Origin of the sequence: Anabaena lutea FACHB-196, from assembly GCF_014698305.1 — a bacterium.
Classification (GTDB): domain Bacteria; phylum Cyanobacteriota; class Cyanobacteriia; order Cyanobacteriales; family Nostocaceae; genus Anabaena; species Anabaena lutea.
This window is the reverse complement of the sequence record NZ_JACJST010000007.1, coordinates 57,672-173,014: the sequence shown is the minus strand read 5'-3', so window position 1 is coordinate 173,014 and position 115,343 is coordinate 57,672. Positions and strand designations below refer to the sequence as shown.

General features: G+C 38.7%; 103 protein-coding genes, 2 tRNA genes, 3 pseudogenes and 1 riboswitch (2 of these 109 cut by a window edge). Of the genes and pseudogenes, 60 read left to right on the top strand and 48 right to left on the bottom strand.

What is annotated here, in order from left to right:
• The 10 genes from pstC to H6G59_RS10060 form a co-directional block, all read left to right on the top strand.
• Nucleotides 1-427: the 3' portion of a phosphate ABC transporter permease subunit PstC gene (pstC, locus tag H6G59_RS10105; protein WP_190713988.1), read on the top strand. Its footprint begins 566 nt before the window's first position; 427 of the gene's 993 nt are visible here — the last part of the coding sequence; its start codon lies beyond the left edge, outside the window; the stop codon is at nucleotides 425-427.
• Between the two features lie 52 nt (nucleotides 428-479).
• Entirely contained in the window at nucleotides 480-1,361 is an 882-nt protein-coding gene (pstA, locus tag H6G59_RS10100; protein ID WP_190713986.1) for a phosphate ABC transporter permease PstA, read from the top strand.
• Between the two features lie 38 nt (nucleotides 1,362-1,399).
• Nucleotides 1,400-2,179, top strand: coding sequence for a phosphate ABC transporter ATP-binding protein PstB (gene pstB / locus H6G59_RS10095; RefSeq protein ID WP_190713984.1), 780 nt, complete (start codon nucleotides 1,400-1,402; stop codon nucleotides 2,177-2,179).
• A 134-nt stretch (nucleotides 2,180-2,313) separates the two neighbouring features.
• Entirely contained in the window at nucleotides 2,314-2,916 is a 603-nt protein-coding gene (locus tag H6G59_RS10090; RefSeq protein ID WP_190713982.1) for a chromophore lyase CpcT/CpeT, read from the top strand.
• Between the two features lie 99 nt (nucleotides 2,917-3,015).
• Nucleotides 3,016-3,086: transfer RNA gene (locus H6G59_RS10085), tRNA-Cys, on the top strand.
• Nucleotides 3,087-3,212: 126 nt separating this feature from the next.
• Nucleotides 3,213-4,721, top strand: coding sequence for a type I restriction-modification system subunit M (locus H6G59_RS10080; protein WP_190713980.1), 1,509 nt, complete (start codon nucleotides 3,213-3,215; stop codon nucleotides 4,719-4,721).
• Nucleotides 4,722-4,952: 231 nt separating this feature from the next.
• The gene (locus H6G59_RS10075; RefSeq protein ID WP_242038842.1) at nucleotides 4,953-6,338 is read left to right on the top strand and encodes a class I SAM-dependent DNA methyltransferase; all 1,386 of its coding nucleotides are present in this window, start codon (nucleotides 4,953-4,955) and stop codon (nucleotides 6,336-6,338) included.
• A gap of 264 nt (nucleotides 6,339-6,602) precedes the next feature.
• Nucleotides 6,603-6,893 carry a helix-turn-helix transcriptional regulator gene (locus tag H6G59_RS10070; RefSeq protein ID WP_190713978.1) on the top strand — a complete coding sequence of 97 codons (291 nt, stop codon included), beginning with the start codon at nucleotides 6,603-6,605 and terminating at the stop codon, nucleotides 6,891-6,893.
• 38 nt (nucleotides 6,894-6,931) lie between these two features.
• Entirely contained in the window at nucleotides 6,932-8,107 is a 1,176-nt protein-coding gene (locus H6G59_RS10065; RefSeq protein ID WP_190713976.1) for a restriction endonuclease subunit S, read from the top strand.
• Between the two features lie 4 nt (nucleotides 8,108-8,111).
• Nucleotides 8,112-11,075, top strand: a complete 2,964-nt coding sequence (locus H6G59_RS10060; RefSeq protein WP_190713974.1) for a type I restriction endonuclease subunit R — start codon at nucleotides 8,112-8,114, stop codon at nucleotides 11,073-11,075.
• A 379-nt stretch (nucleotides 11,076-11,454) separates the two neighbouring features.
• Here H6G59_RS10060 and H6G59_RS10055 read toward each other — a convergent pair whose 3' ends face one another.
• The gene (locus H6G59_RS10055; RefSeq protein WP_190713972.1) at nucleotides 11,455-12,168 is read right to left on the bottom strand and encodes a hypothetical protein; all 714 of its coding nucleotides are present in this window, start codon (nucleotides 12,166-12,168) and stop codon (nucleotides 11,455-11,457) included.
• 327 nt (nucleotides 12,169-12,495) lie between these two features.
• Between H6G59_RS10055 and H6G59_RS10050 the strand changes: the two genes are divergently transcribed.
• Both H6G59_RS10050 and H6G59_RS10045 read left to right on the top strand, forming a co-directional pair.
• Nucleotides 12,496-13,332 (top strand): radical SAM protein, encoded by an 837-nt coding sequence (locus tag H6G59_RS10050; RefSeq protein WP_190713970.1) that lies wholly within the window; start codon nucleotides 12,496-12,498, stop codon nucleotides 13,330-13,332.
• A 197-nt stretch (nucleotides 13,333-13,529) separates the two neighbouring features.
• Nucleotides 13,530-14,153 (top strand): 4Fe-4S single cluster domain-containing protein, encoded by a 624-nt coding sequence (locus tag H6G59_RS10045; RefSeq protein WP_190713969.1) that lies wholly within the window; start codon nucleotides 13,530-13,532, stop codon nucleotides 14,151-14,153.
• Nucleotides 14,154-14,347: 194 nt separating this feature from the next.
• On the opposite strand, the gene H6G59_RS10040 is transcribed toward H6G59_RS10045, so the two are convergent.
• From H6G59_RS10040 to H6G59_RS10020, 5 genes are all read right to left on the bottom strand, one after another.
• Entirely contained in the window at nucleotides 14,348-15,616 is a 1,269-nt protein-coding gene (locus H6G59_RS10040; RefSeq protein ID WP_190713966.1) for a dihydroorotase, read from the bottom strand.
• Nucleotides 15,617-15,782: 166 nt separating this feature from the next.
• Nucleotides 15,783-17,126: a histidine phosphatase family protein gene (locus H6G59_RS10035; RefSeq protein WP_190713964.1), complete on the bottom strand. Its 1,344-nt coding sequence runs from the start codon at nucleotides 17,124-17,126 to the stop codon at nucleotides 15,783-15,785.
• Between the two features lie 175 nt (nucleotides 17,127-17,301).
• Entirely contained in the window at nucleotides 17,302-17,661 is a 360-nt protein-coding gene (locus tag H6G59_RS10030; RefSeq protein WP_190713963.1) for a hypothetical protein, read from the bottom strand.
• Nucleotides 17,662-17,905: 244 nt separating this feature from the next.
• Nucleotides 17,906-19,126, bottom strand: a complete 1,221-nt coding sequence (locus tag H6G59_RS10025; RefSeq protein WP_190713961.1) for a DUF790 family protein — start codon at nucleotides 19,124-19,126, stop codon at nucleotides 17,906-17,908.
• Entirely contained in the window at nucleotides 19,056-20,651 is a 1,596-nt protein-coding gene (locus H6G59_RS10020) for a DEAD/DEAH box helicase (protein WP_190713959.1), read from the bottom strand. The genes H6G59_RS10025 and H6G59_RS10020 overlap by 71 nt, the downstream gene beginning before the upstream one ends.
• 53 nt (nucleotides 20,652-20,704) lie before the next feature.
• Between H6G59_RS10020 and H6G59_RS10015 the strand changes: the two genes are divergently transcribed.
• The 5 genes from H6G59_RS10015 (at nucleotide 20,705) to H6G59_RS09995 (ending at nucleotide 27,915) form a co-directional block, all read left to right on the top strand.
• Nucleotides 20,705-22,006 (top strand): adenylate/guanylate cyclase domain-containing protein, encoded by a 1,302-nt coding sequence (locus H6G59_RS10015; protein ID WP_190713957.1) that lies wholly within the window; start codon nucleotides 20,705-20,707, stop codon nucleotides 22,004-22,006.
• Between the two features lie 326 nt (nucleotides 22,007-22,332).
• Nucleotides 22,333-25,017 (top strand): hybrid sensor histidine kinase/response regulator, encoded by a 2,685-nt coding sequence (locus H6G59_RS10010; protein WP_190713955.1) that lies wholly within the window; start codon nucleotides 22,333-22,335, stop codon nucleotides 25,015-25,017.
• A gap of 437 nt (nucleotides 25,018-25,454) precedes the next feature.
• A complete protein-coding gene (locus H6G59_RS10005; protein ID WP_190713954.1) occupies nucleotides 25,455-26,654 on the top strand; it encodes a serine/threonine protein kinase in 1,200 nt (399 codons plus the stop codon).
• A 189-nt stretch (nucleotides 26,655-26,843) separates the two neighbouring features.
• Nucleotides 26,844-27,623: a sulfite exporter TauE/SafE family protein gene (locus tag H6G59_RS10000; protein ID WP_190713952.1), complete on the top strand. Its 780-nt coding sequence runs from the start codon at nucleotides 26,844-26,846 to the stop codon at nucleotides 27,621-27,623.
• Nucleotides 27,624-27,753: 130 nt separating this feature from the next.
• On the top strand, nucleotides 27,754-27,915 hold the full coding sequence (locus H6G59_RS09995) for a hypothetical protein (RefSeq protein ID WP_190713950.1): 162 nt from the start codon (nucleotides 27,754-27,756) through the stop codon (nucleotides 27,913-27,915).
• On the opposite strand, the gene H6G59_RS09990 is transcribed toward H6G59_RS09995, so the two are convergent.
• Nucleotides 27,912-28,652, bottom strand: a complete 741-nt coding sequence (locus H6G59_RS09990; RefSeq protein WP_190713948.1) for an amino acid ABC transporter ATP-binding protein — start codon at nucleotides 28,650-28,652, stop codon at nucleotides 27,912-27,914. The genes H6G59_RS09995 and H6G59_RS09990 overlap by 4 nt on opposite strands.
• Before the next feature lie 289 nt (nucleotides 28,653-28,941).
• Between H6G59_RS09990 and smc the strand changes: the two genes are divergently transcribed.
• The 10 genes and pseudogenes from smc (at nucleotide 28,942) to H6G59_RS09940 (ending at nucleotide 38,651) form a co-directional block, all read left to right on the top strand.
• Nucleotides 28,942-32,529 (top strand): chromosome segregation protein SMC, encoded by a 3,588-nt coding sequence (gene smc, locus H6G59_RS09985; RefSeq protein ID WP_190713946.1) that lies wholly within the window; start codon nucleotides 28,942-28,944, stop codon nucleotides 32,527-32,529.
• 173 nt (nucleotides 32,530-32,702) lie between these two features.
• On the top strand, nucleotides 32,703-33,746 hold the full coding sequence (locus tag H6G59_RS09980) for a hypothetical protein (protein ID WP_190713944.1): 1,044 nt from the start codon (nucleotides 32,703-32,705) through the stop codon (nucleotides 33,744-33,746).
• 95 nt (nucleotides 33,747-33,841) lie between these two features.
• Nucleotides 33,842-34,891: an AAA family ATPase gene (locus H6G59_RS09975; protein WP_190713942.1), complete on the top strand. Its 1,050-nt coding sequence runs from the start codon at nucleotides 33,842-33,844 to the stop codon at nucleotides 34,889-34,891.
• 104 nt (nucleotides 34,892-34,995) lie between these two features.
• Nucleotides 34,996-35,403 (top strand): hypothetical protein, encoded by a 408-nt coding sequence (locus H6G59_RS09970; RefSeq protein ID WP_199332006.1) that lies wholly within the window; start codon nucleotides 34,996-34,998, stop codon nucleotides 35,401-35,403.
• 278 nt (nucleotides 35,404-35,681) lie between these two features.
• The gene (locus tag H6G59_RS09965) at nucleotides 35,682-35,918 is read left to right on the top strand and encodes a DUF433 domain-containing protein (protein ID WP_190713940.1); all 237 of its coding nucleotides are present in this window, start codon (nucleotides 35,682-35,684) and stop codon (nucleotides 35,916-35,918) included.
• A 152-nt stretch (nucleotides 35,919-36,070) separates the two neighbouring features.
• Entirely contained in the window at nucleotides 36,071-36,361 is a 291-nt protein-coding gene (locus H6G59_RS09960) for a DUF5615 family PIN-like protein (protein ID WP_242038841.1), read from the top strand.
• Between the two features lie 134 nt (nucleotides 36,362-36,495).
• On the top strand, nucleotides 36,496-36,780 hold the full coding sequence (locus H6G59_RS09955) for a toxin-antitoxin system TumE family protein (RefSeq protein ID WP_242038840.1): 285 nt from the start codon (nucleotides 36,496-36,498) through the stop codon (nucleotides 36,778-36,780).
• Nucleotides 36,777-37,130, top strand: a complete 354-nt coding sequence (locus H6G59_RS09950) for an HVO_A0114 family putative DNA-binding protein (protein ID WP_015081437.1) — start codon at nucleotides 36,777-36,779, stop codon at nucleotides 37,128-37,130. Before H6G59_RS09955 ends, H6G59_RS09950 begins: the two co-directional genes overlap by 4 nt.
• Before the next feature lie 154 nt (nucleotides 37,131-37,284).
• Nucleotides 37,285-37,485: pseudogene (locus H6G59_RS27330) on the top strand (hypothetical protein); the annotation flags it as partial.
• Nucleotides 37,486-37,670: 185 nt separating this feature from the next.
• Nucleotides 37,671-38,651, top strand: coding sequence for a PRC-barrel domain-containing protein (locus H6G59_RS09940; RefSeq protein WP_190713937.1), 981 nt, complete (start codon nucleotides 37,671-37,673; stop codon nucleotides 38,649-38,651).
• 229 nt (nucleotides 38,652-38,880) lie between these two features.
• Here H6G59_RS09940 and H6G59_RS09935 read toward each other — a convergent pair whose 3' ends face one another.
• The 3 genes from H6G59_RS09935 to H6G59_RS09925 all read right to left on the bottom strand — a co-directional run bounded on the left by H6G59_RS09935 (nucleotide 38,881) and on the right by H6G59_RS09925 (nucleotide 42,067).
• Nucleotides 38,881-39,648, bottom strand: a complete 768-nt coding sequence (locus H6G59_RS09935) for a hypothetical protein (protein WP_190713936.1) — start codon at nucleotides 39,646-39,648, stop codon at nucleotides 38,881-38,883.
• Nucleotides 39,649-39,713: 65 nt separating this feature from the next.
• Nucleotides 39,714-40,262 (bottom strand): hypothetical protein, encoded by a 549-nt coding sequence (locus tag H6G59_RS09930; RefSeq protein WP_190713933.1) that lies wholly within the window; start codon nucleotides 40,260-40,262, stop codon nucleotides 39,714-39,716.
• 209 nt (nucleotides 40,263-40,471) lie between these two features.
• Complete coding sequence (locus tag H6G59_RS09925) at nucleotides 40,472-42,067, bottom strand: tetratricopeptide repeat protein (RefSeq protein ID WP_190713931.1); 1,596 nt, start codon at nucleotides 42,065-42,067, stop codon at nucleotides 40,472-40,474.
• Nucleotides 42,068-42,297: 230 nt separating this feature from the next.
• Here H6G59_RS09925 and H6G59_RS09920 point away from each other — a divergent pair, with 230 nt between their 5' ends.
• On the top strand, nucleotides 42,298-43,173 hold the full coding sequence (locus H6G59_RS09920; protein WP_190713930.1) for a TauD/TfdA family dioxygenase: 876 nt from the start codon (nucleotides 42,298-42,300) through the stop codon (nucleotides 43,171-43,173).
• 220 nt (nucleotides 43,174-43,393) lie between these two features.
• Here H6G59_RS09920 and H6G59_RS09915 read toward each other — a convergent pair whose 3' ends face one another.
• From H6G59_RS09915 to H6G59_RS09905, 3 genes are all read right to left on the bottom strand, one after another.
• The gene (locus H6G59_RS09915) at nucleotides 43,394-44,899 is read right to left on the bottom strand and encodes a UbiD family decarboxylase (RefSeq protein ID WP_190713928.1); all 1,506 of its coding nucleotides are present in this window, start codon (nucleotides 44,897-44,899) and stop codon (nucleotides 43,394-43,396) included.
• A 248-nt stretch (nucleotides 44,900-45,147) separates the two neighbouring features.
• Nucleotides 45,148-45,546, bottom strand: coding sequence for a type II toxin-antitoxin system PemK/MazF family toxin (locus H6G59_RS09910; protein WP_190713926.1), 399 nt, complete (start codon nucleotides 45,544-45,546; stop codon nucleotides 45,148-45,150).
• Nucleotides 45,531-45,812, bottom strand: coding sequence for a hypothetical protein (locus H6G59_RS09905; protein ID WP_190713924.1), 282 nt, complete (start codon nucleotides 45,810-45,812; stop codon nucleotides 45,531-45,533). The genes H6G59_RS09910 and H6G59_RS09905 overlap by 16 nt, the downstream gene beginning before the upstream one ends.
• A 482-nt stretch (nucleotides 45,813-46,294) precedes the next feature.
• Between H6G59_RS09905 and H6G59_RS09900 the strand changes: the two genes are divergently transcribed.
• From H6G59_RS09900 to H6G59_RS09885, 4 genes are all read left to right on the top strand, one after another.
• Nucleotides 46,295-48,778 (top strand): vWA domain-containing protein, encoded by a 2,484-nt coding sequence (locus H6G59_RS09900; protein ID WP_190713922.1) that lies wholly within the window; start codon nucleotides 46,295-46,297, stop codon nucleotides 48,776-48,778.
• A gap of 386 nt (nucleotides 48,779-49,164) precedes the next feature.
• Nucleotides 49,165-49,683 (top strand): DUF29 family protein, encoded by a 519-nt coding sequence (locus H6G59_RS09895; RefSeq protein WP_190713920.1) that lies wholly within the window; start codon nucleotides 49,165-49,167, stop codon nucleotides 49,681-49,683.
• Between the two features lie 441 nt (nucleotides 49,684-50,124).
• Nucleotides 50,125-50,379, top strand: coding sequence for a DUF4212 domain-containing protein (locus H6G59_RS09890; protein WP_190713918.1), 255 nt, complete (start codon nucleotides 50,125-50,127; stop codon nucleotides 50,377-50,379).
• 9 nt (nucleotides 50,380-50,388) lie between these two features.
• A complete protein-coding gene (locus H6G59_RS09885; protein WP_190713916.1) occupies nucleotides 50,389-52,044 on the top strand; it encodes a VC_2705 family sodium/solute symporter in 1,656 nt (551 codons plus the stop codon).
• A gap of 127 nt (nucleotides 52,045-52,171) precedes the next feature.
• On the opposite strand, the gene H6G59_RS09880 is transcribed toward H6G59_RS09885, so the two are convergent.
• Together H6G59_RS09880 and H6G59_RS09875 are read right to left on the bottom strand one after the other, a co-directional pair.
• Complete coding sequence (locus H6G59_RS09880; RefSeq protein ID WP_190713914.1) at nucleotides 52,172-53,011, bottom strand: tetratricopeptide repeat protein; 840 nt, start codon at nucleotides 53,009-53,011, stop codon at nucleotides 52,172-52,174.
• A gap of 413 nt (nucleotides 53,012-53,424) precedes the next feature.
• A complete protein-coding gene (locus H6G59_RS09875) occupies nucleotides 53,425-54,345 on the bottom strand; it encodes a ribonuclease D (RefSeq protein WP_190713912.1) in 921 nt (306 codons plus the stop codon).
• A gap of 536 nt (nucleotides 54,346-54,881) precedes the next feature.
• Here H6G59_RS09875 and H6G59_RS09870 point away from each other — a divergent pair.
• The 4 genes from H6G59_RS09870 (at nucleotide 54,882) to H6G59_RS09855 (ending at nucleotide 57,200) form a co-directional block, all read left to right on the top strand.
• A complete protein-coding gene (locus H6G59_RS09870; protein ID WP_190713910.1) occupies nucleotides 54,882-55,202 on the top strand; it encodes a 2Fe-2S iron-sulfur cluster-binding protein in 321 nt (106 codons plus the stop codon).
• Between the two features lie 112 nt (nucleotides 55,203-55,314).
• A complete protein-coding gene (locus tag H6G59_RS09865; RefSeq protein ID WP_190713908.1) occupies nucleotides 55,315-55,485 on the top strand; it encodes a hypothetical protein in 171 nt (56 codons plus the stop codon).
• Between the two features lie 21 nt (nucleotides 55,486-55,506).
• Nucleotides 55,507-56,559, top strand: coding sequence for a DUF3326 domain-containing protein (locus H6G59_RS09860; protein ID WP_190713906.1), 1,053 nt, complete (start codon nucleotides 55,507-55,509; stop codon nucleotides 56,557-56,559).
• A gap of 56 nt (nucleotides 56,560-56,615) precedes the next feature.
• A complete protein-coding gene (locus H6G59_RS09855; protein ID WP_190713904.1) occupies nucleotides 56,616-57,200 on the top strand; it encodes a CPBP family intramembrane glutamic endopeptidase in 585 nt (194 codons plus the stop codon).
• 372 nt (nucleotides 57,201-57,572) lie between these two features.
• Here the strand turns inward: H6G59_RS09855 and fcmC are convergent, their stop codons facing one another.
• The 4 genes from fcmC to H6G59_RS09835 form a co-directional block, all read right to left on the bottom strand.
• Complete coding sequence (gene fcmC / locus H6G59_RS09850; protein WP_127053767.1) at nucleotides 57,573-58,061, bottom strand: filament morphology membrane protein FcmC; 489 nt, start codon at nucleotides 58,059-58,061, stop codon at nucleotides 57,573-57,575.
• Nucleotides 58,062-58,069: 8 nt separating this feature from the next.
• Entirely contained in the window at nucleotides 58,070-59,218 is a 1,149-nt protein-coding gene (gene fcmB, locus H6G59_RS09845) for a filament morphology actin-like protein FcmB (RefSeq protein WP_190713902.1), read from the bottom strand.
• A gap of 234 nt (nucleotides 59,219-59,452) precedes the next feature.
• Nucleotides 59,453-60,076 carry a DedA family protein gene (locus H6G59_RS09840; RefSeq protein ID WP_190713900.1) on the bottom strand — a complete coding sequence of 208 codons (624 nt, stop codon included), beginning with the start codon at nucleotides 60,074-60,076 and terminating at the stop codon, nucleotides 59,453-59,455.
• A gap of 227 nt (nucleotides 60,077-60,303) precedes the next feature.
• Nucleotides 60,304-61,386: a Gfo/Idh/MocA family oxidoreductase gene (locus tag H6G59_RS09835; protein WP_190713898.1), complete on the bottom strand. Its 1,083-nt coding sequence runs from the start codon at nucleotides 61,384-61,386 to the stop codon at nucleotides 60,304-60,306.
• Between the two features lie 524 nt (nucleotides 61,387-61,910).
• Between H6G59_RS09835 and queC the strand changes: the two genes are divergently transcribed.
• Nucleotides 61,911-62,591 carry a 7-cyano-7-deazaguanine synthase QueC gene (gene queC / locus H6G59_RS09830; protein ID WP_190713896.1) on the top strand — a complete coding sequence of 227 codons (681 nt, stop codon included), beginning with the start codon at nucleotides 61,911-61,913 and terminating at the stop codon, nucleotides 62,589-62,591.
• A gap of 105 nt (nucleotides 62,592-62,696) precedes the next feature.
• On the opposite strand, the gene H6G59_RS09825 is transcribed toward queC, so the two are convergent.
• Together H6G59_RS09825 and H6G59_RS09820 are read right to left on the bottom strand one after the other, a co-directional pair.
• Nucleotides 62,697-64,049 carry a CNNM domain-containing protein gene (locus tag H6G59_RS09825; protein WP_190713888.1) on the bottom strand — a complete coding sequence of 451 codons (1,353 nt, stop codon included), beginning with the start codon at nucleotides 64,047-64,049 and terminating at the stop codon, nucleotides 62,697-62,699.
• A 54-nt stretch (nucleotides 64,050-64,103) separates the two neighbouring features.
• Complete coding sequence (locus H6G59_RS09820) at nucleotides 64,104-64,805, bottom strand: hypothetical protein (protein WP_190713886.1); 702 nt, start codon at nucleotides 64,803-64,805, stop codon at nucleotides 64,104-64,106.
• Between the two features lie 309 nt (nucleotides 64,806-65,114).
• Here H6G59_RS09820 and H6G59_RS09815 point away from each other — a divergent pair.
• A tRNA-Ile gene (locus H6G59_RS09815) sits at nucleotides 65,115-65,187 on the top strand.
• A gap of 207 nt (nucleotides 65,188-65,394) precedes the next feature.
• Here H6G59_RS09815 and H6G59_RS09810 read toward each other — a convergent pair.
• Nucleotides 65,395-65,634, bottom strand: coding sequence for a hypothetical protein (locus H6G59_RS09810; protein WP_190713884.1), 240 nt, complete (start codon nucleotides 65,632-65,634; stop codon nucleotides 65,395-65,397).
• A 37-nt stretch (nucleotides 65,635-65,671) separates the two neighbouring features.
• Between H6G59_RS09810 and H6G59_RS09805 the strand changes: the two genes are divergently transcribed.
• Complete coding sequence (locus H6G59_RS09805) at nucleotides 65,672-66,262, top strand: GNAT family N-acetyltransferase (protein WP_242038839.1); 591 nt, start codon at nucleotides 65,672-65,674, stop codon at nucleotides 66,260-66,262.
• A gap of 289 nt (nucleotides 66,263-66,551) precedes the next feature.
• Here H6G59_RS09805 and H6G59_RS09800 read toward each other — a convergent pair whose 3' ends face one another.
• Entirely contained in the window at nucleotides 66,552-66,986 is a 435-nt protein-coding gene (locus tag H6G59_RS09800; protein WP_190713882.1) for a hypothetical protein, read from the bottom strand.
• 101 nt (nucleotides 66,987-67,087) lie between these two features.
• Here H6G59_RS09800 and pyrE point away from each other — a divergent pair, with 101 nt between their 5' ends.
• The 3 genes from pyrE (at nucleotide 67,088) to H6G59_RS09785 (ending at nucleotide 68,428) form a co-directional block, all read left to right on the top strand.
• A complete protein-coding gene (gene pyrE / locus H6G59_RS09795) occupies nucleotides 67,088-67,705 on the top strand; it encodes an orotate phosphoribosyltransferase (protein ID WP_190713880.1) in 618 nt (205 codons plus the stop codon).
• A gap of 229 nt (nucleotides 67,706-67,934) precedes the next feature.
• The gene (locus H6G59_RS09790) at nucleotides 67,935-68,138 is read left to right on the top strand and encodes a DUF433 domain-containing protein (protein ID WP_190713878.1); all 204 of its coding nucleotides are present in this window, start codon (nucleotides 67,935-67,937) and stop codon (nucleotides 68,136-68,138) included.
• A 113-nt stretch (nucleotides 68,139-68,251) separates the two neighbouring features.
• On the top strand, nucleotides 68,252-68,428 hold the full coding sequence (locus H6G59_RS09785) for a hypothetical protein (protein ID WP_190714084.1): 177 nt from the start codon (nucleotides 68,252-68,254) through the stop codon (nucleotides 68,426-68,428).
• Between the two features lie 71 nt (nucleotides 68,429-68,499).
• On the opposite strand, the gene H6G59_RS09780 is transcribed toward H6G59_RS09785, so the two are convergent.
• From H6G59_RS09780 to H6G59_RS09765, 4 genes are all read right to left on the bottom strand, one after another.
• The gene (locus H6G59_RS09780; RefSeq protein ID WP_190713876.1) at nucleotides 68,500-68,946 is read right to left on the bottom strand and encodes a type II toxin-antitoxin system VapC family toxin; all 447 of its coding nucleotides are present in this window, start codon (nucleotides 68,944-68,946) and stop codon (nucleotides 68,500-68,502) included.
• 11 nt (nucleotides 68,947-68,957) lie between these two features.
• Complete coding sequence (locus H6G59_RS09775) at nucleotides 68,958-69,218, bottom strand: hypothetical protein (RefSeq protein WP_190713874.1); 261 nt, start codon at nucleotides 69,216-69,218, stop codon at nucleotides 68,958-68,960.
• A 165-nt stretch (nucleotides 69,219-69,383) separates the two neighbouring features.
• Entirely contained in the window at nucleotides 69,384-69,728 is a 345-nt protein-coding gene (locus tag H6G59_RS09770; RefSeq protein WP_190713872.1) for a type II toxin-antitoxin system PemK/MazF family toxin, read from the bottom strand.
• Entirely contained in the window at nucleotides 69,721-69,912 is a 192-nt protein-coding gene (locus H6G59_RS09765; RefSeq protein ID WP_015213583.1) for a hypothetical protein, read from the bottom strand. Before H6G59_RS09765 ends, H6G59_RS09770 begins: the two co-directional genes overlap by 8 nt.
• A gap of 230 nt (nucleotides 69,913-70,142) precedes the next feature.
• Between H6G59_RS09765 and H6G59_RS09760 the strand changes: the two genes are divergently transcribed.
• Nucleotides 70,143-72,140, top strand: coding sequence for a pentapeptide repeat-containing protein (locus H6G59_RS09760; RefSeq protein WP_190713870.1), 1,998 nt, complete (start codon nucleotides 70,143-70,145; stop codon nucleotides 72,138-72,140).
• 108 nt (nucleotides 72,141-72,248) lie between these two features.
• Here H6G59_RS09760 and H6G59_RS09755 read toward each other — a convergent pair whose 3' ends face one another.
• A complete protein-coding gene (locus tag H6G59_RS09755) occupies nucleotides 72,249-72,965 on the bottom strand; it encodes a hypothetical protein (protein WP_242038838.1) in 717 nt (238 codons plus the stop codon).
• A 299-nt stretch (nucleotides 72,966-73,264) separates the two neighbouring features.
• Between H6G59_RS09755 and H6G59_RS09750 the strand changes: the two genes are divergently transcribed.
• Nucleotides 73,265-73,495 carry a hypothetical protein gene (locus H6G59_RS09750; protein ID WP_190713869.1) on the top strand — a complete coding sequence of 77 codons (231 nt, stop codon included), beginning with the start codon at nucleotides 73,265-73,267 and terminating at the stop codon, nucleotides 73,493-73,495.
• Entirely contained in the window at nucleotides 73,485-73,835 is a 351-nt protein-coding gene (locus H6G59_RS09745; protein ID WP_190713867.1) for a type II toxin-antitoxin system PemK/MazF family toxin, read from the top strand. Before H6G59_RS09750 ends, H6G59_RS09745 begins: the two co-directional genes overlap by 11 nt.
• 59 nt (nucleotides 73,836-73,894) lie before the next feature.
• On the opposite strand, the gene H6G59_RS09740 is transcribed toward H6G59_RS09745, so the two are convergent.
• From H6G59_RS09740 to H6G59_RS09720, 5 genes are all read right to left on the bottom strand, one after another.
• Nucleotides 73,895-74,515, bottom strand: a complete 621-nt coding sequence (locus H6G59_RS09740; RefSeq protein ID WP_190713865.1) for a hypothetical protein — start codon at nucleotides 74,513-74,515, stop codon at nucleotides 73,895-73,897.
• Between the two features lie 108 nt (nucleotides 74,516-74,623).
• Complete coding sequence (gene thiC, locus H6G59_RS09735) at nucleotides 74,624-75,997, bottom strand: phosphomethylpyrimidine synthase (protein ID WP_190713863.1); 1,374 nt, start codon at nucleotides 75,995-75,997, stop codon at nucleotides 74,624-74,626.
• A gap of 7 nt (nucleotides 75,998-76,004) precedes the next feature.
• Nucleotides 76,005-76,101, bottom strand: a riboswitch (TPP riboswitch).
• 306 nt (nucleotides 76,102-76,407) lie between these two features.
• Nucleotides 76,408-76,962 (bottom strand): DUF2726 domain-containing protein, encoded by a 555-nt coding sequence (locus tag H6G59_RS09730; RefSeq protein ID WP_242038837.1) that lies wholly within the window; start codon nucleotides 76,960-76,962, stop codon nucleotides 76,408-76,410.
• Nucleotides 76,962-77,663, bottom strand: coding sequence for a hypothetical protein (locus H6G59_RS09725; protein ID WP_190713861.1), 702 nt, complete (start codon nucleotides 77,661-77,663; stop codon nucleotides 76,962-76,964). The genes H6G59_RS09730 and H6G59_RS09725 overlap by 1 nt, the downstream gene beginning before the upstream one ends.
• 218 nt (nucleotides 77,664-77,881) lie before the next feature.
• Complete coding sequence (locus H6G59_RS09720) at nucleotides 77,882-78,628, bottom strand: Uma2 family endonuclease (protein ID WP_190713859.1); 747 nt, start codon at nucleotides 78,626-78,628, stop codon at nucleotides 77,882-77,884.
• Between H6G59_RS09720 and H6G59_RS09715 the strand changes: the two genes are divergently transcribed.
• Nucleotides 78,597-78,794: a hypothetical protein gene (locus H6G59_RS09715; RefSeq protein WP_190713857.1), complete on the top strand. Its 198-nt coding sequence runs from the start codon at nucleotides 78,597-78,599 to the stop codon at nucleotides 78,792-78,794. The genes H6G59_RS09720 and H6G59_RS09715 overlap by 32 nt on opposite strands.
• On the opposite strand, the gene H6G59_RS09710 is transcribed toward H6G59_RS09715, so the two are convergent.
• Entirely contained in the window at nucleotides 78,787-80,424 is a 1,638-nt protein-coding gene (locus H6G59_RS09710) for an alpha/beta hydrolase (RefSeq protein ID WP_190713855.1), read from the bottom strand. The two genes, H6G59_RS09715 and H6G59_RS09710, sit on opposite strands and share 8 nt — an antisense overlap.
• Before the next feature lie 339 nt (nucleotides 80,425-80,763).
• Between H6G59_RS09710 and H6G59_RS09705 the strand changes: the two genes are divergently transcribed.
• The 3 genes from H6G59_RS09705 (at nucleotide 80,764) to H6G59_RS09695 (ending at nucleotide 84,901) form a co-directional block, all read left to right on the top strand.
• Nucleotides 80,764-81,369, top strand: coding sequence for a pseudouridine synthase (locus H6G59_RS09705; RefSeq protein WP_190713853.1), 606 nt, complete (start codon nucleotides 80,764-80,766; stop codon nucleotides 81,367-81,369).
• A 357-nt stretch (nucleotides 81,370-81,726) separates the two neighbouring features.
• Nucleotides 81,727-83,643: a serine/threonine phosphatase gene (locus H6G59_RS09700; RefSeq protein ID WP_190713851.1), complete on the top strand. Its 1,917-nt coding sequence runs from the start codon at nucleotides 81,727-81,729 to the stop codon at nucleotides 83,641-83,643.
• Between the two features lie 16 nt (nucleotides 83,644-83,659).
• Nucleotides 83,660-84,901, top strand: coding sequence for a protein kinase domain-containing protein (locus tag H6G59_RS09695; protein ID WP_190713849.1), 1,242 nt, complete (start codon nucleotides 83,660-83,662; stop codon nucleotides 84,899-84,901).
• 47 nt (nucleotides 84,902-84,948) lie between these two features.
• Here the strand turns inward: H6G59_RS09695 and H6G59_RS09690 are convergent, their stop codons facing one another.
• Nucleotides 84,949-85,167: a DUF4327 family protein gene (locus H6G59_RS09690; protein ID WP_016949683.1), complete on the bottom strand. Its 219-nt coding sequence runs from the start codon at nucleotides 85,165-85,167 to the stop codon at nucleotides 84,949-84,951.
• A gap of 433 nt (nucleotides 85,168-85,600) precedes the next feature.
• Here H6G59_RS09690 and H6G59_RS09685 point away from each other — a divergent pair, with 433 nt between their 5' ends.
• The 7 genes from H6G59_RS09685 (at nucleotide 85,601) to H6G59_RS27720 (ending at nucleotide 94,940) form a co-directional block, all read left to right on the top strand.
• A complete protein-coding gene (locus H6G59_RS09685; RefSeq protein WP_190713847.1) occupies nucleotides 85,601-86,014 on the top strand; it encodes a tetratricopeptide repeat protein in 414 nt (137 codons plus the stop codon).
• A gap of 309 nt (nucleotides 86,015-86,323) precedes the next feature.
• Complete coding sequence (gene aepX, locus H6G59_RS09680) at nucleotides 86,324-87,943, top strand: phosphoenolpyruvate mutase (protein ID WP_190713845.1); 1,620 nt, start codon at nucleotides 86,324-86,326, stop codon at nucleotides 87,941-87,943.
• A complete protein-coding gene (gene aepY / locus H6G59_RS09675; protein WP_190713836.1) occupies nucleotides 87,943-89,085 on the top strand; it encodes a phosphonopyruvate decarboxylase in 1,143 nt (380 codons plus the stop codon). The genes aepX and aepY overlap by 1 nt, the downstream gene beginning before the upstream one ends.
• Entirely contained in the window at nucleotides 89,082-90,188 is a 1,107-nt protein-coding gene (locus tag H6G59_RS09670) for a 2-aminoethylphosphonate aminotransferase (protein WP_190713830.1), read from the top strand. The genes aepY and H6G59_RS09670 overlap by 4 nt, the downstream gene beginning before the upstream one ends.
• 8 nt (nucleotides 90,189-90,196) lie before the next feature.
• Nucleotides 90,197-90,748 carry a class I SAM-dependent methyltransferase gene (locus H6G59_RS09665; protein ID WP_190713828.1) on the top strand — a complete coding sequence of 184 codons (552 nt, stop codon included), beginning with the start codon at nucleotides 90,197-90,199 and terminating at the stop codon, nucleotides 90,746-90,748.
• 50 nt (nucleotides 90,749-90,798) lie between these two features.
• Nucleotides 90,799-92,352 (top strand): adenylyltransferase/cytidyltransferase family protein, encoded by a 1,554-nt coding sequence (locus H6G59_RS09660; protein ID WP_190713826.1) that lies wholly within the window; start codon nucleotides 90,799-90,801, stop codon nucleotides 92,350-92,352.
• A 62-nt stretch (nucleotides 92,353-92,414) separates the two neighbouring features.
• Nucleotides 92,415-94,940 (top strand): glycosyltransferase, encoded by a 2,526-nt coding sequence (locus H6G59_RS27720; RefSeq protein WP_190713824.1) that lies wholly within the window; start codon nucleotides 92,415-92,417, stop codon nucleotides 94,938-94,940.
• A 194-nt stretch (nucleotides 94,941-95,134) separates the two neighbouring features.
• Here the strand turns inward: H6G59_RS27720 and H6G59_RS09650 are convergent, their stop codons facing one another.
• From H6G59_RS09650 to gyrA, 7 genes are all read right to left on the bottom strand, one after another.
• Entirely contained in the window at nucleotides 95,135-95,560 is a 426-nt protein-coding gene (locus H6G59_RS09650) for a DUF29 domain-containing protein (protein ID WP_190713822.1), read from the bottom strand.
• Nucleotides 95,561-95,571: 11 nt separating this feature from the next.
• On the bottom strand, nucleotides 95,572-96,039 hold the full coding sequence (locus tag H6G59_RS09645; protein WP_190713820.1) for a DUF29 domain-containing protein: 468 nt from the start codon (nucleotides 96,037-96,039) through the stop codon (nucleotides 95,572-95,574).
• A gap of 348 nt (nucleotides 96,040-96,387) precedes the next feature.
• The gene (locus H6G59_RS09640) at nucleotides 96,388-98,601 is read right to left on the bottom strand and encodes an O-linked N-acetylglucosamine transferase, SPINDLY family protein (protein WP_190713818.1); all 2,214 of its coding nucleotides are present in this window, start codon (nucleotides 98,599-98,601) and stop codon (nucleotides 96,388-96,390) included.
• Nucleotides 98,602-98,732: 131 nt separating this feature from the next.
• Nucleotides 98,733-99,302, bottom strand: a complete 570-nt coding sequence (locus tag H6G59_RS09635) for a type IV pilin-like G/H family protein (protein WP_190713816.1) — start codon at nucleotides 99,300-99,302, stop codon at nucleotides 98,733-98,735.
• Nucleotides 99,303-99,912: 610 nt separating this feature from the next.
• Entirely contained in the window at nucleotides 99,913-101,241 is a 1,329-nt protein-coding gene (locus H6G59_RS09630) for a class I SAM-dependent methyltransferase (RefSeq protein WP_190713814.1), read from the bottom strand.
• Between the two features lie 398 nt (nucleotides 101,242-101,639).
• The gene (gene lnt / locus H6G59_RS09625; protein ID WP_190713812.1) at nucleotides 101,640-103,211 is read right to left on the bottom strand and encodes an apolipoprotein N-acyltransferase; all 1,572 of its coding nucleotides are present in this window, start codon (nucleotides 103,209-103,211) and stop codon (nucleotides 101,640-101,642) included.
• Nucleotides 103,212-103,319: 108 nt separating this feature from the next.
• Nucleotides 103,320-105,944 carry a DNA topoisomerase (ATP-hydrolyzing) subunit A gene (gene gyrA / locus H6G59_RS09620; RefSeq protein ID WP_190713809.1) on the bottom strand — a complete coding sequence of 875 codons (2,625 nt, stop codon included), beginning with the start codon at nucleotides 105,942-105,944 and terminating at the stop codon, nucleotides 103,320-103,322.
• A 400-nt stretch (nucleotides 105,945-106,344) separates the two neighbouring features.
• Between gyrA and H6G59_RS09615 the strand changes: the two are divergent.
• The 3 genes and pseudogenes from H6G59_RS09615 to acnB all read left to right on the top strand — a co-directional run.
• Nucleotides 106,345-106,464, top strand: a pseudogene (locus H6G59_RS09615) (DUF2887 domain-containing protein); the annotation flags it as partial.
• A gap of 10 nt (nucleotides 106,465-106,474) precedes the next feature.
• Nucleotides 106,475-106,579 (top strand): annotated as a pseudogene (locus H6G59_RS09610) (transposase); the annotation flags it as partial.
• 549 nt (nucleotides 106,580-107,128) lie between these two features.
• Nucleotides 107,129-109,786, top strand: a complete 2,658-nt coding sequence (gene acnB / locus H6G59_RS09605; protein WP_190713807.1) for a bifunctional aconitate hydratase 2/2-methylisocitrate dehydratase — start codon at nucleotides 107,129-107,131, stop codon at nucleotides 109,784-109,786.
• Nucleotides 109,787-109,821: 35 nt separating this feature from the next.
• On the opposite strand, the gene H6G59_RS09600 is transcribed toward acnB, so the two are convergent.
• Complete coding sequence (locus H6G59_RS09600) at nucleotides 109,822-111,606, bottom strand: GmrSD restriction endonuclease domain-containing protein (RefSeq protein WP_190713805.1); 1,785 nt, start codon at nucleotides 111,604-111,606, stop codon at nucleotides 109,822-109,824.
• 235 nt (nucleotides 111,607-111,841) lie between these two features.
• Here H6G59_RS09600 and H6G59_RS09595 point away from each other — a divergent pair, with 235 nt between their 5' ends.
• Nucleotides 111,842-112,243, top strand: coding sequence for an endonuclease domain-containing protein (locus H6G59_RS09595; RefSeq protein ID WP_190713803.1), 402 nt, complete (start codon nucleotides 111,842-111,844; stop codon nucleotides 112,241-112,243).
• A gap of 261 nt (nucleotides 112,244-112,504) precedes the next feature.
• Here the strand turns inward: H6G59_RS09595 and H6G59_RS09590 are convergent, their stop codons facing one another.
• The 5 genes from H6G59_RS09590 to H6G59_RS09570 all read right to left on the bottom strand — a co-directional run.
• Nucleotides 112,505-112,909 (bottom strand): type II toxin-antitoxin system VapC family toxin, encoded by a 405-nt coding sequence (locus H6G59_RS09590; protein ID WP_242038836.1) that lies wholly within the window; start codon nucleotides 112,907-112,909, stop codon nucleotides 112,505-112,507.
• Entirely contained in the window at nucleotides 112,897-113,154 is a 258-nt protein-coding gene (locus H6G59_RS09585; protein ID WP_190713801.1) for an AbrB/MazE/SpoVT family DNA-binding domain-containing protein, read from the bottom strand. The genes H6G59_RS09590 and H6G59_RS09585 overlap by 13 nt, the downstream gene beginning before the upstream one ends.
• A gap of 68 nt (nucleotides 113,155-113,222) precedes the next feature.
• Nucleotides 113,223-113,717 (bottom strand): ureidoglycolate lyase, encoded by a 495-nt coding sequence (locus H6G59_RS09580; RefSeq protein ID WP_190713798.1) that lies wholly within the window; start codon nucleotides 113,715-113,717, stop codon nucleotides 113,223-113,225.
• A 183-nt stretch (nucleotides 113,718-113,900) separates the two neighbouring features.
• On the bottom strand, nucleotides 113,901-114,326 hold the full coding sequence (locus tag H6G59_RS09575; RefSeq protein WP_190713796.1) for a hypothetical protein: 426 nt from the start codon (nucleotides 114,324-114,326) through the stop codon (nucleotides 113,901-113,903).
• A gap of 251 nt (nucleotides 114,327-114,577) precedes the next feature.
• Nucleotides 114,578-115,343, bottom strand: partial view of a CTP synthase gene (locus H6G59_RS09570; RefSeq protein ID WP_190713795.1) — the 3' portion only. Its footprint extends 872 nt past the window's final position; 766 of the gene's 1,638 nt are visible here — the last part of the coding sequence; its start codon lies beyond the right edge, outside the window — the gene reads right to left on this strand; it ends in the stop codon at nucleotides 114,578-114,580.

Below are 115,343 nucleotides of genomic sequence, written 5' to 3'. Positions count from 1 at the left end.
AATCCTTTCCATCATGATTTTACCGACAATGGCAGCCATTTCTCGTGATGTATTGATGGTCATTCCTAAAGAATTACGTAGCGCATCTATGGCTTTAGGTAGCACCCGCTGGGAGACAATTTTTCGTGTTTTACTACCAGCAGGATTTTCGGGTATGGTGAGTGCAGCCATGCTGGCTTTAGGACGCGCACTCGGTGAAACAATGGCAGTAACAATGGTGATTGGGAATTCTCCTCAAATCAGCATATCTTTACTTGATCCAGCTTATACAATTCCCGCCGTTTTAGCTAATGAATTTGCTGAAGCTGAACCAGGATTGCATATTGGGGCATTAAGTTATTTAGGCTTAATTTTGTTTGCCTTAACTCTATTGGTTAATATTGGCGCTGTCTTATTAGTGCAATGGGTGGGCAGGAAAAATAGATAATAAATAAATACTAGTACTGTTCATTGTTGAAAATCCAAAATCCCAAATTGATATGAGCGAATCTCTTAATTCTGAAATAGATGAATCTCTAGTAGAAACATTACTCCGTCCTCTACCAACCCAACGACGTTTGTTTACTTACGTAATGAATGTAGTTTCTTTTGGGTTGAGTGTATTAGCATTCTTTCCTTTATTATCAATTTTATGGGAAATTATGAAACGGGGACTGTCTGGTTTAAAAGCAGAGATGTTTTTCCAGCCATTGATTGAAAATGGGTTTGCTAATGCCATCCTCGGTACTATACTCATGGTGGGTATTGGTGCAATGTTGAGCATTCCTGTGGGGATAATGACAGGCATCTTTTTAGCAGAATTTGGACGCACTAACCAAATTACTAATCTTGTTCGTTTTATTAACTCTATCCTCACAGGTGTTCCCTCAATTGTTGTCGGAATGTTTGCTTATGGAGTAGTTGTTCTAGCTACTAAACAATTTAGTTCCTTGGCGGGAGGCTTTGCTTTATCTGTGATCATGCTTCCAGTGATTGTCTTGACAACAGAAGAAGCCTTAAAACTGATTTCCATTCAACAACGTCTTGCTTCTGCTGCTTTAGGGGGAACTCGGTTTCAAACTACTTTTCGGATTGTTTTGACTGCGGCTATACCGGGTATTACTACAGGTATTTCCTTAGCAATTGCTCGCGCTGCGGGGGAAACAGCACCACTAATTTTTACCGCTTTATTTAGTCAAAATTGGTCAGATGGGTTATTGAGTCCCACTGCTTCCTTACCAGTATTAATTTTTAACCTCTACAACAGCCCAGACCCAGAAATTAACCAATTAGTTTGGACTACCTCTATAATCTTACTGAGTTTATCTTTGTTTTTTAGCCTTGTTTCTCGCTTATTGAGTAGCAAAAGCAGGTTAAAGTAAAAAATTAGTTTTTTAGACCAAGTATTTACATATCAAGTATGAGTAACCTAGTTCCAGCTATCAAAGTTAAAAACCTCAGTTTTTACTACGGAAATTCTAAAGCTATTGAAGGGATATCACTAGATATATGTCAGAATAAAGTAACTGCAATTATTGGACCTAGTGGTTGCGGTAAATCTACTTTTATTAAAACACTCAATCGGATTAGTGAATTAGAAGGAAAAGTAAAAGTTGAGGGAAGTATAGAGTTTTTTGGGCAAAATATTTATGATCCTCGCATCAATATAAATCGCCTGCGTCGAGAAATTGGCATGGTGTTCCAAAAACCAAATCCTTTTCCGATCAGCATTTACGAAAATGTCGCTTATGGTGTGAGAATAGCAGGTAGGTGTCCGAAAGTAGAATTAGATGAAATTGTCGAATCTGCCCTTAAAGGTGCGGCGCTTTGGAATGAGGTAAAAGATAAATTAGATCAATCTGCTTTAGGGCTTTCTGGTGGACAACAACAGCGTCTTTGTATAGCCCGCGCTTTAGCTGTAAAACCGAAAGTTTTACTAATGGATGAACCTTGTTCAGCCCTAGATCCGATTGCGACAATGAAAGTTGAGGAACTAATTCACAAGTTGCGTTCTGAGTTAACAATTGCAATCGTCACTCATAATATGCAACAAGCAACCCGTGTATCTGATTTCACAGCTTTCTTTAGCACTGATGAAAGTCGCATTGGCCAGATGGTAGAATTTGGAACTACAGGTCAAATTTTTCGTAACCCCCTAGATAACCGTACCCGTGATTATGTAGCTGGGCGTTTTGGTTAATTCCATATTGAGATTTTTAGATTTAAGATTTTGAATTTGGAGTCAAGCGACGTGACACGCCAAGGTTTAAAATTAGCCAATGTATAACAGGCGGTTTTGAGCCTGTGTTCCAAAATCCAAAATTTAAAATTGATATGACTCATTCTACAGATATTGCCACTTTAGCCCGTTGGATGGCGGCTGATTTTAGCAATCAAGCCCAAGTGTTTGAAAATCCGGCTTTTTTTGCCCATATTCGTGTATGTATGCGTCCCCTACCTTACTCACTGCTATCAGGGGTGAGTTTGTTTGTAGAACAAGCTTATGACTATATGCTCAATGACCCCTATCGGTTACGGGTGTTAAAGTTGATGACAGCAGGAGATAAAATCCATATTGAAAACTATACTGTCAAAGAAGAAAAAGACTTTTTTGGTGCTTCCCGTGATTTAGCACGTTTGCAAACTTTAACGAGCGATCGCTTGGAAAAGCTCTCTGGTTGTAACATGATCGTAGAGTGGGCTGGTAATCACTTCAAAGGCACAGTTGAGCCAGGAAAGGGTTGCATGGTCGTCCGCAACGGGCAAACAACCTATTTGGATAGTGATTTTGAAATTGACGGTGAAAAATTCATCAGCCGCGACAGAGGACGCAATCCCGAAACAGATGAACACGTTTGGGGTTCTGTCGCTGGGCCATTTTACTTTGTCCGCTGGGGCAACTTTGCCGATGAAGTCAAAATAAGTTCTGATTCTTGAATCACCGTAGGACAGGTATCTGGCCTGTCCAAAAAAAATTTCTTCAACCAGATGATGCAATTGAGCGAAAATAGTGGTAATATTAGTAATTGTGAGTCCGGCGACATAGCCAAGTGGTAAGGCAAGGGTCTGCAAAACCTTCACCCCCGGTTCAAATCCGGGTGTCGCCTTTGAAAAAACAACCTGAAAACAGGCAACTCAAGCCTCATATTTATAAACAAAGGGACGGGTTTAATACTCGTCCTAAGTTTTTTGGGGTAATTTTGGGTAATTTTGGCTAATTTGGGAAAACTATTATGATCCAGGGAACGCTGTTTGAAACTTCCATCACTTTGTCTGAGTTGTCATCTCATTTATGGGAAGCAGCGAATATTTTGCGTGGAAGTCCCGTGGATAGGACGGATTGGAAAAGTTATATTTTACCATTGCTGTTCTTCAAACGCATTTGTGATGTTTGGGATGAAGAAAAGCAAGCCATGATTGAAGAATATGGTGAAGATTTCCCTGACGAGCATCGCTTCCAAATTCCTCAAGATAGTCATTGGCAAGATGTACGTGAGGCTTCTAGCAGTGTAGGAACTGTTTTACAAACTGCCCTGCGGAATATTGAAACTGCAAACCCGAAACATTTATACGGTGTATTTGGTGATGCTCAGTGGACAAACAAAGAGAAGCTGTCTGATGAACTGCTAAAAGACCTGATCGAACATTTCTCTGCTTTCAATCTCGGTAATAAGCGTGTTCACAGTGATGTCATGGGTGATGCGTATGAGTACCTGATTAAAAAATTTGCTGATACTACCAAGAATAAAGCTGGAGAATTTTACACTCCCAGGAGTGTAGTACAGCTAATGGTAGATATGCTAGATCCCCAAGAAGGGGAAACAGTTTATGATCCAGCTTGTGGTACAGGAGGAATGTTACTTGCTGCTGTGGCTCATGTCCGTAATAAAGGAGGAGATGCAAGGACATTTTTTGGCAAGTTATATGGACAAGAAAAGAATTTAACCACTGCTTCCACTGCGCGGATGAATTTATTTTTACACGAAGTTGAAGATTTTGTGATTGAACGTGGTGATACTCTCCGTACCCCTTTCTTTACTAATCCAGATACCCATAGTTTAGCTGAGTTTGATGTGGTAATTGCTAATCCTCCTTTCTCCTTAGAAAAATGGGGAAGGGAAGTTTGGGAAACAGATCCTTGGGGACGTGCTTTTGCGGGTTTACCTACGGATAGTAGTGGTGATTTTGCTTGGGTACAACACATGATCAAGTCTATGGCTAAACCTCATGGACGGATGGCAGTGGTGTTACCTCAAGGTGCTTTATTTCGGGGTGGGGTGGAAGGAAAAATTAGACAAACCCTGCTAGAAATGGACATGATTGAAGCTGTAATTGGACTAGCACCAAACTTGTTTTATGGTACTGGTTTAGCTGCTTGTGTATTGGTACTGCGTCAGCGTAAAACTCAGGAAAAAGCAGGTAAGGTGTTAATTATTGATGCTTCAACTTTATTTCGCAAAGGACGCGCTCAAAACTTTTTAGAATCGGAACACACTGCTGAGATTCTGCGTTGGTATCAAGAATTTACGAATGTGGAAGATAAAGCGAGGGTGGTTTACCTGGAAGAGATAGAAAAAGAGGGATGGACACTGAATATATCGCGTTATGTCCTGCCACCTATCGGTGCAGATATTCCTCCTTTAGAAGAAGCGATCGCATCTTTTAAAGCAGCTTTGGTAGAATGCCGAGAAGCTGAGGAAAATTTGCATCAGGTAATGTTAGAAGGGGGATGGTTAGAGTGAGTGAACAAATCACACAACAGGCTTTAGAAAGTTATCTGTGGGGTGCAGCCATTATTCTCAGGGGATTAGTTGATGCAGGTGACTATAAACAATATAGGACTCATATTTGATTTTTGAAAAACACTCGGTACACCTGAATCGTCTAGAATCCTTTTACCTCATGCCTTTTGCATCTTGGCTGCCTACGCAAATAATTTCAGAACTCAAATATTATTCCTATATGTCTTTCCCTTGTTGTTTTACAAACGGCTATCTGATGTTTGGGACGAGGAATTTGCTAAAGCCCTGGCTGATACAGATGATATTAATTATGCCCGTGAAACTGCTAATGATCGCTTTATAATTCCTGATGGATCTCACTGGAAAGATGTCCGCACTGTTGCTAAGGATGTAGGCAAAGCTTTACTCAATGCCATGCGAGCTATTGAAACAGCTAACCCTGGACGTTTAAATGGTATTTTCGGTGATGCCCCTTGGACAAATAAAGAACGTTTACCTGATTCTGTTATTAAGAACTTACTAGAGCATTTTTCCACTGTGGTGCTTTCTCTAGCTAATGTTCCTGAAGATGAACTAGGGAATGCTTATGAATATCTGATTAAACAGTTTGCTGATGACAGTGGACATACAGCACAGGAGTTTTATACAAATCGTACCGTTGTTTATTTAATGGTGCAGATGCTTGCACCGAAAGCAGATGATCGCATTTATGATCCTACCTGCGGCACTGGTGGAATGTTAATTTCCGCATTAACTGAAGTCAAGCGTACAGGTGGAGAACATCGCACTCTCAAGCTTTATGGACAGGAACGCAATCATATAACTTCTGCTATTGCTCGGATGAATTTGGTTTTACATGGAGTAGATGATTACCAAATCATGCGCGGGGATACATTGGAAAATCCTGCTTTCATTGAAGATGATCAACTACAGACTTTTGATGTAGTTTTGGCTAATCCCCCCTATTCTATTAAACAGTGGAAGCGGGAAGCTTTTCAAACTGACCAATGGCAGCGTAATTTTTTGGGAACACCCCCTCAAGGAAGGGCAGATTATGCCTTTTTTCAGCACATTCTCAAAAGTCTAGATCCAAAAACGGGACGCTGTGCGATTCTTTTTCCGCATGGGGTACTGTTCCGTAAGGAAGAAGCCCAAATGCGAGAGAATTTAGTCAAGTCTGATTTGGTGGAATGTGTGCTGGGTTTGGGTGCAAATCTGTTTTACAATTCCCCAATGGAAGCTTGTATTATTATTTGCCGTACCTGTAAGCCTCCAGAAAGGCAAGGACGGATTTTATTTATTGATGCTGTCCATGAAGTAGCACGTGTCCAGGGGCAAAGTTTTCTCAAACCAGAACATCAGTTACGTATTCTCAACACTTACCAAAGTTATATTGATGATCCTGGTTTTGCTAAGATTGCCAGTGTAGAGGAAATTGCTACCCAGGATTATAGTTTATCTATTCCGTTGTATGTGCGTCGAAAAACAGCAGATCACCAAACTGAGGATGTAAAAACCTTGCGTGAAGTTTGGGAAGATTGGGAACAAGGCAGTAGAGCTTTTTGGCTAGAAATGGATGCTTTAGTTGATATGCTGGATTCGTTAGAGGATGTCTGAGAAGTTGTTAGTGATAAATCAAACACTGGTAGATCCCCCTAAATCCCCCTTAAAAAGGGGGACTTTAAGAGTTTATTGCCCCCCTTAAAAAGGGGGACTTTAAGAGTTTATTGCCCCCCTTAAAAAGGGGGACTTTAAGAGTTTATTGCCCCCCTTAAAAAGGGGGGTTGGGGGGATCTCGATCAATTTTGATACTTTTCAGACATCCTCTTAGAAGTTAATTAATAGAGATGCCGATTTATATTATTTTAATTCAAGATGACTATGACTAAAACAAACCGACCTTTTACTCCAGATTGGGTTTCTCCTCCGGGTGATACTATTGCTGACATATTAGAAGAACGTAATTTAACAGTAGAACAATTAATAGAAGCTGTTGGTTATAGCAGTGAATTTGTAAATTTGCTGATCAAGGGTGAAGTTTCTATTAATGAAGAAATAGCGATCAAACTAGAACAGGTGATAGGATTTACAGCAGATTTTTGGCTTCGTCATGAGGCTCAATATCAGGCAGGTTTGCCGCGGTTACAAAAAAATAATGTTAATCAAAAGTAGAGTTAATTTAAAATTTCTAAGGGTATATTAAGTACAAGATGATACAAGCCGATACATTAAAACCAGGGTGGCAAATTTGGCGATTTGATCAGATAGCAACTAACGTTAATGACCGCATTAATGATCCAAGTAAAGCTGAAACTGAATATTATGTTGGTTTAGAACACCTTGACTCTGATTCCTTAAAAATTCGACGTTGGGGTTCTCCATCTGATGTTGAAGCGACTAAATTATGTTTCCGTAAAGGAGATATTATTTTTGGTCGTCGTCGTGTTTATCAGCGTAAAGTTGCGGTAGCTGATTTTGATGGTATTTGTTCTGCTCATGCTTTAGTGCTTCGTGCTAAACCAGAAGTCATTCTTCCAGAATTTTTGCCGTTCTTTATGCAAAGTGACGTTTTTATGGAACGTGCAAAAGCAATTTCGGTTGGTTCATTATCACCTACTATTAATTGGAAAACGCTTGCTAAAGAAGAATTTGCTTTGCCGCCATTGAAGGATCAAGAAAAGCTTTTAAAAGTGGCAGTTTCTTTAAGAGAAAACCTTCAAGCCTATGACAATACAGTTATTACAGGATATACGCTAGAAAATGCTTGGTTAAAAAATCGACTAGAAAAAATATCTAAAATGTCCCCAATAGCACGGGCAACTGAAGTGTTAGAACACTTGACTGTCGGCATTGTTGTTAAGCCTGCTAAGTGGTATGTTGATCCTCCAAATGGTGTACCTGCATTACGCTCGATTAATGTACAGCCACACAAAATGAATTTTAATGATTTAGTTTATATAAGTCTTGAAGGTCACTCCATACATGAGAAATCACAACTTATTTCTGGTGATGTTGTAATTGTAAGAACTGGTAGGCCAGGTGATGCTGCTGTTATTCCAGAAGGGTTAGGTTTACTTAACTGTATTGATCTGATTATTGCAAGACCAAAATCTTGTCTCTTGCCAACATACCTTGCTGCTGTTATAAATTCTCCTTTTGGACGAAAACAAATTGCCAAAGGAATAGCTGGTACGGCACAGCAACATTTTAATGTTGGCTCATTTAAGGATCTTAAATTTCCATTACCACCAATAGAAGAGCAAAGGTCTTTTATCACTGAGTATGACTTAATATCTCAAACAATTAACAAATTGACCTTGCGATATGAGCAAAACAAAGCTTTATATCGGTCTGCTCTGCAAAAATTATTTTTGGAGAAAGAATAATAGTATGTTCAACGAAGCTAACACCGTCGAAGCCTTGGTCCGTGATATCCTCTGCGGTAAAATCAGCCAAACCGCACCACCTCAACCTGGCTTATCACGCACAAACAGAAAAATTAACGGTGTTGGTTGGAACTACCTCCCCTCAGAACACATCCCCCGTCAACCTCAAGAAGTCTTCGTTGAAAGCTTTGTCCGCGATGCTTTAATTCGCCTCAACCCAGAAATCACCGCCAACCCTAACCTAGCAGAAGAAGTCCTCTACCGCTTACGGGCAATAGTGCTATCAGTCCGCAGTGATGGACTCATCCGGGCTAACGAAGAGTTTACCATCTGGTTACGGGGCGATCGCACTATGCCCTTTGGTATCAACCACGAACATACCACAGTCCGCCTCATAGACTTTGACAACCTAGAAAATAATCAATACATCCTCACCACCCAATACACCTACCGCGCTGGTACAGAAGAACGTCGAGCCGATTTAGTGCTGTTAGTTAATGGTTTTCCACTCGTTGTTATTGAAGCTAAAACCCCCGTCAGACAAGCAGTAACTTGGGTAGATGGGGCATTACAAGTACATGACGACTATGAAAAAAACGTCCCAGAATTGTTTGCTTGTAACGTCTTCAGTGTAGCTACAGAAGGCAAAGAATTACGCTATGGTTCAATCCGTATGCCGGTAGACCTGTGGGGACCTTGGCGAACAGATGACAATACACCTCTTACCAGTTTAGCAGCCCTCAAAGATGCGATCGCTTCCCTACATAGTCCCGCAGTTATTTTAGATATCCTGAATTATTTCACCTTATTTGCCACTGATAAGAAAAAACGCCGGATCAAAATCATTTGTCGCTATCAACAATACGAAGCTGTAAACAAGATAGTTGAGCGTGTAGTGGCAGGTAGACCCAAAAAAGGCTTAATTTGGCATTTCCAAGGCTCAGGTAAATCCCTGTTAATGGTATTCGCTGCTCAAAAAATGCGGATGCGATCGCAACTACGAAACCCTACTGTCATCATCGTAGTAGATCGCCTTGATTTAGATGCTCAAATTAGCTCGACTTTTCACGCTTCTGATATTCCCAACTTAGTCAAAGCGGAAACCTGTGATGAGTTAGAAAAACTCCTCAAACAAGACACCCGCAAAATTATTATTACTACTATTTTTAGATTTGGGGAAGCAAAAGGAGTTCTTAACTCCCGTGAAAATATTATTGTCCTAGTAGATGAAGCCCATCGCACCCAAGAAGGCGATTTAGGGATGAAAATGCGAGCAGCATTACCACAGGCTTTCCTATTTGGTTTTACAGGTACACCCATCAACCAAAGAGATAGAAACACCTTCTATGCGTTTGGTGCAGAAGAAGACGAACGTGGCTATATGAGTCGCTATGGTTTTGAAGAATCTATCCGTGATGGGGCTACACTACCTCTGCATTTTGAACCCCGTTTAGTAGAACTGCATATAGACAAAGATGCCATAGACCAAGCATACTCAGAATTAACAGGTGAACTATCAGAATTAGATCGAGAAACTCTCACCAAAGCAGTTTCTAAAATGGCTGTACTGGTGAAAGTTCCAGACAGGATTACTAATATTTGTGCCGACATAGCCCAACATTACCAACAGAAAGTAGCTCCCAATGGCTTTAAAGGTATGGTTGTTACCTACGATCAAGAATGCTGTTTATTGTATAAAGCAGAATTAGATAAACACTTACCCCCAGAAGCCAGTGAAATAGTTATTTCTGCCACAGGGAAAGATGAGAGATTGAAACCCTATTACCGCACTCGTGATCAAGAAGAAAAATTATTAGATAGATATCGTGATGCCAAAGATCCTCTAAAAATTCTCATCGTCACTGCCAAATTACTTACAGGATTTGACGCGCCTATTCTCCAAGCGATGTATTTGGATAAACCTTTAAAAACTCATACCTTACTCCAAGCTATTTGTCGCACTAATCGAAATTATGGTAACACAAAAACTCATGGTTTAGTAGTAGATTATCTGGGTGTATTTGATGATGTAGCCCAAGCATTAGACTTTGATGAACAAGGTTTTCAACAAGTTGTTTCTGGAATTAATATTTTAAAAAATGAACTTCCCGGAGCAGTACAAAAATGTTTGGCTTATTTCCCAGGAGTAGATAGAAACCTGAGTGGATATGAAGGATTAATTGCTGCTCAGGATTGTTTGCCTAATAATAATGTACGTGATAACTTTGCTGCTGATTACAACAACCTAACTAAATTATGGGAAGCTATATCACCAGATCCCATCCTCATTAATTACCAAACAGATTATAAATGGCTATCTCAAGTTTATATTTCTGTTCAACCAACAACAGGCATGGGTAAACTTTTATGGCACGCTCTTGGAGCAAAAACCATTGAGTTAATCCATGAAAATGTACGAGTAGAAGCAGTACGTGATGATTTAGAAGAAATTATTTTAGATGCGGAATTATTAGAAGTAGTTTTAAATTCTTCAGACCCCAGAAAGAAAGCCAAGGAAATAGAAATCAAAGTTGCTACAAGACTACGCCAACACATTAATAATCCCCGTTTCCGAGCCTTATCAGAACGCCTAGAAGCCCTGAAAGAACGCCATGAACAAGGACAAATTCACAGTGTAGCCTTCCTGAAAGATTTACTTGATTTAGCTCGTGATTTGCTACAAACAGAAAAAGATACTCCAGCAGAGGTAGAAGAAGATAGAGGTAAAGCAGCTTTAACCGAACTATTTTTAGAAGTTCGCAATGAGCAAACACCAAAAATGGTGGAACGAATTGTTAATGATATTGATGAAATAGTCAGATTAGTACGCTTCCCAGGATGGCAGAAAACCAGCGCAGGTGAGAGGGAAGTAAAACAGGCTTTACGAAAGACTTTGTTTAAATATAAGTTGCACCAAGATAAGGATCTTTTTGACAAGGCTTATGGTTATATCAGGCAGTATTATTGAGGAGTCAATTCAGTTTATTTATCACTATGTCATTTTTGTAAAAATTGACAATATACTAAAGCTATTGCTATAAGAAATATAATAAGTATTTTCTCTAAGAACTAAAAGCACAAATTAGCGAAGTAAGCTTAAAATTTTTTGCCCGTTTTTATCCTATTTATCTTGTTTGAGCTACCACATAGTGTAAACCGAGGCTTTTACTAACAAATTGGGGTAATTTTTAACTAAAAGTCTGAAAATACCTATAAAATAATACTTTTAAAAAGTCTGCAAAACCTTCACCCCCGGCTCAAATCCGGATGTCGCCTTTGAAAAAAAGTGTAAATTAAAACCCCAGCAATCATTGCCGAGGGTTTTTGTGTATGTTGAGCCGATACATTTACTGTTTAACAAATTTCCAGGTTCCACTATCACTATCTCTATCAGAACCGGCAGCAGTTGAGACACACAGCAGATTCTCAGAACAGCTTCTTCCCCTCGTATCTAAGTAACCTCCTTGCCAATTACCGTAACCATTCAAAATATGAACAGGTTGATCTTCACTTATGGAACCTGAAGACTTGAATTTAGGAATTATTTTCCATGTGCCGCTACCACTATCTCTGTTAGGGCTGTTGGCTGTGGATACACACAGCAGATTCTCAGAACAGCCTCTTCCCCTCGTATCTAAGTAACCACCATTTCCTTGAGCATATTGATTCTGAAAATAAACATCATCAAGGGACTTAACTGCTCCTTTTTTTCCAGTTTTTGAGAGTATTTTCCATGTGCCGCTACCATTATCTCTGTTAGGGCTGTTAGCTGTGGAGACACACAGCAGATTTTGAGAACAGTCTCTTCCTCTAGTGTCCAAGTAACCTCCTTGCCAATTATCGTAACCATTAACGATCTTGTATGTTTGCCCATACTTTAGTTGTGATGTATGTGCTTCGCTGGAATTAGTATTGGTAAAGCTAAATATGCTCGTTGCTAATAATAAGAAAGCGCCCATTGTTGCTTTGATCAGCATAGGTTTCTTCATTATTTTTCCCTTTAAGCTGTTATTTGCTGGCGATACATTAGCAGAATCTGTTTTGTTAGTTTGAGATGTCATTTTAGTTATTTCCTAATTTGATGTATTTGAATTGTTCTATTTATCTACGCGTTCATCCTGCGGTTTTTATGCACAGGTCAAGTTTTAGCTTTTTAGTGTCAGCACAAAAGAATGACTTCTATTAGCATTAACTATTGGGCTTCTTGCTGAATTACACGTTTGACTTTTGAAGCTTATGCAGTTTTGACGGGACAAATCCCAAAATTTTTTGATTTGCAAGTCTCTTACCTCACGACTTCCTCACAAACTAGCTCTAAATTTTAGATAAATTCAGCTATTGGGCTGATCTCAAAAGGTTGCAGACTAGGCTTAAGTGATGAGGTAGTTATGAGTCAATCGCCAATACCGGAAAAACTAGAATATCCCTCAGTATATGGCCCGGTAAATTCTTGGCGATTTGGGCGATCGCTGGGTATCGATCCTATTGGGATCATATCTACCTGTTCTTTTAACTGTGTCTATTGTCAGTTAGGGAATATTCAGCAAAAGACAACTCAACGGCAAATTTTTGTCCCTACTAGCCAAATTATCTCTAATTTGCAAAGGTTTGTACGGAGAGAAGTGCCAATAGATGTAGTCACTATTAGTGGTAGTGGTGAACCCACCCTAGCGCTGAATTTAGGGGAAATTCTGGCAGCTACAAAAAAAATTATCAAACAACCAAAAGTAGTATTAACCAATAGCACTTTGCTAGGTGATCAATCAGTTCGGGACGCGTTAGCACTAGCGGATATTGTTGCCGTTAAACTGGATGCAGTTTCGTCAAATCAACTACGGCAGATTAATCAGCCATTAGATACGATTGATTTACCAGATATCCTCAAGGGAATTGAACAATTTAGACAGGAATATCAGGGATGTATGGCAATACAAACCATGATTTTGTCTTCTTGGACGGCAGAAATACAAGCACATTACATACACTTGATTAAGCGTCTCCAACCTGATGAAATTCAACTTAACATTCCTTCCCGTTCCCGCATCTTAGTTGATCAGTTAGAATCCAGAGATGATGAGATTGTCGAATCTCGCTCTTATAGCTGTCAGAATCTCAAATGTATCAGCGCTGAAGAACTCAGTGCTTTGGCTCAAAAAATTTATAATGTTACTAAAATTCCTGTACGTTACGCCCCAATGTCAGAATTCGTAATTCGTAATTCGTAATTCGTAATTATACTAAACACGGTTGGAACATGGACTTTTGCAAGATCACGAAAAACCCCTACAAACCCCTACCTATGGAATCAAATAATTAAGCCGTGTTGAGTATATCTATTTTTTCCTCTGCTACCTTTTCTTTCTTCCCTGCTATATTTTCGTCACGTTGTACTACTTATATTCTGCAATTAAGGAGTTAAGACATGGAACCTAAGTCAACCGATCCATTATTAGCACTCAAGGAAATTCCCGCTGGCTATCTCAACATTATGGGTTATGTTGATAGGTCAGAAGTCAACGGACCTGGTAGTCGTGCTGTGGTTTGGGTACAAGGTTGTCCCCGTGAGTGTGCTGGTTGCTTTAATCCCGACTCTTGGACATTTGAGATTAATCAGCTAGTTGCGATTGATACCTTGGCAGCAGATATTATCAAAAATCCCCATAACACAGGTGTAACTTTTTCAGGTGGTGAACCATTTTGGCAAGCATCCGCATTAGCTAATTTAGCGCGTCAGGTGAAAGCCGCTGGATTAAATGTGATGTCTTTTACCGGGTTTACCCTCAAGCAACTACAATCTGAATCTGCACCTCCCGGTTCCCAAGAATTGTTAGCAGAATTAGATATTTTAATTGACGGGCCTTTTATCCAATCTCAAGCAATTAATTCTCCTACGTCTCCTGTTGCTTCTAGAAATCAACAGGTTCATATCTTCAACCCTGAATTTAAAGACCAAATTAGCTGGGCCAGCGATCAAATAGAAGTTCACGTCCTCAAAGATGGCGATCGCATTGTCACTGGTTATCAAGGTTGGTTAGAACTGACTTAGGGCAAGGGTGCAGGGGACGGGGACGCGGAGATGGGGTGACGCGGAGATGGGGTGACGCGAGGAAAATTAAGAATTCCCTGTTAAGAATTCCCTGTTAAGAGTTCCCTGTTTACGAATTACGAATTACGTATCCCTAACGGAACCGGAGGCACTATTACGAATTACGAATTACGAATTACGAATTACGAATTACCTCAGCACCACGTTTGTAAAACGCGACCTTTGATTTCTTGCCCAAACCAAGGTGTATTATTAGATAGTGTATGCAGATTTTCTCTGTTGACTTTCCAGGTTTGCTGAGGATCAAATAATGTTAATTCGGCTTTTTCACCAGATTTAATAGCTTTCAGTTCTTGCTGTAAACAGGCCGCTGGCTTGTTACTCAAAACCTGCCATAATTCTAAAGCTGTAAATTCCCCAGTTTCAACGAGATTTTGCCACAGTAAAGGTAATGCCAATTCTAAACCAATTGCTCCCGGTGGTGATTCTGCAAATGCCTGGACTTTTTCTTCGTAGGTGTAAGCTGCATGATCAATAGCGATCGCATCTATGACTCCTCCACGCACTCCCCCACGCAACGCCGCTACATCACTGGGATTTCCTAAAGGTGGGTCTAAATGCAAGGATGTGTGATAACTCTTAATATCTCTAGTATCAAGTAACAAGTGCATCCAAGTGGTGCTGGCTGTAACTGGTAAACCTTGGAATTTTGCAGTAGCAATCAGTTCCACACTCCGCGCTGTGGAAACCCGCATAATGTGTACAGGGGTACGAATAGCGGCGACTAATTCCAACAAAGCTGCGATCGCAGTTGTTTCCGCACTGGCTGGAACAGGAGGTAAACCCACACGGAAAGCTTCCGCACCTTCCCGCATCATCCCATTTGCTGACAAATAGCGATCGCATGGCCAAAACGCCACAGGTTTACCAAAAGGTTGGAGATATTCCAACACCCGTCGTACCAGTCCCAAATTTTCCCAAGGTTTACCATCCGTAAAACCCACAACTCCCGCAGTAGCTAAATCGGCAAATTCCGTCAACTGCTTACCAGCTAAATCGAGAGTTATTGCACCCCAAACTTGAAGCTGGGGAGAAGAATCTAAACCCTCCTCTAACTTAATCTGCTTCTGTAATTGAGCCACCAAAGCCGGGTTATCAATAGCGGGCAATGTATCCGGTAAAACGGTCACTCTCGTAAAACCACCAGCAGATGCAGCTTGCAAAAAAGAAACCAAAGTTTCTCTCTCTTCAAAACCAGGTTCACCAGAATGGCTATATAAATCTACTAAACCATTACCCAGAACTAACCCTCGACAATCTCTAATAACAGTATCGGGACTGATATCAGCAATTTGTGGAGCTATTGCTTGGATATAACCATCAGCAATTAACACATCAGCTATTTGATCAGTTCCCGAAACTGGGTCGATTACCCTTACTTGTTGCAACAGTTCAGTTGTCATGTGCTATTAGCTTTTACCTATGAGTGCTTCAGCTGTGTGTCTATTTTATTTGTTCAATATGCAAATTTTAGATTTCGGATTTGGGATGAATGAAAAAATCTCATCATCTAAAATTCAATAAACGACAGCCGATAGCGTAGCGTGGCCTCAGCCCTACAATGAACCCCTACAATGCTCCAGCAGCCGTTTTATCCAATACACCGCCACTTAAATGACTCGTGATATTCATGGCTTCCAAGACTGGTAAACCATTTGCTCCTTCGGGGTAGTCAATTACGCTAACTGCGCCATTTCCCTGGCGGAAATTCCAGAAATTTTCTGGTGATAAACCCAGAATATGACAAAGTAAGGTTTTATTAGTAGCGTCGTGGGCTACCACTAAACCGATTTTGAGTTGATTTACCTCAGCGGCTTCTAGTATTGAACGCCAAGCAGCAACACTACGTTCCCTTACCTGTTGTAAATTTTCTCCTTCTGGCATTTGTACCTCTGCTGGTAATGTGCGCCAGCGTTCTAACTCTCCAGGAAACTCTTGTTCTATTTCTTTCTCAAATTTTCCTTCCCAGAGTCCGTGACTAATTTCTCTTAAACCTTCAAGTAGTTCTAACTGCACACCAGGATGTTGTTTGAGAATTATTTCGGCTGTTTCTTTCGGACGCGCCATTGTGCTGCTAAAAGCAAAATCAATTTTTACATCTTTGAGAAATTCCCCAGCTTTTGCAGCTTGTTGTCTCCCATTATCGTTGAGAGGAACATCAATTTGACCTTGAAACTGGCCTTGGCGATTCCATTCGGTTTCGCCGTGACGTACTAATAATAATCGGAATCCTTGATGATTCGGTCGCAAAGTGGGTAGAGTATCACCCAAATGCTGCGTCTGATTCATTGATTCTAGTTGCACTGGTTCACCCAACCCACCACTAAAATTCAAGACGCTAATACCGCAGTTAGATTGCTGTATTCCATGATAGCCACTGGGGGGAATTCCCAAAGCTGTACTAATCAGCGCACGATTAATACCATTATGTCCAACAATGAGAATATTTTCGCCTTGATGACGAGATAAAATTTCTTGCCAAAACTGCTGTGCTTGCTCGTACAAAGCCAGAACCGGAAAATGTTCTCTTGTCCCCTGTGCGTCATGGATCATCATCCGCAGTTCGTGGGGGCGTTTTTTCCAAATGCTATAGTCTTCAGGAAACTTTTCTTTAACATCACTACTCAGCATTTCTGCCCACAAAGGCAAATCAACTTCTAGTAATTCTTCAGAAACTTGGATTTGAGCAGACTTTTCAACCAATTCGCTGCGAATAATCTCTGCTGTAGTTTTGGCGCGGTTGAGGGGGCTGCAATAAATTGCCTGAAATGAAATCTTACTGAGGGCTTTACCCGCTTGATTAGCGTCGTTACGACCTTTTTCGGTTAGTCTTGACGCATCAGTTCGTCCTTGGATGCGTTTCTCAGTATTGTAGGTACTCTGACCATGACGCACAATGATGACACGAGTCATCTTTTTCCCCTCCTCTATCTAAAGGACTAATCTTACTGCATAATGTTGTCCTAAATATTGCAAAAATTAAATCATCGTTCCATACAGTAATATCTTGTTCGATTAAATACTTATAATTGGGTCTGACGCGGAGAGTTTTTTGATAAGTAATTAAGCGAACATAGTATTACTTAGATTATTGATCATCACTCACATCTAACTGTAGTTGTAAACCATCATTACCGTTAATAGTTTGATTTGCTGGTTGCAGAAAAATCGCATTACTTGGTATGGATATTGACTCACTCGGTGGTAATTCTTCGTAGATGAGGTTTTGCTGACTGCGATTGTTAGATGTATTTCCGGGATTTTGTTGGTTAAAAAATCTACCAAAGTCATTTTGAGCGCTGCGATAATCAATATTAACTAGAGACTCACCACTTAAAGTAAAACTTCCTGGTTGAGGCTGTGCTAAATTCGATTGTGCATACACCGTGCTATCTACACTGAAAAGAGCGGATATAATTCCTAATGTAATAGTAATTTTTGCTGGCATGGATTTTATCCAATTCTTTATTAAGAGGATGTAAATTTCCCTGATCAAAAAGATATTCTTACTGCTGATGATTATAAATCACGCTTTAGATAGATTTGTATTGACATACACATATTTTTATTAACTATTATTAATTTTATTAATTTAGATTTTGCAGCGTCTCAATCAGGGTTGGTGGGCAATGCCCTTTAACACGAAATAATCAGGTTTTACGACTATATTTTCATATTTACATTTACATATTTTATTCTTCATTAATCACAGCCAACACAGATTTTGGTAATAACTTTTCTTTAAACCAAATAATTTTCGCAGGTACATCATCTAATTTAACACCAGCTTTTTCTAAATTTAATCTTTCCGAAATTGCCAAAATCAAATTATCACAATTTGCACGCCGCACCTGAGAAAACTTCTTTTGTAAATATTCTGGTCGCCAATAACCGACAATTTCTAATAAAAAGCTCCGTCCATCAGGATGTACTAGACGAAAATCGGGAATCATTACACTTCCAGGAATGGGAATTAAATCAACTTCTCGCTCTAAAATCCAACCACTTTTCAACCCATCCCATTTATCAGCAAAGGACTGTTCCAACATACTATCATAAGGCTTACCAGGCGGATAGTGAGAGACTAAACCGCATTCAGAATTGAGAGTAAATCTGCCTGTTTTCCATTCATTTGTATAAAAATCTCGTGTTTTTAAAGTTGCGGCTAAACTCCATTTACTCACATGAAGTAAAGCCGGAATCATTTTGGCTATTGATAAACCATAACGAGTACTAGGAGTAAATAAACTTGTCGGACCATCAATGCTAATTGTAAACCCATGATCAGCATCACCTTCAATATAAGCCATTAATTGAAACAATTTCAAATAACGAAATAACAACTTATATTCTCCTGGAACATTGCGATGAGCATTTAACACCAACTGACTAGCTTTATAAAAAACACCTTGTACCTGAGATAAATTATAGCGATGTAATATATCCTCTGGTTTTGGTGTATCAAAAGCAGTTAAAATTTTATTTTCAGACAAATCAGCATAAAGTCCATGACGCACCTGAATTGGTAGAACTTCCTGGTTTAATTCCTGACTCAATTCATCAGCAACTTTACTCAAAGTAACTTCCGTTGCTTCCCGACTAGGAAAAGATTGTGCAGCTAAAGAAAAAACCCTTTCCCTTAACATGGGAGGTTCCAGAGGACTAACAACTTCAAAAGTGCAGAAACTGCTCTTAAGAATATAAGCCAAACCCCGCTTCATTCTATAATCAGTCGTATCACCTTCAAAATCTGATAATTGACTTTCAAGAACACCTTGAGTTTTCCCCACCGCTTCCTGAAAAAAATTAATTAAATCAGTCGTTAACTGCAAATGCTTATGATCAAGTTTCAGTCTCTTCGGAATAATTTCCTCCCCGTTTTGACGATGAATCAGTAACTCCGTTGGTAACATCTTTCTTCTGTGTTGAATAATTAATTTCTAACTGTTCAGCAGCCTTAGCACCTTTTTCCTTACCACCCCCATAAACAACCTTTAAATTCCCCCTCTTCTTATCTTCCTTCTCTTTTTTATCTTTCTTCATTTCTTCCTCTCCGCGTCCCCGCGTCCCCGTGTCCCCGCGTCTCCGAGCCGAAGTTCCCTCCTCACTAGTATCTTCCGCCACTACTTCATATAAAATCGCCTGCTTATTTTCAATATTTCCCTTACGTAAAACCCTACCCAAACGCTGAATATACTCCCTCGCAGAACCGGTTCCCGACAAAATAATTGCTATCGAAGCCGCCGGAACATCAACACCTTCATTTAATACATGAGAAGCTACCAAAGTATTATATTCCCCCTCCTTAAACTTAGTTAAAATTTCATGCCTTTCTTTCACAGGAGTTTGATGAGTAATAGCCGGAATTAGCAAATCTTGGGAAATGCGATAAACCGTAGCATTATCAGCAGTAAAAATCAAAATACGGGCGGGGAAATGTTCAGCTAATAAATCAGCCAGAATTCTTAATTTACCATCAGTCCCCAGAGCGATTTCTTTTGCTTGACGATGTGCTAACATCGCCCTGCGGCCAATTTGCGATCGCGCACTCATTTGGACAAAAGTCTGCCAACCTTGCAAACTTCCCAAAGAAATCCGCGATTGTTTCAAAAAATCATTGCGGGTTTGAATTAACTGGTTGTATCTTTCCCGCTCAAGTTGAGATAACTTCACCTTAATTTGCACAATTTGATGTTCTGCTAAAGCCTTACCCGCCAAGTCTTCAGCACGTTTGCGATAAACTTCTCTACCAATGAGAATGTTTAAATCAGCGTGTTTGCCATCGGTGCGTTCTGGTGTAGCAGAGAGTCCTAGCCGATAAGGTGCGATCGCATATTCAGCAATTACCCGATTAAAATCTGTCGGTAAATGGTGGCATTCATCAAAGATAATCAAAGCATATTTGTTACCCAAACTTTCCGCATGAATGGCAGCACTATCATAAGTAGCAACCAAAATCGGTGTTTTATCCCGTGAACCACCTCCCAGCAACCCCAATTCAGCATCAGGAAAAGCCGCCGTTAGATGTGCATACCACTGATGCATCAAATCCAAAGTCGGCACCACAATCAACGTCGTGCGCGGTGTCGCTTGCATCGCCATTTGTGCCAAATAAGTCTTACCTGCCGCCGTGGGCAGCACCACCACTCCCTGTCTTCCCGCCAATTTCCAAGCCGCTAAAGCCTCACTCTGATGGGGATAGGGTGTCATTTCTAAACTGGGAACCAATTCTAGGGGATAAAATCCCTTAGCCTCATCGATAAAGTTGGTTTCATCCGCTTGCAATGCTTCGACTACACAGCGATATCTGATTGCCGGAATGCGAAACTTTTCAATTCTGTCATCCCATGTAGCATAATCTATCCAAGCTTTGCTGCGCGGTGGTGGGTGTAAAATTAACGTGCCACGATCAAAAGTTAAAGTGGGGTTGCGACCCATTTAGGTTTTCTCCCTACTCGTTGACATTTAACTACTAATAACCCAAAAAGCGCATGATTCCCAAAAGAGATTTTGGCAAAACCCACCTAGACGCACTCTTTACCCCAGAGATATCCGACTGGCAGATAGATGTAAGCTCTGTAGAATCTTATAGAGAACAGCGACAGCGCTTCATGATCAAACGTTTGCAATTGCAAACAAAAATCATGTTACTTGTGGGCTTAACCCTAATGACATATTTTCTTTGGGTAAATAACCAACCAGGAGAGAAAATACTGGCTTTGAAAATTGGGTTATTAACTGAATTTTTTATTTTGATTTGTTGGTTTTTATGCCGAACATCTCTGGGTCGTCGTTACCCACACTTAATTCTTTTGAGTTTATGCTGGTCTGTAACTTGCGCCGTACAAATTGATACGGCTTTATTGTTAAATTATGTAGAGCCGTTTACTAATCTTTGGAATCTGATGTTTCTCACCCAAGCAACTATGGTTCCCGTTATGTGGCGGATACATTTAATCTCCCAAATCGGCACAACTATCTGCTATTTGACATTATATTTTTTGTACAATCCTCAATTTAAGCAACCTTTAAATTTTTATATTGAGCAGGGATTATATTTATTTTGGACAAGTTTAATTTGTGTATTTTCTGTTTATTTATATGAAAACCTTAGAAAAAAAGAATTTCGAGCTAGGCAAGAACTAGAAATAGCCCAACAACAGTCAGAAAAACTAATTTTAAATATTTTGCCAAGGGTGATTGCAGAACAATTAAAACAGGAACATACTACTATTGCCGACAGTTTTCTGGAAGTGACGGTTTTATTTGCTGATATTGTGGGATTTACCGAGCTTTCCAGTCATACCCCGCCGCCACAATTAGTTGAATTATTAAACACAATATTCTGTTTATTTGATGAGTTAGCAGAACTGCATGGAGTAGAAAAAATCAAGACAATTGGCGATGCTTATATGGCAGTTGCTGGTTTACCAAATCACCGTAGCGACCATGCCATAGCTATAGCAAATATGGCGCTAGATATGCAACAGGCTGTAACTCTATTTAACCAAGAACAAAATCAATCATTTCGGATTCGTATCGGTATTAGTACAGGGCCAGTAGTAGCAGGGGTAATTGGTTTAAAGAAATTTGCTTATGACCTGTGGGGAGATACTGTGAATACTGCTAGTAGAATGGAATCACATGGTATCGCAGGTACTATTCAGGTTTGTGAAGCGAGTTATCATCTGTTAAAAGAACAGTATTTATTGGAAAAACGCGGTTTAATTAAAGTTAAAGGTAAAGGAGAAATGATGACTTATTTACTAAAAGGAATCAAGGTTGAAAATTAACAAATTCTGTGGGTTTAAGTAAATAGCAACTAACAAAGGGTAAGTATGTTAGGCGGAAACTAAACCTATATTACAAAACTTAATTACGAATTATTTAAACCTTTTTTTACTGGATAGTTATTTACGCCGTGTTGTACGAAGATGAATCAAAACCATGTATCCTTACATATTTCAAGACAAACTTTCGCAAATGATTTTACTACTTTAGATAGATTCATCGTCAGCAACTGTTGTTATGGTATTTGCCTGTTGCATAATAAGGCTTGAGCTATAGCTACATTTGGAGACAAATCTCATTAGCTCTCTGCACTAAAGGAGAAGCCACATTGAAAGGAAAATCTTTCTTTCTATCAAACTTTACTGTAGCATTTGCATCTGTTGGTATTGCTTTTGTGCTAACACTCGCGCTACAGCCATTGTTAACGCCAACTATTTTTATGCTATTTTTTGCTGCCGTAGCATTTAGTAGCTGGTACGGTGGGATTCTGTCAGGGTTATTGACTACTACTTTGTCTAGTTTAGCCGTTAACTACTTTTTTTTAACTCCAGTATTTTCGAGCTATGTTGATTATCCAGACAGCATAATTCGCTTAATTTTATTTATCACAGTAGCAATATTTATATCCTGGATGAACTCAGAGGTACGTAATGCTAAAAAGCGTCTAGAAATAACTGTAAAGCAGTTAGCAGAGAGTGAGTCTAAATTCAGACGATTGAAAAACTCTAACATCATCGGAGTGATTTTAGCCGATATGAACGGCAGGATTTTAGAAGCAAATGATGCCTTTTTAAAGATGGTGGGTTATACACAAGAGGATTTACTAACAGGAAAATTACGGTGTAGAGAAATAACACCTCCAGAATATTGGGAAAAAAGCGATCGCATGGCGCTAGAAATCAAGACCACAGGAGTGTGTCAACCTTTTGAGAAACAATATATCCGCAAAGATGGTAGCCGGGTGAGTATCTTATTAGGTTTAGCTGCATTAGAAAATAATTCAGAGCAAGTAATCGGGTTTGTTGTAGATTTGAGCGAACGCAAACAGATAGAAGAGTCCTTGCGCCAACGGGAAGAACAACTACGCCTGATTACAAATACTTTACCCGTGCAAATTTCTTATATTGATGCTCAACAGCATTATCGCTTTAATAATAAAAGATATGAAGAATGGTTTGATATTTCCACCACGCAAATGTATGGCAAGCACCTCAAAGAAATCCTAGGGGAGTCTGTTTATCAGTCCATCTCTCCTTATATAGAAACAGTATTATCAGGACAGCAAGTAACCTACGAAACTCAACTACAAAAAAAAGATGGCAGGAACCATCATATAAATGTTACTTACGTGCCTCAAATCAATCAGCAGGGTGACGTAGAAGGATTTGTCGCTCTTATTAGAGATATTACACAAGAAAAGCAAGCAGAAGTGGCTCTGAAGCAAAGCGAAGAACGGTTTCGCCAACTCACAGAAAAAGCGCGTGTAATTCCTTGGGAAGCAGATCCAAATAGTGGGAATTTTACCTATGTTGGCCCCCAAACTGAAGAAATTCTCGGCTATTCTTTAACTGATTGGTATAAAGAAAATTTTTGGGCAGAACACATCCACCCAGAAGATCAGGAGTGGGCAGTCCAATATTGCCTTGACTCTTCGCTGACACGGGATAATTACGAATTTGAATACAGAATGTTGGCCGCTGATGGCAGAATAGTCTGGTTGTATGACATTGTTAATGTCCTGCGGGATGAAAACAGACCTCAGCTACTACATGGATTCATGATAGATATTACTGAGCGCAAGCAAGCAGAGCAAGAACGGGAAAAATTACTAGAACGTGAACAAGTAGCAAGGGCTGAGGCAGAAGCCGTAAACCGAATCAAAGATGAGTTTTTAGCGACACTCTCCCATGAACTCCGCACTCCTCTCAATGCCATGCTGGGTTGGACTCAGCTACTCAGGAGCCGCAAATTTGACGAAAATACTACCGCTAGGGCATTGGAAACCATCGATCGCAATAGCCGCACCCTAGCACAGTTAATAGAAGATGTTTTGGATGTTTCGCGGATTATTCGTGGCAAACTCCGGCTCAATCTCCGTCCCGTGGAGCTTGTACCCTTGGTGGAAGCGGCTATTGACACCGTGCGTCCAGCTGCGGACGCGAAAGAAATTAGCCTCGATTTTCAATCGGACTCAGCGGTAGGGATAGTCATGGGCGATGCCAACCGCTTGCAACAAATAGTCTGGAATTTGCTCTCCAACGCTGTCAAGTTCACACCCAAAAGAGGCAGAGTGGAGATACAACTAGAGCGCATTAATTCCCGTGTGCAAATCCGAGTTAGTGATAATGGCAGCGGCATTGATCCTGAATTTCTGCCTCATGTATTTGAGCGCTTTCGTCAAGCAGATAGCTCAACTACGCGATCGCATGGTGGATTAGGATTAGGTTTAGCGATCGTCCGCCATTTGGTAGAACTACATGGTGGCACAGTTTCAGTAATCAGCCAAGGCATTCAACAGGGGGCGACATTCATTGTCAATCTACCCATGAAAGTCGTCTCCATCAACTACGATACAGCACAGCCAGAGCCATCCATTGACCCGGATACCCATACGAATCAGCAATTGTCTATACTGGAAGGTTTACGGGTGCTGCTAGTTGATGATGAAGCAGACGCTCGTCACTTGCTCACCACCATTTTGGGACAATATGGCGCTCAAGTTATGGCAGTTGCTTCTGCTATGGAAGCCATGAGTGCTTTACAAAAATTCCATCCAGATATATTAGTCAGTGATATTGGGATGCCCCAAGAAGACGGCTATACACTAATTCGTAAAATTAGAACTCTTTCCATTGAACAAGGAGGACGGATTCCCGCAGTAGCGCTGACAGCCTACGCGAGGACAGAAGATCGCACTCAAGCTTTATTAGCTGGGTTTCAGTTACATATTCCCAAGCCTATAAATCCAGCTGAGTTAGCAGTTGTAGTTGCTAATTTAGCTGGAAGAACCTAAATCTGAGTAACGAGTACCGAGTACCGAGTACCGAGTACTGAGTAACGAGTCCTGATATCAATTCACTTAATTAAAGCTACAAATGAATCTCCGTGTCTCCGCGTCCCCGTGTCTCCGCGTCCCTGCGTACCCCATCTCCCCCCCTGACAAGGGTAGGTTTTTAATATTATCTGTTAAGGCAGGACTAGGAAGACAAGGAGGGAAAGTAGACAAGGAAGATTTTCTCCGCACAATGGTCTTTTTGTTACTAAGAGAATATGATTTTGTACGTGTTTCCTCCCTTGTCCACTGTCCTTCCTTGTCCCCCAAGTCTTGCCCTCACGACAATGTAAAATACCTAGCCTTGTGAGCCTCTCCCCCCTGCCTCTTTTCATATTTTTTGAGTATCCTGGAATAATATGGGAATACTCTGAATGTAAATTGCCAGCAGGTGCTAGATGCTGCAAGCAGAACAAATCTTACAAGAACGTTATCAAATCGAACGCCAACTTGGGAATAATGGAATTCGCCAAACTTGGTTAGCTAAGGATTTACAAGCCGCTGACGAAGAAAATTCGTTGGTTGTAGTTAAACTCTTGGCTTTTGGTGGTGCTGTCCAGTGGGATGACCTCAAACTCTTTGAACGGGAAGCGCAGATTCTCAAACAGCTAAATCATCCCCGCATCCCTCAGTATATTGACTATTTTTGCATGGATGACCGCAGTCTCTGGTTTGGCTTAGTCCAAGAATATATTCCTGGTGAGTCACTCAAGGAAAAACTAGTTGCTGGAGGAAGATTTACTGAAAACCAAACTCGGAAAATTGCAGTTCAGGTGTTAAAAATTCTCATCTATCTACATGAATTAAATCCAGGTGTTTTACATCGAGATATTAAACCGAGTAATTTAATTTGGGGTGAAGATAATCAAATTTATTTAGTCGATTTTGGTGCAGTTCAAGATAAAGCCGCTAAAGAAGGTGTGACTTTTACCGTTGTGGGTACTTATGGTTATGCACCTATAGAACAATTTGGTGGTCGGGCAGTTCCAGCATCAGATTTATATGCTTTAGGAGCATCTTTAATTCATTTGTTAACAGGTCTTGCTCCAGCAGATTTACCCCAGAAAGATTTACGGTTGCAATTTGCAGACCAAGTTAGCCTTAGTCAGTATTTTGTAAATTGGCTGGAAAAGTTGACAGAACCTGCTCCAGAACAACGTTTCTCTAGCGCCCGTCAAGCGCTGGATGTTCTCAAATCTGGTCAAGTTGTTAAAAAAGCAGCAAAAGAAAATCAATCTTTAAGCACAAAAGAATTTATTAATAATTCTGGCTGTGGTATTTTTAATAGCTCCGAGAAGGTTCCAGAAGAAATTCTAGGTTGGAATTGGGGCGCATTTTTGATGCCTTGGTTATGGGTTTGGCCTAATTATGTTTGGCTTTATGGATTGGTGTGTTTAATACCACAAATTGGGTGGATAATGACAATTGCTCTAGGCGCAAAAGGTAATGAGTGGGCTTGGAAAAGTAGGCACTGGCGAAGTATTCAACAATTTAAAGATCATCAGAGAGGCTGGGCAATTGCTGGGATGATGATTGGTGTACCGTTAAGTATTCTGTTTTGGGGACTTGCTTACACTATCATGAAATCAATTTTTTAAATTTTGAGTGCAACCGTATTTCACAAATCATACAGCAGAATTCAGGAGTCAAATAATTTTGGATTTTGGATTTTAGATTTTGGATTGACTCCATACCTGAAGGTAGGGACTTGAGTAAAGAATTGTAGATTTTGGATTTTCAGTTTATGCCTCCTGCAACTTTCAATCTGCTGTAATTACTTAGAAATAATGCCGCATAATTTAACAATTATCCATAGCTTGCTTCTCTTTAGTACCGCGTTTATTGCAGGTGGACTCAATGCTGTAGCAGGAGGTGGAAGTTTTATTACATTCCCCACCCTGATATTTACAGGTATGCCACCAATTACCGCCAATGCCACAAATAATACTGCTCTTTGGATAGCAGCTGTAGCCAGTGCGGGAGCCTATCGTCGAGATTTGAGCATTGAAAGGCGAGAATTGTTGGTACTAGCGGCTATAAGTTTAGTTGGTGGGGTGATTGGTTCTGTGGCTTTGTTATATACATCACCAGATGTGTTTAAAAAGTTGCTTCCATACTTGTTACTGTCAGCAACGCTAATATTTACATTTAGCGAACCTTTGAAGAAATGGCTTCAACTTCAGAGCAAAAATTCATCATCAGAATCTCCACCTTTATTTATTCTCTCACTTGCTCAACTAGCGATCGCAATTTATGGTGGTTTCTTTGGTGCAGGTTTAGGAATCTTAATGTTGGCCACCCTCACCTTTTTAGGTATCAAAAATATTCACGCCATGAATGCCTTTAAAGCCTTTCTCGGCAGTTGTATCAATGGTATCGCCATTATTCCCTTTATGGTTGCGGGTTTGATAGTTTGGCATCAAGCTATATTGATGGCGGTTGGCGGTTCCCTTGGTGGTTACTTATGCGCTAATTATTCCCGAAAACTAGATCCTGGCTTGGTGCGGAAATTTGTGATGGTAGTTGCTTTCAGCATGACTACCTACTTTTTCCTTCATCAGAATTAAAATAATTCGTAATTCGTAATTCGTAATTCGTAATTAAGTTTTGCAACGGGGATTTAGACCCCGCCACAAAACTTGCTGCCTGTAGAGGCAGGGGAATTAAACCCCCAGAATTGGTTAAATAAGACATGAAATGAACGAACCGCAAAGACGCATAGACACCCGAAGGGTGGCTTCCCAAAGGGTAGGACGCGAAGGTAAGAAGAAAGAAGAGAGTTCTCAGATACTTATTCTGCATTTTTACAAAATTGGGATGCTCCCATCTGCTGTAAATTCTCCGCAGAATATTGGTTAGAGAATCTGTGATAAAAACTTGCGCGTTCTTTCTTCTTGAGGATTAGTAAAAAAGGTTTCTGGGGTAGCTGATTCAACTAAAGAACCGCTATCCATGAGAATAACTCGATCTGCGACTTCACGCGCAAATCCGACTTCATGGGTAACGACTACCATTGTCATTCCATCACGGGCAAGATTTCGCATCACATCTAATACTTCTCTGACCATTTCTGGATCTAAAGCTGAAGTGGGTTCATCAAATAGCATAATTTTGGGTTGCATGGCTAAAGCACGGGCTATGGCTACTCGTTGTTGTTGTCCACCAGATAACTGTCCTGGATATTTTTGTGCTTGTTCTAAAATGCCAACTCTTTCTAACAGTTGCATTGCCAATTCTTCAGCTTTTTGCTTCGACAAATGACGTACCCAAATCGGTGCTAAAGTAATATTTTGCAGAACTGTTAAATGGGGAAATAAATTGAATTGTTGAAATACCATGCCTACTTCTTGGCGAATGGTGTCAATATTTCTTAAATCCTTGCTGATAGTAATACCATCAATAGTAATTTTCCCTTGTTGATATGCTTCTAAAGCGTTAAAAGTGCGAATAAAAGTAGATTTACCAGAACCTGATGGCCCCATCAAAACAACCACTTCGCCCCGATTAACAGTTAAACTTGCACCCTGGAGAACGTGAAATTTACCATACCATTTATGAACATCTTCAGCAATAATTATCGGTATTTCTTCTAACATATTCTTGTTATACCTAATCATTTATGAATTATTTTAATCTTCCTCTCCGCGTTCTCTGCGCTACGCCAGTTGCTACAACGCGGGAAACCCGACGACAGTCGCCTCAAGTCGGGAAACCCGCCCACGGCGCTGTCTCCCCAACGCACTGGCTCCTCTGCGTGATAAAAATTAATTATACACATTGTCTTTCTGTTCCCTGACTCCATGAATAAAATTCTTTGTGATTCGTAGTTGCGAATATTAAAATAATTGATACACTTGTTCTTTGAACATCGGTTAACCAGCGCCTATGGTGTACGTCAAGCGCGTTGAACTTACGAACTTCAAATCCTTCGGCGGCACTACTTCTGTCCCTTTGCTGCCGGGGTGTACTGTCATATCTGGACCGAATGGTTCGGGTAAATCTAATATTCTCGATGCTTTGCTGTTTTGTTTGGGACTCGCTAGTTCTAAGGGTATGCGGGCTGAACGTTTACCGGATTTGGTAAATAATGCTCAAAAGCATAAGGGACGTTCGGCGCTGGAAGCTAGTGTGACGGTGACTTTTGATATTTCTGATGTCTCACGCAGAGGCGCAGAGGCACAGAGGGAGGAGGAAGAGGAGAATAATTCCCAGTCCCCAAGTGAGTGGAGTGTGACTCGGCGGTTACGGGTTACTCATCAAGGAACTTATACGTCGAATTATTATATTAATGGTGTTGCTTGTACTCTGACTGAGTTACATGAGCAATTGAGTGACCTGCGGGTTTATCCTGAGGGGTATAATGTGGTGTTGCAGGGTGATGTGACTAGCATTATTTCGATGAATGCGCGGGAACGTCGGGAAATTATTGATGAGTTGGCTGGGGTGGCTACGTTTGATAGGAAGATTCGTCAAGCTAAGGCTACTTTGGATGAGGTGAAGGAAAAGGAAGACAGTTGTCGGATTATTGAGACTGAATTAACTGTACAGCGCGATCGCCTTTCACAAGATAAAGCTAAGGCTGAAAGGTATCAAAAGCTAAAAACGGAGTTTCTACATAAGCAGTCTTGGGAAGCGGTTCTATCTTGGCGTTCTCTTCAAGCACAGCAGGAAAAGTTAACCGCGCAAATTCAAAATAGCGATCGCAATTTTACCGATTTCACTACCCAACTAACAACGGTTAACGCAGAAATTACTCAAAAAACTGCTGAACTTGAGGAACTCAATATCCGTGTTAAAGCTTTGGGTGAGGAGGAACTTTTGGCGGTACAAGCTTCTCTGGCTACTCAAGAAGCTGAACGCAAGCAACTCCAACGTCAGCAAAAGGATTTGGAAACATCCATAGCAGAATCTGCAAGGCGTTTACATCAATCTCATCAAGATATTCAACAATATCAGCTTTCTTTAGAACAAGCAGCACAACAACAAAATGTAGAAACGTTGCAAGTAACGTCTTTACAAACAGAACAAAATGAAACTCAGCAAGCTTTAGAATCTTCTCGCGCTGCTGCTGCGGAAATTGCTACCGCTTCGGAAGCTTGGGTTCAGCAACAAACGGCTTTAAATCGCCAAATTGAAGTTTTGCTGCAAACTCTTGAACCCCAACGCACTGAACAAGCGCAATTACAAGAACGAAATACTCAATTACAGCAACTGATTTCTGAACAATCTCAGCTAATTGCTAGTTTAGAACCTGAATTGACAGCAAAGCAAGCTGAAGGTTTACGGGTGGAAACGGAATTTAATGCTTCTAGTCAACCTATCCAAAATTTAGCTGAAAATCTCGCCGCGACTGAACAAGAATTGCAAATTCAACAAGAAACCCAAAAGCGTCTTTTGCAAGAACAGCGAGAAAAGCAACGTCAATTAGATAAATTAGAAGCACAGACTCAAGCACAGCAAGAGGTACAAGGAACACAAGCCAGTAAGGTAATTTTACAGTCGGGAATGCCGGGATTGTGTGGTTTGGTTGTACAGTTGGGAACGGTAGATCCTCGTTATCAGTTGGCGTTGGAAATCTCTGCTGGTGGACGTTTGGGACATATTGTGGTGGAAGATGATAGTATTGCCTCGGCGGGAATTGAACTGCTGAAACAAAAACGCGCCGGTAGAGCAACTTTTTTACCTTTGAATAAAATTCAAGCACCTAAATCTGTCCAAGATGCAACTTTGCGTTTTGCCGATGGTTTTGTGAATTATGCTGCTAATTTGGTAGAGTGCGATCGCCGTTATCGAGATGTGTTTAACTATGTTTTTGGGAATACAGTGGTTTTTGCCAGTCTCGCACAAGCGCGAAAGCAGTTAGGTTTATATCGTATTGTCACTTTACAAGGGGAATTGTTAGAAACTAGCGGTGCAATGACTGGGGGAAGTAATACTCAGCGTTCAGCGTTGCGTTTTGGAACTGGGGAAGCAGCCGAATCTGACGAAGTCGTTAATTTAAAAACTCGCTTGGTAGATATTGAACGTGTTTTAGAACGTTGTGGAGAAGCAATTTCTACTTTAGCAATTCGCACCAAAACTCTAACTCAAGAACTGACGGAAGCGCGACAAGCAAGACGAGAACAGCAGTTACAGTTGGAACAGTTGCAAAAAGATATTAAGAGTTTAACAGCGCAATTGGCAAATACACGCGCTCAACTTTCCCAAAATACCGAAAAATTCACCACTGCACAATCTCGTCTGGAAGTTTTAGATCGGGAATTACCAGGACAAGAATCACAACTGCAACAATTAAGACATACTTTATCAGAGTTGGAAGCTTCCCAAACACCTAGTGAATGGCAACAAATCCAAGCCGTCATTAAAACTCAAGAGCAACAATTGCGACAAAAAGAAAGTGATTTAAGAGAAGCCGAACAAAGATTGAAAAATCTCGAAAATCAACAACAGCGTTTACAAGAAAAAATCCAAGAAGCGCAAACGCGGGTTTTACAATCTCAGCAAGAACAAGAAAGTCAGCAAAATCAGCTTACTTCCCTCAGCACTCAGTACTCAGCACTCAGCACTCTGATAGCTGAAACTCAAGCTAGTTTGCGGAAAATGGAGGAGAATTTAGGGGAAGAGAAGCGAAAACGGGATGGAACAGAAACAGAAGTGCGATCGCTCTTATTGCGTCAACAACAATTACAATGGGAAATTGAAAAACTGCAAGAAATCCAGCAGAAGCGACGGGAAGAATTAGCAGCTTTACAAACCCAATTGCGAGAATTAGGTGCAGAATTACCAAATCCCCTCCCCGAAGTTCCTAATCAAGTCGATTTAGACGAATTGCAGAAAGAATTGCGAAGTTTGTCCAAACGCTTACAGGCAATGGAACCTGTAAATATGTTAGCGTTGGAAGACCATGATAAAGTCCAAAGTCGTCTCCAAGAACTTACCGATAAATTAACGACATTAGAAGCAGAACGCACAGAATTACTTTTACGAATTGAAAACTTTACCACCTTGCGACAAATGGCTTTTAAAGAAGCTTTCGACGCAGTAAATGAGAACTTTCAATCAATTTTCGCCACACTTTCCGACGGTGATGGTTATTTACAACTTGATAATCCCGAAGATCCCTTTAACAGTGGTTTAAACCTAGTCGCACACCCCAAAGGTAAACCGGTACAGCGTCTTGCTTCTATGTCAGGAGGTGAAAAATCCTTAACTGCCTTAAGTTTTATCTTTTCCCTGCAACGCTATCGTCCATCCCCATTTTACGCCTTTGACGAAGTAGATATGTTTCTCGATGGTGCAAATGTGGAACGGTTAGCGAAAATGATTAAACAACAGGCGGAACAGGCACAGTTTATTGTAGTGAGTTTGCGCCGTCCGATGATAGAGTCGGCACAGAGAACAATAGGTGTAACTCAAGCTAGAGGCGCATATACTCAAGTTTTGGGTATTAAGTTACAATCATCTGACCATTGAAGCATTCCGCAGAATTGCGTAAGATATATAATTGTGAAGCGATGGATCTATAAAAGAGCATTGGATTGGAAAATATTTTGATTTTGAGTTGGGAGTATTGGTTTTAGCCTTACCGTTAGGCATCGCCTGTCACTCAATTCAACCATGATATTGTAAAATAAAATACAAAACACATGGACGACATAAAAGAAATTCTTATTGAAAAAGGAATAATTAAAGTATTTGATTATCAAGAACTAGATACAGACTTGATAGATACTTATAACTATTTTGAAAATAAATTTCAGGAATTATATCAATGTAAGGCTGACATATTTCATCTAGATAATTGCTTTTTCTACATAAGCAACAGCTATAGATGCAATGCTTTTGCAGGAAGAATTGAAAATCACAATATTATAGGAATTACTAATGGATACCCTGTCTTAATAAAAGACAAGTTTAATGATAATTTTTTTTCAAACAGCCTATGTATTGCCTTTCTTAACAAAAAATCTATCTCAGATGCTTATTGTGATCTCCATGAAGACCAAAACTTTAAATTGAATGAATTCGTGTTGAATTGCTCAATTGAATATACCTTTGGTCATGAATTTCAGCATATTTTACAGTTTAATAGCTCCAAAATATCTAAGGATGCCTTATATTCAGAAAACTTAGATATTATAAATAATGATTTTAACCTAAAGAAACATACATGGGAATTTGATGCAGATAGAATGGCATCTTATGAGGTATTAAAGTACGCATTTAGTGTGTATACAAACCTGAAAAACAAGGATAATGAAAAACTTAAGTGTTTGTTTTACATTGCCTTGGCAAGTATAGTCATTACAAAAAATCTATTTTATTTTGGAGTCATGAATCAATTCAACCAAGAATATACTATCAATAAGCAAGATTTTTATACAAAGCAATTCTCACACCCCCATCCGTTAGTGAGAATATTTAATATTATTGACTATTTTTATGATAATGTTAAAGATGACTTCCCTAAACTGGAAATTGATTCTCAAGAACTCTTCAACAATGTTCTAGGAATTTCAACACTGTATTTCAATAATCTTATTCCAAATCAAAATGTAATGGAAAATTTTAACCAAGATATAAAAGATAATATAGATGAAATATATAGATACAGTCAAGAATTATATGATTTTGCGATTAAAGACAAATCTATTAAAAAATTATTGAAAAAGCGCGGAATTAAATTCTGATCATAAATGAATAATTTGTGCAATGGTGTCGGAAGAGTACGTTGCCTTTTGCCTCTTGCCTTGCCATAACGACAATTTTTAACGCCTACCTACTTATGCTAAATAATCTAAATATTAAAAACTTCACAGTTTTTCCTAGTGCAAATCTCCAATTCTCTAAATATCTAAATGTAATAGTTGGAGAAAATGGATCGGGAAAAACACATCTTCTTAAAGTCGCCTATTCAGCACTTGCAACCAGTTGGGAAGAAAGCCGCAAACCCACAAGCATTACACCAACAAAAGCTTTATTGCAAACTCGTCTAGCAGACAAGCTTATCAATGTTTTTCGTCCAGAATCTCTTGGCCGACTGACTAGAAGAAAGCAAGGACGTGAGAGATGTGACATTAAACTCTTATTTGAAGATAAACAGTTCAATTTTGAATTTAGCTTCTCTACAAACAGTAAAACAGAGGTACTAATAGAGCAAGTTCCCAAGGCTTGGCTTGACAGTTCTCCAGCTTATATCCCAACTCGTGAGTTACTCAGTATTTTCCCAAACTTTGTTTCAGTGTACGAAGGCCATTACCTTGAATTTGAAGAGACTTGGCGAGATACTTGTATACTTCTAGGCGCTCCTTTACAGCGAGGGACTAAAGAGAAAAGAATTCAAGAATTGTTAACTCCACTTGAACAAGCAATGGGTGGCTCAATTGAGCTAGATAAGAATGGGCGTTTTTATTTGAAGAATGAGCGCGGTCGCTTTGAGATGCCACTTGTTGCAGAAGGCCAGCGTAAACTAGCAATGTTGGCGCGTTTAATTGCCACTGGGGTATTAATGGACAAAGGTTTCTTATTCTGGGATGAGCCTGAAGCAAATCTCAATCCACTTCTGATCAAACAAGTAGCTCAAAGCATCGTGAATCTAAGTAAAACAGGTATTCAAGTATTTATTGCTACTCACAGTTTATTTCTGTTGCGTGAGCTTGAAATATTAATGACAGATAAGCAAAATATTGAACTCAACTCACGATTCTTTGGTTTGCACTTTTCAGATGACGGTGTTGTAGTCAACCAAGGAGATGCAATTGACGAAATTGGCGATATTACAACACTGGACGAAGAGCTTGCTCAATCTGATCGCTTTATCAGTAGTGGGGTTTGAGTGTGACAAAGATCCCAGTTGATAGCTTGATATTTACCTTTCCCGATTCATGGAAAGTTTGCAAGTACGATGAATGGGCTTTTTATCGTCACCAGTTCTCTAAGATGTCGCCTGGAATTAAAGCAGTTGATCTTCTCGCAATTGAGAGTCAGGTGATATGGTTAATTGAAGCCAAGGACTATAGACAGCATCCTCGGACTAAAACCATAGATTTAGCAGATGAAGTAGTGCAAAAAGTCTTGTATACCCTTGCGTCCATGTTGCCTGCCAAGATTAACGCATCGAATACTTCCGAAAGTCATTTTGCTACGGAAGTTTTAAGAGGTCAACAGTTGCGTGTTGTTTTGCATCTTGAGCAGCCAGTAAAAACTTCAAAGTTATTTCCACGTGCTATTGACCCTTCAAAGGTACAGCTTAAATTGAGAAGTCTAATCAAACCAATTGATCCGCATCCAAAAGTCGTTGAGTCTACCCAGATGCAAGGGTTACAGTGGACAGTGACGGAACTATGAATACTTAATTTTAATCTCCGCGTCTAAATAGATGGTAATAGCTAACACTGTTTTGGTATCAACCGCAAAGACTGTTTCTTAGATTCCCAAAGGGCTTTTGTCAGTTTGCCATTTACACCTTGACTAAGTGCGATCGCTATTTATAACTCGACCAAATGCGATCGCGAAGCACTTCCTAGTAATCGCGCAACGCTGACTTTCGGTTCGATTTTTTCCATTTTCATAGAACTCGAAAAATCAAGTAGAATTAATTTAGTGCCAACATAACATCTAATATCATGAATAACCTTCTATTAAATAGAATAACAATTAACCATGATATTTGTCATGGTAAACCGTGTATTCGTGGATTGCGCTATCCGGTGGAAATGATTTTAGAACTTTTGAGTTCAGGCATGAATATTGATGATATTTTAGAAGATTATGATGATTTAGAATACGAAGATATTTTAGCAGTTCTCAGCTTTGCTACTCGACTCACTCAAGTTAAAAGTATCTTCCAATTAGTTTCATAAAGTTCTTGATTGATGCTCAATTACTAATGCGAATTGCCATTAGAGAACTTAGGTTGTGATGTTATAAGCTGTTACGCACCTAAATTGGATAATCCTAAAATGGTTAAATCCTGTGGGGTCGGCATCCTGCACACCAGACTTGTACAAATTAAATGCACAACAGCTTACACACCAAGAATCTTCCTTTAAAAAATGCAACTCCAGATTCGGAAATCAACAAAATATCAATCCTGGAACAGAGAATTGTTATTACCAAGGATAAAGATTTTTTAGATTCTTTTTTAATCAAACAAGAGCCTTATAAACTACTAATGATAACGACAGGTAATATTAGTAACAAACAAATTGAACAACTTTTTCTACAAAATATTACTCAAATAATCGAATTGTTTTTGACGTATGATTTTTTAGAAATGACCAGAGATAGTTTGATTATTCATTAGCGCTAGTGCGCCTATTGGTGTTAAGTGTAATCGGCGAATTGACAAGTCAGCGCTTGCGCTATCGCTCAACTGTGCCGTTCGGATCATAATATTGCTACTCGACAGAAGTTAAATATATTGCTACAATGCAATATATGAAGGCCACTCTAATCGCCAAAGCAAAAGAAGTTAATGACGACGGATCAATCGTCGAGGTTGTTATATGGGAATTACCAGAACCAACACCACCAAGCACACATAAATACAAATACAGATTATTTTACGGGCAGAATGGAAAATGTAGAATTCGATATGACAACGAACGCGGAAAAGGAGATCATAAACATATAAACTCACACGAAATAGATTATAAGTTCACAAGCATTGATAAATTGCTTGACGATTTTGAAAAAGACATTGAAACCTGGAGTGAATCATGAAAGCAATTATTGAAGTAGCCAAAGGTGGTTCTGCAATCCGAGCCGCTCGTCAACAAATTAAAGACTCCGAAATTGGAAAGCCAGTAAATTTTAGACTTTCATTTGAATCTGCAAAATCACTTTTTAGCGAGCTAACGCCTGCTCGACTTGATTTGCTTGATACTTTAAGCAAAATAGAGCCATGCAGTATTTACGCGCTGGCAAAAACAGCCGAAAGAAACTATTCAAACGTACACACAGACGTAAATCGCCTGGAAGAACTGGGATTAATTGAACGGACAGAAGAAGACAAAATATCTGTACCGTTTGAATCCGTTGAAATATTCATGCCACTAGCGAAAGCAGTGTGAGAAATTGATAAAGTGCGATAGCGTTCGCAAAGCGTCCCAGAGGGAACTAGTGCGACCTAGGAATCGCTCGTAGGTTAGGTTGACTAAAGTGCGATCGTACAGCGCGACCTAGGAATCGCTAGGGCTGAATAAAATTTGACTAGATTGTACGCCTTTTGATGAAGTAGATATGTTTTTAGATGGAGCAAACGTCGAACGATTAGCTAGAATGATTAAACAACAGGCATAACAAGCTCAATTTATTGTTGTGAGTTTACGTCGGCCAATGATAGAATCAGCCGAACGTACAATTGGGGTTACTCAAGCCAGGGAAGCGTATACTCAAGTTTTGGGTATTAAATTAGGTGGCAGGTGACAGGCAACAGGTAACAGATAAAGATATTACCAATTACCAATTACCAATTACCAATTACCAGCCTAAAATAGATAATTAACAACTTGAGTTAATATATAAGCTTAAGTTTCTGTTAAAAATAGTGTATACATAAACCGGATTCGAGATTGCCTACGGCACGCTAAGTGAACAGGACGACCTATAGAATGACCTCTGAACAAGTTATTAGACGTTCCGATATATTAAACACCCAGGTAATCACCCGCGACAACGGCAAACGGCTGGGTATCGTGAGTCAAGTCTGGATTGACATTGATCAAAGAGAGGTTGTGGCGCTTGGTTTACGAGACAGCCTGATCTCTATCTCTGGACTGCCTCGCCAAATGTATCTCAACAGCATCAACCAAATCGGTGATGTCATCCTCGTTGATAACGAAGATGTCATCGAAGATATTGAAGTTGAAGCCCTCAGCAACTTGATGAACTGGGAAGTTATTACCGAAACAGGCGAAGTCCTGGGTAAGGTGCGAGGCTTTAAGTTTAATGGAGAAACTGGTAAAATCTATTCCATCGTCATCGCTGCTTTGGGAGTTCCCCAAATACCCGACCAATTTTTGAGTACCTACGAAATATCAATAGACGAAATTGTTAGTACTGGTCCGAGTCGGTTAATTGTCTTTGAAGGTGCTGAAGAACGAGTTAACCAGTTGACAGTCGGTATTCTAGAACGGCTGGGTATTGGTAAAGCACCTTGGGAGAGAGATGCCGACGAAGAATATGGCTATTCTGCGCCACGTACAGTTTCACCAGCCAATCAACTACCTAGTGGAGTACCATTACAGCCCCCTAGACCCAAAGTCCGCACTCCTGAACCTATAGCGCGGGAAGAAGAATGGACTGAAGACTATATAGAAGAAGAAAGACCACAGCGGCGGGTAATGCAGGCGCGGCAGTACGAATCAATTCAATACGAAGAAGACGAAGAAGATAATTGGAGTGAAGCAAGCGGTCAAGATAAATATCAAGAACCGCTAAAAGTTCAACCCTACAAAAAGCCATACACCGACGATTATGACGATTATGATGATGTCGAAGGTGATGCTTGGGATGATGCACCCAAACCAGTGAATATTCCCAAGAAGGTGAAGGAAAGACAACCGGAGTACGAAGAAGAAGGCGGATATTAACAACCCCGATACGCCTGTTACGACAACGGGGCAAAGCCCCACAATTCACTGACTTACCAACCCCTTCTCCCAAACAGCGAGGAGGGGTTATATCATGTGCGTTTGAATACTTATCATTTAGACTGACGCGGAGACAGAGAGACCCTCTTATGCGGAGGATTTTTTGCCTAAGTCCCGTTAGGCGGACATGATATTAACCTGAGTTCGGTTTTTAGCTTCGCTATCGTGCTTAACTACATCCAGTTGCTGAAGCCGAATTAACTATTTTTAAGTCACCAGAGAATACTGCTTTATATGAAAAAGGTGACGAACCAGAACAAGTCATGGAATTTTTATTAGGACGACGGGGACTCCACCAAGAATCTGACTGTACAGTTAAAGTAGTGCCATTCCATGACAGTCCCTTAACAATTAAAGAGTTACTTTTCCCATCACTAGGCTTTCTGGCACTGAGAAATGTAGCATAATTGACATTTCCATTAGCGGGGTCAATCCGGGCTATAACTGCTACTTTTGCACCGCCACCACTACCATAGCTGGGTAGCCAACGGCCAGTAGCAAAGCGCCGGAAATCATTACCAGTTTGGCTACCAGTGGAAGAGAAAACGCCGTATAAAACACTTCCTCCATTCCAAATCAGTCCATAGCCACTACCATCATCACCAGTGGTTTCGTAGTCGCTACGACACCATTTTTTCACACCTTTATCAAAACGGATGATGCGGGGGTCTTTGTTATTAGATGATACTTGCTGATAACCAATGTAGATTGTTGATGTGCCAACAGTTACCTTTGCTCCATTTTTAGCTTTGATTGTCGCTTCTGTGTCGTTGCAAGTAAAGGTCACACTGTTCTTGACAGATGAAACTGGAGTAGTTTGGGCTAAAGCGGGTGCATCTATGGCGGTGATTCCTAAATTAGCAGCTAATATTACTGATAATGCTGGAAATTGCAGATATTTTGTTACTTGGCGGCTAGAAATCATTGAGTTATTCATCGGATTACAATCACCGTCATTATGTATATGGCAACTCCTATTTTGTATACAATTTCCTTTTTTAACTAGAGTGTAATTACTGACTTTACCATTTCTAGTAATTCAGTCTGATTACCTGCTTTTAAGCCAATCTCATACTGCACACCGTTTTTTCGCCAAGTTAAGGTAGCATCTGAACAACCAGCACCACATTGAAAATCTACAAAATAGCCAGTAATACCTTTACCTAAAAATAAAGCTTTACCAGTAAGTTTAGGGGTTTTGCTATTGATAGCTTCACCAGTAATTACACCGAAACGACAGGCAGTACCACCATTACAATCTGGGCTAAAACCCAGTAATATTTCGTACTTGTTTTTTGTCGCAGTTTCGATAATGGCGTAAAGAGGGTTTTCTCCTTCCAATCCTGGCACATACTTAGGTAATAAAATCTTGATTTGAGTTTTTTTCTTTAATTGGGGCAGAATCGATTTAAAAACTGGATGTGGTTGCGAAATTTGACTATTAACTTGCTGTTGTGGTACAGATGCTATGGCTACATCATGAAAGTAAGTGGTACTGACTAGGAAAAATAAGGCAAATAAAGAGCTAAAGTTTTTTGATTTGAGAATCATATTCAAATACTTGCTTGATCAAATATATAGGAATCATAAATAATATCTGATAGCTTGCGTGGCGTAGCCATAAAATTTTAAGTCTCGTAGGGTGGGCATTGCCCACCTACGTATATTGCAAAAATCAAATATTATTCCTATAATAAATTTTACTATAACATTCTAAGCTCCTCTACTTTTTAGAGAAATAGAGGATGAGGATTTGGGTATTAGAAGTTTAAAATATCTAAGGATTTTTCGATTTCTAAATCTAAAATTCTGGCACGCGTATCTTTATGTTCTTCTAACTTTCCTGCTTTCCAATATAAGTCTGCTGCTTTCTGAAAATCCTCAATTGCACCTTGCTTTTCTCCTATTCCCAATCTCGCATTACCTCGGTTATAATAAGCATCTGTATAATTAGAATTAATTTTAATTACTTGGCTAAAATCGGCTATTGCTGCTTCATATTTTCCTAAATCTGAATGAACATTACCTCGGTTATAATAAGCATCTGTATAATTAGAATTAATTTGGATTGCCTGGGTATAATCTGCAATTGCACCGTCCAAGTCTCCTAAATCAGAACGAGTATTGCCTCTATTTTTATAAGCGATGGCATCATCGGGAGCAATTTTAGTATGAATCAACTTTTGCTGATTATCTAGAAGATAGGGAGCAATTCCTCGATTTTTATGAGTAGTGGCATAATCAGGATTAATTGTAATTGCCTGAGTGTAATCTTCAATTGCTCCTTGATTATCACCGATGCGAGAACGAGCTTCAGCACGGTTTTTGTAATTAATGGCGATGTCAGGGTTAATTCTAATTGCTTGGGTGTAATCTTCAATTGCTGCTTGATAATTATCTAATTGATAGTATGTTAAACCTCTTTTATTGTAAGCTTTGCCATCATGAATATTAATATTAATTGCCTGAGTATAATTGGCAATTGCTATCTGAAAATCACCTAATTCATAATGAACTAAACCTAGCTTGTAATAAATTTCAGGATCGTCAGATTTGATTTTCAATGCTTGATTATAGTAATTAACTGCTTCTACGTACTCGCCTTTTTTAAAATGGTCATCACCTATTTGTGTATAATCAATAGTTAAATCATGTCCAGAAGATTTATCTATTTTTGCATAAGCAGGGTGTTTTAATAATTGCTGATGGAATAGGGGTGATTTTGGTTTAATAACTTGATTTTTATGGTTTGTAGAAGCTTGTAATTGTTCTAGATAGCACCATAAACCTCCAGCATATAACAATTGATTTATGCCAAAGGAAATTTTCCCCGTTTTCAATTTAATCATTTGGGTAGGGAGAAACCCAGCTAAAAAAAGGTGATATTTAGATTGGGCTTCATTCACTTCTTCTTGAATCAAAATGCAGACGATAACCGCATTTTTTTGTACTTCTTCTGAACCTACTGACCATCTAACTTTATCAAAAGTACCATGACGAGATTTGACTTCCACACCAATAGAAGAGTCTGTAGTGAGAGTAAAATCACTTTTACCATCACCACCGAAACGTTTTTCATAATCAACTTCAGTAATAAAATTTGCTAAACGCTCTTTAACTACTTCTTCACCTAATTTACCTTTAAGGTTGTTAATAAAAACGTCACGAACTGGGGAAGTCCGCTTATATTTTTCCGCCATCAACCAGCAAAAATCTCTTAATGCTTTTAATCTTTCTCCAGATATAATAGTTAATTCACTATGTTCACCTGGGGTTTGACAGTGAAGGAGACAACCAGATGTTAACCTTTTCAGAAAGTCAGACTGTAGCGATCGCAGCAGGGTAATCCAATCCATTTATTATAGTTCTGCGTTATTTTGTTTGACTTATTGTATGAAAATATGTGATTTGCGTAAATAGATAGCACCCTATCTCCCTTATTTGGTAGGTTGATCTGTTTCAGGTAAGACTTATTGTAGATACTTGTAAATGAAAGTCTATGATAAGATTGAGTATAAGCTTTTGCTATAGCTTATAGTTGCAGATAGCAGTAAGTCTTAACTTTGACAAACATTTGTTAATTAGTATGAATATCACCACACAACCAGTCTCCGAAAGAATAGGTCAACAAATTGTTAACGTAGATAATAAAAGCATCTGGGAAATAGACAGAGAAGCAATTATTAGCCTATATCAAGAATATGGGGTTCTTCTATTTAGAGGATTTGCAACTGATGCTGACATTTTTAGAGAATTTAGCAATTTATTCAGTACTGATTTTTTAAATTATGCTGGTGGTGCTTTCAATAGAAGGGTAATTAATGGAGATAATACTCTTTTAAGTGTCAATGATTTCCAGACAGAGATTAAGTTGCATGGAGAAATGTACTATCAGAAAAATATTCCTTTGATGTTATGGTTTTTCTGTGCTAATCCTGCTTCACAAGATGGGGAAACAACTGTGTGTGATGGTAGGCAATTTTTTGCAGAACTGAGTAATTCAACTAAGGAGTTATTCCGTCATAAGAAGCTAAAGTTTACTGCCAAAATGCAGAAAGATGAGTGGCAGAAAAAATATAAAACTGATGATGTGAATGAGTTAGAAGAAATGTGTAAAAGCAATAATACACATTTGACTATATATGAAGATCAATCAATTGTCTTGGAATATCTTTGTCCAGTAGTTATCTCTAGCAGATGTGGAAAATATCAGGTTTTTATTAATAGCCTTTTACCAGCGATGCAGTTAAATCCTGATGTTTTGAAGTTTGATGATGATTCAAAAATTCCTAATGAACTTATGGATGAATTGAATGCAATAGCAGAAAGACTTACTACCAATATTTCCTGGCAAAAAGGTGATATTCTCATGATTGATAATACGAGAATCATGCACGGAAGAAGGGCGTTTACCGATAAAAATCGAGAAATTTATATCCGGTTATGTTCCCCAGGTTTTTAATATTAATATCAAATCTCCCTCCTTTGATTTGCTCATTAGGCTTAATTTGAGATCAAACCGTTTTCCTCCAGCTATAACACCCCACCCTTAGCCCCTCCCCGCAAGCGAAGAGGGGAACTGGATTTTCCATCTTATGTTCTTTCTTATGGCTGAAAACTACTTCTGGGTAAGGAACTGTGTATATCGTAGCTTTTCAGGAAGGGGTAAGTTTCGATATTACTTACATATCGTAACCAAACAAATTTGGATCAACTTCTCCTAGTTTTAAATCTCCTAAACCATATTCAGCCCAACGTCTTTCTACCATTGCGGAAACCTCAGCATCTGATTCTAATGGTTCACCCCATTCATGTTCTGTTTCTGGAGGAATTTTGGTGGTTGCATCAATTCCCATTCTCCCACCTAAACCGAGTTTTTCACTAGCAAAATCTAAGGTGTCAAAGGGGGTATTTGGTAATATGAATACATCCCGTGAAGGGTCAACTTTAGAACTAATTGCCCAGACGACTTGACGCGGATCACGAATGTTGATATCTTTATCAACAACGATGACAAATTTGGTGTATGTGAATTGGGGTAATGCACTCCAAAAAGCTAAAGCTGCTCGTCGGGCTTGTCCGGGATAAGCTTTATCTATGGAAATAATCGCTGCTTTGTAACTTAATGCTTCCATTGGTAGGAAGAAATCGACTATTTCTGATACTTGTTGGCGTAAAATGGGGGTATAGATGCGGTTGAGTGCGATCGCCATCATCGCTTCTTCTTTCGGTGGACGACCGCTAAATGTGGTCAGATAAATCGGATCTTTGCGGTGGGTCATACACTGAAACCGCACTAACGGTGAATCTTCCACACCACCGTAATAACCCATATGATCACCAAAAGGGCCATCTGGTAAAACTTCCCCTGGTGTAATTGTCCCTTCTAAGACAAATTCTGAATCTGCGGGTACTTCCAAATCTACTGTTTTACACTTGGCTAATTGGACTCCAGAACCGCCATAAAGCCCAGCAAATAACCATTCTGATAAGTCTACAGGAATGGGTGTGGCTGCTGCCATAATAATTAAAGGATCGACACCGAGAGCGATCGCCACTTCTAATTTTTTACCACGTTCGGCAGCTTTGCGTAAATGTCTCGCACCACCCCGCACCGATAACCAGTGTACGGTCATCGTATTATTAGATTGCAGTTGAAGACGATACACACCTACATTTGGCGTTCCCGTCTCACAATCCTTAGTAATTACCAATCCTAGCGTAATAATTTTTCCGGCATCTCCCGGATAAGGACGTATCAAAGGTAACTTATTTAAATCTAAATCCTCACCTTCCACAACCACCTGCTGACAAGCGGGGAAAAAGTCTCTTCCCGGTTTGGCTTTGACAACATCAAACAGCACTTTACCGAAGTCTATGGCTTGGGAAATCTTTTTTGGTGGTTTGGGTTGCTGAAGCATACTCAGCTTCTTCCCCAGGGTTTCCAACTCCTCTGGTTTTTCCATATTCATAGCCCAGCATATCCTTTCCACAGTCCCCATTAAATTTACCGCAACGGGAAAGGATGCACCTTTGACGTTTTCAAACAACAAACCCGGGCCACCTTTTTGCAGCATTCGGTTGGAAATCTCTGCAATTTCCATATCTGGGTCAACTAAAGCCGAAATTCGCTTTAATTGTCCTCTTTCTTCCAGAATTTTGATGAATCCCCGTAAATCTCGCGCCATGTTACCTAAGAATTAAGAAGTGTAAAGTCTTCTTAATCTTAACTTGATATCTGGGTAGTATTTTTGTACTTGATAAATTAAGATTTTCAGAATTAAACGCAGATAAACGCAGATAATTTCTCGTTCCCAGTCTCAGACTGGGAATGCTAATAAGAGGCTCTGCCTCTAAAGAATACATAAAAAACATATCAATTTATGTATGACAACATTAATTAGTCAAAAAAGAAGTCGGGGATATAGGTATTTCATCATTTTGGTTTTTTGCTTCTTTCCCAAGCTTTTGATACTGGTGGTGATGATGATGGCTTTTCTATAATTTCAATAATTGTACTAATCACTTGATGAAGTTTATCATCTTTGAGTTTTCCAATGTATCGAATTACGTTATTTTTATCAACCGTAGCAATAATATTAGGGCGAATATAGCAAGGACTTAAATTTAATTTACCAACCCTAAAATCTTGATCTTCTAACTTAATTTCATAATCTCTACCTGGTTTACTGGTAATAGGACAAATTATAATATTATTATTGTCCGATTCAGTTATAACTAAAGCTGGTCGTTTTTTTGTGGTAGATGTATCAGAGAAAGGAAAAGGAACAGATATCACATCACCTTTAATTAAATGTTCTATAGATCCTTCCATGCTTCGTCTTCTTCTGGTTCAAGCCAAATTTTATTTAATGATGATTCACTCATTTCTAAAAATTCTTTAACTAATATTTTATCATCATCTATATCAACAGTTTGTAAATTTTTAACTACTGCTAATGGCAGTCCAGTTAGTTTGACGATAAAATCTAAATCTATGCCTTCTCGTAACATATTTACCGCAACTTGGGTTAAACCTTGCTGTAAACCTTTTTCCCATGCTTCCTGTAATGTTTGCGCTGGAATTGATAGGTTGTTCATCTTTTTTATATTTATGTAGTTATATTTTTGGAACTCGATTATATTGTAGCATAAATGGGAGTTTAGGAAAGAATTCGTGGATCTAAATGCAGGTTTAGGGATTTGCAAATATTCTACCAGGACTTTTTTTATAACCTATCTCCCACCCTGTAATTTATCACCCTTTTGCCAGACCATCGGTTACAGATACCTAAAAAATCATTATGTTTATTTTGGCACAATCATTAGAGAAATGTAGAGATGTTTTGTGAAACCTCTCTAACTCTGCTTGCAACCAAAAATGAAGGAATATAAAGCTTTTTCCCCTTCCCTTGACATTTTTATAGTATTCATGTACTATATATTTATGTAGAGAAAAAAGAGATTTTCTCAGTGTTGATTTCAACATCATAGTTTTTACAACATATTACAACATCACCCCATCCCAGTATAAATTGATTTATCCTGGACAATATTTCTGTAAAATTACCATCGGCAAAATTATGACAAGTCAAAAAACAAAGTTTGCTGTTTATAATCTCGCAGGTAAAGAAAAAGCTTTCTATTTAACTGAAAAAATCAAACTGGAAATTCAGCCAGATGCTACTCCTAAAAAAATGGTAGCTCATAGTATCATTATTATTGATCGTTCCGGTTCAATGTATTATGATATTGAGGCTTTAAAGGAAACTTTAATTAAACTTTTGACTTTGGATGAATACAGTAATTCAGAATTAGTGATTAGTCTGATTTCTTATTCTTCTAAGGGTGATGTAACTTGCCATTTCCAGCGTATAGCTATTCAGGATGTCATGCAGCCAGATTCACGTTATATTGCCGAAATTAAAGCAATTCAGGCTGGTTGTGCAACTTGTATTTCTCAATCTTTGAAATTAGCTCAAAAATTGATTCGTCCTAGTGAATTAACAGCCATTACTTTACACAGTGACGGCTATGCTAATGATAGCAGTTTTAATTCTGAATCTAAGGCGATAGAAGCCATTTGTAATGATTTGCAAAAGTTGGATGTGTTTGTTAACACTATCGCGTATTCGCCATATTCTGATTTTAAATTTCTAGCCAAAATTGCTAATTCTGTTTCTGGTTCTTGTCTGCAAGCTGGTAATATTAAGGAAGTTTATGATGCTCTTTATAATACCGGAAATGTGTTAAAAGAAGCGACAGGAATAGTCATAGAAGAACCGTTAGCTAGTGACTATAGTTATCAGGTGTTTTTCTCTCCCAGTGCTAAGAAAATTAATGGCACAAATCAAACTTTGAAAATATTTGGTCTGAAGCCCGAAGATGAGGCATATATCTATAAATATAAGCAAATTACCAAAGATGCTTATACTCAATTGACAGATATTCCTGTTGTCCAAAATGATGAATCAGTTTATGCTTTTGCTAAGGCTAATTTAGCAGACGGAAATCTCAATACTGCTAAATATGCGCTTGCTAGTACCTTTAATGCAACTTTAACAGCGAGACACGCGAAAGCTTTAACAAATGAAGACATTGCTAAATTTACCCAAGATTTAGAAATTGCTATCTTTTATCCTCATGTTTTAGCAGAACATGAAATATTAGATCATGTGAAAGTGAATGATAAAATCTCGGTTTTGGCGTTGATTGATATTTTATCACAACATCGTTCACACATTATTATTAACCTCAAACATCTGCAAGCAAATTACCAAAGAAAAGGTGTCAAGCGTGTTAATGGTGTGCGGGGAGAAAATGGGGAGTTAATTCAACCTTGGTTAGAAATAGAATATATTGAACCAGGTGATTATGTGCAGATGGGTAGTTTTGATATTAACCGTAACACAGCGACTATTAATATGCTAATTCAGCAAAAAGTCAAGCTGGTGAAAGTTGAAGATAAAACCGCAATTACAGAAGTGGCTGGTGTGTTATTAAATGATTTAACGACTTTCAATAATTATACTATTGTCAGTGATGGAGAAATTAATGTCAAAGCTTTAAAAGTAAAAATTAGTAGTAAAAAAGCCTTTGATGATTTAAAAGCAGTGGGAGTAATTGATGGGGAAGAATTTGATTTTCAAAAAGAATACACAATTGAGTTAGAGAATTTACCCTTGGTTAGCTTTGAGGGTAATTACAGCATTATTGATGGGTTGTTTTCCCAACTAGCAGAAATCAAAGTTTTGTCTAGTATTCTTGCTGCTCATTTACGCGAAGCATCAGATGTATTTATTCCCGCGCAAATAGAAGAATTGAAAAAACATTATCTCTCCAAAAGTCTGTATCTGAACTTTCCCACTACTAACGAATATACAGACTTAAAAGCAGCTTTATCTGAAGGTACAGTTGACTCCAGAGTGAGTTATAAGATTGATATTGGTGGTACAGAAATTATCAATTTGAGTAAGCTGTCTTCTGCTAATCAGTTTCTGGATAGAAGATACGAAGTTTATGACAAAGAGACTGGAGAAATTTTTCCTAAACCCACCTTTGAACTAGCATTTAATGAAAATATAGCTATTCGTCCTAAAGCAGTTTCTGCGAGAATGAAACTTACCAAAGTCGATGATTTAATGAAACCGATTTTTGATGATTTTCTGGGAATTGAACAAAATGGCAGAGTTGCAGAAATTCTTAACAAAATTGGTGCTGGTAGTTTAGGGTTGTTATTACAAGCAAAACACGCTGGTACAACTGTAAATAAACAGGAAATCATTAATGCGATGACATCAGCGCAAGGTAAATTAGAAGAGTACACAGAAAAAATTTACCAAGAAAATATTTCTCCTTTAGTCTTTTATATTGGTGCGACTGGTTTGTTACCAGATGAAATGTCTGCAAAAGCAATGACTGCTGATGAACTTGCTAGTCAATATCCCAATTTACAGTTTTCTAAATCTGAGCAGGAAGGGACATTTTTCTTAATTGGTGATACTGTAATTAGTGTTTATGCTCAAACAGAATATTACAGTAAGAAGTCGCTATTAGCCGTTATTTAATTGATTTTGTAGGGGTTTAGCAATGCTAAACCCTGAAAATTTTTGGTTTACTGATTATTACAATCAAATGAATTAGCTCTCCATACAGAATTTCAAACCGATACAGATGAAGATATGTCCTTATGGCTAACGCTACGCTATCGGATGTTAGATTATCGATTCAGGGTATATCGTCGGGTTCCTCAAAAAGAAATGCGTCAAGTAATAATCTATTTGCGAAAAACAGGTTCTGACTTAGTAAGTGAAAGAGGATATTTGATATAAAATTTTCGCGCAATCGCCTAACGGCAATCTCGCAGAGTAGACGCAAAGAAATAGATATTTAAGGGTGTGATTTCAAAATATGTTAATATGAAAAATATTGTTACTGTGAGGTTAATAAAGAAATGACACAGGAATTAATAGACCTCAGAAATAGTATTTTAGAACAGCGTTACACTGATGCTTTAGCTATTGTAGATGAGTTGGAGGGAATGGGTAGACAAGCGATTTTAAGAAATATTCAATCTTTTTTAGTGAGATTGATAATTCATTTAATTAAAAATCAGGTAGAAAAACGATTAACTAATTCTTGGGCAAATTCAATTCGCAGTTCAATCAGAGAAATAAAAAAACTTAATTTACAAGATAATAAAACATCTTACTACATCAAGATAGATGAGTGGCAGTTAATATTAGAAGATGAATTTGAAGAAGCTATTCGGGAAGCCAGTGATGAAGTAATGAATGGTATTTATAGTCCATTTCAATTAACAGAAATGGTTGATAAATTGGAGATAATCAATCAATCTCAAATTCTGTTAAACTTGACATATAATTACTCAATCAAGGAATTACCAGCAATGATTGATGATTATTTAACTCAGTTATCTGGTGGTGAAGATTGGAAGTTAGGGAAAAGATGATTAATATTCCTGACTTCTGAATTAAATCTTTTATAAAAAATTAATTAAGATAAATGCAGGTTTAGCAATGTCCGAATACTGGGAAGAATTGATAAACTAACCAGCCTAAAAGTAAGCCTAACCACCAAAGGTAAGGAAACAGCCTATCAAGAGGCTATGGAGGAAATTGAAAACTTGAGCAAATAATTAACATGAGTTAAGCCAAACACAACCCAACAATAAAATTAATCAAAGTTGGGTTTCATTTTCTTCTCTCCTTCTCTCCTCCTTTGCGTCTCTGCGTGAGACAAAAAAATATATTTAACTTACCTAAAAATCGCCATAAAAAATACAACTAGCTACTTAATAACTATAGAAAACTTAACAAAAAAAACGCCAAAATAAAACGGCATTATCTCAACTTGCTGATATTATCTGTGATGCAATGATGATAAAAGAAAAATGGACGAAGATCAGCGTCGCGCTTATTGGCGTGCTAATACTGCTTTAATAAGGATTTTATTAATTATTTGGGCTTTAGTGTCCCTGGTTTTTAGTATTTTGTTGGTTCAACCATTAAATGCAATTCGCTTTTTTGGTGTTCCCTTCGGCTTTTGGATGGCGCAACAAGGATCAATTTTGGTTTTTGTGGTATTGATTTTTACTTACGCTTTCCAAATGGATAAATTAGACCGCAAATATAATATCAAAAAGTGAGGATAATTAGTGTCAGTTGAAATTTGGACGATTGTATTAGTTGGACTTTCTTTTGTCCTCTATATTTACATTGGTTGGCAATCTAGAGTAGAAAATACTAAAGACTTTTTTATTGCCGGTCAAGGAATACCTTCGATTGCAAATGGTGCGGCTACGGCGGCTGATTGGATGTCTGCGGCTTCGTTTATTTCCATGGCCGGGTTGATTTCGTTTTTGGGATATGACGGTTCTATTTATTTGATGGGTTGGACTGGGGGCTATGTTTTACTAGCATTATTATTAGCACCTTATCTGCGGAAATTTGGTAAATACACAGTTCCCGATTTTGTAGGCGATCGCTATGACTCTAATATAGCCCGTTTGGTGGCGGTAGTTGCAGCCATTTTCGTTTCTCTTACCTACGTAGCTGGACAAATGCGGGGTGTGGGAATTGTCTTCAGCCGCTTTTTACAAGTCGATGTCAATACAGGTGTGATCATTGGGATGATCATTGTCGGCTTTTTTGCGGTTTTGGGAGGCATGAAAGGCATTACCTGGACACAAGTAGCCCAGTATTGTGTATTGATTTTCGCATATTTAATTCCGGCAATTGCGATCGCATACAAACTCACGGGTAATCCTATTCCCCAACTAGCTTTTACCACCAGCGATATTGGTGATAAACTCAACCTCATTCAACTTGACTTAGGCTTTAAAGAATATACCCAGCCCTTTGCCAATAAGTCAATGTTAGATGTTCTTTTCACCACCATTGCTTTGATGGTAGGAACTGCCGGTTTACCCCATATTATCGTCCGGTTTTACACAGTTAAAAGTGTGCGTGCAGCCCGGTTTTCTGCTGGTTGGGCATTATTATTTATCGCCATTCTCTACACCACCGCCCCCGCAGTCGGGATGTTTTCTCGTTATAATCTCATTACTTCCTTGCATAATCAAACAATTGCCGAAGTACAGAAATTCGATTGGGTAAATAAGTGGGAAAAAACCAAACTCCTAGCTTTTGAAGATAAAAATAAAGATGGACGTTTGCAATTAAACCCTAATAAAGAAACCAACGAAATTACAATTGATAAAGATATCATTGTTCTTTCCACACCAGAAGTTGCTAACCTTCCCTCTTGGGTAATTGCTTTAGTTGCCGCTGGTGGTTTAGCGGCTGCTTTATCCACAGCATCGGGGTTATTATTAGTAATTTCTAGTTCCGTTGCCCATGATGTCTATTACCGCATTTTCGATTCCACAGCTTCAGAAGAAAAACGGGTATTTGTGGGGCGGGTTGTCGTTGGTTTTGCCCTGGTTCTGGCTGGATATTTTGGGGTAAATCCACCGGGTTTTGTGAGTGAAGTGGTAGCTTTTGCTTTTGGTTTAGCTGCTGCTAGTTTTTTCCCGGTGATATTTCTGGGGATTTTCGATAAACGCACCAATTCCCAAGGCGCTATTGCCGGAATGTTAACAGGTTTGATATTTACAATTATCTACATCGTCGGCGTGAAATTTGCCGGGATGACACCTTGGTTTTTTGGAGTTTCGGCTGAAGGAATTGGGACATTAGGGATGATTATCAACTTCATTGTCACCCTCGTGGTTTCTCATTTTACCCCACCGCCATCAGCCGAAATTCAGGCTTTGGTGGAAGATTTACGCACCCCAATAATTGAAGAATAAAAAAAGACACGGCGATGGGGAGATGGGGGGACGCGGAGACGCGGGGACACGGAGATGGGGAGGAATTACGAATTACGTTGGCGGTAGCCTGCTGTAGGCACTATTACGAATTACGAATTACGAATTATTACCTCAGTTCTTGGATATTCTTCATTACTTGTTGATACAAGTCTTTGTTTCCTTCTTTGTCAAAAATAGCGGCTGCGCGTTGTAAGTCTTGTAACGCCCCTCGCTTGTCTCCAGTAGCGGCAAAGGCATTGCCTCGGTTATTGAAAGCAGGGCCAAAGTTAGGATTGAGGCGGATGGCTTCATTGTAATCTGCGATCGCTTTCTGTTGTTCTCCCCTGGCTGCGTAAGTATTGCCCCGATTATTGTAGGCGATAGAATAATTGGAATCAATACGAATGGCTTGTGTGTAGTCCTCCAGCGCCCCGTTTGCGTCTCCTTGGGTAGCGCGGGCATTTCCGCGATTATTGTAGGCTTCCGCGTAGTTAGGGGCTAGACGAATAGCTTGATTGTAATCCGCGATCGCTTTTTGTTGATCTCCCAAAGATGCCAAGGCATTGGCGCGATTGTTGTAAGTCTCAGCATCATTGGGATTGAGACGCAAGGCTTTATTATAATCAGCGATCGCACCTTCTTTGTTACCAATATCAAAATACGCCAATCCCCGACTTTTGAACGCCGGCGCATATTGAGAATTGAGGCTAATCGACCTACTATAGGCAGCAATAGCCGCTTGTGAGTTGCCTTTAGCGTGCTGATTCTGTCCTTGAATATAAAAGTCTCCGGCTTTCGTTGTTTTAGCTGTACGAACATTGGGAGGACTGACTCCTACTTCTGTCACCAATACATCCGGACTTCTACTGCAAGAACTAGATAAAATTCCACTTAAACCAGCAACCACTGCAATAGAGAATATTCTACCTACAACTTGCCTTTTCTGTGTCAATAATTGCCATTTCATAAATTTTTATAAACCGCATTCACACCTGGAGAAAATGATGCCCACAATCTATTTACTTCACTCCACCACAATTCTAACTTTTGCTGAAAGCTTTAACGCAATTGACAAGCTTTTACCATTTAATTCTTGTTGTTTTTAATTAAAAGCTTTCTCAAAATTTAACCATTAAATTGTAAATTTAATGTATAAATACCTTCAGTTTTAAATTAACAAATTGTGCATTTAACTACATTTTTTATATAGTTTATGGACATCTTCAATCCTTTCTAGTACAAATTATTACCTGCCTCCACAAGTAGGATTTAATGCTTACATACAGCGGGTTGCGTAGTTAGAAGATACAAACTGAGAACCAAACCTCAAGCAGCAAAGGTATTTCACCTCCTGCCTCCTGCCCTCTGCCTTCTTCTGTATTACTCATTATTAACTTCATCTTCCTGATTCTTAGCAATTATTCGCCAAACAGTAGTTTTTTCAATGTCTACATCTAATTGTTCCAAATTCCTCCCTAAATCTTTTTGCAATTTCTCAGTCAGAGTAATTGGAAAATCCAAATCAATATTCTGATTTTCCACCAATCTAAACAATTCGCTAAACTTGACCTTTACAGATTTGCGATCATAATGACTGAGTTGACAATATTCATTCTCGGAAATATTTTGAAATTGCATTGCTTTCTTTAAACGTTCTTGCAAATAATCAAATTCCGAATTTATCAGCTTTCGCTGCTGTTCAATTTTTGTATATTTTTCAGAAAGTGTTGCTAAATCTTCCCTTGCTGGATCTGAGCTAATTTGGGAACTTAAAGCCAATAACTGCAAGTGTACTTGAGCCAAATAAATGCAATCGAAGTAAGCATACTCAATCTGGTCTTCAGTTAAAGGTCTTATTCCCCAATCACCACTTTGTTCTTGTTTATCAATATTGTGAAAATTGCAAAGAGCAGTAGCCAGGGTTTTAAGTTGATAATTAGGTAATGGCAGAAAATGATAAGGGATTTTTTTAGCCATTTCTACAGTGCAAGTAATATTTTTAGCTTTCTTACTTCCTAAAAGTCTTAGATCATAACTAGCATTATGAAAAACTTTTTCAATAGCCGAATTAAACATGATTTGCAGCATAAAATCGGCAATCACATCAGGCTGATCTAAGACATCCAAAATATAAACGCGATTGCCGGTCATATCATGAGGATTATCCAATATCTGAATCAGCGATAATCTCGGATTACGACTTTTATAATCAGCAACTTCTGTATCTATCCACAGAGTCTTAGCTTGGGTATATTTAGCGATTAGAGAACGAATTTCTCCAGCAGCGGTAAGATAAGGCATTGGTAGATTTAGGGAAATACAAATCACTCATATTTTCCCAAATTAGCATTTTGTGACTAATCTTGCGCTGACACCACAGAAATGCCTGTTCCCTGCTGTAAGTATTCAAAAGGAAAGGACATTATCCGCTGCCCCATTATTATGATGAGTTTTTCCAAACATACCTGCCAATCTGCCAATATATTCACAGTGATAGATGCTTTAGTGGTTCTTCAGTACTTAGTATGCTAAACTAATATTGAAAACTCCAATGAAGTAAGTATCTAAATCGCGCAACCTCTCATTCTCAAAAATAACCCCATCCTGTAAATCCTAAAATCCTGGAGATCCTGGTTAATTTTTGATGCAGAAATGGTAGAAAAAGATGAGATTAAATAGCCCTGTTGGTGTAATACTTTTTTGAATTTTATTTAATTTTCAATATTTTCCCCATCAAAATAGGATTAAAAAATATTTTTTCCACAATTCCCTTGTTTCTGCACCTATTTATCAGATAAGATAATTCACCTGTCATCCGTCACACATCCCTTGTGTATATGTCCACAACCTACACCGTCGAAATTAACCACCAAGGCACAATTCATACCTTACAAGTGCCTGATAACGAAACCATCTTATCCGTTGCCCACGCTGCTGGTTTAGATTTACCAACATCTTGTGGTGCAGGTGTTTGCACAACTTGCGCTGGTCAAATTAGCGAAGGAACTGTAGATCAAGCTGATGGCATGGGTGTGAGTCCAGAACTGCAAAAACAAGGTTATGTGTTGCTTTGTGTTGCCAAACCCCTTTCTGATTTGAAACTTGTTACCGAAAAAGAAGACATAGTTTATCAATTGCAGTTTGGAAAAGACAAGTAAAAAGATGCATGAGGATGAAGTACGATAAAAATGCAAATTTTCTACTTCACACTTCATCCTTGATTCTAAAATCAGCTATTCTAGAAAACACAAAGCCACAATATTTACCACTATGACCACTCATTTTATTACTGCTGAAATCGACATTCAAGAAACCCCCACAGAATTACAAAAAGCAATTGAGGCAGAATTGAAAAAACAAGGTGAACCCCTGCGTTGGGCTATTACCTCCGTAGATGATTCCAAGGAAAAAGCTACAGTGGAAGCTGTTGTCACTAAGTAGAGGCTTTGAGTCCGTTCTACTATGCATCTTCCCTATACAGCTATTCTCATCATCCCTACGGGCATTGGGGCAGCAATTGGCGGTTATGCCGGAGATGCATTGCCCGTAGCTAGACTTATATCACAGGTGTGCGATCGCCTGATTACTCATCCCAATGTCCTCAATGGCGCTAGTTTGTACTGGAATCTCCCCAACACTCTCTACGTTGAAGGTTATGGACTTGACAAATTTGCTTCACAATGCTGGGGATTGCGTCCCGTTCATAGCAACCGCGTAGGTTTGCTTTTAGACCAAGCCATTGAACCAGAACTCATGCTGCGACACCTGCAAGCCGCAGACGCAGCTAGAGCAACCTTGGGATTAACCATCACCAATCATGTTGTGACAGACGCACCATTAAACGTAGAATTGCGTACTTCAGCATCGGGTGCGAGTTGGGGAACAATCGGCAACCCAGATAGCTTATTACGAGCAGCTGAGATATTAATTAAGAAAGAAGGAGCCAATGCGATCGCAGTCGTAGCTCGTTTCCCTGAGGATATAAATGAACAAGCAGTTCAGAACTACCGACATGGAAAAGGAGTAGACCCCCTAGCAGGTGCAGAAGCCGTAATTAGCCATTTATTAGTCCGCACCTTTCAAATACCTTGCGCCCATGCTCCAGCCCTTTCAACAGCCCCCCCAGACCCTGATTTATCCCCTCGTTCGGCTGCCGAAGAACTGGGCTATACCTTTTTACCCTGCGTTCTTGTTGGCTTAAGTCGCGCTCCACAATTTATTATTAAGAAGGAAATTATCAATTCTTTACCACAAGATATCTGGGCAGATCAAGTTGATGCCATCATTGTACCTGCAAACTCTTGTGGTAGCAGCGCCTTATTGAGTTTAAGCCAAAAGCAATGTCAAATAATTACAGTCGCAGAAAATAAAACTCTTATAGAAGTTTCTGCTCCAGCGTTGGGAATCAAATCTATACAAGTAAACTCATATTTAGAAGCAGTAGGAGTATTAGTAGCTCACAAAGCTGGTATTAATACATCATTCATTAGTCAAAGAACAGGGAATAGGGAATAGGAAGTTTTTACCAATTACCAATTACCAATTACCCATTACCCATTATCCAAACGCCTGTGGTTGAACAACAAAAGCAAGAACCAGAAATTCCTTACCTCACACGCACCCAAGTACTTGTGGCTATGGGCGCGACTGCGGTTATTTTGTGGATAGTCGCCAAGCTATGGTTGCGCTTTGGCAACTTCCCCCTATTTAAGTTGTATTGGTATGAAAGGGATCTATTCTTGGGACTGGGATTGGGTTTAATTATCACAGTTTTTAGTGGTTTAGCTTATCGCTTTTCTCCGCCCTACCGTAAAAGTGCTGATTATTACCTAGAACTAGTACTTAAGCCTTTAGCTTTACCCGACTTGATATGGCTGGGGCTGCTACCAGGGTTAAGTGAAGAATTATTATTTCGTGGTGTCATGTTACCAGCTTTAGGCGCTGATCATGTAGCCATCCTTGTCTCAAGTCTTTGCTTTGGTGTTTTACACCTGAGTGGTTCCGAACAGTGGCCTTATGTGATTTGGGCAACTATTATCGGTATAATTCTGGGTTACAGCGCCCTACTAAGTGGTAACTTGTTAGTTCCAATTGTGGCTCATATGCTCACGAATTGGCTATCTAGCTATTTATGGAAAACGCGTAAATTGGTTTGATATCACGTCCGTTGAAGTAATCCTATCTATCATCTCCTTATTTACAGCAGATTGCAGATCAATGAGGTACAGAATCAAAATTGAAACCTATACACATTCGCCAGTTTTACTCCTGACTCCTGACTCCTGACTCCTGACTCCTGAATTCTGACTCCCGACTCCTGACTCCTGAATTCTGCTGTAGTCATAAAAACATTAAACCCAGAGCTAGTTTTATAGTTCTGGGTTTAATATCAAGTCCGGCTAATTGCTGCTCATAAAACTCGACCCGTTACCGCGTCAGTCCTAATGATAAGTAACCGGACACAATATAACTGGCTCTCACCCTTTCCGCTTTATCTTACTAAACACGCTTAATAAGTTGCTTGTTTCTTAGAAATCATCTAAATACTGACTTAGACGACTAATTACAGGGTCAACTTCTTGCGGAGTGGGATCGGGAATAGAAACAGAATTGTTAACTACTTCTACTGCTGGTACTGATGAACCTGGAGGCTGATTATATACTCCTTGATTGAGCATAATTGCCAATTGTGCTACTTGTTGACTAAGTTGCAGGATTTGGCTTTCCATCGCCTCCAAACGATTAGATTCCTTAGCAAAAAAACGTTCCTCAAGTCCAGCCATTTGACGTTGCAACTCACCGATTTGTTGTTCCATCGGCAGTGATGCTGTATTCGGAGAAGGTCGTACAGAGTCCGGTACACATAAAGCTTGCCATAAAGCCTCTTTACAGAGGTCGCTGAAAGTCTTTTCGGGCTGTGCCTCCAAGTAACTTTCTACTTGTGCTAACAAGCTCTCATCACCAATTTCTGGATTGAAAGTGACGGATTTAACTACCTTTTTTGACCATTGGAACATCAGTTTTATTACCTAGCAGCGCGAACAGCAGACACTTGTGCCTCTCCATAAAGATACTGCCCCAAAGCGTTAGCTTGGCGGGAGGGTGCGGCCAAATGGGCATTAATCTTGGCTTCTTTGAGCAAACGTTGTACATCTTCCCAGAAGAACTCACCACCGCCACCAGTGATAATCACATCAGTCACACGCTCTGGCAACCAGGCCAACACACGAGAGCAAATTTCTCGTGAAAACTGCTCTGTGAGGTTAGGGAGAAAATCGTCTAGGTTTGTAGGCTTGCTTGCACCTTTAGGACGATAAAAACGCTCACCTTTGGGCTTGTTAACAGCAGAAATCAATGCGAGAGATTGACTATCAGCCCCTTCTATTTCCTTCGCCACCAGTTCATAAAACTTGTTCATGCCAAAGTCTTCACTTTTAGAAAGTCCTCTGGCAAAGCGGAAATTATCCACCATGATACAATCAATGGTTTGATGGCCAATATCGACAATTCCCACTGATATTTTCGTAAAATCGGGGGCTGTTGCTGCTTTATTAGGTTGAGCTTCAGACCACAGCAGACTGCCGTAACCTTCTGGCATTACCCAAACCTTAGTGATATTCAACGACAAAGATTCCCCACGGAAATTTAAAACATGGGGACCACTTACCAGGCTGATTAACTGTGCTTTTTCTTTTTCAAATTGTTCTAAGGAAAGAAAAGGCAAACCCAATACAACCGAAATTTCGTCTTTGAGTTTAAAGTAGCCAGCACTTGCCAAAACTTTTACCAGTGCGTCTTCTACCTTAGATTGTCCGACTCCTAGATTCGCACCAAAATCCGCTGCTAACTGTCCTACTGCGTATCCAGTACCTTGATATTCCAGCCACAAATCCATCAAAGGATCTGTTGCCTTAGATTCAAACACCCCACCCCGTATTTGTTCCATTGACATTTGCTTGACATTGGCAGGGATGAAGGCCACATTACCAGGTTCGCGGCTGACACAAGTTTTGGTAGAGGTTCTACCTAAATCAACACTGAGAATATTTTTCCCCGAACTACTGCTTGGTAGCTTGTTGGCATTAGGATTATTATTTAGAGGGGTTGATGCTACTCGGTTCATGGGAATAGCAGCAGCATTCATCGGATTGGCTACGGGAGGTTGGTCTGTCATAAAAGCTCCTAGTGGTGACTTAACTGTAAAAACTTATCATGCCCATCTTACAAAAATGCGAGCTACGAAAAATTCTAAGTTGGGTCAAGTGTAACTAGAAATACGTCTAAAATTATTGCAGGTTATACCTGTGGTAGGCTGTGCTAACGTGAATTTAGCATTTTTTGACATCATAAGTGTAGGCGAATTTTGCACAGATGTAATCTTTAATTGCAGACTAACAGCGTTAGTGCTTCACTTGCTAGTGCCTTTGCGCTTGCGCTTGAGTACCCAAAAAGCAAATATCAGAACCAGACCCCCAAGCACTATTTTGGATACAGGCGCAAGGTATTTATCCACAAGTTCATACTGGCTACCTAACAAGTATCCTGAATATGTGAGCAAACCGACCCAGGCAGCACTACCCAGGGTTGTGTAGAATAAGAACGGCAACAAGGGCATATTGCTGATGCCTGCGGGTACAGAAATCAAAGTCCTGATTCCCGGCACAAGACGACCAATTAACACCGCTTTGCTGCCTTTTCTGTCAAACCAGCGTTTAGCCTTGGAGATATCCTGGCTAGATATACTCAGCCACTTACCATACTTGTCAGCCAAAGTTTTCAAGCGTTCTTCCCCCAAAAACTTACCAGGATAGTACCAGATAAGTGCGCCCAGAACAGAACCTAAAAGTCCTGCCAAAAATACGCCCAATATATTCAGTTTTGCTCCTCCTGGCTGATATGGACTAGCTGTAAATCCTGCCAGTGGCATAATCAATTCTGAAGGTATGGGGGGAAACAGATTCTCTAAAAACATCAGCAGAGCTATTCCCCAATAGCCCCAAATTTTGATGGTATTAGTGATCCATTCAAGCATTCACTAGATTCCTGAATTTCTATGTATATTAGCTTAATCGCATAGTTTGAATTTTAGATTGATGAAAACTGAGTGCAGTTACTGAGTAGTAAAAAATCTAATCAGTAATTATTCAATCCCCAATCCCTTTCTTTAAGTAAGTTGGGGAGAAGCGAAGACAAAATCAAATTTAATCAAATTTAATCAAATTCAATCAAATTTAAAATTTGGCCTTGCTTCCCCATTTTCTAGGCCGTTGGGGTTAATGATTGTACTCTAGATTCCGATTGCCAGTCTAATGGGTTCCAAACCCGCTCTTCCACAGCCATCTGCTCGATTAAACTGGCTAATCTTAAAGCTTTTAGAGCTTGTTCGCCACCAACCGAAGGCTGATTGCCACCATGCACACAGTTGACAAAATGTTCTAACTCTGCACTTAAAGGTTGAATGTTACTGGTATAGACTTTTTCTATCAAACCATCTTGCCTATAAAGGACTTGCCGATGGTCGTTGAGAGAATTGGTGTTAGTTTGGCGATGAATCAAAATTTCATTCTTGAGAAAATCTGCTTCAGTGAATGAGTTTTTGCAATGGGCGACAATGCGGCGAATTTTGCGGTGAGTAACTTTACTAGCCGTCAGAGTAGCGACGACACCATTAGCAAAACCCAAAGTTGCAGTCACATAATCTAAATAACCAGAGTCTAGGGAACGAGTACCATTAGCTGTCAATTTCACTACGGGAGAACCAGCTAATTCTAGAAGTAAGTCAATGTCATGGATCATTAAATCCAGCACCACTGAAACATCATTCGCTCTGGCTGAATAAGGACTCATCCGATGAGCTTCTAGCGCCAGTACTTCCTCTGTTTTGAGGACTTGGCTCAATTCTCTAAATGCTGGATTAAAACGCTCAATATGACCTACTTGCAAAATACATTGAGACTCAGCAGCAGCATTCACCAGGGACTCTGCCTCAGAAATACTCGCAGCGATTGGTTTCTCAATCAAAACATGAATTCCGGCTAACAGGCAGTTGATACCAACGGCATAATGTAAGCGGGTGGGTACAGCAATACAAACTGCGTCTACATGGGGTAACAGATCGGAGTAATCTTCAAAAAAACGGACTTTGTATTTGCTTGCGGTTTCTAAGCCTCGCTCAACGTTAATATCGGACACGCCTATCAGTTCAACATCTTTCATTGAACTCAAAACGCGGGTATGATGTTGTCCCATGTTACCCACCCCAATCACGCCTATGCGGATTGCTCGTGGCTGGTTGCGCTGTGAATATAGATTTGGTTCTGCCACTGACATGCTATTTTGCACTATTATTTTCTCCTCAACCACCAAATTTAAAGCCGCTACGGTCGTTGGCCTTTATACTTAAGCACCATGTACGATCCGTCTAAAACCATCCAGATGGTAACATAGTGGTTCTATTTATGAAGAATTTCAAAGTTTGTGTTCAGTTCCCACTATCTGGCTATCTTTTGGATAGATAGTTCTTCATTGCTCTATTTTTTGTAAATTACAAAAAAGACAATGTGTTGTTTTGTTGACTTTACAAGCGCTGTAAGACCTAAGTGGAAATTCACGGGTGGCAGTTAGGCAGTTAATTACTGAGATAACTACTCATTTCTACCCCTAGCAAATTAATCACGCTTATTGCTAGTAAAATTACAAACAGTTAAATAACTAACGCTGTAAGTATAATTTTCAGCAAGATAGTTACTTCCGATACCGGGAATTAATTTATTTTCATATTTATTGTTTTGTTTGTTGCATTTTGTTGATTGTCTCACCTTTTGGGTGAAATTGGTGTTAATGATTTTCTGGGGCTATTTTGAGTGATGAAAGCTGTAATTCTGTTGTCTGGGGGATTGGATTCTTCTACAGTTCTCTACCAAGCCAAGGCGGATGGTTGTGAATGTTACGCCATTTCCTTTGATTATCAGCAGCGACACCAACGGGAGTTACAGTCAGCCCTGCTGATTGCTCAAGCATCTGGGGTAGTAAAACATCAGGTAGTGAATTTTGATTTACGGCTATGGGGTGGTTCAGCGCTCACGGATAATGCGATCGCTCTACCTCAAGAACGGTCTTTAGATGAAATGTCTCAAAACATTCCTGTCACCTACGTCCCTGCCCGTAATACCATCTTTTTAAGCTTTGCCTTGGGCTATGCTGAAACTATAGGCGCTCAACGTGTCTACATCGGGGTTAATGCCTTAGATTACTCTGGATATCCTGATTGTCGCCTTGATTATATCCAAGCTATGCAAGAAGTCTTTCGCTTGGGAACCAAACAAGGACGAGAAGGACAACCAATTGAAATTGTTGCACCGCTGATTAATTTGAAAAAAACCGAAATTATCCAACTAGGCAACCAGTTGGGTGTACCTTGGGAGCTAACTTGGTCTTGCTATGCTGGTGGTGATGTTGCCTGTGGTGTCTGTGATTCCTGTCGCTTGCGTTTAGCAGCTTTCGCTGAATTGGGATTACAAGATTTGGTGGCCTATGCTCAGTACTGAGTACCGAGTATTGAGTTCAGGAGAAAGAATTAACTATTGCAAAACTGAATTACGAATGACGAATTATTTAATTTTTTCCCTTGCTCCCTGCCTTCCCCACTTCTTCTACCTGTCACCTTCTAAACGTCGAATTTGAATTTGGTGTAGGCGTGGTCCAATGACTAACATGACGGTGAATTCAAGATTTTCATAGTTAAAGATTTCCCCTTTAGCGGGGATTTTTTGCCATTGATAGAGCAGAAATCCGCCCAAGGTCTGATATTCCCTCATCAATGGTAAATTCAGGTGTAAGACTTCGTTGAGTTCTTCTAGATTTACCTGTGCTTGCACTAAAAATGTTTGCTTGTCTAACATTTGGATCAGCAAGTCGTCGCTGCTTTCCGATTCACCTGCATTACCAATAATTTCGGCAATTACATCTTGGATTGTCACCAATCCTACAGTACCGCCAAATTCATTCACCACAATCACCATAGCTGGTTTCTCTTGCTGCATCATTGGCAATAGTTCACTCAAGAGTGTCTGTTCAGGGACAAACCGGGGAGTACGCATCCAAGCTTGGATTTGCGTGTCTAAATTTAGCTTTCCCGCAGCTAAGGGTTTTGCTAAATCTTGAAAATAAACAATGCCACGAATGTCATCTAAAGATTCGCCAATAATGGGATAACGGGAATGACCAATGGATGTAATTTGCTCAAGCAATATCCCAAAGGTGGCATCTTCAGGTAAAGCGATAATGCTAGTACGGGGAATCATCACGTCTTCTGCGGTTATCTCCCCAAACTCAAAGACGTTATTCAGCAGTTGTCGCTCTGATGACTCTAAACCTGTCGATTCTCGTTCTGTTGATATAATCAGTTGTAATTCTTCTGGGGTGACTGGGGGTCTCCAGCTTTGACCTGTATATTGAATACCAAATAATCGCAACAGGTTGCGAGTAGATTGGTTGAGAATCCAAATAAAGGGACTGAAAAAACGAACAATCGCTTTAACTGAAGGGCCTAAAAATCTTGCCAGCTGTTCTGAATACAGCATAGCCACCGATTTAGGAAATAGTTCCCCAAACACAATTTGTAAATAAGCAATCAACAAAAAAGTAATTGGCACTGATAGAGAATGGGCAAAGAAGTTACTCACTTCTACTGGTAAAGACCAAGTTCTCAACCAGGCATCCATCAGTACAACAATCGTACCTTCTCCAATCCAACCTAGTGCCAAACTAGAGAGAGTAATCCCTAACTGAGCAGTAGATAGCAGCCTGTCAATACTACGTTGTAACATTTCCACTGCGATCGCTGGTATGTCACCAGCCTGAACCAGCTGGTGGATACGTGTCCGCCGCACTGTCACCATTGAAAACTCCGCCGTGACAAAAAAGGCATTAATAGCAATCAGCATTAGCACTGATAACAATCGTAACCCTACATCTGTCAAACTTAAATTAGGAAAACCACTCACCGCTCAAGCTCGTGTAAAACTTACGCCGATACTAAAACGCTAACAATAGCATTTCTATTTTTCCACAGGAATATCTGACACCTGTAATTTCAAGTTTTGAGCCGGATAATCCGTCAGCGCCAGTGATATATTCCTCACATCATCAAGTAAAGCTGTGGGAATGCTGACTGTACCTGTAAATGTCGAACTATTGGCAGGTAATTCTGCGGGTAAACCTTCTGTAATAGCGCTCAGTGTTCTGCCTTTATCATCAGTAACATCTAAGAAACTATACAAGAAGCGCACAGAATCAGCACCTTTGTTTTGCATATTTACTTTTAGTAATAAATCCCCGCCAGAGTAACGAGCAGATTGTACAGACATAGTTACACCTTCGCTCTCAGCCGCAACCGGAAATCCAGGTTGAAGTTTTTCCGAAATCACCGCTTGAGGGGTTTCTTTGGGTTCAGGCTTCTGGTTTTTGATCTCTTCTTCATCTTCATCTAGCTTTTTTGTGTTGCTAGTATTGGCATTACTCTCAATCCGCGACTTGACCGTTTTGAGAATATCAACCTCCTTTAAGAGGGTTATTCCACCCTGTTGGGCGTTATTGCTCTTATTACTGGCAAATTTAGTGGTAGGACGACCATCGGGGGAGGTAACACCCTTGAGAGCAGAACTTCCCATAGTGAACCCCAAAAACGCACTCACAGAACCTGATCCCAACATCAGGGTTAACAAAATCAACGTCAGAACTACAGTGGAATTTATTTTCATCGCTGACAAGCTATTACAAAAGAAGCCTAATCTATTTAGAAGTATTGAAGCTTTGAACCTCAATCCTCAAAGGAACTTAATCAATATTAGTCTGCTCTATTTCCTATTGACACTCCCCATGCCTAAAGCCATTTGCTCTACTTGGCCTTGATTATCTGTCATATTTAGAATCGGGTAATATTTTTTTCAATTGTTCAAAGTTGTAAAATCATGCTATACTTACAAGAGTGCATTTTCTATAAAATTAGAATCACAAGCCAAGATTGACATTGAAGTTAATCTAGGCTAGACCAAAATCTAACACAACGAGCGCCTTTGGCCGATTGGGGAGGCAACGAACTCATAATTCGTCTTCAGGCTGGTTCGATTCCAGCAGGGCGCATTTAATATTTATTTAGCTATAATCACGCTTCTGGAGTAAGAGAGTAGCTACTTTCTCTCAGTATTATTTCAATCTATTGTATTCCTAAAACAACTACTTAGAGGTAACTATCCGATGGAGATAAAATTATTACACATGAATATTTGTATAAGTTTGTATTATTAATTTCTAAAAAACCTATCTGATCAATTTATTAAGCATTAACCTTTACACGATAAGAATATGAACTTGGAAATTGCTCAATCTGCCCTGAAATACTACCACCTTTTCAGTCATGCCTGTGTTATTTTCTTGGGTCAAAGTTAAAACATCACATGAAGCTATCGCATAGAACTCACGAATCACATTCCTAGCGATCGCTTCCAGCAAACCCTTTAGAAGATAGATAATTGAGGCGATCGCGTTTGACTTAGAGTGGAATCTGGAGTAATTTTTCCTGAATATCAAAATTAATTAAGCCACATTTGGACTATAAACTCTAATCATGACAATAGATGGCAACATTTGTCTATCGATTGGGCGAAGTTTTACAATACTTGAAAAGTTGAAAAACAACATAATGATTAGAATTGTTGAAGCGGATATTAGTTTAACTGAACATGCGGAAGCGATGGTTCAATTAATGGATGTGTATGCGCTTGACCCGATGGGTGGTGGTCAAGGTTTATCTGACTACGTTAAGGAAAATCTCCCATCAGAGCTAGCAAAGAGAGAATCCGCTCATGTCATTCTAGCCTTTGTCGATGCTGAACCCGCAGGGCTTGTTGTCTGCTTAGAAGGATTTTCTACGTTTGCGTGCAAGCCTTTGCTGAATATACATGATCTCATTATTGCTCTACCCTACCGTAGGAGAGGCTTATCTAAACTGCTGCTACAGAAAGCAGAAGAGATCGCATTCGATTTGGGATGCTGCAAACTTACTCTAGAGGTACTGGAAGGAAATCATGTTGCCCAGTCTGCATACAAGTCGTTCGGATTCATTGGCTATGAGCTAAATCCCCAGATGGGCAAGGCATTATTCTGGGAGAAAAAACTAGGAAAGCTGCTTGACAAAGCCAAAAGTTCAAGCAATTGAAAGACTGTTGAAACATAACAACCACGTTGCAGCCTACCACTCAAAATAGGTAGTGATGTCAGAACCAGAAGTTAACAAACCAATGCTTAAATGTGGAGGATTAATTAAGTGTACCGCATTACATCGGAAAGTGCTGTATACTCTGCTCAAAAGCAAAACTAACAACATAACAACAATCGCTAAAAGCGATAAAATTTAGATGCGTTTCCCCTGGAAGTCCCTTAGAGTAAGTCCTGAGTCCTGAGAGTAACTAAATCACTACTCAGTACTCAAGGAACAAACAGCCCTCTTAGCGAGAAGTAAAATTTTCAAAACGGAATTCAGTCCCGGCTTTGAGCTTATTAGCATTGTAGCGGGGAGACATCAACAGAGAAGAATCGTAAGGATTCGGTAAATCTGGGGTGCGAAGATATGGATCATTCATAGCCTGTTGGGTGAGAAGATCACGATAGACAGTATTAACCAACTCGGCATCATTGGCAATTTCATTATCAGGGAAAGTAGTTCCGAAACCCGTCCCAGACCCAATTAAAGAATCTACCTGACGCTGCCAACTGCCATTGTCGTAAAAGTTAGGATCATTACGAAAATAAGCTCTCTCGAAGGTATCATTTATTGGTGCATAATTGTCTGTTTGCGTTTGAGCAGATGCAACTAAAGGAAAAGCGCTACTGGTGGCTAACAGTACTAACAATCCACTCAAGGCTTGAAATTTTATACTCATGTTAACTACTCCTCAATTTTTGGGCGAATCTTAATTTATGCTTAATTTCAGAACTCACATGAGTTCAATCTTTGGTGTAGCACAACTTTTAACAGCTTGTAATGACTTATTCTACTGAAACCTCTACCTATTCAGATATTTGGGCAGCTACTACAGATTTAACGACTCTGCGTCAGAAGTTACTAGATTTATTTTGCCAACTTGCTTATCAAGAAGGTGATTTTGTTCTCTCTTCTGGACAACGTAGTTCTTACTATATTAATGGCAAACAGGTAACTCTTCATCCACAAGGTGCGGTGGCTGTGGGCAGGTTGTTGTTATCCATGCTACCTGAAAATTCACAAGCCGTAGCAGGTTTAACACTGGGGGCTGATCCTATTGTCTCAGCAGTGAGTGTGGTTTCTGTCTATGAAAATCGCCCTTTACCAGCTTTGATTATTCGCAAAGAAGCTAAAGGTCATGGGACAATGGCTTATATTGAAGGCCCCACTTTACCAGAGGGTGCAAATGTGGTGGTTTTGGAAGATGTGGTGACGACTGGACAGTCTGCACTCAAGGCTGTGGAGCGTTTGCAAGCAGCGGGTTATACTGTGGATACTGTAATTTCCCTGATAGATAGGCTGCAAGGGGGAGCAGAGTTATATCAGTCTGCTGGGTTGAAATTTGCAGCCTTATTTACAATTACGGATCTTCAGGAACGGTATCGAGAGGTAAATTAAGTTTTTTTAACGGAGGGAGACGCGGAGGAAATTTCTGTGTATTCCTTCGTGTTTCTCTGCGATCGCATTTGAGTTGTCAGTTCCCTAGATTCAAGCAATTTTATAATATCAAAATTTATAAAAATAATGGTGAAATATTGTTTTATAGTCAAATATTTAATTAAATTAAGGAATTATTGACTCTCATTACACAAAATCCCAATGTAGGGGTCGTTCTTGTATTCGAGGTATGAGAATTAGAGTCAGTAACATTTTAGAAATGTTAGCGGAAAATGTCAGCATTAGCGAAATTTTAGAAGACTTTCCCGATTTAGAACCAGAGGATATTCAAGCTTGTCTTGTGTTTGCTGCACGACGTACCGATTTTGTGCGTTTGACAGCTTTAAGATTTGGATTGATGCACAGTTACCCCCGACATTGGCAAGTTGGGTAACAAATACTTTTGCTAGTGTTACAGCAGTTTGCGTAAAAACAATTTACAAAATCAGCAGTGATTCAAAAATTAGATTATAATTCTAAAATAGAAGGAGTAGAGACAAGCAAACTATGAATAGTATAGAAGAGATAATTATCAAAGTTCCATCAAATATTGCCGAAGCTTACCGCAGAAGCACAAAAGAAGAACAGGAACAAATTCAGTTAAAGTTAGCATTAATTATGGAATCAAATTTATTAAATAATAGAAAATCTGTAGATTTGTCATCTCGTGGAATTAATGAATAACAAGCCGCAAATTTAAGAGCTAGGTTACAATGTTTTGCGGAAGATTGGGATCAACCGGAAATAGAGTCAATCTATACCCATGATTCCAGGGAAAAAGGCTGTACTTGATGAATACGCCTAAAATCGCTATCAGCAGAAACGAGAGTGAGATTGTGTTGAATAGCTGTCGCTGCTATCCAAAGATCATGGTCACTAAAGCCCAAATTTTCAATGCTGAAATTACGACGTTTGCTTTTGTCTTTGGGAGCAAAATAATTAAAAACCGATGATTTTAGACTACTGTAAATAGTGGCAGTTTCTTCATCAATAAAATACAAATCAACATCAGACAAAAAAACTTGAACTGCACCTAAATTTTGAGATTTTAGTGCTGATTTTTCTGTCATATATAGTAGTTGTGCATAAGTAATAATGCTAACGCCAATTGTAACAGACGAGCAAGATTTTAAGGTATCGGTAACTTGAGGATTACCATTGATAATGTAGCTACAGTGATTAGTATCGAGCAAATAAGACATAGTGACAAAAATTAAAACTGCGTTTGAGAACGAGTTTCTTCAACTAAACGCAGACAATCTTCAAGATCATCACCATGCCAAGTTCCAGCAGAATGTAGTAAATCACCTGCTTTTTTACCTCGCTTGATAGGGGAAATGCGACGTAAGGGACGTTGATTTACGGTGCTTTTTTCCTGAAGAGAGTCAAGGAAATCACTAACTAAAGCAAGCTGTTCTGTTGGTAGTTGGGATATCTGTTGTTCAATCTTTTGATGTAGTTCTAAATAAGTCATCTGTACCTCGTTTTAATCGGAATAATAGGGATGATTCTATTTTATCTCTTTATTTTACAGCGATTCCTACGGAGCGCTTCGCTATCGCACTTCTAAACTCACACTACAAGCGATCTGCTCTCCCAAAAATCGCACAAGCACTAAATTATCAGTTTGCTGCACAGACTATTCATCATCATCTTGAGTATTTTTTTCGTTAAATCCCAGCCAAAAAAGCAGCACCTGTTCTAAATCAACCATTTGTTCTGATGTTATATTTCCTAATTTGCGTAAAAGCTTTGAATGAGGAATTGTGATGATATTTTGCACATCAAATACTCCTTCCCGCAGGAAATTAGTTTTGACTTGTACCTCAAATCTTGAACCGCGCGAACTTGTTGTGTGTGGGACAAGAGTCGCTAATGCACGATCTTGATCTAATGCAGGAACACTAATTACTAAACATGGTCTGACTTTCGCCACATAACCTAAATCTACTAGCCAAACTTCACCGCGTTTAGGACTACTCATACTCCGCTTCTTCCTCATCTAAATCAAGAAAAAGTCCCTCTGCATTCATGACTAAATCTTCATCAGATAAGGGTGAAAAATCTAAATCAACTGTCCGCTTTAAAATCTCTAATACCAAATCTAACCGTTCTGAGTCTGTCAAGCGGTCGAATGTATTCAGAAGTTCTTGTACTAAAGCAGTCATAGCCTTTTTCCTATATATGGAAATATCATAACATGGGCTTGATATCCCACTCCCAAAAATCGCACAAACACTGATTTATCATATCCCTCATGGTATTCAAGCTAGTTTAAGATATAAAACCTATGTATAAAAACCACAATAAACCTCTTTTAACGTTATAAATTTGTTAGCATATCAAGGTAATTAGAAACAAACTATACAAACTATACCACCTAAAAGGATAAGACAGTATGGATGCTGCGAAACTTCTAGCACTTTATGAAGAAGGAGATACAGATTTTCAGGAATTAAACTTGGAAAATATTGATTTAAGTAATGCTGATTTGAGCGGTTCTGATTTTAGTGGTGCTAATTTCAGTGGTGTTAATTTTAGTCATGCAAATTTACGCCACACTAATTTAGCAGGTGTTAATTTTCATGGTTCAGATTTAAGTAATGCTGATTTGAGCGATTCTGATTTGGGTGGTGCTAATTTCCGTGGTGTTAATTTTAGTCATGCAAAGTTACTCAACACTAATTTAGCAGGTGCTAATTTTCAGAATTCAGATTTAAGTAATGCTGATTTGAGTTATGCAAACTTATGTTGTGCCAATGCACAGCGTTCTCAATATGACTGTGTATATACAGATGATTGTATTTACAATTCACAATATGGTTATGCCGAAGAGTTAGAAGTTGCAATTTTAAGTGATGTCAATCTAAGTGATGCGGAATTAATTGAAGCAAAATTAAGTGGTGTAGACCTTAGTAATCTGAATCTTAGTGGTGCTGATTTGAGTGGTGCTGACTTGAGGAATGCTGACTTGAGTAATGCTGATCTGAGTGGTGCTGACTTGAGGAATGCTAATTTGAATGGTGCTAACTTGAATGGTGCTGATTTGAGTGATGCTAAATTGAGTAATGCGACTAACTTGAATAGTGCTAACTTGAATGGTGCTAACTTGAATAATACTGAATTACAAAGTGTTAATCTTAGTCATAAAAATCTGAGTCATTTCAACTTGAGCAATGGTGATTTAAGTTATGCCGAGCTTGAAGGCGTGAACCTAAGCTATGCTAATTTAAGTAACGCCTATCTAGATCGGGCAAATCTTAATCAAGCTAATTTAAGTAATGCTAACCTTAGAAATGCTGATTTAACTAATGCTCAATTAAATCAAGCTTTTCTCAATCAAGCTGATTTGAGTGATGCTAATTTAAAGGATGCCGATTTGAGTGATGCTAATTTAGAGAATGCTAATTTGAGTGGTGCTAATTTAGAGAATGCTGATCTGAGTGGTGCTAATTTAGAGAATGCTAATTTGAATTTGGCTAATCTGACTGGAACTATAATTGATATAAAAACAGAAATAGATCATAAATGGGCTATTGTTTGGAAAATTATTAATAAAGAAAATTTGGCTCAAATAAATCAACAAGAGAAAAATCAAGTTAGCTTATCTGAAACACAAAATCATTTTTCAAAATACGAGTTAGAATGGATTGATTTAAGTAATAGTTATCTAAAAAATGCAAAATTGGCTAATTTTAATTTAACTCATACTGATTTTAGCAATTCAAATTTATATTCTGCTGATTTGCGTGGTGCAAATTTAACTGGTGCAAATCTAAGTGGAGTAAACCTACAAGAAGCTAATTTAATAAAAGCGAATCTCCAGGGAGCAGATTTAAGTAATGCGGATTTACGATATGCAAATATACAGGGGGTAGACCTAACTTATACGAAAATGGACGGTGCAAAACTTTTAACATCTGATATATCAGATCATGGGAATCAACTTGATGCTGATATATCATGCTCTTGGAATCAACTTGATGCTGATAAATTTGAAGAACTTTGTTACGATATTATTAAAGAAAAACATAATCCAATGGAGATACATAAAATAGGTAAATCTCGCTCCCGTGATGGTGGTAGAGATATTGTATTTTACAAACCTACAAATATTGATAACACTCCTGTAAAATGGATAGTACAGTGTAAATTAATCCGAAATGGAAAGTCCCTCACTGGCAAAAAAGTTGAAAATATTCGGGATATGTTGGATGAATATAATGCAGGTGGCTTTTGTGTAATGACAAGTAGTGTAATTGACGCTACTTTACATGACAAGCTAGATAATTTAAAGGAAAAAAACGCTATTGAAATAGAAAGATGGTCACATTTAGAAATTGAACGCTTTTTATCAGAGTATCCACAAATTCGAGCTAGATATTTTAAAGATTAATCTGATAAAAATTATCCATAAAATTAGGCTACGCAGGTAGGCTTTGTCTGTATAGCCCCAGATTTCTAATCTGAGGACTATATAAAAAAACACATTAAACAATATATCCTAAACTTCTTCATTCCCCAATCTTTGTAACAACTCCTCACGGGATAAATTACCCAAAGAAAGAAGTAAATGAGTGCGTTCAGCAATAGGAAATTTAGCAATCTTTTCCACCAAACCAGATAACTCAGCATCCAAACTACCAAAACGCCCTTCCAGAAGAGAAGTTATCAAATAAAGTTCTCCTTCTTGCTTCCACTCTTCCCGTTGTTGTAAATAAGCCGGCGATAAGTTCATAATTACTTCCTCTTCTTCTCTAGTTAAATTATCTCTCAATTCTAAATTCTTGCGCCAGTCCGCTAAAATTTCTAACAAGTTCTCTCGAAAAGGGTTATTTTCAGGTAGTTCAGTTAACTCCTCTACTGCTCTTTTTTGCGTTCCTCCTTTCCCCAAAACTCTTAACCATAACGTATCCTCATTTTCTGGTAACTGATGAATCACAACTATTGCTGTTTTCAGGATATGCGGCAGAAAATAAACACCTTGAACCCAATCTTGTGTAATTTCAACTGCACCTAATCCGGTAACCATCCGATCTGAAAAAGTTGGTGTTAAAATCCATAAAATCGGTAATTCTGATTCAGCGAGATTTCTGTTTTCGCGTTTCGCTTTCCTAACTACATCACCATGAACAGCATATAATTTAAGTAAACAACTGCGAATTTCTATTTCAGATGGTGGGTTGCGAAAAGGCTCAAATAAACATTGAGTTTTAGCCATCTTCCCTAATAAACCTAAAGGTATATTTTCCTGAATTTGATCAGAAAATGGTTCAAACCAAACATCAATTTCTTGAATTTCGCTTTTAACCTTTTCGCTTTTTTTAATTGTTCTAGAGGTGTTAATAATTCCTCTAGATATTCTTTAGCGAATTGATCATGAGATTGTCGAGTCATTTTATTATATCAAAAATCACATCTTGAGAAAAAAATACACTAAACATCAAAAATATTATATAATAATTATGTTACCACCGAAAGCATAGTTTTAAAAGTAGTTTACACCCAGAAATTAAACTAATGTTACAGTCAATCGAAGGCATTTACAAAGACGGGAAAATTGAGCTAACCGAAACGCCAACAGGCATAAATACAGCGCGAGTAATTGTAACTTTTCTCGATGCAAATACTTCTGTAGATTTGTCATCTCGCGGAATTAATGAAGAACAAGCTGCAAAATTAAGAGCTAGATTACAATGTTTTGCACAAGATTGGGATCAACCAGAGATGGAAGTTTACGATGCCTTATAATCGTGGTTCAGTAGTGCTGGTATTGTTCCCAGACTCAAACTTAAAAACTGCTAAACGTCGTCCTGCATTAGTTGTTCAATCTAACAATATTGGTACTGGTTTATCGCAAACTATTATAGCTATGATTACCAGTAATGTTTCCCGTGCTGGACACCCTAGCAGAGTATTTGTGAATATAGCAATACCAGAAGGAAAACAAACGGGATTAATTACTGATTCTGTGATTATGACAGATAATCTAGCAACTGTTTTAGATACAGAAATTGATAGAGTTATTGGTTTTTGGTCCGAAATGTCTTTGGTAGATGCAGCACTCAGACACACATTAGAAATTTTATGAATTGTGTTTCGCGCAAAGACGCAAAGGAGCAAAGATGCAAAGGAAGAATGATATAAATATTAATTTTTACATAAGGCGTTTATATCAACGCGATGAGACGAAGACGAAGAAGAACCAGTAAAATAATCCCGAAATGATGAGCCGAGATAATTTATACCAATAGCCGCTTCTATTTGTGATTCGGAAAGATTACTACTTGGTCTAACGTATGCAATTCTTAATTGATAATTACCACCAGAAGTAGCAGAAGAAATATATAAATTCCGATTTGTAGTTTCAGTAGCTTTTCGACTAAAATACCAAGCTTCAAGAATTGATTTTGGTAGAACAGCGCTTGCTGATGCAAGAATAGCACCAGTTTTCTTATCAACCATTTGTGTAGTAAGTTGTGGCATAAAATTAGAATAGTCCGAGTTGGGAGTAGTAAGTTCAAAAAAGACAATATTTCCAGGATCAGTCTTGAAGCTATATGAATCATATCTTGACGCAGAATCATGAAGAGTTCCCGGCGGAGCAAGCTTATCATTTGCATCAATACTGCCCTTAATGGTCTCACATTTAAGAGGGAAAAGATTTTCACCCGGAACTAAAATGACCTTATTATTTGTTTCTGAAAAAGAAGGTAATGCAGTCAGAATAACTAGCGCACATCCTTTCCATATCAAGTGATGAATTTTCATGATTTTCTTCTCGATTTTGATAAGGCTTTTAGATTTACTTTGATTTCTAAAACTAAGGTTTCAGATCCCCGATTTCTCCAAGAAGTCGGGGATCTGGTTGTTCAGTATTTAACCTTGCACTACAGGTTCTTTCGCCAAAAACTTCTCCAATTCAGTCAAAGCATCAGCATCAACCTTAGTCTGCATAGGACAGAACTTCGGTCCACACATAGAACAGAACTCAGCAGTTTTATAGATGTCTGCTGGTAAAGTTTCATCGTGATATTCCTTCGCTCTTTCTGGGTCTAAAGACAACTCAAATTGACGATTCCAGTCGAAATTGTACCGAGCTTTAGAAAGTTCATCATCTCTATCTCTAGCACCAGGGCGATGTCTAGCAATATCCGCCGCATGAGCCGCAATTTTATAAGCAATTAAGCCATTCCGCACATCTTCAGCGTTAGGTAAACCTAAATGTTCTTTAGGAGTCACATAACACAACATCGCAGTCCCATACCAACCCGCCATTGCTGCCCCAATCGCTGAGGTAATATGGTCGTAACCAGGAGCAATATCAGTCACCAAAGGACCGAGAACATAGAAAGGTGCTTCCGAACACTCTTCCATTTGCTTGCGGACATTGAACTCAATTTGATCCATAGGAACGTGGCCGGGCCCTTCCACCATCACCTGGACATCATGTTCCCAAGCTTTGCGGGTGAGATTTCCCAGGGTTTTCAGTTCCGCTAACTGGGCTTCATCTGACGCATCATGGGTACATCCTGGGCGCAGGGAGTCGCCTAAACTGAAAGAAACATCATATCTTTTAAAAATCTCAATGATGTCGTTGAAATGGGTATAGAGGGGGTTTTGTTTATGGTGATGCAACATCCACCGCGCCAAAATTCCGCCACCACGAGAAACAATACCTGTAATGCGGTTTCTGACTAAAGGTAGATGTTCTATCAAAATTCCCGCGTGGATGGTTTGATAGTCTACCCCTTGTTGGGCGTGTTTTTCGATGATGTGGAGAAAGTCGTCAGCGGTGAGATTTTCAATTGTGCCGTGAACGCTTTCTAAAGCTTGGTAAACTGGAACTGTACCAATGGGAACGGGTGAAGCGTTGATAATTGCGGTGCGAATTTCATCTAAATTACCGCCACCTGTGGACAAGTCCATGACGGTATCTGCACCGTATTTTACCGCCAGATTGAGTTTATCTACTTCTTCTTGCAGGTTGGAAGAGTTGGGAGAAGCGCCGATATTGGCGTTAACTTTGCACTTAGAAGCGATACCAATAGCCATCGGTTCTAAGTTAGTGTGATTAATATTAGCAGGGATAATCATCCTTCCCCGTGCTACTTCTTCGCGGATAAGTTCAGCAGGTAGATTTTCCCGCTTGGCTACGTATTGCATTTCTTCGGTGATCACACCCTGACGAGCGTAGTGCATTTGCGATACGTTAGCTTGTCCACGTCGCTTGGCTACCCATTCTGTACGCATTATGAAATTCCTCAATAAACAGCTTCCCTCCGCTGGTATTACCCAGACTCAGGTGTTAAGGGTTTGATCTCAGCTTGTTTTCCCAAGCACCCCTAGCATGGTGTAGATTGTAGCATTTTGGTTTTGGATGGGGGGAGGGGCGTTATGAATTGTGAGGATGTGGAGGTAATAATCTTCAAGCCAGGGAATAAATTCCTGTCTAAAAGCTAAAGTCGGTTAAAACCGACTATTTGTGATCTATTTATTCTGGAAATAGAAGAAATTTTGATTTTTAGTTAATCAGAGTACGTTTTAACGTACTTTAGCTATTAGCCCGGAAATTGATTTCCGGGTGGGTGTGGAAGCTAATAGATAATCCATTTGTAGGTTAAGTTGATACTAATGCGCTTTTGATATACCCCTACGAAAATTTATATGTATTTAGATATTTTTTTCACGCAAAGTCGCAAATTAGCAAAATTAGTTGGTTCGCAATAGTTTCTAATTAAGGCTTTGGCATTCTCTCGTTTTTCACCTGTGAATAAATTAAAGATTATTTCTTCGTTTTGAGAGTAAAGATGTAATAAGCCAAAGTCTTTAATCCGTGAATAAAGTAAGGGAACTCCCGCTAATTTTAGTAAATGTAATTTTTTATTATCACGCTCTCTTGCGTCATGAGAATCATGATATGTAGATTGAAATTCTACAACTAAACAAGGTTTATAGTCTTTATTTGTGATGAGAGAGTCTACGCTGGAGCTAAAGAAGAAGTTTCTGAGTTTAATATCAAGGCTGCTACCTAATTCACAAAATGAGCATAAGCTGACTTGTGTATGAATTTTATAATTTTCATCTATGCAGGTTTCGAGAAATTCTAGCATTCTTTCTTCGTAAGAATTAACAAGTCTTTTGGGTTTTATAGACATTAGTTTTTCTCCATTAATATTTTTGCAAGGATTAATCAGTCTTTTGGGTTTTACAGACATTAGTTTTTCTCCATTAATATTTTTGCAAAGTAAGTTATAAACTCTTCTAAAACTTCACTAGCACTAATACATATTAGGTATGTATAAGGAAAAAGTTTATCTTCTAATAAATCAATAACCATATAACAGCTATTATTTCCCCATTTATTAATATCAAATTCTTCTGGAGAATTAATATAATTATGATAATTATTTAAATTAATGTCTTCATCAGGATCACTATGATAAATCACAAAATCTCTTTGATTAAGTGACACAAAACCAGTTGTTCGACCAAGTTCTAAAAGATTTGGGTAGTGAGTTTGCATTAATTCGTAAAATCTATCTTCTTGACTTGGTAAAATCCAAAGATTAGCCAGCAAACCATAAGTGAATTCATCATCAGTGAAATATGTTAGATGCAAAATATTTGCTGTTAAAACATCTTTAGGAATTGAAATACATAATCCTTCCTTACGTTGAGCTAAAACTAATTGATAGCGTTTAGCACCCTTACCAGGATTTTTTAGTCGATAACCTATATATTGAGATGTTCTATTTTCATCAAACTTCTCATAAAAACCGAGTTTAGCCAAAATACTGATAGCTAAAGATAACAAATCTTCCCCACCTTCAATTACCTGAATATTGGTTGAAACCAAGCGAGGAACGCCATTTTCAACTTCAAAGCGTTGGATGACATCGTATATAATTTTTGACATTGCTTTTTCCAAAAATCTTGGCTAAGGTTCATGAAAATATCTTAACCCCTATTTTCTAAAATTACAATGGTCTTGGCTAAGATTTTTGGATTTGGTGGAAATGGTTGATTTTACCTATTTATACAGACATCTCCGCTAAAAAATGTAGAGCCGAGAATCCCTACCCATGGAACGTCTCTACAAGGGTTATGGATATTTAATTTTTGGAGATGTTTTAATCAAACCTCATCCGGGTTAACCCCCAACTCCCGCAACCTTTCCGCTAAACGTGCGGCTTTTTGCTGTTCCTGTTCCAACTGAGATGTTAACTGTTGTGTCTTCTCACCACTATGTAACAATAAATTCCCTTGAATATCCCACCAACGTAACCAAGGCGCTTGCATATTATTATACTGTCCTTCCCAAATCCCTAACTCTACACCTAAAGGTAAAATAGGATAATGACCTCTTTCATTAGCTGGTAGTAGCTGATAATATCCATCAACCAGGTGATAAACTTCTATACTGGCTTTTTGTACCTCATAAATGCCATAAAACGGTACTCTGATTGCTTGTTCATATACCCAAAATTTACCAGTTATGGGTGTTTTATCTCGTTCTTGGGAACCATCACCAGAAACAAATTCTAAAACTATTAAAGGTGCTATATATTCCTGCCACAATACATAAGAGCGGCGAAATTTACCGTTTAACATCGGTGGTACATTGGCTACATAAAACCAATCTGGTGATTCTGCTCCTTTTTCTGGAGGTTCTGTTAAACGCCAGTAAATACCGCAATCTTGACCGATCGCATATTGTCCATCAGAATGTAGTTGTTGCAATACGCTGTTAATAGAGTCAGTGAGCAGAATACTCTGGGGGTGTTCTTGAAAGTTCTTCACAAATGTTCCGTCCGACTCTGGCAACTCAGTGTGGTCGGGAAGATGAATAATGTTTAATTCAGCAGGTTTCGCAAGAGTCATAGAACTGGGGATTTGGGTTAAAGACTCGGTTGCATCTATTCTAGTTGAATATTATGGTACTACAGTGCGATCGCTCGCCGCAGGCATCGCTCTTTTGAATTACGAATTACGAATTACGAATTACGTTGGCGGTAGCCTGCCGGAGGCACTATTACGAATTATTTAAATGCTTCTTGAAGTTGCTCTAGTGTCAAAGATTGAACTAAACTCAATGGAAGCGGTGGCCGACTAATAGTATTAACGTAATCTGCACTCAAGTAGGGCAGGTAATTTGGCTGTTCAGCGACATAAGTTTGGAAGAAGGGAAGACTTAAAGCTTTGACGTAGCTACGTGCCAATGCGGGACTTGAACCAATTACCTCTGTAGGAACAGGAAAAACTGCATTCGGTGATTCTGCAATAGTAGAAAAGTGTGTACTATTATTGATAACGACTAAATACTTATTTGATGTTGTTAACCATGTAAAAGGTATGATTTGTTCTGGTAAAGCCGGAGCAATTGTATCAGCATTGCCCGATACAATCATCATGGGAATTTTAATTTGGCTGAGACTAGCTTTCCCCATAATACTGCTAATAACGGGATTAATTGCAATTACTGCTTTAACTCGTGTATCGAATAAATTATATTCTGTCTTGGGTAAATTTATAGCCAAGCATTGAAGTAAAAGCGAAACATTTAGTGTGTTTTTTATATCTGGACAATCTTTGTTTAATTGCTCAAAATTAATTTTTGCACCTGCTAATGCTAAAGCTGTGTAGCCACCAAAAGATTGTCCTATAACCCCTATTTGTTGTAGATTTAAACGCCCTTTAAATGCTGGGTTATTTTCAGATAAACGAGTTAGTTCATCTAACAAATACTTCACATCTAATGGTCTATCAATCAATTCTCTGGGGTTAGTTATTGTCTGTGCTGTGCCTGATAATAGAGCTTGTAATTGTTCTGCATTACTACCAGGATGCTCTGGAACAGCAACTACAAAGCCTGATTGAACTAGATGTTCAGCCAAGTAAGCAAAACTTGTTCTGTCAGAACCGAGTCCGTGGGAAATGACAATGATTGGACGCGGATTTGAGATATTGGGTAGATAGATATCAGCGGGAAAAGTGCGGTTACGAGATTGGTCATTGAGTATGATAGTTTGCTTTTGCCAAGTCAAGTTACCTGGTTTTCTGATATCTGCTAAAAGCCCAGAATTCAAATTAGATGTGGTTGATTTGAGTTGGGATTGTGCGTTGATAAGTGCTACTGCATTTTGAGTTTGATTGACTAAATTCTGTAATTTATCGGCAATCGCCAAACTCCGGTCTAAGTTAATTGAAATTGATTTTGTAGGAAATTTGCGTAATACATTTAAAAGCGTAAAATTATTAGGTTCTGCGGCTGCCAAAATAAGTGCTGCTCGAATTGCATAGAACCCTGATAAACGAGAGTCTGTTTGAATAATTTCTCCCAATTTTTCTAATAATTTCTCACCAATCGAGGTATAAAGAAATTGCGAAACGTTGACTATATTCAAAGGAATAGGAGTTACTAAAACTTTCCGTAGTTGAGTTAGTTGTTTTTTGTCGGCATACTGAGCATATACAGCTAAATCATCATCAATTTTTCCTGTTTCAGCATATTTTTCCAGTGAATTAATGGGTATAGATTCCTCTAAAATGCCGAAAGAAAGGTTTAATCGCTCTGCACCTAATACAGGATACGCTGTTAGTGCAGGTAATAAACCTATACTAAAAACCCTGCAAGCTAATTTGATCCAAATAACCCGTTTAGTTATGAGATTATTCATTAAACGCTACCTTATCTAAGCGGATACTGATGGAAGCTTACCTTTTGAAATCTTTCCCAAGCAGGTTTTAAATGATTTTGTGCAGTGTTATTAGCATCATACACTACAATCACAAGCGACCTATTTCAGCAGGACTTATGCAAAATCATGAATAAACAAACCGCAAAGGACGCAAAGGAAGAAAGGTTTGAGAAAGTTATTGCGTAAGTCCTGTTCAGAAATTGGCATAATAAATAATTCGTCATTGATGACCAATAATTCCTTCATGGTACAAGCCTCCAGATTTATCCGTGGAATCAATCCAAAATCCAAAATCCAAAATCCAAAATCCAAAATCGGATGACTAGTGACCATAGATATATTATTTTTCATAAACCCTATGGAGTTCTGAGTCAATTTACCCAGGAATCTCCTAAACACAGCACCCTGAAAGACTATATTCAGGTTCCTGATGTTTATCCGGTGGGGCGTTTGGACTGGGACAGTGAAGGTTTACTGTTGTTAACCAGTGATGGACTATTACAGCATCGTCTTTCTAATCCCCGGTTTGGTCATAAACGCACTTACTGGGTACAGGTAGAACATATTCCTGATGCAGAGGCTATCAATAAGTTATGCACAGGGGTGGAAATTCAAGATTATCGGACTCGTCCTGCCGAAGTCAGGCTACTATTTGAAGAACCTACTGTTAGCGAACGCCACCCCCCGATTAGATTTAGAAAAAATATCCCCACCGCTTGGCTAGAAATGACTCTCACAGAAGGCAAAAACCGCCAGGTGCGGCGCATGACTGCGGCGGTAGGGTTTCCGACTTTACGATTAATCAGGGTCAGTATTGCTCACTTACAACTCAATGGTTTAGAACTAGGTGAATGGCGCGAACTAACTCCTGCGGACATCAAAATCCTGAAAAAATCTGTGTCGGCGAAATACACCTTAAGTTAGCTGTCTGTTTGTATCATCTAACGTAAGATTCATTTAGCGCAGGAAGACGGAGTGGAGATGCTGATTTAAACAGGGCAAAAAGATGGATTGCTATTATTGTGGCTGCTAAAGTAAACCAGCCTAGCGGAACGAATTGTTTGTGTCGTAGTCTCAATACAGATAGTTCAGGGCTACTAAAAGCCTACACCTTAGCTCCTTGCTGTCATTGTAGGTAGTTTACAATTATATCCTGCCACCAATATTCCCTGGTGAATCCACAATCTCTTATACATATACTGTAGTCAGGGTCAGCTAATTGTGGCACTTTGGATCTAGTGGCTAGAAGCACCTTAGAAGGAAAATCGAGGAACTTCCACTATGCTGATTTGCCCTCACTGTCAATTTGAAAACCCTAATGACAATAAATTTTGTCAAAAATGCGGTACTTCCTTAATTCACAAGGACTGCCCTCAATGCAGTACTCAAGTAGCTTTAAGTACACCAAACTGTCCCAACTGCGGTGCAGAATGTGGCACAATTTGGTGGGCAATAATTACTCAGAAGATACCTGTTGCAATTTCAGAAGATGGGGTGAGTAATTCTTCGCTCTCAAAATTGGCGGTAGGCTCGTTTTTAGACCCACAGCAGCGTTATCAATTGTTGGAGCCACTACCAGATTTTCAAGTAATGGCGACGAATGTGGAAGTCAAGGTCAGGGTTTTAGATTGCCGACCTTATCAAATATCACCTATTGGGGCTATGCTCGAACATGAACCAAAGGGGTTGATGATGTCATCTGTGGATGTAAGTGGAATACCTAGTTTTGCTCAAGCTTATATTGCATTACAAAGGGAGATTCCAGCAGGGATACCACTAATTCACGATGGGTGGGAGCAAGATAATATACAGGTGCTACTCCTTGAAGACCGTTCCCATTGGCAGCTTTTACTGGATTTGTGGCAAGATGACACAACGCAACCGTTACAAATATTACACTGGTGCTATGAGATGGTTCAACTTTGGGGGGTACTCGAACCAGTGAATTGTCGCCAAAGTTTGTTGGAGTTATCGAATTTGCGATTGGATGAAGACCAAAGATTGGGATTACAAAGTTTGTATGTGGAAGAGTCTACTGGTAATTTACCAAATACAGCACAGCCTGTAAATATCAAGGCGTTGGGAAGGGTTTGGGAAACTTTATGTAGAAAATCCCAACGCACTCATATTGGCTCGGTTGTGCATATGTTGGAGGATTTAGAAGTCGGTAAGATTGAAACTTTGGCACAATTGCGATCGCGTTTGGAAGAGATAGCCACAGAACTAGAATCACCCCAAAACCCAGATTTTAGCAACCTAGAGGCACAATATACCACTGCACCCACTATGTTCCCAGATGATGATCATGATGCTGATGCAGAGGAAATCAATGATAGAAATGAAGATGCACCGACAATTCTACTGTCAATGCAGTTAAAAAGTGTAGAAGATACAGGACGCACTGATGTAGGTCGTCAACGTAATCATAACGAAGACTACTTTGGCATTGAAACCAACTTGCAAAAGGTGGAATTACCCAGAAGTCGCACTTTGCAAGCACGAGGTTTGTATATTCTCTGTGATGGAATGGGGGGACACGCTGGGGGAGAAGTAGCCAGTGAGTTAGCAGTGAAGACTGTGCAAAAATACTTTCAAGAAAACTGGGTTTCTCCAGAATTACCAACGGTAGAAACTATCCGTCAAGCCGTTTATTTAGCTAATCAGAAAATTTACGATCTTAATCAACAAGATTCTCGTTCTGGTGTTGGGCGCATGGGTACTACCCTGGTAATGTTGTTAATGCAGAATACTAGGGCAGTCGTCGCTCATGTGGGAGATAGTCGTCTCTATCGTCTGACTCGCAAGGGAGGATTAGTACAAGTCACGGTAGATCACGAAGTTGGTCAAAGGGAAATTAGCAAAGGTGTAGAACCCAGTATAGCTTATGCCCGTCCAGATGCCTACCAACTCACCCAAGCCTTGGGACCACGGGACGAAAATTTGCTCCATCCTGATGTGGAGTTTTTTGAGATCCATGAAGATACTCTCCTACTGTTAGCTTCGGACGGTCTATCGGATAATGATTTACTAGAGAGCAACTACCAAACTTATTTAGAACCGCTGCTTAGTTCGGGCATTAACCTAGAACTGGGTCTGAGCGACTTAATTGATTTGGCAAACGAATACAATGGCCATGACAACATTACGGCTATACTTATTCGGGTAAAAGTTTGTCCCAATCAGCAAAGTTTTCAATAGACCGGGGAGTGTCAATGTGGTTACTCTAACCCTGTTAGACAGGCAACAAAAAACGCCGCTTCAGCAGTGGTGCTTTGAGAATTCCACCGTGATTCGTATTGGTCGGGCGGTGGATAATCACGTTGTTTTAAATGATAGTCTAGTTTCTCGATATCATCTGGAACTGAAGCAAGTGAGTGCTGGGAAGAAGGGTGATGCTTGGCAGGTAATTAGTCAAGGGACAAATGGGACTTTCCTCAATGGTACTCTTGTCAACAAATGTACACTGCCCAATAATTCTCTGTTGCAATTGGCGCAGGGGGGGCCTATCCTCAAATTCCAACTTCAGGAAATTCCCGAACCGGATGCTTTACCTGGGTATCAAAATCAGAATGTCACTGCTGCTTTCAATAGTTCTCGATGCACCCACGAAGGAAATTCCCCAAATAATCTGTTTTGCGTTCACTGCGGTGAACCTCTTTCTGTACAACAGATAATTCGTCACTACCAGGTGTTACGTACTCTAGGACAAGGAGGTATGGGTACTACTTATTTAGCTTGGGATGCTATTGGTTTGAGTACAGGTGTACCGCAATTGTTAGTTTTAAAGCAGATGAATGCTGATATGGCTAAAATTGCTAAAGCCCAAGAGTTATTTACACGGGAAGCTAACACTCTTAAACATCTTAACTATCCGGGAATTCCTAAGTATTACGACTTTTTTGTGGAAGGTGGCAAAAAATACTTGGCGATGGAATTAATTCATGGACAAGATTTAGAAAAACGTATATATACTAATGGTCCGGTGACACCAAATCAAGCGATCGCTTGGATGATTCAAACCTGTGAGATCTTAGAATATCTTCATAACCAAGAGCAACCACTTATTCATCGTGATATTAAACCCGCAAATTTAATGGTGCGAAGTTCTAACAATCGCGTGGTGGTGTTGGATTTTGGAGCAGTAAAAGAAACTGGAACCGCACCAGGAACAAGGATTGGTGCAGAAGGTTACTGCGCTCCTGAGCAGGAACGCGGACAACCCTTGACACAATCAGATTTGTATGCCATCGGACCTACGCTGATTTTTTTGCTCACTGGCGAAAATCCTTTGAAGTTTTTCCGTCAAAAGGGACGAGCGTTTGGCTTTGATGTTAAAAGCGTGCCTACCATTACTCCTCAACTCCGAGAAGTTATCGAGCGCGTTACGGAACCTTTGCCACGCGATCGCTACCAAACTGCTAAGGAACTGGCTCAGGCATTGCTTATTTGTCAGTGATGGGTGGGGGGCAGTTATCAGTGATCACTGTCCCCCTTACCCCATACCTATTCTTCATCCCAAGTTTCTACCGCCAGTAGGTCACCAATTGGATCTTGCATGCTAAAGCCGAAGTCTTGCAGTTCCTGTTTCCAGTGCTGCCAGTCATTGCCGTATAGTAAAGCAATTTTCCAAATGCTATCGGTGGGCTTAATGATATTGGATTCTACGAGTGATTGCACGTTACGCTGCAATTTCACCATAGGGTGAATTACTTGCTGAGTCATAACCTCGATGTAGTTCAGATTTTATTTGGGTAAATGCTTAATCAAAACTGCTTTCCGTTTTGCCATTGTTACTTGTGCGTAGAGCGCTATATTTTGGCAAAGCTAGTCTCAACTTCTTGAGTATATCACAACTCACCCTAGTAAATTGCTAGAAAATGATGTTTTGTACGGTAATCACCACCAAGAACTGTTAACTATGCCTAGGAGTCATTGCCAAAGCCGAGTCTAGACGTTTGCGAGCATTCCAAATGTGTAAATCCATCAAGGGAAAACTCCAGCGTTAAGCAACTATTTAGGAAATTTTCAGCTTGGTGCAGAGAATTAACTCAACTCCGGGCATTGGGTGATAGTTTCTGTGAGGTTGTGGGTAATCTCATAAATAGAAGAGGAGGATTGCTGTTTTTTAAGTATTTACCGCAGCAATTTTTGAAACATGGCAATTTCTGGAGATGATTACTTAGTTAAGCGTCGTAAGCAGCTGGAGCGAAAGCAAAGAATCGTAACATATATTTCTATCTTGTCTTTTGGTGGTTCAATTTTATTTGGAGCAGTTAATACTCTAAAACAATCTTGGGAGAAGCCTCAGCAATCTCAGCAACCTGTTATTCAGTCTGTTGACAGTGAATTGCAACAAAAGGCTAAGGGATATGAGTTGGTTTTGCAGCGAGAACCAAACAACCAATTGGCGCTGGAAAAACTGTCTTTACTGCGGCTAGAAATGAAAGATACCAAGGGTGCGATCGCTTTAATGGAGAAGTTGGTGCAACAGCATCCTGATAGGCAGGATTATAAGGTTGTTTTGGGGAATATGAAGAAAAGGGAGGGGGAGAGTCAGAGCGATCCCTAGACTAATAGCCTCAAAAAATTAATTGATGTTGTCTAATTAGACGAGCTAGTAAAATTATCCTCACTAGATTAAACTAGGCTCTGTTGTTTGATGAGATGACTTTTCCAGTCAATCAACTTCCTGAGTTTTAAGTTTTGTAAAAGATTTATTCTCAAAGTTAAGAAGTAGTTAATAACTTGGATGTAGTTGGCAAACTCTGTAGATTTTATTCTCGAAGATATTACAAAAGAGCAGAGCCGATCAGAAAACTACCCAGAAAATATCAGACCGATACACAAATTAATAATTATTGAAAACTTGTAATTAGATATGGTGAGAAAAACAAAGCAATTGAGACAACTTCTAAACTCACAATATCTTGAGTTTTTAATGGAAGCTCATAATGGCTTAAGTGCTAAAATTGTAGAGGAAGCAGGATTTAAAGGAATTTGGGCTAGTGGTCTTTCTATATCCTCAGCAATGGGAGTTCGAGATAATAATGAAGCAAGTTGGACACAAGTACTAGAAGTGCTTGAATTTATGTGCGACGCTACATCAATACCAATTCTGTTGGATGGGGATACAGGTTATGGTAATTTTAATAATGTTCGTCGTTTAGTCAAGAAATTAGAACAAAGAGGAATTGCTGGGGTTTGCATAGAAGATAAAGTATTTCCGAAAACGAATAGTTTTATTAATGGAGCAACTCAACCTTTAGCAGATATAGGAGAATTCTGTGGAAAAATTAAAGCAGCTAAAGATGCTCAGTCTGATGAAGATTTTGTAGTAATTGCCAGAATTGAAGCTTTTATTGCTGGTTGGGGTTTACCAGAAGCTCTCAAACGAGCAGAAGCCTATCACCAAGCTGGGGCTGATGGTATTATAATTCATAGTTCTTTGAGAGTCTCTGATGAAATTTTAGCATTTAAGCAAGAGTGGGGTGATCGCTGTCCGGTTGTTATTATTCCGACTAAATACTACACTACTCCTACTCAAGTTTTTCGAGATTATCAATTTTCAATTGTCATCTGGGCTAATCAAATTTGCAGAGCAGCTATAACCGCAATGCAACAAGCGGCAAAAACAATTTTGACTGAAGAAAGCTTGCTAAATATTGAAGAAGAGATTATTCCAGTTTCAGAAGTTTTTAGATTACAAGGAGCATTAGAACTACAAGAAGCTGAGAAGCGTTATTTACCCCAGAATAAAAAAGACATTACAGCTTTGCTCTTAGCTGCATCAAGAGGCGTAGAATTTGGAGAACTTACCGCAGATAAGCCCAAATGTATGCTGGAATTAAAGGGTGAACCTTTATTGTCTCAAGTTGTTAATCATTACCGCACAATAGGCATAAAAGATATTACTGTAGTTCGAGGATATAAAAAAGAAGCTATCAATTTGCCGAATCTGAATTACGTTGATAATGACAATTATGATTGTACGGGAGAACTTATGTCTCTCTATTTAGGACTACAAGGAATATCTTTGGAAAAACAAGATTTGATCATCGGTTATGGGGATGTGCTATTCAAAAAATATATATTGCAACTTTTACTAGATACTGAACAAGATTTTGCGATTGTTGTTGATGCTGATGCAAAGGCTAGTTTAAATTCTGTCAGACCAGATTATGTCAATTGCTCATTACCGAATTCCCAAAAAGCGTTCTACACAGATGTCTATTTACAAAAAATTGACAATCAACTTTTACTACCGCAAATTTGTGGAATATGGACTGGATTATTAAAAGTTTCAAGTAATTTACAAGATGTTTTTCGCCATACTCTCAAAGGTTTATTAGTTGAAGATGATGTGCAGCAACAAGGAAGAATGCCAACATTAATCAATGAATTAATAAATCTCGGCTATGCTGTCCAGGTGATTTATATTACAGGAAATTGGTTAGATGTAGATGAAATTCAAGACATAATTAGAGCAGGAGGTTTTTAATGATACCTGCTAAGAGTTTTATTCAAGCTACACAGAGTTTAGGATTTGGGTTATATACTGGCGTTCCTTGTTCCTATCTGACTTCTTTCATTAACTATGTGATTGATTCCCCTTCTTTACGCTATGTGGGTGCTGCAAATGAAGGAGATGCAGTAGCGATCGCATCTGGTGCAGAATTAGCCGGAGTTCCTAGTATTGTCATGTTTCAAAATTCTGGCTTAGGCAATGCGGTTAACCCCTTAACATCTCTCAATCAAATTTTTAAAATTCCTATTTTGATTATTGTCACTTGGCGTGGTCAACCAGATGGTGCAAAGGATGAACCACAACACCAGCTTATGGGACAAATTACCCCACAATTACTAGAATTGATGCAAATCCCTTGGGAATATTTTCCCACAGAGGTTGATGAAATTCAGCCTACTCTAGAGCGTGCAGTTCAAATAATGAGAAATGATAAAACACCTTATGCTTTAGTAATGAAAAAAGGTTCAGTAGAATCTTGTTCTCTGAATTCTAATCTCCAAGTTAAGTCTTATTTATTAACAGCAACTTCAGCAAATTTAAAACCTGAATCTAGTTTTAGTCGGCATGAAATGCTGAAAACAATTCAAACTACTATTCAAAATAATGATATTTTATTAGCAACAACAGGCTATTGTGGTCGAGAACTATATGCTATTGAAGATAACCAGAATCAATTTTATATGGTCGGTTCAATGGGTTGTGTTTCTAGTTTGGGATTGGGAATAGCCATTAGTAAACCCCAACAGCGTGTGATTGTTTTGGATGGAGATGGAGCAGCAATAATGCGTTTAGGAGCATTGGCTACTATTGGTTATGAACGTCCAGCAAATCTTATGCATATTTTGTTAGATAATCAATGCCATGAATCTACTGGAGGTCAAGCTACTGTTTCTCATTCCATTGATTTTAGTGCGATCGCCTCGGCTTGTGGTTATGAGAAAGTTGCTTGTATAAATACTCCAGATGAACTAGAAAATTATTTAAAATCATCTTCAGAAGAACTAACTTTTTTACACATTAAAATCAAATCCGGTATCCCCGAAAAAATACCTCGACCACAAATTACACCACCAGAAGTTGCTCAACGGTTACGACAGTTTTTGCAAACACAATGAAAATAAACCAACGCAACATTTTACTTAATCCTGGGCCTGTTACTCTCAGTGACAGAGTGCGCGAATCTTTACTCAAAGAAGACTTGTGCCATCGAGAACCAGAATTTGCTCAATTGATGTTAGACATCAAAACTCGTTTAGTTAGTGTTTATCCAGAAGCGATCGCCAACTATGAAGCCATTGTGCTGACAGGTTCAGGTACTTGTGCGGTAGAAGCTATGCTATCAAGCCTGATCCCAAAATCGGGAAAAGCTTTGATTGTTACCAATGGGGTTTATGGTGAGCGAATGGCAAAAATGGTTAAAATCCATGACAAAAACTTAACGGTAGTCACCTCCCCGTGGGAAGAACCGATGAATTTGCAAGCAGTGGAGCAATATCTAACCCAAGATTCTAGCTTTACTCATGTTGTCGCTGTTCACCATGAAACCACAACAGGAAGATTAAATGATGTGGCCAAATTAGGAGAAATTTGCCGCAGTCTAAATATTGCTTTATTACTAGATTGTGTCTCTAGTTTTGGAGCAGAAACCATAAAATTCTCTGATTGGAATTTAGAAGCTTGTGCTGCAACTGCTAATAAATGTTTACATGGCGTACCAGGATTGTCATTTGTACTAGTTAAAAAATCTGTATTTGAGTTTCGTTCAACGGCCGCTTCTAGTCTATATCTTGATCTTTATAGCTATCACAAACAACAACTAGAAGGTTATTCTCCTTTTACTCAATCTGTTCAAGTTAGCTATGCTTTACGAGAAGCTTTAAAAGAATTGGAAGACGACGGAGGATGGAAAAGCAGACACAATTTGTATCAAAACCGTTCTCAAATGATTCAAAATGGATTACAATCTATGGGAATTGAGACTTTATTAAATCCTGTTAATTATTCCTGTGTTTTAAAATCTTATAAATTATCCTTAAGTTATAGTTATGAACAAATTCATGATTACTTAAAACAGTCAGGATTTATAATTTATGCCGGGCAAGGAGGATTAGAAAAAACTATATTTAGAATAGCTAATATGGGTAATATTCAAGAAGATGATATTGTGAATCTTATCCAGTGTTTTAAAGAGATTTTTTTTCAAGAAACAAAAAGGTAAATTTATTTATGTCTTTAGATTGGCAGGAAATTTGGGAAAGAAAAGGACGTTTAAAAACTAATGACTTAAAAGAACTAGATGGATATGAAGATACAACAATTGATGCTAAATTTGTTGCAAGTCAAATAACTAAAATTCTAGATATTAAGTCTACAGATAAAATTATAGAAGTCGGTTGCGGTGCTGGAATGATTGCTCAATATTTAGATTGTGGTTATATAGGAATAGATTATTCTCAATCTCTAGTAAAAAAACACATCCAATTACTTGGAAATTCAGTTATACATGGTTCAGCCAATAATTTAATTTTCAACGATCATTCTTTTGACAAAGCATTTGCTTATAGTGTATTTCAATATTTTCCAAATTTGGAATATGCTAAAACAGCAATTCAGGAAATGAAAAGAGTTTCCAAAACATCTATTTTTATAGGAGATTTACCAATTCGCTCTCATCGTTCAGAACATCTTTTATTTAATCCTAAAGACTTTTATTCTGCTGAAATTACAGAGGGTTTTTATAATCCAGATCGATTTAATGTCTTTATTAAAATTGATTGAATTACTACAATTAGAAAATTATTGTTTTTGACCAAAAAGTTTATTATGTTATGAATAATACAAAATCAATCCGAATTTATGTTGATATGGTAGCTGATTTGTTCCATGCAGGTCATGTCAACTTTCTCAAACAAGCGAAATCTTTAGGGAATGAATTAGTGGTAGGTATCCACTCTGATGAAACTGTTGCTGGATATAAACGCCAACCAATTATGAGTATGGCTGAAAGAATTGCTGTGGTTGAAAGTTGTCGCTATGTTGATGAAGTTATTCCTAATGCTCCCTTAAATGTTAATTTAGATTATTTAGACAACTTAAATATTGACTACGTTTGTCATGGAGATGATGTAGATGCAGAAAATATAGAAAAATGGTATGGAGAAATTCGCAAACAAGGTCGTCTCAAGCTAGTTCCTTATACAAAAAATATTTCCACAACTAATCTTTTACAAAGAGTTTCATCTACTGCTAGATTTTGTTTTGTCAGTCAGCCAATGCGAGTTGATTTCATTGCTTATCATGATTTACAAGCACAAGCAGGACTGTCTGTTTTTGAAGCAATGAGTCAACACTTTGATTGTCGTTGGTTGATTGGACCTGATCAACAACCAACAGGTGCAAAAGCTGCTATTTTACTTGACCATACTCAGCATCATCCACAGATTATAAAATCTGTAGACGGTTACAAATATTTGTTTTACTTACATCACGATTTAGGAGATATAGATGCTTATGAAATTGAAAAAAACCGATTAAGAGAATTTAATATTATCTTCGTTCCGGGAGATTTTCATTTTCATCATGCTCAAAAAATATTAGGCTTAACTTATGCACAGCCTTTTCAAAAACCTACAAGATTAATTTTACAGGGAGGCTGGCCAAAATACGACAAAATGGAATTTTCTGAGAAAGATAGCAAACTAGCTCAAAAATTATCTAACTTACCCTATAAATACACACTTTTATATGCACCGACTTGGGGACACACAAGAGAATGGGAAAAACTTTTACCCTTATTTAAAAATCTTCGCTGTAACGTGATTATTAAGAATCATATTTATGTGAATCCAGGTCAAGCTTATCCAACAGGGTTAGAAGCAATGTATGAGAGTTGTCTTCTCTCTGTTAAAGAAATGGAGGAAACAGCTTTAGCATATGACATTCCTAATATTGTTGTTGCACCTAGAACCTTAAATATTTGTAGTTTATTTCCTTTTGTAGATGTATTGGTGACGGATCAATCTTCAGTGGGTATAGAATTTCTACCCTTTGGAATCAGCATAGAAACAGGTCGTTTTAATCCTGATCCAAATCAACTGCAACCTCAATCTAGCCTAATTTCTAAAGATATTCTATTTATGCCATTAGAACAACTTCAGGAAGTCTTTGATTCCGACGAGTCTTTTCATGATTTTATTGAATTTCAGCAACACAAGCATAATCTTAACTCAATTGTTAACCCTAATATTAAATCATCTGGTCAACTTATTGCCCAATTGATTGATCGATATGTTTCATTTTGGCAAGCTTTAGAACATCCACTGAAAAGCCATTTATATTTTGAAAGAATGATGAATCAATGGCATCGATTACTGATTGGTTGAAATTAAATAGCCAATTTTAGATCCTCGAATGATGGAATTTATCAAAATTAGGAGAATAAATTATGTCCACTAATGCAGAAACGAATTTAGAAAAATTGATAGATGCTTTACCTGAAGTTTATCAATCTATTTATTTACATGGAAAATTAATTAGAGAAGGAGTTAGAGCAAACGATTTTGAAAGATTAGAAGTAATCAAAAATTATATAAAACCAAAACAGACTATTTTAGATATTGGTTCTAATGTAGGTTTTTTTACTATTAATCTTGCTAAATTATTTCCTGAAAACATATTCGTAAGTATTGAAAAACAATATCCTTATGCACGTTTGCAACAAGAATTAATTAAACTAGAAGGTGTTAATAATATAATTTTAATTCATTCTGAAGTTAGCACAGAATGGTTATGTAGCGCCGCTCAAGCTTGTACTTATTTTGACGTTACTCTTTTGTTGTCAGTTTTACATCATATTCAAGATGCGGAAGATTTTTTAACCAACCTCAATCAAGTTTCCAAATCTTTTATTATGGAACTTCCCCATCCTGATGAATCGAGAGTTTGTGGTAAAGATGTTTTAAAACAACAGTTAACTTTAGAGAAAATTAGTCAAGTTAAACCTGTTTTTATCAAAATGCCTTATGAAGCTACAACTCACTGTGATACTGATTTAAAACGTTCATTTTATTATGCTGAATCTCCTAATTATCAAAGACAATCTATATTTCCCTATATAGGTTATCCGTTACAACCTCGTAGTTATATTCTCAAAGCCGATTCCGAAGGATTAGTAATTCATAAATCTCATCTTAATCAAGATATTAAAGCAATTCCGGGTATACTTATTTCTGATGTTGCTCAAATTGGGCAAGTTTTAATGCCTAGTTATGAAACTTGTATTCAAAAAATTGAAACCGAATTTGATAGACTTGAACAGCTAGATAATGTCGCCGATCTTCGCCCTTGGAATATTTTATTTACAAAAGATGGTTTACAGTTTATAGACTATCAATACACCAATGACCTAGACAGTAATTTAAAGTTTAATAAAAACCAAGATTTAGATTTAATTAAAAATTATCTGAAGTCAATTTTTCGTATCCATGCTAAACCACAAATAATCATTGATGGAGTATTTTTCCAACTCTACAGAACTGGAATAGCTAGAGTGTGGCGCAGTCTCTTACAACAATGGTCAAATACTGATTTTGCCAAGCATATTTTGGTATTAGATAGAGTTAACACCGCACCTCAAATTCCCGGTATTCGCTACTGCACTATTCCCTACTACGACTATAACAATACCGAAGCTGATAAGCAGATGCTTCAACAAATATGTGATGAAGAAGAAGCCGAATTATTTATTTCTTCTTACTACACTACTCCCATTGATACCCCTTCAGTATTTATGGCTTATGACATGATACCTGAAGTATTGGGAGCGAACTTTGATGAACCTATGTGGCGTGAAAAACATAACGGAATTAAACACGCCTCCGCTTATATTACCATCTCTGAAAATACTGCTAAAGATTTAGCTCAAATTTTCCCTGACATACCCTTAGAATCAATTACCGTTGCTCATTGTGGTGTAGATTCTCTCTTTTCTCCAGCTTCTGAAGATGAGCTTAAAGTTTTTAAATATAAGTATGGCATTAATAAACCATACTTTCTATTAGTTGGTGCTAGTGGTGATTATAAAAATGGTATTTTATTTTTCAAAGCTTTCTCACAACTAACAAGTAGGTACGGATTTGATATTATTTGTACTGGTATTGGTGGGATGTTTGAGCCAGAGTTAAGAACCTACACATCAGGTAGTACTGTACATATACTACAACTTAGTGATGAAGAATTAGCACTAGCTTACTCTGGTGCAGTGGCCTTAGTTTATCCTTCTAAATATGAAGGTTTTGGAATGCCTCTATTAGAAGCAATGGCTTGTGGTTGTCCTGTAATTACTTGTCCTAATGCTTCAATTCCAGAAGTCACAGCGGAAGCAGCTATTTATGTCAATGATAATGATGTAGAAGGACTGACAAATGCTCTCTGTGAAGTGCAGAAACCTACTGTTCGTCAGTCATTAATTCCCGCTGGTTTAGCACAGGCTAAAAAGTTCTCTTGGACAAAAATGGCACAAACTGTGAGTTCTGCATTATTTAATGCCACTTTATTGTCTTTAAATCTCAAAGAAACTAATTTAATTATATTCCCTGACTGGTCACAACCAGAAGATGAACTAGGTTTAGAGTTGACAGAAATCATCAAAGAATTAGCTAATTATCCTCAGAGTTCTAATACTACCCTACTGATTAGTATTAGTAGTATCGATGCGGAAGAAGCAGCAATGTTTTTATCCAGTGTTACTATGAATTTACTAATGGAAGAAGATTTAGACATTAGTGAAGGTTTAGAAATTGTTCCAGTAGGAAATTTGGCTGCTATTCAATGGGAAGTTTTATTACCTCGTATTGATGCCAAAATTATCTTACCTAATGAAGATGAACAAGCTTTAGCAGAAGTACCAGTTGAAAATCTCAAATCCTATGAATTACATAGCCTGATTGATCAACTTTCTATTTCTAGTTAAACAAGGCTTACAAAATTAAAGAATACCAAATACTTCTACACATATATTCGGTAAATGTGGAAGAGAAATCAACTTCAATCTTCTAATACAATACCAACTACAGAAAAAATTTAATCCAAAATTTACTTTCCCAACTTTAAATGTGAGTACAGAAGCCGATACTGTACTTGGTACTCCAACTCAGTGTGGGTAGTTCACTCTAGTTTAATATCACGGTTTAAAACTTCTGTGATGTCATAAGGACAGTTTAAGGGAAAATCTAAATCAGTTTCTTTGGTAGCATCTAAACTCGCATTTAGATAAAGTTTTTTGAGCCAATCATCAGCAAGATATTTTTGCAAACTAGGACTATCTTCTAAATAGAAAGCAATATTATTTCTCTCTCTTTTAATGGTTATTTGCCAACTTCGGGAACGTTTTTCTGGTTGATAATCCCACTTAAGTAGATGATGAATGATTAAACGCAGACTACTAAGGAGTTTATCTCTTTCTCGTTTTGACCAATCTTTAATTTCCTCCACTAAGTTTTCAATATCTAATTCATGGAACTGTCTTTGTTGTAGTTTTGCAGCCATCTCTTCAGCCCAATAAGCATAATCTTTATCGTAAAGACTGGTCATTTATTTTTACCTCATGAATGTTTCTCAGGATACCAATTATCATCTAATAATTGTTCCAAGGAATAAGGGCAATTATCAGGAAATAGGTTTGATGATAATCCTGTTTTTGTACTGACAATTTTAACAGCAACATTATAAATATGTTCTAACTCTTGAAATAGCTTATTTTTTAATGTCGTGGTTAAGCTATTATTTAAATCATATCTAAAAGCAATTATTTCTCCCTCCCAATGGGAACAATTTCGATCATATTCTTGATGCCAATATTGTAGCAAAAGAAGATGAATGATAATCTGTCTTAAAAGACTTCTAACTTTGTTTAAATCATTTCTTCCCAAACTTTCTAATTCCTCAATTAAATTATCTAAATCTAAATTTTCTAATTTTTTGGTTTTTAGAAGTTTAATGGTTTCTTCTAACCAGAGATAATCATCAATTTCATACAGTTGTTGTAGTTGGTTTTGTGTGATATTTATCATAATCAAAATCCTTTTCGGTTAGAATGGGTCATTTGTCAGGATCTCATAGAGTGATGCCTACAACCGTAAACTAAGCCCTTTGGTTAAAGATTAACATAATTTCAGGATTTCAACTAAGTAGCCATCATGAACTGCGTACACCAGGACACATGAAAAACTTCTTATTCCTCTCCACGAAACAGCGGGGAGGGGTTAGGGGTGGGGTTTTATTTTCAAGTCCGGTTGGCGTTAAAAATTGTCGTTATGACAAGGGAACAGGGAACAGAGAAGAGGTTTTGGGCAACTTTACTTTTCGTTACATATTACTCTTCGAGAAGCCGCTTCGCGTCTACGGTTTTTTCTGTTCACCTACTTATCAATGTACTTTAACCACATTTGCTGATAAGCATTTTCCATTTCACGAGTAAACTGTTTACCATTCCAAAGCGGTGCAGTTTGACGTGACTTTAATAATTTCCAGTGAATTTGTTTTCTCAAATCTGCATCTTTACCTAAACGCACACCCCACTCTATATACTCTTCATCACTCCAAGCAATACCTTCACTGATACCCGCATTCACCATCATTGTATAACTATTGCGGGCTGAAAATTGCTCTCCCACTTTCGTTACCAAAGGTACACCCACCCATAAAGTTTCCATTGTTGTAGTTGCACCATTATAGGGATAGGTATCTAACACCACATCAGCAATCATTAAATTGGCACGATGAATTGAGGATAAAGGTACTTTTTCTAAAAAGCGTAATCTCTCTTTACTAACTCCTTCTGATTCAGCAATTTGTTCAAAAAACTCTCTAATCACACCTACATCTTTATTAATATCCTTGATTAAAAAATAACTATTTGGTACTTGTTTGAGGATTTTCATCTGTAAACGCACATTTTCAGGATTGCGTTTATAACCAGATTGAGCGCTAAAATAAATTACTGCATCATTGGCAATTTCTAAATCCTCTCGTCGTAGAGTTGGTACACCAATTTCAAAACCATCAACCCCCAGATAGGCATTTGGTAAACGCCAAATTTTTTCACTGTAATATTCTTGGGCATATTCTGGTAAAACATAATTATCAGCAATATAATAATCAATAGCAGGGATTCCAGAACCATCCCAACCTAACCATGTTACTTGAATCGGGGCAGGTTTTAGTGCCATTGCTTCACAGCTAATATCCGCAGTCATACTATCAAGATCAATTAAAATATCAATTTGATCTTGATGAATTTGTTCAGCAATTTCGATTCCATCTCGGTCTAATTTTCTGACATGATCTGAATTTTCCTCATACCAATCTTGGAGAAAATCATGAATATGAGAATGGTAAGTAGCAAAATAAGTATAAATTTCAAACTCTTCTCTATTATGATGTTGATATAACCACCGTGCTAACCAACCTACTGAATGTTCTCGCAAACAATGGGAAAGATAACCTATCTTTAGTTTTTTCTTCGGTGCTTTTATTCTCTGAGCATTAGCGTGAGAGTACCGCTTATATTGTTCTTGAGCATAGGCTTGAATACTGGTTTGGCAGATTTTGAGAACTTCATTATGTAAAAAGCGATTTTTTCTAGCAGCATCACGCAAATAGGGTAGATAGTACGTACAATTGAGTAAGCGATAAATTTTAGTACTATCTATGTCTGCTTTTTCTGTAATTAGCTTATTTAAACAAATTTCATATTCTTGAATAACTGGGATAGCTTCATACCAGCGTCCACCGGAACTTAATAACCCCTGTAATATCACTACATTAGCAGTGATTAAATCAGGGGTATTATGGGCTAAATCATGTATTCTTTTAGCAAGATTAATTCCTTGATCAAAATCGCCAATTTCATAATAAAAAGTCGCTAAGTGACTAAGGACTTCAGAAATAACTGCTGGATCTGGATAATTTATTTTTAAAGCTAATTCAGCATATTTAATTGCTAAGTTAAACTTGTGTCCTGCGTAAGCAGCTTCCGTAGCTGTTAACATGACACAGTGAGTAAGTTGTAAGGGATCTAAATAGAAAATACAGGCTTCAGGAAAATCTAATATCCAAGGTTCAAACCATAATAATTTTAGAGTTTTTTTGAGGACAGAAAATAACAGTTCTCTATCTATTTCTTCTAGCTGAGAATTTAAAATTTCAATAATTTCTAATTCCTGAAAGCTATCTTGAGTCAGATTTTCTAAATCTAAAGATAAATTGATTAGCTGTAAAATATTATTAACATCACCAGGATAAATTTCTCGAATATGTTGACGAATAACCCAAGCAAGTTGATATTGTGTTAATTCTTCTTGTCTTTGTGCTTCTGTTTGTAAGATTTTAACTAATTCATAAGTCCACTGTTGAATTTGTTCTTCTTCCCCTTCAAAAATTGCTAACATCCAAGTAGTTTGTGCTTCTGCTTCTTTTCCTTGTAAAAGTAAAGATAATCCTAAATACCAGTGATATTCTTTAACTTCTGGTTGATGATTAGTCAATTCTTGATAAAGTTCTTCGGCTGGGAAATACTCACCTTGCTGGAAACTTTTAAACGCTTGTTGTGCTAGAGATTGGAGATTATTCATAATTGTGAAAACGACAATAAAAAAATAAAAAGTAGGTAATATAATTACCTACCTTTTCATTAACTACATGAAGCTATCTGTATCATATGCTTAGAAACTTGATAGTTGTCAAAGCCATCTTATAAACTATCTTATTCAATTGCTTTGAAGCCGTTGGTACCGTTGCATGTTGGTGCTGTTGTATCAACAGCAGTAGCAACGTTTACACCATTGGCAGCATAAGCACCTGCGTCTTTCTTCTGGCATAAAATTGCAGTTGTTGTTGTCGCACCACCAGATTGAATTAGGTCAGTAGCTCCGATAAAGGATCTAAGATTAGTGGGGTTGACAGGATCAGCAACGTTAAGTACGGCAACCAAAGCACCAGCAGCATCTAAAGCACCACCAGCAGATTTCTCAAGTTTGTAAGTATAGTTAGTAGTTTTAGTAGCAATACCTAAACCCATGAGAGTGATTTGGCTGGCAAACCTTTGGTTTTCCAAATAGTATGTCTGTTGACCTCGGTTCATAGAACCAGCGTATTGTTTACCTTCAGATTCTCTAGCTTTGTTCGCTTGGTTCAAGAAGGAAGGTAGAGCAATAGCTGAGAGAATACCAATAATGATAATTACAACTAACAATTCAATCAGGGTGAAACCTTCGTTCTCTTTCTTTTTACCGAGGAGGTGTTGGATAAATTTGGCTTTCAGTTCAGTTTTCATAGTAGTTTTCCTTGCTGGTGAAGTATCGTTTCCTTGTACAAATAACTTACCCACTCTTGTTCAGTTTCATATCACTCCACTGAAAAACTTTTTTTACCAGATGGAATAAATAGACTGAAAAGCTTATTTTTTAAGGCTTACAGCTATTTAGTATTTGGTGAAAAATCTCCAGGATACTTCTCTGTAATACGTTACCTATAACTAACGCTTTAGTAAAGGATACACACCCGTTTGCACTTTAAATCACTCACTACGCAATATTATCGGTTAAGCTAAAAAAATAGAATTAAGTAGGTTGGGTTGACCTTAGGAAACCCAACATTTATAAGTATTTGTTGGGTTGCGCTGTCGCTCATAGGTGTCAACTTAAGGTGAAAGGCTTGTCATGACGTTATATCAAACTTATTCGATTACCAATCAATCCCCAAGAACCGCACCCCGCCAAAGCTATGCTTTGTCTCCCCTCCCCGTAAACGGGGAGGGGATTAAGGGGAGGGGTCAAACGGCTGTGGGACAACGGTTTGAGCTTAAGTTGACATCAATGAGCTTTTGCTTAACCCAACCTACAGAAACTCTTAATCGAACAGTATTGGCTCACTACGGACTAGAATCAAGATTGACGCTCCAACATAATGCAATCAAAATCCTCTAGAACCTGTAGCAGCGTTTGTAATAGCTGAAAAACCTTAACTTTATCTGTAGGTTCTGCTGTCAGAGGATCAAGAGGTCTAAACTGTTGCCAATGCTCCACTAGGGACATCATGGGTAAAGGTTTGTCAAACAGAGGTAGCAAGCAAATAGCTATTGAGCTATCTATATAGACAAATTCCTCTGTTAAAGCCAGATATTTACGGATAGGAAAGGTTTTGCCCTGACTTATACAAGCAAGAACGGTTGTTTTGAAGGTAGAGGTTTTTAACTGTGGATGCAGATGTACTATTACATTTTCCCAGCTAGAATCAGTCCATTCGGAAAACGGTACAACAGTATGTGCAGTTTGAGGATTACCACACCAAAAATCTAGTAATCTATGAATAGGATGGAGAAGTTCAAATAAATGTAAACTATCTTCTATAGATATTTCCGGTAAGCTCATTCCTAGAAAAGCAGGTAAATTATCTGGTTCTTTGAATAGGTTCATCAAGTCCCATTGTCGCCAGTTCGTCATCTTGATAAACTCTAAATCAGCAACCCTCAAAGCTGAGAAAATATCATTAATGGTGTAACCCTTATCCCCTTGGAATAAGTAGTTCATGAGAATAGTCTGTTTTTTTTCTTCCCCTTCATAGCCAGCAGTCCAAGTTGTAGCTTTGAGATTGATATTATCCTTTAAAGCCTTCATGGTATCAGTGACGATTTCTATTTCTAAATCTTCTGGATTTCCATCCATCAAACCCATTAGAGTAAAGACTTTCTGAGCGCGAAAAATATTTACTCTCTGAAGTGAACTATGTAGGTTGCTACGAATAATACCATCTGGCTTTAATACAGCTTTCATTGCTTGCAACGCCACAGCTATATCAGGGAAAAGATAGAGAACTTCATCACAGTTAATATAATCAAATTGATAATTTAGCTTGGGTAAATCATATATTGACAGAACATGAAATTCAGCATTATCAAAACCATGATATTCCAAACGCTGTCGTGCAAGTTTAACTGACTCTTCTGATATATCAACACCGACAATTTTTGCTCCAGGATTTGCTTCTGCTAAAACTAATGATTTAAAACCAGAACCACATCCAGCATCTAAAATTAATCTATCTTTGGTGTCTATAACTTTTTGATTTCTCAAATAATAGGGGGTTATTAAGTTATGAAGATAAAGTGCATTAATATCATTTTTGGGAGATTTATCAAGGGGATAATTAGGATATGGTAAACTATCAAATTGTTGGCGAATTTTTGCCCATAAATCAGATGTTGAATTTGTCATATTAATGCCTCTTAATAGTCAGTTGATTATGATATGTTCTATAGGAATCATAAATGATATCTGATAGCTTGCGTGGCGTAGCCATAAAATTTTAAGTCTCGTAGGGTGGGCAATGCCCACCAAACCATTGCTGAGGTGGGCATTGCCCACCCTACGTATATTTCAAAAATAAAATATTATTCCTATATATTTATTGGCAATGTCAAGACATTTGTGGTTGTCTTTTAGCTCAAGGCTAGATATATACTGCAAAAACAGTATATCCTAATTGTAAGTAGGTAAACAGAATTAAATGTAAAATAAAATTTTTGTCGTAGTTAGCGATTTATAGCTCTCTTGCTAGGTTTGATAGGGCTAAAGTCCTTACTACTAACTTTTCTTTTATTCAGTCTTGCTACTTAGAGCCGTTTAACCGTTCCGCCTAAAAACCACCCCAACCCAGCCAAACCCAACAACAAAGGCATCAACCAATCACCCCAACGCACATATAAAGTCTGCGTTTGGCGGCGATAAATAGTTTCTGCGTGGGTTTCGTAGGTGTTATGTCCTGATTTCCACAAAGTTCTCCCATGAGGATCAACAAAAGCCGAATATCCAGTATTTGTCGCCCTGACTGCCCATCTATCGGTTTCAATTGCTCGCATGATATCCTGGGCATGATGTTGGTCTGACATTGCCGCTGTATAGTGGGCATCGTTGGAGGCACTGAGAATAAATTGTCCACCCAGGAAAGCTTGACGACGGAAAATTTCTGGAAAGGCAGATTCGTAACAAATCCCCACAATTGCTCGTCCAAAGGGAGTACTAAAAACCTGATTTGATAAACCAGGAACTTGATGTTCATCTAGTGGTGATAAACGTTGAATAATCGCCCCTAAAATTTGTTCAAAAGGAATATATTCACCGAGTGGGACTAATTTGGATTTGTCGTAGCGGCTGGTAATTTCTCCTTGAGCAGTGACAGTAAATAAACTGTTTGTATAGCTGTTTCCCCTTTCACCAAAAGCACCTATCCAAGCAACTACACCTTTCTCTCTGACTGCTTTCAGGAAAGAGGTTTGTGGTAGGTTGCGTTGAAAAAATGGTAACGCGGCTTCTGGAATGAGAACTCCATCTACACCTTGACTTGCTAATTTTAAATATCCTTCAGTATAACCTTCAATAGCGCGACGTAATCCTTCAGGACGCAGTTTTATTTGATTAGGAATATTACCTTGAATAATGCCGATTTTTAAATTTGTATCTGGGTTTTGGATAAGCGGTTGATTATAAAAAATAAAACCAATAATATGAGAAATTATAAATATTGTAACCGCCGAAATTAAGTAAAAATTAACTCTTCTTTCTCTCTCTGCGCCTCTGCGACTCTGCGTGCAAAAATAAATCCAAGCTTCCGCAAGCAACCCATTAACAGCCACAATCACAGCCGTTACAGTGCTAGTCCCAGACAATTGACCCAAATGTAAAATGACCAGATTGTGCGGTGATTGGGTGTATGAAAGAGAACTCCACCACAAAGGACTTGCACTCCAAAGGCTTTCTAAACCGCACCATAAAGCCGTGCCAACTAATACACGCAGCCAGGGTTTTTCCTGATCTAAACGTACCATTAAAGCTGCCCAAACTGAGACTAATATTCCTCCCCAAAGGCTAATAAATGACCAGCAAAAAAGGGTGATTGCTAAACCTGGTAAGGCTGGAACACCCAACCAATCCATAGGATAAATGCCAGTAATCCAGGATAGGGCTACTCCATGATATGCGATCGCCCAAATAAAGGCAGGGGGCAGGGGGCAGGGGGCAGGGGGCTTTGTATATTTAACAACTATCACCCACAATGGGGCTAGGGTGAACCAGGCTAGAAACCAAGCCCCGACGGGGGCGACTGTCACCCCCATCAATAGTCCACTAATCAAGGATAAAGCGTAAAGATGAAAGGATGAAAACGGCTTTTTTCCTAAATACTTCATCTTTATATCAGTCGTAATTTTTTTTAACGCAGAGGGACGCGGAGGTTAGCGCAAAGTCACGCAGAGTTTTAGCACAGTGAATTGGCGTTGAATCCTCCTGTCTCTCCTTTACTCTGCTTCTTCTAGTTCGCCTGTATCACCAGTATCGGGAGGAACAATTGCTACTCCTGTAATTGCGTCATCTTCGTCTAAACGCTGCACTCTCACTCCGGTAGCTGAACGCGATTGGGTGGAAATTGCATTCACGGCCTGACGGATGATAATACCGCGATTTGTCACCATCATGATTTCTTCGTCGTTGTTGACAATTCGCAGGGTGGCTAATTTGTCTTTGGTTTTGCGGTTTTTGAATTTGGTAGCCCTTAAACCTTGTCCAGCCCGGTTTTGCAGGCGGAATTGTCCAACTGGTACGCGCTTTCCATATCCTCCCATTGTAATCACTAAAACCCAAGGGCCAGTGCTGTTGTTATTGGCTACTTCTGCGGTTTCTTCGATATCTTCGTTATTTTCGATATCTTCGGTTTCGATGATATCTTCGGTTTCGATGAGTTCTTCAGTTTCCAGTTCTGTTTCTGTATTCAAAGTTTCCAGAATAGCGGCTGGGAGGATATCCATTCCTACTAATTCATCACCTTTTTTCAGTTTCATGGATTTTACTCCACGAGTCGCCCTACCGAGAGGGCGCAATTGTTCATGGGTACAGCGGAAGTGAATGGCCATTCCGTGACGAGAACCAATGATGACGCTATCTTCTACTCTAGCTCTCCGTACCCAACGCAGTTGATCGCCTTCTTCTAAGGATATGGCAATTAAACCGTTGGCGCGAATGTTACTAAATGCTGCCAATGCGGTTTTTTTGATGTTACCGCCTTTGGTGAGCATGACCAAGTATTCATCGTCCCTAAATTCGTCTACAGGTACGATGGAAGTGATTTTTTCTTCTTTGGGAATGGGTAACATTTGGACGATGGGTGTACCGCGACTGGTACGGGAACCAAGGGGTATTTGATAGGTTCTCAGCGAGTAGACGACACCGCGATCGCTAAAGAATAAGACGCTATCATGGTCGCAGCAAGTTAAGAAATGCTCAATGGTATCATCATCTTTGACTTTAGCGCCGGCTTTGCCTCTTGTGGCACGGCTTTGGGCTTCAAAGGTATTAACGGGCATCCGTTTGATGTAACCTTGTTTGGTGAGAAGAATCAGGACTTTTTCATTAGCAATTAAGTCGAGATCATCTAAATCTCCTTCCGCGTGAGTAATGAGTGTGCGTCGGGGTGTGGCGAAACTAGTTTTGATTTGGGTAACTTCGCTTTCAATGATTTCTAGCACCCGTTCCCGTCTATCCAAGATATCTTGTAAGTCGGCGATTTGGTTTTGCAATTCTTCGTGTTCTAGACGAATTTTATCTGCTTCTAGGGCTGTTAATCGCCGCAGTTGCATTTGTAAAATTGCATCTGCTTGCACTTCCGAAAGTCCGTAAGTTGTGATTAACTCACCTTTGGCTGTGGGTGCGTCCGGTGCATGACGAATCAAGATAATAATTGCATCCAATTGGGATAAAGCAATTAATAAACCCTGTAAAAGATGATCTCTTTCTTGTGCTTTCCGTAATTGATAACGGGTACGTCTGTTAATGGTTTCAACGCGGAAATCCAGGAAGACTCTTAAGAAATCTTTGATGGTGAGGACTTGGGGTTCACCATTTACCAAGGCCAACATATTCGCGCCGAAGTTGGCTTGGAGTGGAGTTTGTTTGTAAAGGTTGTTGAGAACAACGCGGGGATAAGCATCGCGTTTTAATTCTATGACGATTCGCATTCCGTCGCGATCGCTCTCATCCCGAATATCTGCAATTCCTTCAATGCGTTTATCATTTACCAACTCGGCTATTTTTTCAATTAATGCCGCTTTGTTGGTTTGGTAAGGCAATTCTGTGATAACAATTGCTTCTCGTTCCGGCCTTCCCCGTTGTTCAATAGTTTCAATATTGGCAACGCCGCGCATGGTGATAGAACCGCGCCCGGTGGTGTAAGCTTCTTTAATCGCTCCTGTTCCCAAAACCAGCGCCCCAGTGGGAAAATCTGGGCCATGGATATACTGCATTAACTGGATATCAGTAATTTCTGGGTTGTGAATTAATGCCACTAACCCATCGATCAATTCTCCTAAGTTGTGAGGAGGAATGTTTGTCGCCATCCCCACCGCAATCCCAGAAGAACCATTTAGCAGTAGTTGGGGTATACGTGATGGTAAAACTGTCGGTTCTTGTTGAGAACCATCAAAGTTATCGGCAAAGTCTACAGTTTCGGCTTCGATATCTTGTAGTAAAGCGGCACTAGTTAAGGCTTGTAAGCGACATTCTGTGTATCGCATTGCCGCCGGCGGATCGTTATCTACGGAACCAAAGTTACCATGTCCGTTGATTAAGGGCGATCGCATCGAAAAATCCTGTGCCATCCGCACCAAGGCATCATAAACCGCCGTGTCACCGTGGGGGTGAAATTTACCCAACACTTCCCCCACCACACGGGCGCATTTTCTAAACGGGCGATCGGGCAGCAAACCTAACTCGTGCATGGCATAGAGGATGCGACGATGCACAGGTTTGAGACCATCCCTGGCATCTGGCAGCGCCCGACCTACAATTACGCTCATGGCGTATTCCAGATAAGATCGCGACATTTCATTTCGCAAATCCGTCGGGATAATCCTCTCCTGTGAGGTTGTCATAACCTAAACAACTCCAAAAATTGTAGATTTTAGCCTTTCAAGTTGACAAAACACAAAATTATGTCAAATTAATCTTGAATAGTCGTCATATTTTGCTATCATTCTAACATATTGTAACGTGATTAGCAGAAATACTATCCAATCCCCAAAAATACTCAATTTACAACTTACATATCAAGGCGGTTTTATGGAAAACAATCAGCAAGTAAGATTGATTAATTGCGTATAATAATTATGTAATTTGAATGTAATTTTCATAAAAATGCAGAACATACAGCAGGAGTCAGGAGACGCTTCGCAGACCTCCGGTTCAGGAGTCAGGAGTAAAACTGGCGAATGTATCTAGGTTTCAATTTAGATTCTGTACCTCATTGATCTGCAATCTGCTGTAACTTTTTAAATGAAAACAGACAGCAAATTCTACCGTTTATTTCCAGAAATACCTAGCATATTTTTTGAACTCATTGATAATTACCCCCAATTAGCAGAACTTTATCAATTTTCATCAGTTGAAGTCAAACCGGTGTTTTGGCATCAATAACAAACTCAAGCTGATTAAACGTTCTGCCTATGGATTTAGAAATTTTAATAATTTTCGAGTTAGATACTTACTTAATTGGAGTTTTCAATATTAGTTTAGCATACTAGGTACTGAAGAACCTTTTTACATAAAAAATCAATATAAATTTCCTGATAATAAAAGTTGATTTCCTCTGTAAATTCTTGTTTTAACTTATCAAATAAGGAATAGCATAGTGTTGTTTTATCAGTGTTAGGAACACCATAAAGTAAGACTGATGGTGTTAAATCATAATAACTAAAATTATCAATTTGCTTTTGATTGGCTGTTATTTGATTAGCTGTTAAACATATTTAACAGAAATTAAAAAGATACTCCAAGAAATTATCAACTCCAAAAAGTTTATGATGATTGATTTTATGTTTAATTTCCACAGATGTTAATTGTATTAATCCCTTAATCATTAGAGATTGAAAATTTGATTTTGATCATAAAAATAATATCAGGATTACAATAAATCCATTGGTAAATATCATTAAAATTTAATATTTCTTATCTTACTGAAAAAAGATGAGAGAGCAAATTCCGTCCATTCGTAACTCCTGTAACAATTCCCCTACAATAAAATAAAGAAAGCAAGACATTAGAGGAGAAAAGCTAAATCATGTTAGCTGAATACCAACAACACACCCAAGAACGCGCACAATTAGGTATTCCCCCATTACCATTAGATGCACAACAAACTTCAGAATTATGTGAATTACTGAAAAATCCACCTAAAGGTGAAGAAGAGGTATTATTAAATTTATTGCGCGATCGCATTCCACCCGGTGTAGATGCAGCAGCTTATGTAAAAGCTGGATTTCTGACTGCTATTGCGAAAGAAGAAATTACCAGTCCCTTAGTTTCACCAATAGACGCAGTGGAATTGCTGGGAACAATGATAGGTGGTTATAACGTACAATCATTAATTGATTTGCTGCAAGTTGCCACTGTATCTGTATCCGACTCGTCAGAAACACCTCTAGTTATGGGGGGACAGGGAAAAGAACCAATAGCCGCTTATGCAGCCAACGCACTCAGCAAAATTCTGTTGGTGTATGATGCGTACCATGATGTTTTGGAATTATCAAAAACCAATCCCTACGCTAAACGGGTGGTAGACTCTTGGGCAGAAGCCGAATGGTTTACTTTGCGTCCCACATTACCAGAAAGTATTACGGTGACGGTTTTTAAAGTTCCTGGGGAAACCAACACCGACGATTTATCACCCGCAACCCACGCCACAACTCGCCCGGATATCCCTTTGCACGCTTTGGCGATGTTAGAAACTCGTCAACCGGGAAGTTTAGAAACCATTGCAGAGTTGAAGAAAAAAGGACATCCTGTTGCTTACGTTGGTGATGTTGTGGGTACAGGTTCTTCCCGCAAGTCTGCAATTAACTCTGTATTATGGCATTTGGGCAATGATATTCCCTTTGTTCCCAATAAACGGGCTGGGGGTTATATTTTAGGAAGTGCGATCGCTCCTATCTTTTTTAACACAGCCGAAGATGCCGGCGCACTACCCATACAATGCGATGTCACCAAAATGGAAACCGGTGACGTGATCACCATTTACCCCTACAAAGGTGAAATTACCAACGCCGTAGGTGAAGTAATTTCCACCTTCAGCCTCAAACCTGACACCATCTTAGACGAAGTTCGCGCCGGTGGACGTATCCCCCTATTAATAGGACGTACCCTCACCGACAAAACCCGTCAAGCATTAGGTTTAGAACCCAGCAAATTATTTATCCGATCCCCCCTAACCCCCCTTGCTAAGGGGGGACTGGGGGGATCAGACACCGGAAAAGGCTACACATTAGCGCAGAAAATGGTCGGCAAAGCCTGTGGTTTACCAGGGGTACGTCCGGGGACATCTTGCGAACCAATCATGACTACAGTCGGTTCTCAGGACACCACAGGGCCAATGACAAGGGATGAATTAAAAGAACTCGCTTGTTTGGGTTTTAGTGCAGACTTAGTAATGCAGAGTTTCTGTCACACAGCCGCATATCCCAAACCAGTAGACATCAAAACCCACCAAGAACTACCCGACTTTTTCGCCCAACGTGGTGGTGTAGCGTTGCGTCCTGGTGATGGTATCATTCACTCCTGGTTAAACCGGATGTTATTACCCGACACCGTGGGAACAGGTGGCGACTCTCACACGCGCTTTCCCTTGGGTATATCCTTTCCTGCGGGTTCAGGGTTAGTTGCGTTTGCGGGTGCTTTGGGTGTAATGCCTTTAGATATGCCAGAATCAGTTTTGGTAAGATTTAAAGGAGAATTGCAACCAGGAATAACTTTGAGGGATATTGTTAACGCTATTCCTTATGTTGCCATCCAAAAAGGTTTGTTAACCGTCGAAAAGAAAAACAAGAAAAATGTCTTTTCTGGACGGATCATGGAAATTGAAGGTTTACCAAATTTGAAAGTTGAACAAGCTTTTGAATTAACCGACGCTTCCGCAGAACGTTCTTGTGCTGGTTGTACAATTAAATTGAGTGAAGAAACCATTGCCGAATATTTGCGATCAAATATTGCCTTGTTAACAAACATGGTAGCACGGGGTTATCACGATGAGCGAACCATTATGCGCCGAGTAGCGAAAATGGAAGAATGGTTAGCAAATCCGGTGTTAATGTCAGCCGATGCAGATGCGGAATATGCAGAAATAATTGAAATTGATTTAAACGAAATCAAAGAACCAATTGTTGCTGCTCCCAATGACCCTGATAATGTTAAGTTATTATCGGAAGTTGCCAATGATCCTGTACAAGAAGTTTTCGTAGGTTCTTGTATGACAAATATCGGACATTATCGGGCAACTGCGAAGGTTTTAGAAGGTGCTGGTGAGGTAAAAGCAAGGTTATGGATAGCACCTCCAACTCGCATGGATGAACACCAATTAAAAGCAGAAGGTGTTTATGATGTTTTCGTAGCTGCAAATGCGAGAACTGAGATACCAGGATGCAGTTTATGTATGGGAAATCAGGCGCGAGTTGATGATAATACAACGGTGTTTTCTACCTCGACTCGTAACTTCAATAATCGCATGGGTAAAGGCGCACAAGTGTATTTAGGTTCGGCGGAATTAGCAGCAGTTTGTGCGTTGTTGGGAAGACTTCCTAATGTACAGGAATATATGGATATTGTTGCGGAGAGAATTCATCCTTTTGCTGATAATTTGTATCGTTATTTGAACTTTGATCAAATTGCCGGTTTTGAGGATGAGGGTAGGGTGATTAGTAAGGAGGATCAGGCTTTGTTGGTATAATGTGAGGGTGGGTATTATGCCCACCTTACAATTTCTCATTTTTGGAAAAGTTTATTAACAGCAAGTAATTCACGCCCTTGTATCTCTACGGTTGATGAATCTTTTCTTGTGAAAGTTTTATCACCGACAAAAGATATATCTGCTTGTACTGGTACAGTAATTCTGATTACTGTGTAACCTTTGTAAGATATGGTATCGAACTTTGTTAAAAGTTGAGTTTTTAATGGTTCTGTTAAAGCAGAGTTTTCAATAGCATCAGTTAATATTCTCACATAATGTTCTACATTATTCTTAGTTTGAATTTTTGCTTCTCTATCAATTCCAACTACATAGCGCCCATTAACTTCGATAGGCTTAATGTTGTCTAATTGTGCAATTCTTTCAGCATCTTCTTTTTTATCAGCGACTCCAATATGAATGTATCCATTGCCATCTAAACCTAAGTTAGCAATCCCACAAATTGTTTCAATTATTCTTTTAATCAAGTCATTATTGAGTTTTCTGTTCTGTGATAAATCCAGCAAGCCTTGCTTACACTCATATCTTGTAGTTTCTCTGACAGAACGGCGTAAAGAATTCTCCAAATCCAGAGCCAATTCAACACCATGACCAAGCAATGGTGGCTCTCTTCTTGCAAAAAAATCTTGAATTAATCCTTTAGTTTGATTAATATTACTTTTTCTGTTTTCCGTTGTTGTATAGTGACCACTTAAATCTAATTTTTTCTGGAGTTCTTTAAGAGAATTAATAATATTTGTAGGATCAATAGGAGTAAGTTCTTGACGAATTACTAAATCAAAAAATGCCATAAAAATAGTATAAAATGCTGTCCTGATAGGATTGCTGCTATTTGGATTAACAACTTTAAGTAAACATTTTGGCTCAGAACTATAAGATTCAATAGTTTCTCGCAGTATAGCAAAAGTTTTAATTATGTCATCACTCAACTTATTAAAACCGTAAGTTATTAGTGATGTTTCTACTTCTTTACTATGTCTACTTGTAGGATCATACAAACTATCTAAACGTTCCGTACTTACTGGTAAAGGTTCATTAAGCAAGATAGATGCAGCAAGATCAGCAATTATTTGCTCATCTTCACTTTCACGTAATTGTAAAACTGTCAGAGCGCCTTGCTTACACCATATAGTTTCTTCAGCTTGAATTTTATAACCCTGTTTAGATTTTTGCGAATCAATACTTATTTCAGGCATATCAGCAAGTAGTAGTACCTTTTCTGAATCATCTCCACGCAGTTTCATAGAAACTGTTCGCACCAACTCCGAAAATGCTGTAGTTACCCCTGCTTGTCTTCTTTCTTGACGACTTAAATGTTTGCCATTTGCATTGATTCTTCCAAAAATTTCTGTAATATCTTCTTCTTCCATTGCGGTATAGATAGTCACAGCCAATTGATAATCTATAATATCAGCGCATTGTTCTCGAGAAAGATTCTTGGAATCTTTTTCCCTAACTATTTGAAAAATTCCATTCTCTGACAATTGTTTAGCATAAGAAAATTCATTCATATCAAAATACTGATTTTTATAAGCAAATGAATTTTCTATAAATCCAAAAATTGCATTTAATCTTTGCATTCCATCAACAATTTCATATTTACCGCTGCCATAGATTTGAGGGCGCTCTGCTAACAAAATCAGAGGTATTGGATACTTCATCAAAATACTTCCGATCAACTTTTCTTTTTCTGCGACTGTCCAAACAAGCTTTCTTTGATACTTACGATTGACTAATAAATTACCAGAGCGATAGGATCGGTATGCTTCAGTAACGTTCATTGGACGAGGTGCAATACTCATAATTATTTTTGTCTCAGGTGTATTTAGTAAAAAATTATATAATTATTTGTGCAATATTAAGTTGTATTTTAGACAATAATTTTTTATAAGGCGGCAATATCTTTTCTCAACACATACTAACCTAACCCCCCAACCCCCTTCCCTTGCAGGAAAGGGGGAGAAATCTTGCTCCCCTCTCCTTGTAGGAGAGGGGCTGGGGGAGAGGTCAAACACGATATAAAAACACACCCCACAAATGAACAACCAACCACCGAAAAAAGACGGACTTCGTAACATAGTCATTGGACAAAAAATAGAACCAGTAAAACTCGAACGCGCTAAAGAAATGCGTCGCCAAATGACACCAGCAGAAAAAATCCTGTGGGAACATCTTCGCGCTAACCGCTTACATGGTTTACATTTTCGCCGTCAACAAATTATAGATGGTTTTATAGTAGATTTTTATTGTCATGCTGCTAGTCTAGTCATAGAAATAGATGGAAAAATTCACGAACAACAAATAGAATATGATGTAGAAAGAGATCAAGTTTTAACAGCTAGAGGTTTGCGGTTATTGAGAATTAAAAATGAAGAAGTAATCAATGAACTGGATCAAGTTTTAGTCAGAATTTATCAAAAATGTTGTGAAAAGACCTAACCCCCCAACCCCCTTCCCTACGAGGGAAGGGGGAGCAAGATTTACTCCCCTCTCCTTGCAGGAGAGGGGTTGGGGGAGAGGTCAAGATCGCTTTTTGGTGTAGGTAGGATGAAGTGCGATCGCCATTTTAGGGATGATGGAATGCGATCGGTTTTTGGTGTAGGTAGTATGAAGTGCGATCACTATTTGGGTATGGTTTTGTGAGTGCGATCGCTTTTTAGATATAGAGAGTTAGGAGTGCGATCGCTTAAATATACTAATTTAAAAATCAGGCTTTTTGACTGTTGAATTAGATAAATTTTGAGACTTTTTAATAAATTTTTCATCAAAAGTATAAAACTCTAAACAATGATTACTTGAAGCTAAATGAAAAGCATCTGCGAAATCTACCCCATTTTCATGCCATTCAATAACTTGTAAAATTAACTTTTCATTAGTTAAATAAACATTAGGTAAACCAAAAACCTTTCTAAAAGCTTGACAAATTTCCAATGGTTTAAACTTGTAAGCAAACCGCAACACCCATTCAGTTTCTAAGATAACAGTATCAGGAATAAAAATATTTTTATTTTTGAATAATGCTAAACTTTGTTGATACTGTAGTTCATCATCTTTAGTAATCAATCTAACAATAATATTGGTATCAACAGCAATCATTGATGCCATAATTCTTCTATTCCTTGCGCTATCGCTTGATCCATTTCTTCAATCGTTTTAGCTTTTCCTTGATAATTCAAACAACCAGCAACATCATCTAATTTTGTTTCTGGAAAAGTTTTTTTAGGTTTTAATAAAATTCCATCACCCACATTAATGATTATTAATTCTTGGCCATCTTGCCAATGATACTCATCTCTTAAAACTTGGGGAATAGTAACTTGACCTTGACTGGACAGTTTAGTAATTTCCATTGAAATAATTTTTCACTATTTATGGTAATCCAATTTTAACATACATTATTCTTGAATTACGGTTTCCTTCACACCATCTCAAACTCTAATTGATGACTTTTCATAAAATCATGGGTGAAATGATCAACTACATTGGTATCACTCAACTCCAAATTATAAAAATCTACAAACTCATGATCAAAATATGGCCCCGCGTGCCAAGTTCCTACCTCTAACTTAATAAAACAATTCCCCGGAATGTGAAAAACAGCAATTTCATCTAATCGAGGTTCATTAATATCATTATCAGGTGGACAAACTGCCATTAACCAATCCTTACCTTCTAAAGAACCCAAACATTGAGTACATTGTTCATGACGAGTAATTTTATGAAACTTCCGGCCTTTGTTGTGCAGTCGCATAATATAAAAGCGAGGTATGCCATTTCGTAAATTTAAATGTGCATCTTCGGCATCAAAAGCCTTCCCGTCTCCACTAGGAAATATCACCTGTCCATAACGCTGAAAATTCTCTGGTGTGATCAATTCTGCTTTTAAGTGTTTTAATATCGGAGATGCACTCATAAAAAATCCTGTTGATTTTAATTATTTATGTGTCATTGTTGATTATATAGGCATCCGATTTCATTCTTGAATATATCTAAATATTATATTTAAATATTTGTAAAGTGGGCAATGCCCACCCTACGTATATTTCAAAAATCAAATAGTAGTCCTATATAGTTATTTAAATGCAGTATTTTTTAGTCAATCAGGCAAAGAATAACCTGTATGTTTTTTGAGGTATTGTACAACCTTTTCGTAAGATTCTGGATTACTTACGGGGTTGATGATTATAGGGAAAGTAACATCCGGCAACCAAAAACTGATCCTGCCGTTCTCTTCATAACAAAAAGAACTAATACAGTTGAGATTAATGATATATTCTTTTCTATCGTAAGTTATTGTTACCCAATAAGTACTCTCTAATTCTATTCCTTGGGCATACTGTATATATTCCGAAATCTTCTGATAATCTTCCCAATTACTATGGGGGTTAATGACGATAGATATGGAACTATTAGGTACCCAAAAGGTAAGTCTACCGTTCTTTTCATAACAAAAAGCATTTACACGGTCAAAGTTAATTACATATTCTTTCCTTTGGTCTTGTATTTTTACCCAGTAAGCCACAAATTTGCCTCAACACTGACTACATAATATTGCTTTTCCTACAAAGTAATTTTACCCAGTATAGCTGCAAATTTTTTTTGATTTTGAGTTTTTTCCCAAATCCTACCTGATCACCGTTTCACTTTAAAGTTGATACAAAATACATATAGCGGTTGCCAGGTAAGGTGTTGACATAAACTGAGCATCAAACCCAGATAAAAACAGACTTTTACGCCTGTTCTGCTATATTTTGTATTTTGTATCAAAAGTCCCTAAGAAACTTCTACAGGTGTTGGTGTAATGGGGGTAGGGTGGGCGAGGGAAATAGCAGCTGTCATAAATCCTTTAAATAAAGGATGGGGGGTGCTGGGACGAGATTGAAATTCAGGATGAAATTGGCAAGCTATAAAGAATGGGTGCTGGGGATATTCGACAATTTCCACTAAGCGCCCGTCGGGTGAAGTGCCGCTAATCACATAGCCCGACTCTAACAATGGATTCCGGTAAACATTGTTAAACTCGTAACGATGGCGATGGCGTTCATAAATCACTTCTTCTTGATATAGCTCAAAGGCTAGGGTGTTGGGAAGAATACGACAAGGATAAAGCCCCAAGCGCATAGTTCCGCCTAAATCAACTACATCCTGCTGTTCAGGCAACAAGTTAATGACTGGGTAGTTAGTATAGGGATCAAATTCGGCACTATTAGCATCGACTAGTCCCTCTACATTTCTCGCCCATTCAATCACAGAACATTGCATTCCCAAGCATAAACCTAAGAAGGGGATTTTGCGATCGCGTGCGTATTTAATGGCCGCAATTTTCCCATCTATTCCTCGGCTACCAAAACCTCCTGGTACAACTATGCCATCAACACCTGAAAGATAATTTTCTGGTGGTTCATTTTCCAAGGCTTCGGAGTTTACCCACCGCAAACGCAAATCACCATGAGTAGCAATAGCGGCATGGCGTAAGGATTCGACTACGGAAAGATAGGCATCACTTAACCGCACATATTTACCAACAATGGCAATTTCG

Bases quoted from the DNA above. Each gene is read 5' to 3' on its own strand.
- pstA (WP_190713986.1), top strand. From the start codon at position 480: ATGAGCGAATCTCTTAATTCTGAAATAGATGAATCTCTAGTAGAAACA.
- pstB (WP_190713984.1), top strand. From the start codon at position 1,400: ATGAGTAACCTAGTTCCAGCTATCAAAGTTAAAAACCTCAGTTTTTAC.
- H6G59_RS10090 (WP_190713982.1), top strand. From the start codon at position 2,314: ATGACTCATTCTACAGATATTGCCACTTTAGCCCGTTGGATGGCGGCT.
- H6G59_RS10080 (WP_190713980.1), top strand. From the start codon at position 3,213: ATGATCCAGGGAACGCTGTTTGAAACTTCCATCACTTTGTCTGAGTTG.
- H6G59_RS10070 (WP_190713978.1), top strand. From the start codon at position 6,603: ATGACTAAAACAAACCGACCTTTTACTCCAGATTGGGTTTCTCCTCCG.
- H6G59_RS10065 (WP_190713976.1), top strand. From the start codon at position 6,932: ATGATACAAGCCGATACATTAAAACCAGGGTGGCAAATTTGGCGATTT.
- H6G59_RS10060 (WP_190713974.1), top strand. From the start codon at position 8,112: ATGTTCAACGAAGCTAACACCGTCGAAGCCTTGGTCCGTGATATCCTC.
- H6G59_RS10055 (WP_190713972.1), bottom strand. From the start codon at position 12,168: ATGACATCTCAAACTAACAAAACAGATTCTGCTAATGTATCGCCAGCA.
- H6G59_RS10050 (WP_190713970.1), top strand. From the start codon at position 12,496: ATGAGTCAATCGCCAATACCGGAAAAACTAGAATATCCCTCAGTATAT.
- H6G59_RS10045 (WP_190713969.1), top strand. From the start codon at position 13,530: ATGGAACCTAAGTCAACCGATCCATTATTAGCACTCAAGGAAATTCCC.
- H6G59_RS10040 (WP_190713966.1), bottom strand. From the start codon at position 15,616: ATGACAACTGAACTGTTGCAACAAGTAAGGGTAATCGACCCAGTTTCG.
- H6G59_RS10035 (WP_190713964.1), bottom strand. From the start codon at position 17,126: ATGACTCGTGTCATCATTGTGCGTCATGGTCAGAGTACCTACAATACT.
- H6G59_RS10030 (WP_190713963.1), bottom strand. From the start codon at position 17,661: ATGCCAGCAAAAATTACTATTACATTAGGAATTATATCCGCTCTTTTC.
- H6G59_RS10025 (WP_190713961.1), bottom strand. From the start codon at position 19,126: ATGTTACCAACGGAGTTACTGATTCATCGTCAAAACGGGGAGGAAATT.
- H6G59_RS10020 (WP_190713959.1), bottom strand. From the start codon at position 20,651: ATGGGTCGCAACCCCACTTTAACTTTTGATCGTGGCACGTTAATTTTA.
- H6G59_RS10015 (WP_190713957.1), top strand. From the start codon at position 20,705: ATGATTCCCAAAAGAGATTTTGGCAAAACCCACCTAGACGCACTCTTT.
- H6G59_RS10005 (WP_190713954.1), top strand. From the start codon at position 25,455: ATGCTGCAAGCAGAACAAATCTTACAAGAACGTTATCAAATCGAACGC.
- H6G59_RS10000 (WP_190713952.1), top strand. From the start codon at position 26,844: ATGCCGCATAATTTAACAATTATCCATAGCTTGCTTCTCTTTAGTACC.
- H6G59_RS09995 (WP_190713950.1), top strand. From the start codon at position 27,754: ATGAACGAACCGCAAAGACGCATAGACACCCGAAGGGTGGCTTCCCAA.
- H6G59_RS09990 (WP_190713948.1), bottom strand. From the start codon at position 28,652: ATGTTAGAAGAAATACCGATAATTATTGCTGAAGATGTTCATAAATGG.
- smc (WP_190713946.1), top strand. From the start codon at position 28,942: ATGGTGTACGTCAAGCGCGTTGAACTTACGAACTTCAAATCCTTCGGC.
- H6G59_RS09980 (WP_190713944.1), top strand. From the start codon at position 32,703: ATGGACGACATAAAAGAAATTCTTATTGAAAAAGGAATAATTAAAGTA.
- H6G59_RS09975 (WP_190713942.1), top strand. From the start codon at position 33,842: ATGCTAAATAATCTAAATATTAAAAACTTCACAGTTTTTCCTAGTGCA.
- H6G59_RS09970 (WP_199332006.1), top strand. From the start codon at position 34,996: ATGTCGCCTGGAATTAAAGCAGTTGATCTTCTCGCAATTGAGAGTCAG.
- H6G59_RS09965 (WP_190713940.1), top strand. From the start codon at position 35,682: ATGAATAACCTTCTATTAAATAGAATAACAATTAACCATGATATTTGT.
- H6G59_RS09960 (WP_242038841.1), top strand. From the start codon at position 36,071: ATGCACAACAGCTTACACACCAAGAATCTTCCTTTAAAAAATGCAACT.
- H6G59_RS09955 (WP_242038840.1), top strand. From the start codon at position 36,496: ATGAAGGCCACTCTAATCGCCAAAGCAAAAGAAGTTAATGACGACGGA.
- H6G59_RS09950 (WP_015081437.1), top strand. From the start codon at position 36,777: ATGAAAGCAATTATTGAAGTAGCCAAAGGTGGTTCTGCAATCCGAGCC.
- H6G59_RS09940 (WP_190713937.1), top strand. From the start codon at position 37,671: ATGACCTCTGAACAAGTTATTAGACGTTCCGATATATTAAACACCCAG.
- H6G59_RS09935 (WP_190713936.1), bottom strand. From the start codon at position 39,648: ATGAATAACTCAATGATTTCTAGCCGCCAAGTAACAAAATATCTGCAA.
- H6G59_RS09930 (WP_190713933.1), bottom strand. From the start codon at position 40,262: ATGATTCTCAAATCAAAAAACTTTAGCTCTTTATTTGCCTTATTTTTC.
- H6G59_RS09925 (WP_190713931.1), bottom strand. From the start codon at position 42,067: ATGGATTGGATTACCCTGCTGCGATCGCTACAGTCTGACTTTCTGAAA.
- H6G59_RS09920 (WP_190713930.1), top strand. From the start codon at position 42,298: ATGAATATCACCACACAACCAGTCTCCGAAAGAATAGGTCAACAAATT.
- H6G59_RS09915 (WP_190713928.1), bottom strand. From the start codon at position 44,899: ATGGCGCGAGATTTACGGGGATTCATCAAAATTCTGGAAGAAAGAGGA.
- H6G59_RS09910 (WP_190713926.1), bottom strand. From the start codon at position 45,546: ATGGAAGGATCTATAGAACATTTAATTAAAGGTGATGTGATATCTGTT.
- H6G59_RS09905 (WP_190713924.1), bottom strand. From the start codon at position 45,812: ATGAACAACCTATCAATTCCAGCGCAAACATTACAGGAAGCATGGGAA.
- H6G59_RS09900 (WP_190713922.1), top strand. From the start codon at position 46,295: ATGACAAGTCAAAAAACAAAGTTTGCTGTTTATAATCTCGCAGGTAAA.
- H6G59_RS09895 (WP_190713920.1), top strand. From the start codon at position 49,165: ATGACACAGGAATTAATAGACCTCAGAAATAGTATTTTAGAACAGCGT.
- H6G59_RS09890 (WP_190713918.1), top strand. From the start codon at position 50,125: ATGGACGAAGATCAGCGTCGCGCTTATTGGCGTGCTAATACTGCTTTA.
- H6G59_RS09880 (WP_190713914.1), bottom strand. From the start codon at position 53,011: ATGAAATGGCAATTATTGACACAGAAAAGGCAAGTTGTAGGTAGAATA.
- H6G59_RS09875 (WP_190713912.1), bottom strand. From the start codon at position 54,345: ATGCCTTATCTTACCGCTGCTGGAGAAATTCGTTCTCTAATCGCTAAA.
- H6G59_RS09870 (WP_190713910.1), top strand. From the start codon at position 54,882: ATGTCCACAACCTACACCGTCGAAATTAACCACCAAGGCACAATTCAT.
- H6G59_RS09865 (WP_190713908.1), top strand. From the start codon at position 55,315: ATGACCACTCATTTTATTACTGCTGAAATCGACATTCAAGAAACCCCC.
- H6G59_RS09860 (WP_190713906.1), top strand. From the start codon at position 55,507: ATGCATCTTCCCTATACAGCTATTCTCATCATCCCTACGGGCATTGGG.
- fcmC (WP_127053767.1), bottom strand. From the start codon at position 58,061: ATGTTCCAATGGTCAAAAAAGGTAGTTAAATCCGTCACTTTCAATCCA.
- fcmB (WP_190713902.1), bottom strand. From the start codon at position 59,218: ATGACAGACCAACCTCCCGTAGCCAATCCGATGAATGCTGCTGCTATT.
- H6G59_RS09840 (WP_190713900.1), bottom strand. From the start codon at position 60,076: ATGCTTGAATGGATCACTAATACCATCAAAATTTGGGGCTATTGGGGA.
- queC (WP_190713896.1), top strand. From the start codon at position 61,911: ATGAAAGCTGTAATTCTGTTGTCTGGGGGATTGGATTCTTCTACAGTT.
- H6G59_RS09820 (WP_190713886.1), bottom strand. From the start codon at position 64,805: ATGAAAATAAATTCCACTGTAGTTCTGACGTTGATTTTGTTAACCCTG.
- H6G59_RS09805 (WP_242038839.1), top strand. From the start codon at position 65,672: ATGACAATAGATGGCAACATTTGTCTATCGATTGGGCGAAGTTTTACA.
- H6G59_RS09800 (WP_190713882.1), bottom strand. From the start codon at position 66,986: ATGAGTATAAAATTTCAAGCCTTGAGTGGATTGTTAGTACTGTTAGCC.
- pyrE (WP_190713880.1), top strand. From the start codon at position 67,088: ATGACTTATTCTACTGAAACCTCTACCTATTCAGATATTTGGGCAGCT.
- H6G59_RS09790 (WP_190713878.1), top strand. From the start codon at position 67,935: ATGAGAATTAGAGTCAGTAACATTTTAGAAATGTTAGCGGAAAATGTC.
- H6G59_RS09785 (WP_190714084.1), top strand. From the start codon at position 68,252: ATGAATAGTATAGAAGAGATAATTATCAAAGTTCCATCAAATATTGCC.
- H6G59_RS09780 (WP_190713876.1), bottom strand. From the start codon at position 68,946: ATGTCTTATTTGCTCGATACTAATCACTGTAGCTACATTATCAATGGT.
- H6G59_RS09775 (WP_190713874.1), bottom strand. From the start codon at position 69,218: ATGACTTATTTAGAACTACATCAAAAGATTGAACAACAGATATCCCAA.
- H6G59_RS09770 (WP_190713872.1), bottom strand. From the start codon at position 69,728: ATGAGTAGTCCTAAACGCGGTGAAGTTTGGCTAGTAGATTTAGGTTAT.
- H6G59_RS09765 (WP_015213583.1), bottom strand. From the start codon at position 69,912: ATGACTGCTTTAGTACAAGAACTTCTGAATACATTCGACCGCTTGACA.
- H6G59_RS09760 (WP_190713870.1), top strand. From the start codon at position 70,143: ATGGATGCTGCGAAACTTCTAGCACTTTATGAAGAAGGAGATACAGAT.
- H6G59_RS09755 (WP_242038838.1), bottom strand. From the start codon at position 72,965: ATGGCTAAAACTCAATGTTTATTTGAGCCTTTTCGCAACCCACCATCT.
- H6G59_RS09750 (WP_190713869.1), top strand. From the start codon at position 73,265: ATGTTACAGTCAATCGAAGGCATTTACAAAGACGGGAAAATTGAGCTA.
- H6G59_RS09745 (WP_190713867.1), top strand. From the start codon at position 73,485: ATGCCTTATAATCGTGGTTCAGTAGTGCTGGTATTGTTCCCAGACTCA.
- H6G59_RS09740 (WP_190713865.1), bottom strand. From the start codon at position 74,515: ATGAAAATTCATCACTTGATATGGAAAGGATGTGCGCTAGTTATTCTG.
- thiC (WP_190713863.1), bottom strand. From the start codon at position 75,997: ATGCGTACAGAATGGGTAGCCAAGCGACGTGGACAAGCTAACGTATCG.
- H6G59_RS09730 (WP_242038837.1), bottom strand. From the start codon at position 76,962: ATGTCTGTAAAACCCAAAAGACTGATTAATCCTTGCAAAAATATTAAT.
- H6G59_RS09725 (WP_190713861.1), bottom strand. From the start codon at position 77,663: ATGTCAAAAATTATATACGATGTCATCCAACGCTTTGAAGTTGAAAAT.
- H6G59_RS09715 (WP_190713857.1), top strand. From the start codon at position 78,597: ATGTTTAATTCAGCAGGTTTCGCAAGAGTCATAGAACTGGGGATTTGG.
- H6G59_RS09720 (WP_190713859.1), bottom strand. From the start codon at position 78,628: ATGACTCTTGCGAAACCTGCTGAATTAAACATTATTCATCTTCCCGAC.
- H6G59_RS09710 (WP_190713855.1), bottom strand. From the start codon at position 80,424: ATGAATAATCTCATAACTAAACGGGTTATTTGGATCAAATTAGCTTGC.
- H6G59_RS09705 (WP_190713853.1), top strand. From the start codon at position 80,764: ATGACTAGTGACCATAGATATATTATTTTTCATAAACCCTATGGAGTT.
- H6G59_RS09700 (WP_190713851.1), top strand. From the start codon at position 81,727: ATGCTGATTTGCCCTCACTGTCAATTTGAAAACCCTAATGACAATAAA.
- H6G59_RS09690 (WP_016949683.1), bottom strand. From the start codon at position 85,167: ATGACTCAGCAAGTAATTCACCCTATGGTGAAATTGCAGCGTAACGTG.
- H6G59_RS09685 (WP_190713847.1), top strand. From the start codon at position 85,601: ATGGCAATTTCTGGAGATGATTACTTAGTTAAGCGTCGTAAGCAGCTG.
- aepX (WP_190713845.1), top strand. From the start codon at position 86,324: ATGGTGAGAAAAACAAAGCAATTGAGACAACTTCTAAACTCACAATAT.
- aepY (WP_190713836.1), top strand. From the start codon at position 87,943: ATGATACCTGCTAAGAGTTTTATTCAAGCTACACAGAGTTTAGGATTT.
- H6G59_RS09670 (WP_190713830.1), top strand. From the start codon at position 89,082: ATGAAAATAAACCAACGCAACATTTTACTTAATCCTGGGCCTGTTACT.
- H6G59_RS09665 (WP_190713828.1), top strand. From the start codon at position 90,197: ATGTCTTTAGATTGGCAGGAAATTTGGGAAAGAAAAGGACGTTTAAAA.
- H6G59_RS09660 (WP_190713826.1), top strand. From the start codon at position 90,799: ATGAATAATACAAAATCAATCCGAATTTATGTTGATATGGTAGCTGAT.
- H6G59_RS27720 (WP_190713824.1), top strand. From the start codon at position 92,415: ATGTCCACTAATGCAGAAACGAATTTAGAAAAATTGATAGATGCTTTA.
- H6G59_RS09650 (WP_190713822.1), bottom strand. From the start codon at position 95,560: ATGACCAGTCTTTACGATAAAGATTATGCTTATTGGGCTGAAGAGATG.
- H6G59_RS09645 (WP_190713820.1), bottom strand. From the start codon at position 96,039: ATGATAAATATCACACAAAACCAACTACAACAACTGTATGAAATTGAT.
- H6G59_RS09640 (WP_190713818.1), bottom strand. From the start codon at position 98,601: ATGAATAATCTCCAATCTCTAGCACAACAAGCGTTTAAAAGTTTCCAG.
- H6G59_RS09635 (WP_190713816.1), bottom strand. From the start codon at position 99,302: ATGAAAACTGAACTGAAAGCCAAATTTATCCAACACCTCCTCGGTAAA.
- H6G59_RS09630 (WP_190713814.1), bottom strand. From the start codon at position 101,241: ATGACAAATTCAACATCTGATTTATGGGCAAAAATTCGCCAACAATTT.
- lnt (WP_190713812.1), bottom strand. From the start codon at position 103,211: ATGAAGTATTTAGGAAAAAAGCCGTTTTCATCCTTTCATCTTTACGCT.
- gyrA (WP_190713809.1), bottom strand. From the start codon at position 105,944: ATGACAACCTCACAGGAGAGGATTATCCCGACGGATTTGCGAAATGAA.
- acnB (WP_190713807.1), top strand. From the start codon at position 107,129: ATGTTAGCTGAATACCAACAACACACCCAAGAACGCGCACAATTAGGT.
- H6G59_RS09600 (WP_190713805.1), bottom strand. From the start codon at position 111,606: ATGAGTATTGCACCTCGTCCAATGAACGTTACTGAAGCATACCGATCC.
- H6G59_RS09595 (WP_190713803.1), top strand. From the start codon at position 111,842: ATGAACAACCAACCACCGAAAAAAGACGGACTTCGTAACATAGTCATT.
- H6G59_RS09590 (WP_242038836.1), bottom strand. From the start codon at position 112,909: ATGGCATCAATGATTGCTGTTGATACCAATATTATTGTTAGATTGATT.
- H6G59_RS09585 (WP_190713801.1), bottom strand. From the start codon at position 113,154: ATGGAAATTACTAAACTGTCCAGTCAAGGTCAAGTTACTATTCCCCAA.
- H6G59_RS09580 (WP_190713798.1), bottom strand. From the start codon at position 113,717: ATGAGTGCATCTCCGATATTAAAACACTTAAAAGCAGAATTGATCACA.